Genomic DNA, 115,343 nt, shown 5'->3' on the forward strand with positions numbered 1-115,343 from the left:
TTGCCATACTCAATTTCTCTGAATTAAGCATTCAATGCAAGTTCTATCCTTGATAAGTTCTTTTGGTGAATTAGCAATTCTATGAAAACAAGAGGAAAACCAAGAAAAATCAAATTTATATAGGGAGTGAAGAATATGTCGCTGGAAAAGTTAAATATCGACCAGTTCGAAAAGATTATTTATAGTGACGGAGAACCTTGCTTAGTAATCTTCTCCAGAAAAACCTGTCATGTCTGTCAAGAAGTTGTTCCCGTTTTAGAAGATCTGCAGCCTAAATATGATGGCAAGCTTGGTTTCTATTATGTTGACGTCGAGGATGACAAGGCGTTATTTCAAAGTTTTTCGCTTAAAGGTGTTCCTCAAATCCTTTTCTTTAATGAAGGTGAATATCAAGGAAAACTAGCAGGAGCCGTTGACGAAGAAAAAATCGAGAATAAAATTGCGGATGTCCTTGAGTTGTAAACATTAGTAGATGTAAAGAAAGGAAGTAATTTAGGAGAATGGGAGATATAACAAATACCTATGATTTAATCATTGTGGGTGGTGGCCCGGCAGGACTGACTTCGTCGATCTATGGGGGAAGAGCAAAGCTAAAAACCTTGGTCATCAACAAAGGAACTATTGGCGGTTTGGTAAATACCACACGTGAAATTGTCAATTATCCCGGATATGGGCAAATCAGCGGGGAAGATCTTATGAAGGATTTCAAAAAGCACGCGGAAACCTTTGGTGCGGAATTTTCTCGTGATGAAGTTATAAGAACGGATTTTTCTCAGGAAGATAAAGAAATTGTTACGAAAAAAGGAAAGGTCTATTCTGCTAAAGCGGTGATTATTGCCTGCGGCAGTGAACCGAGGCTTTTGAATATCCCTGGTGAAAAACGACTCCAAGGCAGTGGGGTTGCTTACTGTGCCACTTGTGATGCGGAGTTTTTCGAAGGTGAAGACGTTGTGGTTGTTGGCAGCGGAGATCAGGCTATTGAAGAAGGCATGTATATTACTAAATTCGCTCGAAAAGTCACAGTGATTGTGCTTCATGACGAAGGAGTTCTCGATTGCAATAAACTCAGTGCTGAAAGGGCCTTTCTGAATAAAAAAATGGAATTTATCTGGAACTCGACGCTGGAGGAAGTCTTAGGTACTGACAATGTTAAAGGTGTGAAGATTAAGAACTTAAAAACCGGTGTTTTAACCGAACTTGCTTGTCAGGGGGTATTCTTTTTTGTAGGGATGGTTCCCTCGACCCTTTTTCTTAAGGAAAGCGGTATTGAAATGAACGAAAGAGGCTATATTCAAGTTAACGAACTGATGGAAACAAACCTCGAGGGGGTTTATGCCGTCGGAGATAACCGTATCAAATATTTAAGACAAGTGGTTTCAGCCGCTGGAGATGGAGCAACAGCTGCGGTAGCTGCTGAGAGGTATATTGAAGAGCTGAGTGCATTTAATAACAATGTCCTGCAAAGTAAGAAAAAGGTCTTACTCATATTCTTCAATGCCCTAAATAAAGAGAGCATAGAATTTAGCTCCTTATTAGAAGAAGTAAACCTAGAGCTTCCTCAAAGCTACACGGTTGTAAAAGTCGATATGGCTACTAAAAAAAATCTAGCTAAAAAGTTTGGAATTCAAACGGTACCATCGGTTGTGGTAATGGAAAAGGGACAAAAGATCAAGCAATTAGATTATTCGTTAGATAAAGAAAACTTGAAAACTCAATTATAAAAAATAGAAACTTTGGATCAAATAATCCCATTACACTCAATCTTGTTAAAATACTTTAAGGATTGGGAAAGAAGAATATAGCCGAATAAAAAATGATCAAATATTTAAAAAAAGGCCACTAATTATCGAGTGGTCCCTTTTTGATTGATAATAAACTAGTATTTATAATATTCGTGAAGCTACTTAATTTACAAGGAAGAATGAAAATACCTAATGCGAGCTTATTTCCATAAAAAACTCAAATAGAATTGCTTAAGTAATATATTCCTAAAAGGATATTTCTATCACAAGACGAATCTTGCACAGAATATTGAGAGGGGTAAAGAATCATTGGAAAATAAATACTTTAAACAGTTTCTTGAAATTTTACCGGCCTTGAATGAAATTATGCAGGAGGATATCAACATAGTTGTAATTGATGCTAAAGAAATGACAGTCAAAGCTTACGCTCCCGGGAAGCTTCATAGAGATTTAAACGTCGGAGACCCGATTAAAAAGGCAAAAGTTCATGATTATGTAATCCAAAACAAAAAACAAATATTGACGACAATAGCAGCATATGTCTTTGGAGTTCCAAGCAAAGGACTTATGACTCCCGTCTTAGATGAAAATGGAGAGGTCTGTGCTTTAATAAATGTAGTCCAAAGCATCGAAAAAGAGGCTGAAATTGAAAAGAGTGCCACTACACTCTTCTCTTCAATGGAGCAACTAAATGCTGGTTTGGAGGAAATTGCTTCGAGTTCACAGCAGGTATCTACTTTTATCAAGGAAATTGACGAGTTTTGCTCGCAAACAGAAGAAAATCTTAAGGGGATTGACCATATCATTGAGAATATAAAAAGCATCTCAAAAAATTCCAACCTCCTTGCTTTAAATGCTTCTATAGAAGCGGCAAGAGCTGGAGATGCAGGAAGAGGATTCAGTGTTGTAGCTAAAGAAATGGGCAATCTTTCAAGCTTAAGTAAGGAATCGGCAGAAAAGGTAGCTAAATCTCTTTTAGATATAAAAAGTGCAATTGATTTCATTAGTGAGAAAATCAAAATTACAAACCTATCTTCCGATAATCAAGCTGCAGCAACTGAAGAGATGGCGGCTTCAACTGATGAAATTGTTTCAGTCTCAAAGCATTTAATGGAATTAGCAAAGATTATGGATTTTAATTCAGTGCATTAACTCCGCAGCACTTTAGCCTCTATTACTGTCTATACATTGATATTACTGGCATCATTTTTGATTAGACGACTGAAAAAGCACATTAAAACCCAAAGGGAAATGGCGAGACTTTTATTAAAAGGGCTATATCTAATGAAGTTTAAAGATGAACTGGTTTTTTGCAGCTCATAGAGATATAACATTAAATTAAGAAGGAAGATATTGGGGCAAAGGGAATTGTATCTCTTTACAGTTAAATTTAGTAAATAATGTTTATATAATACAGGCTGAGATAATTCTTCAATAGCAATCGCATGGAATTCATACAGAAGCTAAATTGCTGTCGGTCAAGAGGTTGTTTGATGGAAGTTGGGAAGTGATCCAGCAGTATTAATACTATTAGCCAGTGTTAAGAAATCAAGAACCTGAGGCTTGACTGTAAATCCAAGAAAGATGGGAAGGCAGAAAATCATCGTGGTTATCACGCTAAGTTTTGAATGAGAATGTTGATGATCAAAATGACAATGATGACGACCACAGCTACAGGATTGGTGCTTTGTTTCATGGGTCGAAGATATGAGCATTGAAATCGTCAAGAGGATTAAAATAAGTTCAGAAAATTCAGAAAGCTAGACTAAACTTGGACTAAGATACAATTCAATTTTCCCTGATTGCAAGAGGTACCCGATCCAAAGGGTGTAGCCTATTTGAATCATACCTTTAATCAAGATATCATTTTTTGGAAATTTCACGAATAAGCCCCCTTGTATGTATCCTGATCCCGGGTCATCATGAATTAAAGACTATGGAGCCTCATCCCAACATCAGCTCCTAGTCCCCATAAAAACGTTAGAATTATGGAAAGAACAGCTATGAAGAAAAATAGCGACAGGCTGAAATTTTTCTTAAACAGCATGACATTCCGTAAGTCAAGAATTTGCCCAATGATGAGAAATGAGAGCACAGATCCTAGAGGAAACTGATTTGCCAATACTCTTGCCACAAAGGCATCTGCGAGACTGACAAATATTTTGGCCTTGCTAGATTGGAATTGAAGATCGATATTGCAAATTTTAGCCATATTACCCGTCATTTGTGCCTCGCTAGGCTCAAGAAGAAATAGACACCTCACATAAAAGGCTAGCCTGTAATTGAGTACCATTCTAGAAAGGAAGGCCCTTTGTGAAGCTTAGTTGGCCGAGTTGAGGGGCGAGAAGGATTTAATTAACAAACGGGAAATTCAAAATTATCGTAGCAATATAAGCAAAGGCGCCGTGACAGCTATGATAACTTACGGCGTCTTTTTCATACGTTAAAAGAGGTGTACCCTTATGATTGGAGGAATATTATGGAAAACCTAGAGTAGAAAAGGAGAAAGGTATCAAGCAAACTTTTGTCTTTCCTGGTAATTTGCATTTGTCTTACAATTGAGTGGGGCGTAGCGGAGGCTATAGGGGGAGTGCGGTGGATGCTTTTCTAGGAACTTCATGGAGATGTATGAGATACACAGTGGGATAAGTTTTTTGCTTTATGCGGCCCGGTTTTCTCCCTGGTCTAAGTCTCAGCAATGACTTTTCCTAGTTCAGTGAGGTCATAGCCGCCTAATCCTTGCAATTCAGCTTTAAACTCGTCGGATTGGATTATTTCAAAAATCGCGTCAAAGGCAGGATTGTTAAGATCTTCTTTTTTCAGGACCATATCATAGTGCTCTTTTTGGAGAGGTATGAAGTCAATTTCCTGTACTTGTAAACTGGCTTTTTCATTGCCAATACCAAGATCCGCATCGCCACGAGCAACAGTACTGGCAATGGCGAGATGAGAATGAAATTCTCTCATATAGCCATTGATAGAACGACCTGAAATGCCCATTTTGCGCAAGTGTTCATCGAGTAATATTCTTGTACCACTGCCTTTTTCACGGTTGATAATTGCAATATCTGAACGGCATAAATCGTTCCAATCTCTAATGTTTTTCGGATTTCCTTTCGCTATATAAAAACCCTGCATACGGCTGGCAAGGCGGATAATAAGACAGGGAGTTCCCGGCAGCATTCTTTCAATGTATGGCACATTGTATTCTCCCGTTTTGCCATCCCACATATGCGCGGTTGCCACTTGAACCTCTCCTTGATAAAGTGCGTATATGCCGTTATAACTTCCTTCATAGGAGCGCAGGGCACGAATTCCCTTGGGATGGCAATCTAAGTAACGGCATAAAACATCTAAAATAAGGTCCTGACCAGAAATCACAAAAGATCTGTTTCTATGCGGTATTTTTTCATAAGTGAGTGAGGGAACATAGCTGTTTGGATCTGGAGAAAATGTGCTGATAGGTTTGGAGTCTTTACTTTTGTTTTTATAGTTTTCAACATCTTCTAAATCAACACGCAATTTTTTCCCTGCTCTGTAAGCATTTAATTCTCTGCGTTTGATTAAATCATAAACGGTACTTTTGGAAATTTTCAATACGTCAGCAACTTCTTGCGGTGTTAAGGCCTTGTTTTCAACCATAGTGTTACAACGAACCTTTCATCAGCAATATATTTACAATTATATCACATGTTAATACTTTGAAAACCAAAAAGAAAACCTATGACTAGTGATGTTTGCATTGAGCAAAGCGAAGGATTATGTATTAAGTTTATATAAGTATTGACACGAACCAAATGCTATGTGTATAATGATACAAAATAACACCAAATGGAAATAAATCAATAGTTATAAGTTGCAAAACGGAAAAATCAATTGACAAAACAATACACTCTGGAAAATAGGTTGAGTAAAAAGGAGGGCTAAGCTTGCAGCTGACTGTAGATCAAGAAAGAAAGCCTTCCGTAGAAAAAGCAGCGTTACTGCTGGCTCTGACTCAAACAAGAGAAGAAGAAGAAAAACTCAAGGTATCTTTCAGTGAAGTGTTTGACATACGTTGCGGTGTGACTGAACTTGGGGGAAAGGTTGCCAATCTTCAACATACAGGAAAACTGACAAATTCGGTTATTTCAACAGCATTAAATATAGGTATCATTCCAGAAGAAGCCCGAAAGATTCACGCGCTTATTCATGCGACTTTGGAAGCCAGCAACAGCGTTTTTACTCATACTAACAGCAACGCTGATATGGCTCTGAAAATTGGATTAACAACAAATGTTGAATGGCTTGCTGTAGCAATTTATGGTCGTTCTTCTCTTCATCCGCTATTGGAACACGCTCGGGTGGGGTTGGGGGTTATGCATCTCTAGTTAGAGTGAAAGTAGTGAAAGAGTGGAAAAGTGACAAGAGAACGTTCAATAAACTAACCTTATAAACAATTTCATAATGGGCAGCAAATCAGATGATGATTTGAAGTGGAAAAGTGTTTTAGTGGGCCTTTAATTTAGATGGGAATTAAGGGCTCACTTTGTTTTTTTCTAAGTTTTAAAGGAGGTGATGCGATGGTGCCTAATAATGGGAGAGTGCGATGATAAGAGGAAGTTTCGGTGGTAGCAATTGAGGTAAATGAGTTGGCAAGCAGTAAATTAATCAGGAATTTGTAAGTAACGAAGGGAGGCCTGGAAAATAGGAGATTGGTCTTTAGTTGGGTAGTAGTGTCAAGTAATTGAAGTAAGCAAGTGGTAAAGTGACCAAAGGAACCAAGTTACCAAAGTGGCGGAGTGACAAAGTGACTAAATTGGTAATGTGATCAAGAGTGGTAGAGTGATCAAGTGATATGAGTTTTATTGCTAAGCTCAGAAGAATTAGTACAATTTCATAATTCGGCAGAAAATCAGACGATGATTTGGAGTGGAAAAGTGTTTTAGTGGGCCTTTAATAGACAGAATTAGGGGCTCACTTTGTTTTTTTTCAGAGTCTAAATGGATGGTAATTAGAGAGGAGTTTTTTAAATGACAAGAAAAATCGCTATTTATGGTAAAGGCGGAATTGGCAAATCGACAACTCAGCAAAATACAGCTGCCGCTATGGTTCATTTTTACGACCAAAAGGTCTTCATCCATGGATGTGATCCAAAGGCAGATTCTACCCGCCTTATCCTTGGCGGAATGAATCAGAAAACCTTGATGGATATACTTCGTGATGAAGGGGAATCGAAAGTTACCATTGAGAGAGTAGTAAAGACAGGGTTCGGGGGGATTCGCTGTGTAGAGTCGGGTGGTCCGGAACCGGGTGTAGGATGTGCAGGCCGGGGAGTCATCACAGCTATTGATCTTATGGAAAAGAATGGGGCTTACACCTCGGATTTAGACTTTGTATTCTTTGATGTCCTTGGTGATGTTGTCTGCGGCGGATTTGCTATGCCGATCCGTGAAGGAAAGGCCCAGGAAGTTTATATCGTGGCTTCGGGAGAGATGATGGCCGTTTATGCAGCCAATAATATTTGCAAAGGACTGCTTAAATATGCCAGGCAAAGCGGTGTCCGTCTTGGCGGGGTTATTTGCAATAGCCGTAAAGTTGATAAGGAAAGAGAATTTCTGGAAGAGTTCACAGCCGCCATCGGCACGCATTTGATCCATTTTGTACCGCGCGATAATGTCGTTCAAAAGGCTGAATTCAACAAACAAACCGTCGTTGAATTCGACGCCAATGAAAATCAAGCCCATGAATATGGAGAGCTGGCACGTAAGATCATTGAAAATGAGAATTTCGTCATTCCGAAACCTCTAACCATGGATGAATTAGAAGCTATGGTTGTCAAATACGGTTTAGTGGATTAAATGCTGGTTCAAAGACAGAAAGAAGGGGGGCGCCTTTATGATCATGATTAAAGCGATTGTTAGGCCGGATAAAAAGGAAGTGGTGCTCAATGAACTTTCCCAAGCAGGGTTTCATGCCGCCACTGTTATTGATGTAGTAGGCCGCGGGAAACAAAAGGGTATTACTTTGGGAGATGTTCTTTATGATGAAATTCCTAAAAGCCTGATCATGTTAGCTGTTAATGATGGAGACAAAGAGAATGTGCTGGAGGTCATTCTCCAGCATGCCAAAACCAGTGAAAGTGGAGCTTTCGGAGATGGGAAAATAATTGTCAGTCCTATTGATGAAGTATATACCGTCTCAAGCGGCGTTGCAGAGCTGTAAAGGAGTGGCGTAATGAAAGAGATTTTAGCTGTTGTACGAATGAATAAGGTCAGCGCAACGAAAAAGGCTCTCATTGAAGCTGGAGCTGCCGGTTTTACAGCCACTAAGGTTATGGGGCGCGGCAAACTGGTAGAAGACAAATCCATCATTGCTGAACGGAGAAAAACTTTGTTAGCTCTGGCTCAGAAAGATGATCAGACTACAGATAAGATGATCACCGAATTTTTAGATGGCACCCGTTTATTTCCGCGCAGGATGTTTAATATTCTGGCCCATGACGAAGCTGTACCCAAGATTGTTTCAGCGATTATTAAGGCCAATAAGACAGAGTACAAAGTGGGTGACGGCAAAATCTTTGTGCTGCCGGCGCTTGATGCGGTCCGAGTTAGAACAAGGGAGTCCGGAGATTCAGCGATCTAAAGCAACAGGGAAGCTATCTCTGGATTAAATAAAGGAGGAAGAAATTATGCCCTATCACAAATTTAAATGCAGCGAGTGTATCCCGGAAAGAGAAAAGCACGCCGTTGTCAAAGGGCCTGGTGAAGATTTGACGTCATGTCTGCCTCTTGGTTATCTCAACACCATTCCGGGTACGATTTCCGAGCGTGGATGTGCTTATTGCGGGGCCAAGCATGTCATCGGAGCTCCAATGAAGGATGTTATTCATATGAGTCATGGACCGATCGGATGCACCTACGATACTTGGCAAACGAAACGCTATATCAGTGACAATGACAACTTTCAGCTCAAATATACCTTTGCCACAGATGTCAAGGAAAAACACATCATTTTCGGAGCTGAAAAAATTCTTAAGCAGAACATTATTGAGGCCTTCCAGGCTTTTCCCAACATCAAACGAATGAGCATCTACCAAACCTGTGCTACAGCCCTGATCGGGGATGACATAGGTGCCATTGCTCAGGAAGTTATGGAGGAAATGCCCGATGTGGATATCTTTGTCTGTAATTCACCGGGATTTGCAGGGCCGAGCCAGTCGGGAGGACATCACAAAATCAATCTTGCCTGGCTTGATCAGAAAGTGGGAACCTTTGAACCGGAAATTACCAGTAAATACGTCATCAATTATGTCGGCGACTATAACATTCAGGGAGATACAGAAGTTATGGTGGACTATTTTAAGAGAATGGGCATCCAAGTGCTTTCCTGCTTTACCGGCAATGGTTCCTATGACTCACTCAGAGGGATGCACCGGGGCCACCTCAATGTTTTGGAATGTGCGCGTTCCTCTGAATACATCTGCAATGAGCTTAGAGTAAGATACGGGATTCCGCGTCTCGATATCGAAGGTTTTGGCTTTAAACCACTGGCCCAGTCTTTGATGAAGGTTGCAATGTTTTTTGGGTTGGAGAAGGAAGCTCAGGCCGTTATTGACGAGGAGATTGCCCGCTGGAAACCGGAATTCGACTGGTACGCCAAACGCCTGCGCGGGAAAAAAGTCTGTCTCTGGCCTGGCGGTTCCAAACTCTGGCACTGGGCGAATGTAATCCATGAGGAGATGGGAGTTGAGGTTGTCTCGGTGTATACGAAGTTTGGCCATCAGGGGGATATGGAAAAGGGGATTGCCCGCTGTCAAGAAGGTGCACTGGCCATTGACGACCCTAATGAGCTGGAGGGAATCGAAGCCATGAAGACGTTGAAGCCTGATATCATTTTCACGGGTGTTCGCCCTGGTGAGGTTGCCAAAAAGCTGCGGGTTCAATATCTTAATGCTCATGCCTATCACAACGGTCCTTATAAAGGGTTTGAGGGCTGGGTCAGATTTGCCCGGGACATCTATAACGCACTCTATTCGCCGATTCATCAGCTTTCCGGTCTGGACATCAGTAAGGATGAGATACCTACTGATGTAGGATTTCTGACGCGACAGATGATTTCTGATGTGAATATCAATCAGGATGAGGCAGCTTCAAGTGAAGAAAGGCCATATACAGGTGATTATGACTGTGTTACAAAATTACGCGGTAAGACTTATCCGCGATCACCAGGACCGCTTTCCAGCGCTGTGTAAGGGGGCATGACAGTTATGGCGGAAATTATGGAAGATACTCTAAGTGACAAGGTTGAGCAATTGGTGGATTATATTATGAAGTGGTGCCTTTGGCAGTTTCACTCCCGCGCTTGGGACCGGGAGAGACAAAACGAGGGGATTCTCAGTAAAACTCAGCAATTATTGTGCGGGGAGCCTGTCACGCTTGAAACCCCGGCAGACAAATGCTATTGGGTAGATGCTGTAATCTTGGTTGAGGATTTTAAAGCTGCGTACCCGTGGTTAGCTTCGATGGACAAACGAGATATTAAATCACTCATGCAGGGGCTTAAAGAGCGCATCAATTTCTTGACGATTACTGGGTCACTTAATGAAGAGCTTACTGACCCTAAATATTAAGGTCAGGAGCTGTGCCGTCACGGTGGGCGTATATATTCAAAAGGAAAGGGAGTCATGCTATGTCTTGTGAGATCAAAGATAAAGAACGTGCCGGCATTATCAACCCAATATTTACCTGTCAGCCTGCGGGAGCACAATATGCCAGCATAGGAATCAAGGATTGTCTGGCGATAGTTCATGGAGGACAGGGTTGTGTCATGTTCGTCCGCTTATTGTTTGCCCAGCATTTCAAGGATAATTTTGATATTGCGTCATCTTCAGTGCATGAGGATGGTGCAGTGTTTGGTGCCGTTCATCGCGTCGAGGAAGCGGTTGATGTTGTTCTCATGCGCTATCCCCATGTGAAAGTCATACCCATTATCACAACTTGCTCGACGGAGGTTATCGGTGATGATATCGATGGTGTGATTCGCAAACTTAACCAAGGGCTTTTAAAAGAAAAGTATGCTGAGCGGGAGGTCCACCTCATTCCGGTTCATACTCCCAGTTTTAAAGGAAGCCAAGTGACGGGCTACGATGTTGCTCTGGAGGCTTTTGTCCAGACGCTGGCTCAAAAGGACAAACCCAACGGAAAGCTCAACCTAATAACCGGCTGGGTCAATCCGGGAGATGTAACAGCCCTTAAACATCTTCTGTCGGAAATGCAGGTGGAGGCAACCGTTCTTTTCGAAATTGAAAGTTTCGATTCTCCTCTGATGCCGGATCCGGATCATAGCGCGGTTTCCCATGGCAGCACTACGGTTGAGGATCTGACCGACACAGCGAATGCCTTGGGAACAATTGCGCTAAACAAATACGAAGGCGGAAAAGCCGCTCACTATCTTGAAAAGGAATTTGACGTTCCAGCCGTCATAGGACCGACTCCTATCGGCATCCGCAATACGGATACCTTTTTGCAGAATCTGAAAAAAATAACCGGAAAACCGATTCCTGAGTCACTCGTTCGCGAACGAGGGATTGCCATTGATGCGCTGACCGATCTAGTGCACATGTTTTTTGCCGATAAGCGAGTCGCCATTTACGGACATCCTGACTTGGTCATAGGTCTGGCGGAATTCTGTCTTGATTTGGAGATGAAGCCTGTGCTGCTTCTGCTCGGCGATGACAACGTGACCTATCAGGACGATCCTCGTCTTAAAGCGTTTCAGGAAAACGTTGATTTCGAAATGCAGGTCATCTGTAATTCAGATCTGTGGGAACTGGAAGATCGGATTAAAAACCAGGGACTGGAGCTTGATCTTATATTGGGCCATTCCAAAGGGCGCTTCATATCGATTAATAATGATATTCCTATGGTCCGCGTAGGGTTCCCCACTTATGATCGAGCGGGACTGTACCGCCATCCGGTTGTCGGTTATGCGGGAGCGATATGGCTGGCCGAAGAGATGGCAAATACTCTCTTCAGTGATATGGAACACAAAAAGAATAAAGAATGGATACTGAATGTATGGTAGGAAAATTAATGATTAGGGTTCTGAGTAAGTAATGCTGATAAAACTCAAATGGCTTTCATCGGACTACTTAGAGTCTAATGATCATTAGTCTCTGACAAGTCTGGTGAAAGCCCAGCAAAATAAAGAGTAAACCATGGTATTCTGTTCTATGCGAAATTAATCAAAGGAATATAGAAAATTATTTGCGCAAATGCATTTGTCTGTTGCACCACATTGACCAACATATTCCGGACGCAATAAAAAGATGAAGGAACTCGGAGTTTATATTGCGAATATTATGCCGCTAATTCCGGCTTCAGACAGATGCGTCACTGCAAGCAATGTCCTGCGGATGCTATCGGTTTGCTTGGCAAAGATCGGTCTCAGGAATTTCTTTGGCGCTGCCCGGACATCAGGAATGGTGGCTGATTTTGGAAATTGTGTAAGAAGGAGAAAAATAATGAAGACAGTAACTTACTATTATTTCGCTTATGGTTCAAATCTGAACTGGGCGCAAATGATGCAAAGGTGTTCGAGTCCCCAAAAGCTTGGAGTTGCTTGTCTGCAAGGTTACAAAGTTGAATTTTACGGATATTCGGCTGCATGGGATGGGGCACAGGAGACGGTAGTTCCTGAGCTCCAATCAGAGGTTTGGGGAGTGCTCTACCAATTGCAGGTTTTTGATTGGGAGTCACTGGATGTGTATGAGGATGCCCGTCTCAATGGGACAGGCGCGTATTTTCATTACCCTGTGCAAGTGGTCAATCTGAAGCAAGAGAGGATTAATGCTATAATTTACAAAAAGAATATCTTAAACGAGGCAACACTTCCCAGTACTGAATATCTGAATTTTATTGTGCAAAGTGGCCGGGAACAGGGTTTGCCTATAGAGTATCTGACTCTTTTGCAAAATAGGGAAACAAGGCCTGCTTCCTATGCTGTGCCTCTTTTGCAAAATTCAAGATCCAACTGGGTTAGTAAAACCTGTATTGATTGTGGGCAGTGAGTATCGAAGAATCAAAAATTAAGGAGGAAAGGATGAATAAGGAGATGAGGTTTCACTATTTGCAGCATGTTCCCTTTGAAAACCCTGGAAGCATTCTTGGCTGGGCTAAGAAAAAAGGTTTTTTGAGTTTCAGTTTCACATGGAAAATACTTCATCAATCATCAAGAGCCTAGTGGAAAACTGCGCGGGGGAAATGGTTCCCAGGACTTATGTTCAGATACCGGAAGAACTACTTGCTCATTCTGAACATATCGTTTTAAATAATCAGTGGATGGCGATGTTTCTAACGCAACTAGAAAAAATGGATAGGCAGGGTGATTTGCGATGAACCAGGTAAGTTATACGATGAGAAACTGTACGGATCAGGAGAAAATTGAAACTTTCCTCGGGAGAGAAAGAACAGGTGTGCTTGGTCTGGTAAGTGATAGTCTCCCGTATACCGTTCCGCTGAACTATGTTTGGCGCAACGGTTCTATCTACTTTCACGGCATGGGCTCCGGTAAAAAAGAAAAGATCCTTTCTCAAAATCCTTTCGTTTCTTTCACGGTCTATAAAGAACTGGGTACCGTGACTGACCCGGTGCCTTGCCATGCTGATACGGCCTATATGAGCGTGATGATGTTCGGAAGGGCGGTAAAGGTGACTGATCCTGATGAGGCCGCCGCAGCTCTCCAGAAAGTGCTGGATAAATTTATGCCCAACTATTACAGCCAATCATTAAGCAGTACTTTGATAGAAAAGTATCGCTCTTCCATGGATGGGAATGCGGTTGCGGTTTATAGGCTAACGCCGCAAGAAATTACGGCCAAAGAAAACTCGGCAGATTTGGCTATACTGTTCCCCATGGAAATCCAATAAGGACTGTTGAAATGCCCACTTGCGTGCCATTTACTATAACAAAGAGTATTCCAATATTTTTGTTCCCAAAGCTCTCGGAATCGGTCGGACATTAAACTGAGCAAACCCAATTTCGTGGGTTTTTATTTTGGTGCCTTTTGGTCTTGCTTTTTTTAACTTTAAATATCACCCTGGACAATGTCAACATCAGTACCGGCAGTACATGTCCGTTTTCTATAGGGTCCGGTTCGACGGTGAACTTGACCCTCAGTGGTACGAATAGCTTAGATGCCTCCGGTGGTTCAAATCCCGGACTAGGCGTACCGGAGGGGGCTGCTCTCAATATTTGTGCTTACAACATTTCTGATTCTCTTACAGCTAATGGGGGTAGTGGTGGAAATGGAGGCGGTGCTGGTATCGGCGGTGGCCCTGGCTCAACTGGCGTTAGCTGCGGAACAGTGAATATTAGTGGGGGTACAGTCATCGCTCAGGCAGGTTACCATGCCGCTGGCATTGGTGGTGGTCAAGGCACCGGGGACTACCGTACCGGTGGCAACGGTGGAATAGTGAAGATCAGTGGCGGGATAGTCAAGGCCTCAGGCAAGAATGGAGGTGCAGGCATCGGTGGTGGCAATTGCAGCGGCAACAATGGCAAGGAGGAAGTGGCGGCACAGTAAAGATTAGCGGAGGAACGGTCACTGCAGCAGGTGACATGGCTGCAGGCATTGGCGGCGGCGACATAAATTGCAGCAGCGGCAGCAGCGGCACAACGACCATTACCGGTGGGTCGGTAAATGCAAGCTCCATTCAGCCAAACGTTTATGACAAAAGCAATCCCCCAAATCAAGAATATCTTGTTACAATATCTGGTCTACCATGTACTGTTGGCGTATCATATACGGTTAACGCCGGAAGTTCTGTTTCATGCTCAACAGATACAAACGGATAACTTTATCTGTGGCTGCCCGCTACGGCGGACTTTGCGACGGATGGTATTCAAATAACTTATACATCCACGGGCACTCAATATCTGGCATCTGCCGCAGTCACAACTACTACCAACAATTTCACAGCCTCTTCGGACTCAGCAAGCAGCCTATCGGTTAGCACCAGCAGTACCAATCTAACAGCAGAGACACCTTTCGATGTGATGGTGACGGCAAAAGATGCCTATGGAAACACAGTGAGTGGTTATACAGGAACCATACACTTCAGCAGCACAGATCATGGCGCAGTATTACCGACAGATTACCCTTTCGTGCCCGGGGATAACGGCACACACACCTTCGATGGAGGGGTAACGCTTAACACTGGGGGAGTGCAGACGGTGACGGCTACTGACACGGGAACGCCTGGTATCACCGGCATCATCGTGAACGTATTACCTATTACAGACTTTGCCAATACAGCGAAGACCTCCAGCACTGCGACTTTCAGTTGGACGGCAGCAAGCGGAGCGACGGGGATTATCATCCAGCAGTCTCTGGATGGGGGAACCACTTGGACAACAGCAACAACAACTTCAGTTATAGCAGAAAGTGACACAACAGCTACAGTTACAGGCCTCAGCCCGGCAACGAGTTATAAGTTCCGGCTGGTAGTGACCGGAGGAGCCAATGTAGGGAATTCTAACGAAGTGACAGTAACTACTGATGCTATCTACATCCAGGTAAAAGCAAAACTTGGATAATAGATAGATACTACAAGCCGGATATAACGGGACAGAGCAAATACAAAACCATAAGACAACTGAGATTGGCGGAGATATCATAAAGACAGACGGATAACTGAGAGCTTGAGCTGTATGTCTTGAAAGGGACACGTACAGTTCTTAGGCGAGAAAAAGGGCGCAATCCCTCTGACTTAGCCGACAGTTCTAGTACACCAAGGTTTTAAAGTTTTGTTGAGTAGGGTAGTACTATAATGTTGGCGCTGTTAAGTTAATGTATTACTTATACATTTGGTTTTCTGTAGTGAAGAGGGGATGTCACTACATGATTAGTATTATTAATTTTATAGTGATAATGGAGTGAACAAATTGTTTTTGAAAATCTAATGTAAAAATGGGGGAAAGGGATAGACATAAACTGAGCACTGAATAAAAGAGTATAGTATCATTTCGTTAATAAAAATTGAGAAGGAGTAATTATGGAAAATTTAACACGACAGAAATAATTCGATATTGATAACGAAAGAAAGTTAGAAAGAACAGTCCTATAATTACTCTTCACTAAATAGGAATTTAACGCATAGTTGATAGAGCCTTGTGGTCAATATTTATTATGAGTTAATTCATTGCAATAATAATAACTATTCATAATGCAACTGGATCATCAATCGAATCTTAATGAATCTAAATTTAGTGCTGAAAACTGTCTCGTATTATCGATACAAACCAAGCTTTATATTTAGCTTCTGTGGGTATAGTTTACTAGATTAGGCTAATCTACTGCGTACCAGTTTTTAAAGGCTTAAAGAGCTTCCTAGAGGCTAGTTTTTTCTGTGACTATTATAATAAACCTTTGAAAATAGTTTAATTGCTTGGAAATGTGCAAACTCGATAATTAACCCAGGAATATCAAATTATTAATTAATTATAGTAGCCGCTATCAAATGAATTTTATCATACGACATGTAAATACCGAAAGTTGATTAAACACCGATAGCCTAAAAAATAGCAGATACGGATAAGTAAGTGAGTTTTATTATGTACCATGATTTTCAGGCTGTTTTAGTCTACCCCCGTAATAAATTACGCGCTACTTTACATAATATCTATTATAGGACCCAAATATTATTTTGCATAGCTTCCCCTCTGACTTCGAATATACTATCTGGGGTAATACCAGCGTAGCTGCCACCACCCGCAAAGTAGATGGAACTATATGGGAAACTTATTTATAACATCGTTATATTCTTGTTGGGCATCGGTGATAGCTAATTTCGAATATACCTCAAGAGATTTTCGGCTTTCATGACCGGAATATGGTTGAATAAGCGCATCATCTATGCCTTGCTTTTTCAGCCAGGTTAACAAAAAGTGCCGTAATTTATGTGGAGATAAATTCTGTACTAGGCCGGCTTCTTCTGAGTACTTAGCTAAGATTTTTCGAATACCTCGATCCGTATATTTCTTTTTCCATGAAGATTCAAATAGATAAACGGCTTGTTTATTGGACATTGAATCAGCATGCATGGCCAGCAATTCCTTAAATGTTTGGGGGAACGGGACAATGCGATCTTTGTTCCCCTTGCCTTTATTTATCCTTATTTGGCAGTAATGAAAATCAACATCTGTTAGCTTGATGTTTATTAACTCACTTACTCTTGCGCCGGTATAGAGTAGCGTTTTAACTATCATCATGTCTTGAAAGTTCTTAGTCTTCCAGACCACATCATAGTATCGCTTTATTTCTTCTTCCGTAGGAACATAAGGTAACTTCTTGGACGTTTTAGGTATTTCTATTTCTAACTCAGCCCTCAAGTGTTGAAATAAGCTTTTTAGATAAGCATAGTCAGGCCGTTCTCCCCGGAGATACTTGGCCAGCTCCTTAGCTTTCTTTTTAGCCGAAGTTCTTTTCTCTGTCATGCAATCACACCTTCTTCCAAAGGAAGGCGTTCTCTCATGTTCAATTTGAACGTTCCATAAGGGTTAATATGGGTGTATACGAGAGGTGTGAGAGCACGAAAGTCTTCCGAAGTCATTAGGTTAAACCATTTTTGATTTGATAAGATGTTTTGAAGCATAATCGTGTTGATATACACCAAACAATTCTGTAATAGGTGTAATGAAAGGACAGCGATCTCCTGATCATCTAGTCGGTTTGTCGATATTTCCCCACCCTTACCGTAAAAGATAAAGCTGTTTGCGCTATTCCAATTCTCCACGACGTTTAATCCTTTATGAATCTCCTGGCGCAGTTCTTCGGAATGCAGATAGTCACAGAGGAAAATGGTTTTTACGGCCTTCCCAAGCTCTCCTAAAGCCTGATAGGTCGGATGTTTAAGGTTATTGCGGGTAAATCGCTTTAAGATAGCTTCTGTTTCAGCAGTCCCAAGACGCAAGGCAGTAGCATACTTCACCATTTGGTCATACTGCTGGCGGATTAAATCCCAGTTGATTGGGCGTGTAAGTACCGGTTGAAGATTGGGGTAGGATTCAGCCATTCCGGATTCCGGTCGGTATAGCTTTTGAGAGTGAATGGCCTTTAGGCGCGGCATTAACTGATACCCAAGCAAATGACAGAAAGCAAAGGCTACTTCGCTTTGTCCATGGGAGTCAACGTAATTCTTCTCGACTTCCATTTCAGTACAATGCCTTAGCAAGCCCTCGATCATGGCGGCAACTTCGGATGAGGAACACGATTTTAGCTGCGAGTAAATACAGGTTGAATTCTTTTCTACGTGCCAATAGATCATAACGCCCCGGCCACGGTACCGGATATGCCATTCAGTCATGAGGTTTTGGTCCCAAGCGCCAAATTTCTTCGAATCAGAAGCACAAGAAGTGGTACCATCACCCCATATTTCCTGCATTCTAACTCTAAAGATTGCATTCACAACTTCAGCAATAGCATTCCTTAGGTTATCCCGGTGTATAAACTTACGCCGTACGTAAAGCAAATCTTTATAGGATTCTTCATGTTCACCGGAGCTAATTCGTTTTAATCCTGTATTAGTATCTAATCCATATAGAGACAAAATCAATCTTCTTTGCAAAGTCTCTCGATCCAATATTTCCCGATTGGCCACGGTCTTGAACTTTTCGGTAAACGATACGCGCAAATCAGTTTCCTTTAAAACATCTAATAAGCTTGTCATTGGCCAGCGACGCAGTAATTCGGCTTTAATACGATTTAAGTTAGCCGGTTCTGCTTGCGGTTCCAAAGGCGATAAGGTTATCCACCCGTTTCCTTTCTCAATAATCCGGACTTTAGGATTTTTGGGAATTCCAACATCTAGACGTTCCAAACCCTCAATCATTGCTTGTTTTAATGCGTTTATAAAGGATTCGGCATCCATGGGTTGATTAAGAGCTTTGTAGTTTTCTTCTCTCCGTATCTCGAAATCTGCAGGTAGGTCTTCATCAGGGTTACGATACCGGTCGGCACCTTTTACCCAAACTTCTTTACAACGAAGGCGATCCCTTAAGGCTTGAAGTGCGCTGATCTCATAATTGATACGGTTAATCCGTTCCTGGCCATTATCATCTTTTTCAATAATAATTTCTTTGTTTACGGAACGAATAACCCCATCCACCGGAATATCTTCTGACGCAGGAAAATAATGCAATCCGGTTTGAGCATACTTTTTGATAAGTTCAAGAGCTTTAATGACAGGCCGGTGAACCTCGTTGTTAGACTGGAATTGAAGGATGCTTAAGATTTCTGGAATCATCCGGCGATAGTGGCTGCTATAAGAGGCGCGAATTACAGTATGAATTTTTTCCCGGTAAGCTGGACCCGTACTTTTAAACTCTTTAACCAGGTCTTTTAACGTCTGTTCGCTGACTATCGGATAGAGAACGTCCTTAATTATCCCGTTCGGGAATTCCAGAGCTGTTTGCGCCAAGTTGAACAGGATGCCTTGTTTGTTGCTCACCCGCCGCAGATCGTTAAGTATTTCCTTTTCTACTCTGCGCTCAGCTCGTACTCCAATGCGGTGAATGATCTGGATAAGCAGTTCTATAAGATTATCGGTGATTTCCATTCTACGGAGGTAAAAGAAAGCGGATAACAGCGTGTAGCGTATCGGCTCAGGATGCCGGCGCAGTTCACGGATATCCTCGGTAGCCACACGTTGCTTATATTTTTTCAAGACTTTATACGGAACATCCCAGTAAAGATCATCCGGAAGATCCAAATTCAGAATCGTTTTAAGCTTGTTAATTTCTTTAAAGACACTTTCTAGCCCTGGCCGGCCTGGATCTGACCTTAACTCATGAAAAGAAAGCTGATCGCCATTTTCACCGGTTGGTTCGTCTTTTTCCTCGTCCAGGGATGAGATACTATCTATCAGGACATCTAATTTGGACAAAGATGCTTTAGGTATCTTTTCATAGGTGGCTTTAAAGAATTGATCTTCAAAAGTGGAGATAGCAGACCTAATAAGTCGATCAATACGTTCCGGGGTAGGAGGAACAATTTTCTGCTCTCGGAACCGACGATACACCATTTCCTTAATATGTTCAAATTCCTGGTCGTGATACAAGACGTTCTTGCACAACCAGTCGGTTATTTCATGAGCATCATGGACAGTGTCTTCTCTGAAGCCAAAGAATTCCCGTATTTGTGTTCGATGATATGTAATGGATCGTCCGGCCCAGTCGTACTTTGCGTACAGTTCTTGTGAACTATCAATTTGTTTGGCTATATAACTAATAACCGCTTTAGGAACTTCGTATTTGTTTGTCGGAAACCTGGCTTCGTATTGGAAAAACTTAAACAGTACGGCAAAACCTATCCTGGTTTCACCAGCCTTGTTCCCTATCTGTTGTAATTCATGGGGTAAGAAGGTGAAATGTTCTATTAGCTCATCCAATTCCCAATTCCTCTTCATGATATCGCCTCCAGAGCAAAGTTCCTAAAAGAGTCAGTATCGGTACTTTCATTATTTATTTTAGCATATTAATTGAGCTTCATAAGGAATATTATAGTAAAAAAGTATAAAGTTCTATTGCCAAAACTATATTAGGAACTTAACGTATATTTATCATTAGTGAATAATGTTGGAGTGACTTTTAAAGATCCATATAAAAATGGGTAAAGAAAAACCGCAGGAGGTATTTCTCATCCTTGCGGTTTTAGTAAAGGTTGTTAAGTGTATCTTTACAATAACTCTCCGTATTTCTTGACAAAAAGGGTTTTAATAGTTTGGGCAAGGGCCATATAGGCAACAATTGTAGCGATAAGCCACGGGAAATATATTAATGGTAACGGCGACATTTTAAGATATCCTCCGATAGGTGTAAACGGGATAATTGTACCTACAGCAATAGCCAATGAGGTTAGAAGCAAAACGGGCTTAGACGCACGGCTTTGAATAAAAGGCACCTTCTTCGTACGAATCATGTGAATTACAAGTGTCTGCGACCACAGGCTTTCCACAAACCAACCAGTGTTAAACAGCGTCATAAATCCAGTTTGAGCTTCAGGGGTAAGGGTGTGATAAGCACCGCCGAATATACTGGGGCCAATAATAAAGAACATAAGCAGATACGTTGTTATATCAAAAACTGAGCTTGTGGGGCCAATCCACAGCATAAACTTACTGATTGAGGAAGCATCCCATTTTCGTGGTATTTTCAGGTAGTCGGCATCCATATTATCCCACGGGATTGAAAGGCAAGAAATGTCATAGATTAGATTGAGGACAAGAATTTGTATCGGCAGCATCGGCAAAAAGGGCAAAAACGCACTCGCAACCAAAACCGAAAACATGTTGCCAAAATTGGAGCTTGCCGTCATCTTAATATATTTAATGATATTTCCAAAGATCTTTCGTCCTTCGACAACCCCTTCTTCAAGTACCATGAGGTCTTTTTCCAGAAGAATAATATCCGCTGATTCCTTAGCGATATCAACTGCGGTATCAACTGAAATGCCGACATCAGCTGCACGCATTGCAGAAGCATCATTAATACCGTCACCGAGAAATCCTACTGTATGCCCGTTCTCACGGAGCAGTGTAACAATTCTTGCTTTTTGCTGCGGAGACAGTTTGGCAAATACACTCGTTGATTCTACTTCTAATTTCAGTAGTTCATCAGTCATTCCTTCAATATCCGAACCAAGTAAAAGCTTGTCAACCGATAATCCAACTTGTTTGCAAATACAACGTGTTACAGCGTCATTATCCCCTGTCAAAATCTTAACCGCTACACCGTATTCGTTAAGTGCTTTGATAGCCGCCATCGTTGTTTCTTTGGGTGGGTCAAGGAAAGCAAGATAACCCATTAAAACCATCTCAGCTTCATCTTTAACGGAGAATACACCTTCTACGGACGGATTTGTTTTTTGTGCTACTGCAATCACACGCATGCCGTCATCATTAAGTTTAGCAACGGTTGCTAAGATTTCCTGTTGGATTTCGGAAGTTAGAGCCACAACCTGACCATTATATTCGGCGTATTTTGATACGGACAACATTTCCTCTACGGCACCTTTTGTAATAAGTTGTGTTTTTCCTTCCCGATCTTTTAAAACAACGCTCATTCTGCGGCGTGTGAAGTCAAAGGGTATTTCATCAACTTTTTCGTATTTGCTTTCTAGATTGTAAAAGGGTTGTTCTTTTGAATGTGTGAGAATAGCAATATCCATAAGATTTTTCAGCCCTGTTTGGAAATAGCTATTCAAAAAGGCGTGACGTAAAACTCTTACGTCTTCGTTGCCATGAATATCAAGATGAAGTTCTAAGATAACTTTGTCTTGCGTTAGAGTACCAGTTTTATCAGTACATAAGACATCCATCGCTCCAAAGTTCTGCATAGAGTGCAGATGTTTAACAATTGTTTTTTTCTTGGACATCGAAACGGCACCCTTAGCGAGATTCGTTGTCACAATCATGGGCAGCATTTCAGGGGTAAGTCCTACTGCTACGGATAAGGCAAAGAGAAAAGCTTCGAGCCAATCACCCTTTGTAAAGCCATTAATGAACAGCACGATTGGAACCATAAACATCATGAAACGAATTAAAAGCCAGCTTACAGAGTTTACACCCTTGTCAAAGCTCGTCTCCACGCGTTTTCCAGTGACTGATTTGGCGATGGAGCCAAAGATGGTATTATCACCTGTAGCAATCACAACACAGACCGCAGAACCACTGACAACATTACTGCCCATAAATGCAAGATTTTCAAGCTCCAGGGGATTACTTGACAATGCTTTTGGGGTTTGATGAACTAAGCTGCTGTATTTTTCGATGGGCTCGGATTCGCCCGTAAGAGCTGATTGACTAATAAATAAGTCTTTAGCTTGTAGTATGCGCACGTCAGCAGGAATCATATCTCCTGCAGCTAAATAAACGATATCCCCCGGTACAATATCTTCTAGGGGTATTTCCATTCTACCAACACCGTCACGCTCAATTGCAACGGTTGTATGCACCATAGCATTCAGCTTTTCGGCGGCATTATTGGATCGTGTTTCTTGTATAAAGCGCAACAAGCCACTAATTGTTACCATCACGCAGATAATTATAACAGAAGATGGGTCACGATCCTCTGGTGCGGCCAATACAACATCAGTAAAAAGAGATATGACAGCAAGGACAAAAAGTACAACAGTAAAAGGATTTATAAAAGCATCGAATATCCTTTTAAGCACAGATTCTTGCTTATCATGGGATATTTCGTTACTACCGTACTCATCTCGTAGAGTGTTAACCATTTCTTCATTGAGACCGCGATACGAGGTTCCCATTTCCTTGAAAAGTGTTTCCGTTTCCATTTTACTGGAAGCAAGCAATTTTTCAGACATAGGGGATACATTGCTTTGTATAGTTTGAATTACTTTTTTCATGGTCTTAACCTCCTTGAATTTTAGTTTAGCTGTTAGACAGCCGACTACAATTTCATGTAGTCAAATAACTAAGGAAGTAAAGACATAAAACACGTAGCAAAGTGAGCTCAAATCATTATATTGAATTTTGGCAACTGTGTGCTTAAATCATTATTTTAGATTTTCGGCAGAGGAACAGAACGAAGACTACATAATCATTACTTAGGGGCCTGTTCCTCATTTTACTTCGCCCGTCAGGTTTCATGTCCCCACTACTTCCTTCGTCCATTCCTCTCACCTCCAAATAATTTCAGATAGTTTAAATATTGATAAACCAATGCAAAAATCCCTTGCCAAAGCATGAACAATGGCAAGGGAATATTACCCAAGTTACATACACACATAAAAGTAGTGCATGATATCGTTCAAGCTTTAGCTTCGCAAGGCGATGAAATTGCATTAGAATATGCCTTGGTTTCGACATATCCTGCTAACCTTCTCATAGTGTCTCCACTACTCCGCGGCAGCAATCCGTATCCCTGCGGTAGCCTCACCTACCGAGTGTTATTTAGTTCATTAGTATTATATTACTGTATTCTATCGATTTCAAGTAAAATTGTTCATATTTGCTTTATATGATCAACTTATCAACGTATGATTTGTTTTTATAATCAGATCTTAATGTATCTTCATGATACGAAGATTTTCTTATGTGTCTATAGAATACCCTAAAAATACATTTACTTTGCGGGAGGTGACAGCTACGCTGGTATTACCCCTAAAAGGAGTATTACTCTTTGCTTTGAAGGAGGGAATAATAAATGAAATATCAGAAAAACAAACGGTATACACGGAAACTAACAATTGTTGAAGAATATGGGGATGCCCGTCAGAGAGTTGTGATCTTGAAAGATGATGAAGAACGTAAGTTCATTTGGACAACTAGAGATTCAAGTAATACGTACCAACATTTCAGATCGAGATGTTTATATAGTTTCAAAGTTGTTTGGATGTTCTGCGATAAGATTTATATTTCAAATATGATCAGACAGCCAGAAGTTTCAGATTGATTTGTTGGGGTGTCGCCAACATTTTAACGTTAAGTTAATCCGACAAAGCCTACGCTAAGAAAGGATTATCCATTTTCGGAATACAGTAGCCACAAAACCACTTTGATTATCCAAAATGTACGTTTAAGTATCCATACTTTGCCTCCGTGTTGCCTGTCCCCCGGTTATTATCATCGAACACTAGCCCCAATAACGACCGTTATTGGGGCTTTAATATAACCCGTTAAAAAATCAATTGTGGTATAGATTGGTCGCTCGTTTCATATTTCAAGAGTAAAAAGCTGGTGATCCATAGAGTCATAGAGTAAGGAAAACCAGCTTGATTCTTTTTAAGAGGGGTAGTACCAGCGAAGCTGTCACCAGGGGCAAAGTAAGATTGGTTTCCTACATTAATCATAGTCCTAGTTCTTTTGTGTCTTTCTACCGTGAACGTAAAAAGAAAAAGCCTAAACATCAACAATAGTATATTAACGTGAGTGAGAGAAAAACGGACTTTGGCCTTTTGTAGAAAAACATGCTTAAAGGGCTTAAATGTTGGGGGGTTAAAAACAGGTAAATCACCTGTCAGAAGGAAATTTGGGCAAATACAGAGAATTAGGTTTTGCTGAACTTGTCATAGTGTTTGTTATAGGACCTAAAATTTAAAAATAGCGTACGCTTACCATAAAAATATTTAGGAAATATAGAAATATGTGTAACCTTTTAATACCTCAAACCCTCTATATATTGAAGGGAGGAGAGTGGGTTAAAAACCATTAACAAAAATGGTTAAAGTTTTGCCTTATATAATTTTAGGGAGGGATTTTAATGAAAATGATAACAAAAAAAATTACTGTTTTGGCTGGGTGATGTAAATTGAAGTATTTATATGCTTTGATAGCAGGAATATTGGTTGCATTTATGGGATATCTTGTTTCTGCGTTTGTCCTCGTAGGGATTTTCTCTAATGGATCAGTTGAAAGCTCATTTCATGCAATGACACAAGGTTTATTAATATTTTTGATTATCGTGATAGTAGTATGTACTTTTTTAATATTGGAAGAAATCAAAAAAAATAGTAAATGACTTGGCTTTTAAGTAAAAACAAAAAACAATTCAAGTGCTTTCACGATGCGAAAATAAGATGTAAAGAAGTGAAAAATTTATAGGGGGATTGATAATTGTGAAGAAAACTAGATTAAAAAAAGTGATGAAGTTGGTCAGTTCGGTTATTGTATCAGCATTATTATTAAACGTTGCTCTTGTTATTCCAGCAAGTGCACAGTCAATTCCGGTAAATACTAATAATAAAGAGGTCTTAGTAGGTCAAACAGTTATAAACGAATATGATAAATATAAAGAGTTAATAAATACGAATGATGATACCTTACTTTCAGAAGGTTATTCAAAAGAAGAAGTAAACAAGCTCAGGAGTGTAGATTATAAAGGGTTATTAAAAGCGAGAGTCGAAAAAAATGCTAAGTTAAGTGATAATGATCTTATTAAAAAAGGGTATACATCGAATCAGATCAGCCAAATAAGAAATTATAAAGGTACAGAAGACCAAATGCAAGCATTATCCGCTAGTTTATATTTAAGTACCTATAATACTTATCATATTAATTCGCCGAGTAAGTCTGAAGCTGATTTTAGAACAGATTGGACTTGGACAAGTCCTCCCATATTTGAAAGGGACGATCTTTGGGCAGCAACTTGGTCGGAAGGTATGTATCTTATGGACTCAGTTTCTTTTGCAACGGCTCAATATTACCTTCAAACTGATGATACTTATCATCATAGCGAATATCTCGGTAGCCTTACACCTAACTTAAATAATGGTGCATCTAAAAAAATTTACTTGATATCTTCGTCATATCCTGGGACATACGCTAAAACGGGAAGCGTTTATTATGATATATCCAAACAGGCTCAAGTTCCAGAACTTGCGGTTCTAGCTAAATATGGGCATACTCAGATAGCAATAAATCCTACAGTTGCATTTTCTACTTCTGGAGCGCTTGGGATAACATTTTCATATGGAGTTGCTGAAATGGGAACGAATAATGTTCACATTACAACAATGTAATTAATTTTGCATAATTACTACTTACTAAATTTAAGCTGCTACAACATTGAAATCGCTTGTCAGCGGGCACAGTGATAATATGCTAACTATAGAGAGACGTGCTATCATACTAAATATGAGAGCTGCCAAAGGTATGGCAGCTCTTTTTTACATAACCTCATTTATCGGACTCAATGCTTGTAAAATTAACCATCTACTTTGCCCCTGGTGACAGCTTCGCTGGTACTACCCCTATCTTGTGTTTATTCAATCAACACAAGATTTGAAATAGGAACATTTAGACTCCCTACATCCATGGGGATGGCGTGAACTATGCGTACAATTAATTGGTTCATGTGGTGTTGATAAGGATACATTTAAATATTCCTTAACTAATAAAACGGCCTCACTTAGTGCAATCCTTACAAAGTTTTTGCAACAGCACGGACCAGTTTGGGCAGCGATAGCATTAACTATTTTGCCTACTGCCTTCATTGTTGATGATGTTTCTTGGTCTTTACGACATGATGCACCCAAAACGACACTAAAACATGAACCAATCGCGGGAGAAATTCCACATACCCCTGTTAGTCCGCAATATCCTCCGATAGCTTGTCTTTTGGTACGATTCATTGCTTCAACAATCTGTTCATCCGTAACCTTAACTGTTCCTTCATTCCTGAGTGCTGTCATCAAAGCTCCTGATGCTATCCAGGCATTTTCACAACCGAGCATCGGAATGTTATCTTGGTTTATTAGATACTCGGCAATTTCGAAAAGATTATTTGATTTATTGGCTAAAACATACTCCTTGACAGTTTCAAAGAGACCTTTTCCATGACATTCATCGCATACATAGTGTCCATTCGGGCAAGTGATATTGCCAATCTCTTTTTTGCCACATTGAATGCAAGTTAGTTCCCGTCCTGAGTTGAAGTATTCTAATTCGCCTCCGCAGATTTGGCAGTTCTCAGTCTTAGTTTCAACGTGCTGACCAGCACTCAAATTAGATTCTCAACAACCTGATACTGACGTTATGGTGTTACTATTCTGATTCCGAATTAAATCCATCCCCTTTCCCCCCATTCTTTCTTTAACCACGTATTACACGATCTTAATTGTATGGAAGATCTTATTTCGTTTACATGTACTTTCGTTACAGTCAAATTATCATAAATAACCACTTATATCAAGAATCCTTTATATTTGGTTTCCGGACTTTGTTGGCGGATCTCAAATAGCTGTATGAACTTATGTCAAGTATAGCAAAAAGAGTTGTTAGGTGGGTGCGAATCTGTGAATAGATCGCAATATTACCAATTGTCTAAATATAATTATTTTCATATCTGAGCAGGAATTTAATAAATTAAAAAGAATACTTTGGCGATTGAAAATAATAGGGATACCAAACGTTTTATAATTAAATTTCAAATTTGCTTTTGGAGGTGAATATATGGGATTGTATCGGGAGCGTTTATCCAATTCCCATGAAGAAATAGTTACTAATTGGTCTACACATTCGATGTGTCTATTTGCTGAAAAAGAATGGGTCAGCCCAAAAGACATACAACATGCAAAACGATATGAATTGGGTGATTGTTTAAGAGTCTGGTGCTTGCATAATAGCGATTGGTGTGAATCTAGCGATGCTAGGAATTGTCCAATTCGCTGCGATCACGACAAATTCTAATTAACGAACAGGTTAAATATTCACTCGATACGGACGAGTTCTTTCTAACATTCAAATTAATTTTACGTTCCAACAACTGCTTTCTGTAAGTGATTTTTCACCAAGGCCTGTAAAATAACTTACGCCTTGATTTGATCGCTATGTTTAATATTTTCGTTCTCCCCCTTCCCTTCTTTTCCCTCATACCAAGAGTTATAGTTAAGCTTGCTCTTTCAACCTTGACGCCAGTTAATTGGATAAATTCACACCTGTCTTGGAAATATTCACAATCGAACTAGGATTAACTGAGGGCAACTGTCCCTCCTCTCGAACTTCCAAGTTAATTTGATCTTTAACCTGAGTAATATCCGGGTATAGTGTAAATCTAGTTACCCCATAACGTTCAAGTTCGGCGAGAATTTCAGAAACTCTGTCAGCAGCCACACAGATCTCAACTAAATAATTTGATGCATCCGCAAAGAGATTCAATGGGATAATCTCCTTGTCATGAGGAAATACAGTAAAAACTCCCTTTTGAGCCACAATGTGAGGGTTATTTAAGGGGCCGATAACTGCGGCTGGTTTTTTGTTTTCGAGAATTTTAGCATTAGGACCAAAGTAAAGATCAACAATTTCTTCGTCAACATTAGGTATATAGCCCGGCTTAACAAAACTATGGAAGGAAAATGCTTCATTGAGGCGAACCGGGTTTAGAATCCAAACTGCTGCATCCGGTCGGCCATCATTTGTTCTTCGCCCATCTAAAGCAAAGAAAAGACCAGTAAGGGCATCGCGACTCCAATCCATAATTCGAGTCGGAACTCCATAATGTTGCATCATAAATAGCCAGTGCCAGTAAGCGGCCTGGCCATTAGGAATTGGGAAAGATGGTAATTCTTGTACAAAAGGAATAGCATAGGATTTAAACTTTGATAGATAGATAATCTCCATAAGAGGATTGAGCGGACTTCGAGCGATGCTGGGGATTAGGTCCCACCGAACGGGTTTTGCCGGTTGGTTTAGTTCATTTTGACCACGGTACCATAGTTCACATCTCCCAGTCATAGGACAGATTTTATCAAATGCTTTGTCTACGGCATTTAGATACTCTTCAACATTTGAAATCCGCGTAAAGCAACTGGTAACGGGACCTGTTGGTTGTAGTTCAACGGCCATTTATCCCACCTCCCGTATAGAATATGAAGGGAAGTGTATGTTTGCGTCATCCAAAATAGGCTGACATAAAAACTGCCGAAGTGTTTGCAAACGCTTCGGCAGTTTTTTATTTTATCGTTGACGTTAGCTTAGCAGAATGGAATTACTTTGCGGCATATTTTGGAAGTGGTTGGTGAGCCTCTTTCTTCTTTTCATATCTGTGATACATCCAAAACGCGACAACTGTGAAGAATACAGGCCCCGAAATCATCCAAAGCGTTGATGGCAGATCTCCTTGAGTAGCTGGCTGAATAATCGTAAAGAAATTGGCAAAACCAACTGTAAAAGTCACAATAATTGTTACGAACAATGCAGATTTGTAGCTCTTAAATACTACAAAGGGTTTAGTAATATCAGTCTTTTTCTTAAAGGCTGCATAGGCTCCTGAAATGAACATACAGGGGATAGTCATGGCTACATTTGTCATCAACACTAATTTATTAAAGAAGGCTGATGCTGCCTGTCCACCGAACGATACAATAAAGATCATGGCAATGACAACGAAGCATTGAATCCACATAGCATTTATTGGCATACCTTTTTTTACTTCACCCATCTTCCCTGGCCATAATTCAGGAGGTGTCCCTTCTATCATTTGCTTTAAGGGAGCATAAATCAAGGTGAAAAACGCCCCGGTCAAGGCCAGAAACATGGATAACCCTACAAGACGTGCGACCCAGGCACCGAGTGTTAAGGCAGAAGCCTCATTTAGACCCAACCCATGACCGACCTGATAGCCTAGATTTTGCATTACAATATAGGCAACATTGGCCATATTAACATTATTCGAAGCTAATACATGATTCCAGTTAATAAAAATACCTACTAAGAAGATGCCTAATGAATAAGCAACAGCAATAATTATGGCAGAAATGGTAACTGCTTTGGGAAATACTACTTCGGCTTTTTCCGTCCGGTCAACCAATCCGCCTACAGCTTCAATACCTCCATAGGCGAATAATGCAAATACTATAAAGGAGAGCATTGCTAATGGAGTTCCATAAGAGTGGTTGGGTGATTTTATAAAGGATTGAGCTGAAAGAATAGGTTGAGCAAGATGACCATGATTAGCTGCAAGAACAAACAATGCACCTACTAAAAGAACAATATTTAGCAAGGCCACGGCTGTACCGCCGATTGATGTTACCTTAGTAATTTTGTCTAAGCCTTTGGAAGCAATAAAAGTAACAAGGATAATCCAGACCATCCCTAATAAACCTAAAGTTTGAGTAGAGCTTAAACCGAATAAAGTCCACGTTGAAGTTGTATCTTTACCGAAGATAGAGTTAGACAAGGGAATCCAGATCGCAGATGCTACATTAACCATCCAAACTACATAAGATGCGTACCACATAAAAGTACCTATAAAGGCGTACTTAGGTCCAATTGATTCCTCCATCCACGAATAGATTCCGCCCTTTTTGTTTTTAAATGCAGCGCCATATTCCGCTAACATAAAGGCATATGGAAGAAAGAAAGTAATTCCGGACAGTAAATACCAGGGAATAGCACCGTATCCCATTAAGTAAAAGGATCTCGGCATATTCGTGAAGCCAAAGACGGACGTAAAAATCATTAAAACTAATGGTAACAAAGTTAACTTACCTGTACTTTTTTCATTTGCTGCCATTCTCATACCCCCCTTTGGAATAATTTAATGTAAACTTAATTATAATTATTTCGATAAATAATACAATACTTTTAAGTTAAATTTAAATAATAATATTATTCTATGTTTACTGAAAGGACGTATGTTTGCAATTCAGAGATATGTAATATGATCATTTTACAAATTAACTATCTGTGTTATAAAACTGTGTTATAAGTCGTTTTTGTTTGGCAATAAGCAAAAATGACTTTATTGTTTATTACCAAACAAAAATTAAAGTTAAATAAAAAATATCAAACAGCCAGAAAATGTTGTGTCTGTTTTGATTAAGTTCAATATTCTAAAATACACCCTCGTGAACGAATGATTGAGTGAGTTCAAACTAGTCCTGGTCTATAGTTCCTTTGTTGATGATGATAGTAATATTTTTTTCTATCTAAAAACTAAAAAGCGACCCAAATATGGGCCGCTTTCTGGCTTTCATCTCTTTTGAGAATCAAGTATAAACAAAGATGCGTCCTGGTTCATGAATAGTTTACTTCCCGTATAGAAGGTTTTGGATTGAAAGGCTCGATACCCAAGTTTAGTCATAAGGTCTATAAGCTTTTCTTGATCAAATCCGTTATGGACTAAATCTGATGATACTTCTTCATTTTTATTAAAATCTACGATTAGTAAATGCCCTCCTGGATTTAGTATATCGTATAATCTTGCTAAAACTAACTCGATATCATTTATATGGAGAAGAACCTGAGCCATAAAAATATAGTCAGCCTGTATATCCTTTCGGTCTTCCTTTTCGAAATCAAAGCATAAGGTATCTGCATTCTGAATATTTAAGTCGGCAATTTTTTGTTTTATTTGATTAATCATATTTGGTGATGGATCAACAAAAAGCATAGAACTGAAATCATTTAACAAGTTGATACCAACTAAACCAGTTCCACAGCCAAAATCAATAGCTTTTTTATCATGAGTGTCTGCCAAATGCTCACGAATAGCATCAGATGCAACCTTCGCAATTTGGATTCTTTCAGTTGTGTCATATCTATTCGCCATCATTTCAAAGATATTGATATTTCCCATTATTACCTCTCCAATCTGTCCTAATTAAAAATGCGAATATACAAATGCATCAAAATAATAAGGTTATCCTATCAAAGCATTACCATTTAGTCTATCATTCTTATCATTTTTTATCGAAAGAAAGAAAAATTCTGTCTCGTGGAGATCTCAAGAATTTATCGTCAAAATCAAATTGCTTGGCCGGGTATTGTTAATAAAAAAACGCTGCCTTTCGTAAAGACAACGCCTTTTATAAATTTATTAGCTAAGCATAGTATCGTTTCAGCTTCTGCTTCTGATGAACGAGTTCAGTCGTTAAATCCCTTTCTCGACAATATGTTTTACTAAGTCAACGACTCGGCACGAATATCCCCATTCATTATCATACCAAGCCAACACTTTAACCATATGATCACCAAGCATCGTTGTTGACAGTCCGTCAACAATGGCACTGGCAGAATTACCATTAAAATCATGAGAAACAAGGGGTAATTCTGTATAGTCCAAATATCCTTTCATGTAACCCTCTGCAGCTTCCCGCAAGCAAGCATTTACTTCGTTTTTAGTTGTAGTTTTAGTTAGTAGAGCAACAAAATCGACCAAGGATACATTCGGTGTAGGTACCCGAACAGCTATTCCATTCATCTTACCGGCCAATTCAGGTATAACAAGAGTTACGGCTTTAGCTGCGCCTGTTGTTGTGGGAATCATAGATTGATAAGCGGCGCGAGATCTCCGCCAATCTTTATGTTTAACATCAACTGTTCGTTGATCGTTAGTAACTGAGTGGGTTGTAGTCATCATTCCTTGTTCAATCCCGAAATTGTCGAGCAAAACTTTCGCAACAGGTGCAAGGCAATTTGTTGTACAAGAAGCATTAGAAATAATATGATGATTTAATGGATCATAGTTACTTTCGTTAACTCCCATAACAATAGTAATATCTTCGTTTTTTGCGGGAGAAGTAATAACAACCTTTTTAGCCCCAGCAGTCAGGTGTTGGGCAGCTTTGTCACGCTGTTTGAATTTGCCTGTACACTCTATAACAATATCTACGCCAAGATCTCTCCATGGTAAATTTAGAGGGTTTCTATCGGCTACTATTTGAATACGTTTTCCATCAATAATTAAAGAGTTGCCATCTGCTTCAATTGTTTGAGAAAGAGTGCCATGAAATGTGTCATACTTAAGTAAATGGGCTAACATATCAGGACTGCCCATATCATTAATGGCTACAATCTCAAAAGGAAGGACTTGACCAAGGGCAGCACGCAGTGTTAGGCGACCAATTCTACCAAAACCAGTAATTGCTACGCGGAAACTCACTTTTTAACCTCCTCAAATCAGATCGATCTATGTTGATTTCACAGAACATAATTCTGCGTATGTGATCAAAATTCCTTCTTTGAGGATGATTATTTTCTTATTTTTTTGCATTAAAGCCCTAATAATAGTATTTGAAGTTTATATTCGCCAGCATAAATATACTAATGTGATGAATATTTTCCTAAAAATGTTTTTAAAGATATGTTGTAATAACTTAAATTTTCATATTCTTGTTTAAATTCTTATTTAAACTATTGGAATAAGCTTTTTGTAAGACTGGTTTTAACAAAGTGTTAACGTGAGCTGCGATTTCATAAAGAATCTCCGATGTGAATACTAATGTTATAAGCACCGCAAATCCTGAGAGAATAAAAATCTCTCCTATCCCCTTTTCTTGATACAATAACGTTGATCTAAAAGCAACATATTTAATAATAAAACCATGTAACAAATAAACTGACATTGTACGTGATCCCTTTTTTGTAAAAGGCATTTTAAATTGTGGAATTAAGGCCAATATTCCTAGAGAATTTAGAAATGAAATCAAATAAACGGCTAAACGATATGCCCATGTCCATTGATTAACAATTGCTAAACTTAAATAGGCGTAACTACCGTAAAACCAACCTGGATTATCCAGGTTGAATTTATGAATTAACAAGGGAGTTAAGCATAGAAATAATATACTGACTAATTGAACCGCTGGATGTTTGAGTTTGTTAAACCATTCACGTTTTGCATAAAAACCAATTAAAAAGAATGGAAAAAAGATAATTGTTCTGGATAAACTCATGAAATATCCAACATGATAGGTATATCCACTGATCAATGCCAGAACAGTCGTCAAGAGAATGGGATACCTAAGCTTTATCACGTAGGGAGTTACCATTTGCCATAAAGTTGAACTCATGAGAAACCACATAAGCCAAATAGGAATTAACACGTTGATATTTAAATCTTGACCTAAAGTTACAACATAAAAAACCCAATACAATATGTCAAATATGAGATAAGGAATAATAAATTGTTTTAAAACCTTTAGTAAACGCTGATAAGATGAGAGTTTAGCTGTTCTTTTATAGAAATAGCCCGAAATGATTATAAACGCCGGCATATGAAAGCTATAGACCGTTAAATAAATACCCTTTAGCAATGAGTCTTGGTTTATAAGGGGCTCTATTAAATGCCCAAAAACCACAAAAAGAATTAAGATAAATTTAGCATTATCAAAGTAAAAATCTCTTTTTAGAATTTGTTTAGACAATGGCTTTTCATCCCTTAATAAGTTATGTCCACTACTATAATCGTCATTTCTGAACTAAATCTTAATCCCTCCTGAATTTGAGCTGAAAGTTTGCTGTTAATAGTCAACAGCAGTGCTGTATTCACCATATTGTCAGAATAAGAACAACAGACAAAAGAAAAAAGTCCAGTTTTACCGGACTTTTTGCAATCAATGGATTATAAATAATGAAATAAGTCTTTCTTCTACGGCAAGTGGTCTAATTATATGTCATTTAAAATTCATTCATTCTGAGGGAAAAGAGTAAACGATGTTTAATAATGTCTTTGCGAGTAATGATACGCTGCTTAGAGCTGATTGCTGCAATTTAAGACATCTTTAATTTTATGCTTAACCATATTTCTAATGGCTTCTCTAGCGGGTTTAAGATATTGACGCGGGTCAAAGTCAGCCGGGTTGACCGCTAGATGTTCACGGACAGAAGCAGTCATGGCAAGGCGAAGATCAGTATCAATGTTTATTTTACATACCCCCATTGTTCCTGCCTTGTGGAGTAACTCTTCAGGTACGCCTTGAGCTCCTTTGAGTTCTCCCCCGTACTCGTTGCATTTGGCTACGAACTCTGGCAATACGGTCGATGCTCCATGCAATACCAATGGAAAACCGGGAAGCAGAGTAGTAATCTCTTGGAGGCGTGGAAAATCGAGTTTCGGTTCTCCCTTGAATTTATAGGCTCCGTGACTGGTTCCAATGGCGACAGCCAAAGAATCACAGCCTGTTTGATGGACAAATTCCGCGGCTTGTTGGGGATCAGTGTAACTACTATCCTTGGCACTAACATTTATTGCATCTTCAACTCCGGCAAGTCTTCCTAATTCGGCCTCTACAACAACACCTTTAGCATGGGCATATTCAACAACTTTTTTTGTCAGAGCGATGTTTTCGGCAAAAGGCAGCTTGGAGCCATCGATCATGACGGATGTAAAGCCACCGTCAACACAAGCCTTGCAAATCTCAAAATCTTCCCCGTGGTCTAGATGCAAGGCGATGGGTAAACCAGTGTCCGCCACAGCGGCTTCTACTAATTTCATTAAGTAAATGTGCTTAGCATATTTACGGGCTCCCGCAGAAACTTGGAGAATAAGCGGGGCATTTTCTTCCTTGGCTGCATCCACGATGCCTTGTATAATTTCCATATTGTTAACATTAAAAGCACCGACAGCACATTTTCCATAAACTTTTTTAAACATTTCTGTTGTCGTTACAAGTGGCATTTAATTCCCTCCTAAGAAGTTAATTTTTTGGTTGAGGTATAATTTCAACGTTAGTTTTTTCGAGTTCGTGCTTGTACTCTTTTTTCCTTAACATCTTCGGCACAAACTAACGATTTCCTCCTTATGCTCGAAACGAAAACCATGTCCTTTTAGCAGTTACTTAAAAGGATTTAACATTAAGTTCACTTTCCCCATTTAACAGATCTTCTATTCCCATGATTATTAATATCAGGTTATAGTAGGCATTATGAACAATTCAAAAATAAGTACTGAGATTCTCAATTACGGCTTAAGACGATAAGCAGAGAAACTACGCTTGCTGTAATTCTTCAGCTAATTTTGGAGAAGATCCTTTGGCTCGCACATCGGGTAGGATGAAGGCAAGAATAATCCCTAGAGCTGGAAGCAGGCAAATAATGTTCATGGTAAAGGGCAAGCCCATATAATCGGCAATTGCGCCAAGTAATGTTACACCGATTGAACCCATGCCAACCCCAAATTCTATCGCCTCATTTTCCGGGCCGTTTTCCTAAATTACGAAGTGTTAGAATTACTACGTGCAATTAGTATTTATGATTTCAACGCTATCTCTTCAATTCCCTTCAATTCCCTTCAATTACCTAAAAATATTTAAGGAAAATAATTATCATGATTTATCCAGTTTTTAAGCCCCGATGTTCAGCTTTAGCTGTTCACTTCTGATACTGTTTTAGAGTTTCTAAGCCTTCAAACACTTCATCCATCGGCAAATTTCCCTCAAGAAGCTCAGCTGGGTCTATTTGGGTTAATCGTTCATAAAAGGCTATTCCTTGCCTTAATACAGCATCATTTTGCTCATCCGTTTTTAGCAAATTAAAAAGAACATCCTCTGCCTTTCCGTAGTTTTGTATGAGTTCGTAATATTGAAACAGCAATACTTTGCTTTCCTTAGGTAAATTAAACCATCCAATTTTCTCGAGGAGTTCATCAACCTTGTTATTATGCTGTTCTGCGATAGGATTGTTTTGCTCCACTAAAACATTAAACATCATATTTAAACTCTTTATGTATAAGTTTTTTGCTCTCAAAGTCTCTCCTTTAAGGTCATAAATATCTGCTTGATGTGTTAATAATTCACTGAGCATGAGATGTTTCTCTGAATTAATAGTATTTCCACTTATCTTATGGATCAAGATATCATAAGGAAGCGCCTCGATAACTTTTATATCCAAGTCAGTGAATGACTTTAATGTCTCATTAAGAACTTCTTGACTTTCTTCAACATTCTTCTCAGCCTTTAATCCTACAATCCTACTGATGGCTGCGGTGAACTCTTTAACCATTTTCATTAAATAATCTTTTTCTTCAAACATTTTTTCTACTCCAATTCCCAGAACATATTTATAGTTACAGTTTAGTATATCCTTATTTTTAAAGATTTCTATAGTTTACTAAAGAATTACACGACGATTACCTGGCTGCCTGTCGCTGTTAATTAAGTTAGGAAATATTTGATGTCACATTACTTATACTAAATAAATGAACGAATGATGAATAAGAAATCGTTAAAAATAAGACTATGATTGATCTGAATTCTTTTAGTTTAATGTAGAACTACTTAAATCAAGGGGGAAATAATTGATGAACCTCAAGACGGTCGAGCTTACTAGGGGCATACTTGAAGTTGATCCAGCGAATATCTCTGGTGAAGAAATCGCAACAATTAACGCCAACTTGCACCGGGGTGCCAGTTTGGTTAATCTGGAATCTAAGGGGGGAAAATTAATATTTACCATCGAAAAAGAACATAAGACTTCATCAGCCAAAAAAGCTCCCGAATAAAGTTAAATAAAAATAAACCAGGTTTTCAGACCCGGTTTATTTTTCAGATGGTATAAGAATTTCTAAAACAAAGTATAATCAAGGATTACCACCAAAAACCGCCCCAGAAAGGTCGCCAAAATGGTCTAAAACCAAATCCAAAACCCCATCCCCATGGTCCAAAAAACATTTGTATCACCTCCAATGTTATTTCACCACTAATATATGGAAACAGAGTATATGTGTTCCATATATAGTAGCAATAAAATTGGAATTATAAGCTCGACAAAGTTAAATGGTCACCTTTTTGCCGTTGGTACTATCGGGATTACCGCTGAGCAAAGTTTTTTAGTAGATTGCTCCGGTTTTGCAAGAGACAATATGATCCCGAAAATTACGAGAATAAAACCTACCCAGTGATAGCTGGATAACGATTCGCCAAGAATAAAGACACTTAAAATAATGGTCAGTACTGGCTGCAGGTTGCTTAAAATTGTAGCCTGGCCGCTGCCAATAAGGTTAATTCCCACGAGATTAAGGAAAAAAGCAAAGCCTGTTACAAAACATCCCATATAAATGATCAATAAAATGTCGAATAATGTAAGATGCCAAGGCGTGTTGGTTAACTGCCAAACTCCCGGAGGAACAAGCAAGATGGTGCCAAAGGCAAGAGCGTAGATGGATGTTACCAGTGAGGAGAGTTTTTCCATGATTTTTTGGCCAAGAACATAGAATATTGCCATTGACGAGACGTTGATAAAAAGAATAATATCTCCGATACCTAATTTTAAGGTGAGCAGATGATGTAAGGAACCTTCAGTAAATACAATTAAGAGTCCTAAAAATGAAGTTACTATACCTAAAAATTGTAGTTTATTCAATTTTGCTTTAAATCCAATGACTAAAAGAGTATTGGTTAAGGCTGGGGATGTTGCAGATATGATTGAAGCATTAGTACCTGAGGAGTATTTCATACCGATAATAAACGTTAGATATGCAAGGGTGATGCCGAAAAAGCCCAGGACAAAAAGCTGGAATAAATCTTTTCTGCCAGGTTTTGCTGATGTTTTGACCCGTGACCACGTTAGAGGCACGATGATCAGAAGTCCAAGTACTCCCCGTAACGCGGATAAACCGGCGGAAGGAACATGACCGGCAATTAACTTACCAGCAATGACATTCCCGGCATATAAGATTGAAGAAATAATCAGAACGGAATAAGCCTTTATTCGTATTTTAGGAGAACTTTGCTTTGTGCCCTCCTTAGTTGGTGTTGTGGATACTTCCATTGTTGTTCGCCTCGTAATTCTCGATAAATGGCTGATTGATTTAAGTTAAATTAAATCAAATCAAATCAATTTATATTACCATATTTCTTCTAGCTTTCGGAACTTAAATCATAAAGATTTAAGTTAGTCTTATTAAAACGATCACACCGATAATCATCATTTTGTTGAGGGGAACTAAATAAGCCGCCTGATAACAGACGGATATAAAACCATAAATTCCCTCTGGTCGTCCAAGCTTCTGACACATACATTAGATCAACTATTATTGTATTTTGTGCAGAGGAGAATCAAGATGGGAATTCACGTAATTAAGTCCGGTGAAACCTTAAGTAAAATTGCCAAACACTATGGGGTTCCATTGGATACGATCGTTTCTGCCAATCAAGTTCCTGATAAAGATCGTTTGGTTGTCGGGCAAACTTTGGTTATTCCTACTACTAATCATCAAATTTCCAGTGCCAAACCTACCATTGATGTCAGCTCGTATTTGGATCCCAGAATTACGGGGAATCTCTCGGGTCAGACGATAGACCAGGTAGGACGTGATCTGACGTATTTAGCCATCTTTAGCCATGCGGTAAATCAGAACGGAAATCTTAGTCCTCTCGATGACCAAGTCCCTATTGCAGCAGCTAAAAGAAACCGGGTTGCACCTTTATTAGTGCTTACTAATTATGTTGGCGGGCAATTCAGCAGGGATTTGGCAACAGCTATTTTTAATGATGTGAATTTACAAGATTATATCTTAGATCAGGCTCTCTATTTAATGGAAGAAAAAGGCTATCAAGGTTTGGATTTTGACTTTGAGTATTTGGGTGGAGACAACAGGCTAGGATATCTTCATTTTTTGCAGAGAGCAGCTGTCAAAGTAAAACCCCACGGCTATTTTTTGTCGGCTGCTGTGGCGCCTAAGGTAAGCGGTGAACAGCGAGGAATTTTGTATGAAGGGCATGATTATGCGGGAATTGGCCAGATTGTAGATTTTATGTTTATCATGACCTACGAATGGGGTTGGTCAGGTGGTGAGCCTATGGCTGTTTCTCCAGTCAATCTTGTGCGAAACGTCATGAACTACGCCGTGAACGTTATACCACGACATAAAATTATGATGGGAATTCCCCTTTACGGGTACGACTGGACTCTGCCTCATGTACCTGGAAAATGGGCCCGCTCAATTAATTCCCAACAGGCCTTGAAATTGGCAATTCAATATGGAGTTCAGATTCACTATAGTAAAACCGCCCAAGCCCCATGGTTTGAATATCGTGATCTCCAAGGCAGGCAGCATGAAGTTTGGTTTGAAGATGCTCGCAGCATCCAAAGTAAGTTTGATTTAGTCAAACAGTTGGGCATCCGAGGCTTTTATTACTGGGTATTGGGTCACGAGTTTCCACAGAACTGGCTATTACTCGAAGAAAATTTTATGGTTCGAAAATGGTAAATTTGATTAAACTTTAAAAGCATGGTTAACCAGACACATAAGAAGGTTAGCCATGCTTTTTGAAAATTCTTATTTTTTACTTGCTGCCATATCCTTGGGGTTTTCTGTTGCTTTTAGTCATCTTATGGGAAAAATAGTATAATGAAGGCTTGAACTTAAACGTTAAAAGAAGATTTCAGGTTCTTTTCGTGAAGAAAACTCTATTTCTAATTCTACTTTATGCCTTAAATAATTCTCATCGTCATAATATTTAGCACTAGAAGGGCACTTTTTTATACATGCTCCGCATTTAATACAAATGCCAGTTAATTTCGAAACATCTTCAGGATCAATCGAACCCATAGGGCAAACAGAGACACAAAGTTTACATTTATTACAATCGTCATTTGTTTTAGGGGTAACCTTGCGTATATCAACGGGATTACCTTCTTTACTTTTTGGCATATAGTATTTTCTGTAAGGCTGATTTCCTTTGACACTGACAATAGTAAGCTCCTCAGGAGATGTTATTTTTTTGGCAATTTGATTAGCGAATCCATCAACAATCTTCATATCCTGTTCATCAGGTCGATTTTGGGCAAGAATTTTTGAAAATGAATGTTCACCAATAAAAGCTCCTCCGGCTATCACTTTAAAACCATTATTGGTAAGGATATCTCTTAATTCGATTAAGGCATCATCATAGTTTCTATTTCCATAGACAACAACTGCAATAGCTAAGGCACCATTGCCGATTATACTATTCAAATAGTTTAAGAGGACATTCGGGACTCTTCCTGCATAGACAGGAACCCCAAGAATCACCATATCGTCTGCAGAAAATGAGATAGGCTTTAATCTTACTTCGGGCAAGGTAAAATCAATGGAATATGTTTGGCGATCAATTTTCTTGGAAATACTCCCTGCTATTCCCGTAACGATCTTTTCGGTAGTGCCAGTAGGACTAAAATAAATGGCGTTGATGGTTCGACTCATTGGAAACCCCTCCCCGTAAATTAAGAAATTCTCTAGTATACATTATCCTTAGAGACAACTATAGTCTATTTATACGGCGAAAGATGACGAAATAACAAATTAAAAATAAAAAAGCTTTCTATCCGGCAATTTGGGTCCAACCAACTCCCTTAAGCTTTTCCGTAACTTGAGAATTGGTCGTGGTTAGTATTATTTGCCTCGAACGGGATAGATCTGTTAAATATTCAATAATGTCATTCCAGAGGTTCTGGTCATCAGACATTTTTCCCATGGAGAAGATCAAAGGAACTTTAGTGTTGTAGTTTAGAGCTAACTGAGCAATCGTCATCCGATAAGCAAAATAGTCACGCTTTGCCATGTCCAGAGCACTTTGTGGTTCCCCTATTTCTCGTTGGCTGAAGAATTCTCTTAAAATCTTCGCTGCGTCATACTTTAAGGCATTACCGTTATTTACTTCCCAGGTGTTGATTGAGCTTTCAAATAACTTTTGGGCGTCATGAAAGGCTTGCAGCAAACTTTCATAACTCATCCATTCTTTCTTAACAGTCTCAATTTCTTCTTCTAAGACGACTAAGGAAGGACGCTTTTGCAATAATTGTAAACGCTGCTCCGCCTGTAACCGCTTACTGTGCATCTCAGCCTGTTCCTTTTGCCAAGAGGTAAGTGTTGCAAGACGATTTTCGTCCGAAATCAGTGCTTCTTTTTCCAGCTCTGCTAAGGGTTCCAGTTTTTTAGAAAGGCCTTCTAAGTTTCGATTACCAAGCATAGTCTGTAATTTGGCTGAACACTCGCTTAATCTTCTTTCTGCTCGGTCTTTTGCTCTTAGTTCATGAGCTGCTTTAAGGATTGCAGATAAGACGTCTTCCCGATCGCTTACAGGTATATTCCAGCCGACGAGTTTTTCTTGAAAGCCTTCAGTGAAGGAGTGTAATTTATTGGTTTCTTTCTCTGAACTTTCAATTAACGATTGGCGTTTTTTATGCAGATGGGATAACTGAAGCCTTTTTTGATTGCAGCTTTTCCATCCATCAAGCCATGCCGGAAAATCAGCGACATTAGTCATGAAAAATGTTTGATTTAATAATTCATTACGTGTATGGACGATCTTAAGCAGAACTTCTTCATTGTCAATTTCAGTTTGCAATTGAACCAGTTGCTCTTGTATTTTTTCGACGTTTTCTTTTTGTTCACGAAACTTCATGAGCCGGTTCTGGAACTCCTCGAAATTTTGAACATGAAACTTCTCATATAATCGATTAATTCGCGATCTAAGCTTTTCCTCGATACTATTTCTGCCTAAATGGTTTTTTAAAGTATGATCAATTGAGCGGCTGATTTTCGATGTTTGCCATTTTTTCAATTGCTTTTCCCAGCGTTCAACTCGATATTTATCGTCTTCTGTTATAGCTGTCATTTCTGCAAATTCCTGAAGGTGAGTTTTTTCTTCGGAATATTGTAATCGGGTACGTTGCAAAGCTTCTTGATAGTTAATTGAGTTGTTGAGTTGTTCCTGAGCAGAATTCCTTTCTTCATAAAAGCTGCTCATTCGTTCCCTTTCCTCATTTGATCCTTCATAGCCACAGGTTTCAAAAAAGATTTTAAGTTGTGTTATCATGTCTGTTAATTTTTGAATGATATGGTCGTAACGTTTTACCTGTGCTTGAAGATCTGCCCACTCAATACATTCATTACGTAAACTCTCTAGGAACTCCCACTCAATAATTGAATTGCTTGTCAAGGCTGCTAGATTGATTTCAGCACAGCGGATTTCCTCTTCTGAATTTATAATTTCCGTTTGGAGTCGGCGTAATTCCCGATAGTCTTGGTTTTGGTTTAACAATGACAATCGCTCTTGTATTTTATTAATAGAGTCAATTTTATTTACCAGGATTGCTTCACCTTCCTGGAACTGATTGATCTCAATGATCAGTAACCGTTCTTCCTCTTGCTGACGGTGAGTGTCTTCCCAGTCTTGTCTGAGAGTATCGTATTTAGCTTTAACCAGAGCCATTTTCCCCTTTTGTTCATTTAATTTCTGCATCGCACCGGCAAAACAAGCTTTTACTTTAAGGGGTGATAGTTCTTCATCGCCGCTCTGACAAAGGTTATCAATTCGCTGGCGGAGTTGATCGAGATCATCGATGTCTGACCAATTGACGATTACCCCCAGTTGAAAGAGTTGTAGTTTTATGCCAAATATGTATTCGCCTAATACTGATGAGTCAGAAAACGACACATTCTGCCCCGTTATTTCATCCTTAATTAAGGCTGAGGTAGGAATAAAATCATTGTTCTCTTTCAGATAATGCTGACGTATACAGCAACGATTATTTTCATCACCGCTGAAGACTAGCTCTAAGAAACTCGTGTTATTAAAGAGTTTCATACTTCCCAGTGGCGTTTGAGGACTAAACAATTTTAATAATAACTCAATCAGTGATTTTTGTTGGGTTTCGTCTTTAAAAAGCAGAAAAGCAGGGCTTGCCGGAAATGCCCAAGTGACATTCCCAAGCCCCTTTAACCGGCTGCCTTTGATATGTTCAATTTTCATAACTTATCCTTCCCTGTTCGAGAGCTGCCAGTCCGATTTTTTTAATCAACTCCCATTGCTCTTGTTCTGCCGGGGTTCCCGCTGTAGATTGATACTCTTTGATTTTTTGAAAATAAACTTGAGCTAAGGAAAGATAATTGCTCTCTTCCAGTGAGGTTTTATTCGATGTCGAGAAATCAGGCGTCATAAAGTCCAACCCGAACTGAGAATCAGCTTCAGTTTGAGGGGTAACAACTTCGATAAACCGAAATTTTTCTGTAAGCAACTTTTGTAAGGTATTTATGTCCGCTTCCTTCGGTACTTGATTTACAAAGGCTATTCTATATAAATGTTGCTCACGATCTTCAGAACTTGTTTCTGACAATAATTTTGCAATAATGGCTTTATAGTCCTGATGAAAGTCAAGATATTTCGTAATGTATTGCCGCTGTCCTAATTCCCGAAATTCTATCTGAACATGATCTTGGTCAAGTTTGCCGACGATCACACCATGGGGCCCTTGCTCGTTAAAACTTCTGGCTTCAAGAACGCCGCTATCTGCCCAGATGGTTTTTCCTGCTTTCTGAATTCCGCTAAAGATCGCTTGATGCCCCAAAGCTAGATATGCCAACCCGCTGGCTGCAATATGCTCGGACCTAAGGAAGAAACTTTTGGGACTATTTGATTCGGCTGCCTCAGAATGGAGCAGCATAATCGGTAGAGTTCCATCGTCTTTTGCTCGAAACTCCTGATTGAGTACAGTCCTGTCTTGTTGATAAGCAGTCCAGCCAGCTCCATATATGCTGATATTATGACTTTTAAGGTTAAAGCAACTGATTTCACCGGAAAATACCTGGACATTACCAGGCCATACAGCAAGTCGATACGCAGATGTCGTAACATAAGGGTCCTTTTCGCCTGGAACAATGAAAACACTTGTTGTTTTTAAAGCGCCTAAGGATTTTGCTACCCGTTCAACCGTTGACTTGCGGGTATATTCTTGTTCGAATAAATTCCCGGTTATAAAAAGCAAATCAATCTTTTCAGATTGACAGATTAAAAGCATCGTCTCAAATGTTTTCCACAAGTCCTGATTACGTTGTGAAAGCCATTCTTCAGGACCTTCCCAATTGGGACTGTCAAAGCGACAACCCGAGCATTGTAAAAAACGAATTTGCGGAGACATACCTTCACCTCAATCCCGATATTCAATGTATGTTGGTATGTTTACTTCGGTTAAAATACGGTAGAGGAATAATTTAATTTTACTATAGAACGAATGCAATAAACCATAGGCCATTAAGCTCAGAAAAATATATACTATACTAGTTTTTCTTTTTCAATACTATTATCGAAAAAAATCGTTAAAATATTAAGATAACATGACCGAAGATTTGGAAGCGATGCTCTATCCTTTTCTCTAAATAGAAAAGGGTCCCATCAAAACTCGACAGGACCCCAAAATCAGGAGGATAATATTAAAGTAACCAATTATGGAATATTAATTCATTCTCTCGCTATCTAAAAAAGGCTCAAAAGAAAAGAATTCCCATGAGGGAATTCATAATCATTACGGTTTATTTCATATAGTGAAACCCAGTTTCACAATCGTAACAAAGGTCGTATGCTTCCATTGCACGTGCTTCTCTGGGATGTAATTCATTGCTGCTATTTGAATAGATTCCTCGTGCTCCCTCTTCCCAACTGTTAAACTCTGCGGCTATTCCTTGAGATTGTGTCCATTCAGAACCCCTTTTTCCTTCCTCTCTCCCATGAGTCATCCTAATCACCTCCTTAAGATCTATCTTATCTGTTTGAGTTCAGACGAATGTTTCATATAATAAAACTACGTTTTATTATATTTGATATTAATTGTATAATACCATAGAGAGCTTTTCGCTTCAAGTAGTATAAATCTAAAATACATTTATTTCTATATCTCATATTTTAAGGGAACTAATCAAAAGAGTCAATATATTTTGTAAAATCAGAAGATAAATATTTTTATAATAATATATTTTATTTCTTTATCGCAAACCCTTCCCTCCTATCGAATAGGGGCTGTTTCAAAATGCATAAACGCCCCTCATTAAACAAAACCCTGCATAAATAGTGCTTCGAATCCACTTATATGCAGGGTTTTGTTTATAAAAACGTATAGATATTCATCCAGTTTTTAAGACCCCCACTTCTATAAGTGGGGGTGGAATCCTTCGTTAACTTCAGGTGGGGTAGAGTCCCCATCTGAAGCCCCGATGTTCAGCTTTAGCTGAACGAGTTCACTATGCAACGGCCCCTTGTATTGTTAGTGCTCTTTGTGAAAAAAACTTCTGAACCATTTTCGAATGCCTTTTTTGAGTGCAGGTTTCGGTTTTGGTTCTGGTTTGCAACCGGTGATTAGTCCAAAACCAAAGTAGTAAAGGTTTTTTTTCATAAAATTTGCATTGCGTTGAAGTCTTTTGTACAAACCGGGTTGATTTTTAATTTTGAGTGGAAGGTCTTTGAGTAAAAGCCAATCATTTTTAAGTTCACTTAGAATTGTGTTGCTGTTGTTTCTCATTGACTGAGGATTTTTGATGGATACCTCTTCAAATCCTGCGTCTGCTAAAGTATTAATCCATTCTTCATATAACAATGGATTTGTGCCGGAACCGAAACATTCCTCCATCTGTTTTTGAATTGGTAAAGGTAATTCCTTTAATAAAACCATTTCCAGATCTGCAACTTTGCCGTGAGGTTTTAGAACTCGGTAGAATTCTTGATAAACGTTCAATTTATCTAAAAAGACTGTTATTGACTCAGCCACAATTACGTTAAATGAGTTATCTTGATAAGGAAGGTGGTAAACATCTGCAATCTCGAAGCTAACTAAATGGGAAACTCCTTCCTTTTCAGCTCGTTTTTTAGCTTTTTCTATCATTATAGGATTAATATCAATCCCCATTATTTTGCAACCCACAATTTTAGCAATATAACACGCTGTGAGACCGCTGCCACATCCGGCATCCAGCACATAGTCTTCAGCCTTCAATTGCAGAGCAATTAAATTCTGTCTCGTAGCGGGAAAGCCTCCTGGATGGGAACTGCCAATACCCAACCAGGCAATAAGTTCAAAGTAATTCATATCTTCCACACGTTTACTGCTTGCCAATGGCTCACCCCCTTTATTCACGGTTATATGGTATATTATTCCATGAATACTTCTCCCGAAAGTTGTTTCAAAAGATAGAATAAGAATAAGAAAAAGCAACTCAAGCTAAAAAACCTGAGCTGCTTCTAATTGAATAATAATACTAATCTTTTATGTCTGCTGGGAAATCATAATATAACCAGATATTTTCGTCTAAAATCTTAAATCCTAACCATTGACTATTTTCTCTCTTAATTTTTGAACCATTGAAGGAACATTAATTTGCATCGGACAACGTTCGACACAGCGTCCGCAGCGCAAACAGGTAAATACGAGAGGAGCGGCCTTCTCCATACCGCCGGCCACAAAAGCTGTCCAGACAGCTCCAATTCCACTCATATAGATATGTCCGAAATGGCCGGCAGTAATTTGGAAAACGGGACATTCATACATGCATCCCCCGCAGCGAAGACAATGAAGAGCTGCTTTATAGTCATCTTGTTTGGCCATAGTGCTCCGTCCGTTATCGACAAAGATAACATAGAATTCTTTTGGCCCATGAGCCCCATAAGTGGTAACCTTTTCAATGTCGCCTGTTTTACTTGGCCCGCTGATGATATTCACATAACCGGGGACGCCATATTGCGCATATCTCCAGGTAACTTCCGTTACTTTCATAGCCTCTTGAAAGGTCGGAACAATTTTTTCAATGCCCACCATTACGATATGAACGGGAGGAGCACCGGTTGCCAGACGAACGTTGCCTTCATTTTCAATGATCACCATTGCTCCAGTATCTGCTGCTACAACATTGGCGCCGCTTATTCCTACATCAGCATTAAAATACTTTTCTCTCATGAAATCGCGTACTGCAGCAACTTCTTGAGCAATATCAGGAGGAACCTCTTTGGCGAAAAACTTGGTGAAGATCTCGGCTACTCGTTCCCTAGGCACATGAATTGAAGGTGACAGAATGTGCATAGGCCGTTCTTTATTAAGTTGTAAGATAAATTCCCCTAAATCTGTTTCCCATACATCATTTCCCTGTTCCTGAAGATATTCGCGCAGAGAAAGTTCTTCACCCAACATACTTTTCCCTTTAACGATGGTTTTTCCCGTGCCAATAATTTTAGCTGCTAATATGAGAGCTTCTTGTTTGTCTTTGGCATAGAAAGCTTTTCCTTTGTTGCGTTCTACGGATTCCATAGCCTGTTTAAGCAACGCTTGTTGATTGGCAATTGAAGTTTTTTTGATCTCACGAACTTCAGCAGCTAATTCCGGTGTATGTGGAAAGCGCTCTAAGGATTCGGCGGTCGTTTGCCGATAAGACTTAACTGCTCGTGAGATGGCCTTTTCTATATTTTCATCCTTACTTGCCATGGTGATATCTTTGCTGTAACTGTTAAATTCTTTTTGTAAATCAGTCATTAAGCTTCAAACCCCCTATAGAGATATTCAATCAGATCTTCAATAATTGTATTATCGTCTTTCGTTTGTCCACCGAGTAAAGCAGCAAGGCAATAGGGGCAGGATGTTAAGATAATATCAGCATCGGTTTCTTTAAGCTCATTAATTCTCCGTGCTGCGATAGTATGGGAAAGTTCAGGATAAAGAAGTTTGTTGGGGCCGCCGCAGCATGTAGTCCATTGTCGATTGCTGGAGGCTTCTTGGAAGGACACTCCCATACTGTTTAAAATATCCCGAAGTTCTTCAGTAATTTCCATTTCACGAGCTAAACGACAAGAATCGTGGATGACAACCGTTTTGTTAAGCGATATCTGAGGTAGATTGCTCCTTTTTTCCCAAATTAGTTCGACAAACGTTTTGATGGTATAGTTAAAATCTTGAACGAGTTTAGGATAGACAAATTTAAGCACTTCGGCAGCATGAGGTGATAAACAGACAATTGTTTTAGCCTTACTCTCTCTGAAGACTTTAGAAACTTTATGAGCATAAGTTTGCATATCAATATTAAAGCCTAATTCAGTCAGTAAAGCGCCGCTGTATAATTCCTTGTCACCTGAATAACACAAGTCGTAACCCAACTTTTGCAGAATAACTGCAGCTTTATACGAGATTGAGTTGAAACGTTCCCGGTCCTTGGCCAGCACAGAGGCATAAATTTTTTCAGCGTTGATTCCTGTTTTATTAATAAGATTACGAGCTCCCATCATGAACGAAAAAACTTTGCTTCCTTGGTCCATCACCGTCATTGTACTCACCAAAGAATCAATATAAGGCAGCAGCTGATATTCTCCGCCTGTATAAAACAGTAGATCTCCTTGGCTGGACAGCTTAAGGTCTTTAGCCCAGGCAGCAACTTCAGAACCCTTTAGTGCTAAGGGATTACCGTTTTTAACGATATTGCCACGTATAATTTCCAATACAGGAGGAAGTTTTATTTCAACAGCCATATTATCCCATCCAATCTTAAGTAGAATTAAACGTATTATTATAATTAAATTAAAAAATTGGCCAAATGTAAATAATTTTAAACGATGTATTATGTATTCAATAAAATAAGGGGTTGTACCATACTGATTTTTCAGTCGTACAACCCCAATCATCAAAATTATGAAAATATTGTTAGCAAAAACAAAAAAGAAATACCAATAAAGTAAATAATAATTGCAAAATTTAAAGTAACATTTAATCTTTTTAAGATGCAATTAAAAATCCCTATTGTTCCTTAGCGTGCATGATAAATTTTAGTGAATTCAGTAACTGCCTTTTCAATATTCGCTTCATGTCCCATTTCTTTGAGAGTTTCCCCTACGATTTGTAAGGCTTTCACAAACATGTCTTCCGTGGCATTTCCCATATGACCGATGCGAAAGGCCTTCCCTGCTAATGAAGCCAACGCCCCCGCAATTACCATACCTCTCTCAGCCAGCCGTTTACGAAATTCCACATCGTTAACGCCTTCAGGATAAAGGACACAGCTTAACGTTGGAGCCGCAATAGCCTCAGGAGCCAAAGGTTTCATTCCATAAGTCATTAAACCGGCTCTTACAGCTTTCCCTAAGGCAGCATGACGCTGGTAGCGTTCGCTTAATCCTTCAGCCATAACAAGTTCCATCCCTTTGTTAAAGGCATAAATCATGTTGACAGGTGGGGTAGCATAATATTTGCCGGGGTCTTTCATAATAGGAAGCCAATTTTTGATGTCAGTATAGTATCCATGAACTTCAGTTATTGCTTCACGTGCTGCTAGAGCTCTTGGCCCAAAAGCAACGATGGCAAGACCGGGCGGAACACCGATTGCTTTTTGTGATCCGGTTAAGACAACATCAATAGTATATGAGGGATCACCGTAGGTTTTTTGCATATCTTCTTCAATTGCAGCAGCAGCACAGACTCCATCGAGGATAAAAAGTGCACCGGACTTCTTAACAACTGGAACCAACTCATCCAGAATGGCCATTATACCAGTCGAGGTATCAACGTGAGTCACGGTTACAGCTTTAAAGTCTCCAGAGGCTAATTTATCTTCAACAACCTCTTTATGGACATGTTGCCCCCATTCAGCTTGAATCGTCTCTACTTGGATACCAAAAGCCTTAGCTAAAGGAATGAAACGGTCGCCAAAATAGCCGTGACTGATTACCAGCAATTTTTCGCCGGGAGCAACGGTATTAATAATGGCCATCTCCATAGCAAGGGTTCCCGAACCGGCAACAACAAATACTTCTCCATCCGTGTTAAAGAGCTTTTTCGTTTGTTCTAAGCTATTCTTGAATACTTTGACAAAGCGTGGATCCGTGTGAGCGTAGGTTTCACTGGAAAGTGCATCATAAATTTCATCCACTACGGGTGTCGGCCCGGGAATGAGCAACATTTCCTTATTTCGCATGATCTGACCCCTTCTTTCTTTTTATCCCATCATTTTAGTATTTCCTGCTGTCTATAATATATAAATACTAATTGCTATAATTTCTCCTTAAATCGCATATTTCCTGCTAGCTGTTTCATTTTTGTTCAAAGACAGACAATTAAGTAAATATTGTATTATGTAATAGAATTAAAGTCCCGTCGGACTTTGTGTTGTCCGACGGGCTCTTTCAGGCACGATTTAAAGAAGCAGTTGAGTTAATGTCCCATTAGTTTGAAGTTTCTTCAGGTGCGTCTTCTGGAATGTCTTCAACTAAAGCGTTTTCGACCAAAGCACTAAGGTGTTCCATTTTCATTCCAAGTTTATAAAATTTATTCATATCATTAAATTGGTCAATACAGTTGTGACAAGGGATACACCCGATCTTTGCCCCGGTAGCCACTAATTGATCAACTTTCGGCTTGGCCTTAATCATCCGCATTTGCTTCGTTGCTGCTACAGCTAAGGCTCCTCCGCCGGCTCCGCAACAGATGTTGTATTTGCCTTCGGGATTCATTTCGCGATAATCCATAACAGCATTCTTTATAACATAACGTTGGGGTTCATAGACGCCTTCTTTACGAACCGTATTACATGGATCATGCATGGTTACGGGAACCGTGTTTTTCGTTTTATCGAGTTTTAGTTTGCCTTCTTTAATCCAATCGGCATATATTTCAACAATATGCCGTACCGGAATTGGTTTCCCATCCCAGTAGTTGCGCGCAAACTGTCTTGTTGACCGGAAAGCATGGCCGCATTCCGTTACGATAATTTCTTTAGGGTTTAACCTTTGTGCTTCTTCAAAAAGCGGGCGTGATATTTCACAGAATTCATCATCTTTACCGGTAAACAAACAAATGTTGGTAGCATCCCAGCGTTTGGTGCTAATGGTATAGTTCGCCTTAGCTGCATGGAAAACGTGCAAAATGGTTTGTAAATCGGCAGGGTAGTGTTTAATTTCACGGGCATTAAAACAGAACATAAAGTCTGCATTGGGTTTATCAAGAGGAATTTTGTAACTCGGATCCTTAAGCTGTGCTTGAAGTAATTCTTCAATCCACTCTAAGGTCTCAATGTAATCGATTTGTTCGACACCCATTTGATTTCCTGTACGAATATGGTCGTCAGCGATAACTTGTAAATGTCCAGGCGGAACCGGTGTCTTGCCGCGAAACGCTCTCGTAATCGCTGCGATGTTGACTCCCATGGGACATTCAACGGTGCACCGTTCACACATAGTGCAATTCCAAACAAATGGATCATTCTCAGCTTCTTCACGCATACCGAGTGCTACTTTACGGATAAATTTGCGTGGATCTTGATCCTCATGCAAATCACTGTAAATACAGCCTGCTGTACACATACCACAGGTAAGGCAGTTTGAGAAATCGTATTTTTTCAAGATCCCGGCGATCTCATCACGTAACGTAGGATCTAAGCTTTTAACTCTAATAGGTTCTCCCACGATTAATTCACCTCCGGCCTATTATTAATATTCACTAGGAAGATCTTTTAACTGAGCCATTGAAAAGACGGGTCCGTCTTTACAGACGTATTCAGTGCCGATATTGCAGCGGCCGCAAATTCCCAGCCCGCATTTCATGCGCATTTCTAATGAGGTATAAATACGTTCAGGCGGGAAATTCAATTTTTCCAGGACAGGCAAGGTGAATTTAATCATTGCCGGCGGTCCGCATACTACGGCATAGGTATTAACTGACGATGGAGCTACCTGCTCAGTGATAGATGGGATAAAGCCAACATGCTTTGTCCATCCTTCAGCCGGCCGGTCAATGGTGGTGACAAGATTGATGTTAGGATTATTTTCCCAGGCAGCTAATTCTTCTTTATAGAGCAATAAGCCGGGGTTTCTTGCTCCGTAAATAACCGTTATATCCCCGTAGTCGCCGCGGTGGGCCGGATCTAACATATATACAGCCAGGGCACGAAGGGTTGTAAAGGCAAAACCGCCGCCGATAATCACAAGATTTTTCCCTTTGAACTCTTCCACAGGATAATAGTTGCCCATCGGTCCTCTGACGCCTACCATGGTCCCTTCTTCCATCAAGTGAAGGGCATTGGAGACACAACCAACTTTAGCAACGGAAAATTTCAGAATGCCAGGTTCGGTGGGAGAAGTTGCTATGCCAAAGGGAGCTTCTCCATAGCCAAAAGCACTGAGCTCGGCAAACTGGCCGGGCATATATTTGAAGTTTTCCTCATCTTGTTTATTAAGAAATTCCAGGGTAAAGGTATTAATATTTCTATCTTCGGTCTCAACTAAATTTTTAGCGAGCCTCATAGTTATCGGAAGATAAGGATTCTGTTCCATTATTCCACCACCAATTCTGCTTTGTTTACGCCATCAATGACCTGACGCATATCCATGTTGACAGGACAGCTGCGAATACAGCGGCCGCAGCCAACACAGGCGATGTCCCCGTTGTTATGCACAAAATAGTTGAATTTGTGCATCATCCGTTGGCGCCAGCGGGCTTTTTGAGTACTTCGAGGATTATGACCAGATCCGTGCAGAGTAAAGAGCGGCGCCATGCAAGCATCCCATGTTCTTACGCGGCTTCCGGAATTTTGGCGCACTTCTTCAGAAATATCGAAGCAGTGGCAGGTCGGGCAGGAGAAGGAACAGGTATTGCAGCCTAAGCACTTCTCTTGCAAGTTTTCCCAATAAGGGTTGTCAAACATTTTGTCCAGTTTTTCCGTAATTGTGGAAACATCGACTTGACTCGTAGTTTGAGCGCTTTTAACAGCGTCCACCAATGCTTGTTCCTGAGCCGATAATTCGGAAAGGCCTAAATCTCCCAATAAAGCCTTACCTTTTTCCGTAATGATTTCGAGCTCATAGGAGTCTCCCAAATCTATGAGAAAAATGTCTGCACCTTCGCTGCTGGCAGGCGATAGGCCCATTGAAGAACAGAAACAGGTTGGAGCAATCGTTTTGCATGCCATACCTATTACCACGGTGTTCTTGCGTCGCTCATAGTAGTAGGGATCTTGATATTGATCATTTTTGAAAACCTTGTCCAGCAGGAGCAGCCCTTTTGAGTCACAGGGCCTTACTCCAAAGAGGATCGTTTTCTCGGCTTGCAGTTCGTTTTTAACAGTGACATCCTTACCGTTTTTGACATAGGATAAGAGTTTTTCATGCTGAGGAAAGAAGAACGATTTAGGAGGAAGTTTGGAATTGAGATAATCTTGTTTAACATCTGAAAAGTTCTTGACTGCTTTGTAGTTCACTCCGCCCGCTTCACTGACCGGAGCAATGAGTCTGTAGTCTGAGGACAAAGCATCGATGGATTGGCCAAATTTTTCTTTACTTATCTTCATGTCTTCACCTCACTCCTTTACCAAAAACGCTTCGGGGTCATCCCCGCTGTATACATTAAGAGCTGGTTTAACATCTTCGCTGATCCCGGATTCATGCTGGTACATTTCCAGCACATCGCGGCTCATCTTGCGATTCAGAGCACGAATGTCGACTCCTTGGGGACAAGCTCTGCTGCATGTGCCGCAATCAACACAGCGGCCGGCAAGATGGAGAACACGTCCTGCTTGGAAAAACAGATTCTCGGCACGGTTGACTCCGCCTGTTAACCAACGAGGAGTATTGCAATCGACGAAACATTCCTGACAATAACAGAGCGGGCAGGCATTGCGGCAGGAATAGCAGCGAATGCATTTATCCATTTGTTCGCCAAAGTAAGCCTCACGTTCACTATCGGATTTCGCTTCCATCTCCAAAACATCGGCAAACAAGACTGCTTCCTCAGGAACTTCCACAGTTCCCCCGAGGTGAATGTCTTCAATGACCGGATTAGGATAACGGCAAGTTTGGCATGTAGCATCCTTTACTTCAGCAAAGGTAAACTCGCCGCTTCCCGACATACCTTTGACTGAAATTTTTCCGTCGGTAATGGTAGCTTCAATAATTTCTCCAAGTTCATTTTCAATCTTTCTCTTATCGACAACCCCTTGACAGGAAACTCCGATGATGTATAAATCATCTTTGACTAATTGGTTTTCCTGCAGGAGTACAACTAAAGCTCTGCTGTCACAGCCTTTAGTGATAATGGCCTTCTTGCCGGGAATCTTATAAGAAAAGGCTGCTAAATTGTTTTCACAGGTTTCATCCCAAATGAGTTTGTCGACATTCTGCGCTGTCCGCACAAAGCAAGGTGTTGCTTTCAGCGGCAAAGTACCTTTTTCATATCCAATGACAACGTCTACTTTTCCGTCGGCCAGTAATTGGCGGGCCGTTTCTCGGATTTCTTCAACTACACTACTCATCCGTTCCACCCCCGTCCTTTACTTTAAATACACTGTTATTGGGTCCCAGTGCAGCAACACGCTCCGTAACTCCTTTAACTACTTCAGAAAAACGAACTCCTTCTGCAGCTGATACCCAGGAGAAACTAACCCGGTCTTCTTCTAAGCCAACATGTTTTAAAAGCGACTTAATTAAGGCAAATTTTCGGCGGGCAACGTAATTCCCACTGATATAGTGACAGTCACCAGGGTGACATCCGGAAACAAGGACACCATCGGCTCCGTTAGCCATGGCTTTTAAGAGATATAAGGGGTTAATTCTCCCAGAACATGGGACGCGGATGGTCCTGATTGTCGCAGGATATTGAAAGCGGCTGACACCGGCAAGATCGGCGCCGGCGTAACTGCACCAGTTGCATAAAAAGGCGGCAATCTTAGGCTGGTATGCTTTATTATCCGTATCAGATACGTTCACTTGACGGTCTTCCATAAACATCTACCTTTCCTTAGCCTTATTAACGCAGTTCAATTTTAGAAGAAGTTTAACATTTCTACGATTTGCTCATTAGTACATCCTCTAAGATTGATGGCACCGCAGCGACAGCTGGAGGCACATGCTCCACAGCCTTTACACAGTGCATCGTTTACTACGGCAACACGGTTTTCTAAATCAACGGATACAGCCTTAGCTGAACATACGGCTTCACATGTTCCACAAGCAGTGCACTTGCGTTTATTAACGAAGGCTGTCAAACCTGCGGACTCAACCTGTTCCTTGGATAATGCCACACCGGCACGTCCCGCAGCCGCTTTAGCCTGGGAGATGACCTCTTCCATATTTTTTGGGCTATGAGCAATACCGGCCATAAAGACACCGTCAGTACTAAAGTCAACAGGTCTTAATTTCATATGTGCTTCTAAGAAGAAGCCTTCGTTATTAAGAGGCACTTTGAACCACTTGGAAAGTTTTTTGCCATCTTCGGGCGCTTTAATGGCAGCCGCCAGGCAAATGACATCTGCTTCGATTTCGATGGGGCGATCGAGAACATGATCCTTAACCGTCACGACAAGGGTTGCCCCTTCTTTGTTAACAACGGGTTTGTCGTTTTCACTATAACGGACGAAGAGTATCCCGCTTCTGCGAGCCAGTTCGTAGTCTTCTTCAAAATAGCTGTAAGTCCTCATATCCCGATAAAGAACGAAGACATTAGCTGTTGGGTTTTTGGCTTTGACTTTTAAAGCCAGTTTAACGGATTTGGTGCAGCAAGTTCGGCTGCAATAAGGGCTTTCCTCACAGCGAGAGCCGACGCACTGGATGAATACAAAATTTTGGGCCTTAGTTACGAGATCATCATGCCGAACCAGCGCTTCATCCATTTGAATTTGGGTCATGACACGAGGATCTTGACCGTAGAGATATTCCTTCGGCTGGTATTCTTGGCCGCCGATCGCTATGACAGCAACGCCATGACGAATTTGTTCCCCGTCGTTCAGAGTTGTGGTAAAGTTCCCGAGGAAACCTCCAACGTCTTGGATTTCTTTGCCGACATGCAGCGTGATTTTCGGGTGACTGCTGACACGTTCGATCAGCCCCGCCAGGAATGCTTTGATATCTTCCCCACGGAATCCGGTGGAGAAGCGTTTAGCAATACCGCCGAGTTCGGGAGCTTTTTCAACCAAATGTACAACAAACCCTTGATCAGCTAAAGATAAAGCGCTGGTCATTCCGGCAACTCCGCCTCCGACGACTAAAGCATCGTGATTCATTTCCATAAACACCGGTTGAACAGGCTGCTGCATTGAAGCACGGACGATAGCCAGACGGGTCAGGTCTTTCGCCTTTTCGGTAGCCTTTTCAGGTTCATTCATGTGGACCCAGGAACATTGGTCACGGATATTGGCCATATCAAATAAATGGGCGTTTAAGCCGGCTTCTTTGAGCGTTTCTTGGAATAATGGTTCGTGAGTCCGTGGACTGCAGGAAGAAACGACAATTCTATTGAGTTTGTATTCCTCAATTAATTCCTTCATAGAAGCTTGAGCATCTTGTGAACATGCGTAAATTTTCTCAGTTGCCATGACAACTGTTGGCAGAGTTTTGGCATACTCTACAACTTCCGGCACATTAACAACACTGCCAATGTTTACTCCGCAATGGCAGATAAAAACTCCTGTCCGGATAACGTCTCCGGCGACTTCTTTCTCAGCAGGATATTCTTTTTCACTGACGAGAGTTCCGCGCTCTTGGGACAATAAGGCAGAAGCTGCCCCAGCAGCAGCACTAGCCTGCATTACTGTTTCTGGAATATCACGCGGACCGCTGAAAGCCCCCGCAGCAAAGATACCTTCTCGGGAAGTATTAACACCTGTGAGAGGTTCCAGTTCGGCAAAGCCAAACTTGTTGACTTTTAAATCTAAGGTTTGGGCCAAAGCTTTGGAACTTTCTCCTGGTTCCAGGCCAACAGAAAGAACGACGAGATCGAATTGTTCTGTGGAAATTTGACCGTCTTCATTGGAGTAGCGAATGATGGAATCACCTGAACCGTCTTCAGCCTCAGTGACTTCATAAATCCGGGAACGGATAAAACGTACGCCTTGTTTATCCTTAGCATTGTTATAGTACTTTTCAAAATCTTTGCCCGGCGTTCTCATATCCATAAAGAAAATTGTGGTGTCAACAGGAATATGACTGTGTTCCTTGGCGATAACCGCTTCTTTGATAGCATACATACAGCAGACGCCGGAGCAATAATTTTTATTGACCTTGGCGTTTCTGGAACCTACACACTGAATCCAAGCAATCCTTTGCGGTTCTTTTTGATCAAAAGGTCGAACTAAATGACCGTCAAAGGGTCCGGAGGCACTTAAGAGGCGCTCGAATTCCAAGCTGGTAACGACACTTTTAATTTTGCCATACCCATAATATTCTAGAGAAGAAGCATCGAATACTTTAAAGCCGGGATTCAGAATCACTGAACCAACTTCAAGTTCGATTTCTTTGGCTTCCATATCGTGATTAATGGCACCCGCCTGACAGGCTTTGAGACACTTTTTACAAATGTCTTTGCCCTTGGCTTTTCCCATAGTTTGAAAGAGACATTTCTGAGGATCAATGGCATAGGCATTTGGAAAGGCTTGTGAATACTGTTTAAAGATCGCCTTGCGTTTTCCGATGCCTTGATTAAATTCATCATCAACTTTTACGGGGCATACTTCTGCGCAGGATCCGCAGCCTGTGCATTTATCAACATCGACAAAACGTGGTTGTTGTTTAATGGTAACTTTAAAGTTCCCTGCTTCTCCCTCGGTTTTAATCACCTGGGAATTGGTATAAATGCGAATGTTAAGATGGCGACCGCATTCAACTAATTTAGGAGACAAAATACACATGGAACAATCATTTGTAGGGAATGTCTTATCTAACATTGGCATAGTTCCGCCAATGGCTGACGATTCTTCTACCAAATGAACCAGATATCCAGACTCTGCCAAATCAAGTGCAGATTGAATACCTGCGATCCCAGCGCCTACGATCATCACGGCACCGACTTTATTTTGACTCATTATAACACCTCTTTCTCATACTTACTTGCAATAGTTACGACAATCACAAGGAACAATGTTATTTAAATTCGCCAAAAAATTTAAAATTCCTTTCTTAAAATGCCAAAATATTATAGAAGAATTTAATTATTCAATAAGAATATTTGGCTAGTGTCATAAGAATAGTTGATTTTCCAGTGATTGCTGTATTTCTAAGCGGCGTGAATTGGGGATAATGATTTCTCTTCCTAAGGAAAAGGAATAAAGGGAACACTGAATAACCTCTATGCCCATAAGCCTTTCGATGGCCAAAGCATAAAGTGTCAGCTGAAGGGCATAGCGATCCCTGAGAAGTTGTTCCGGGTCCTTCCCTTCCTCTCTTAGAGAATCTGTTTTGTAGTCTAGAATTTCCGCCCTGATCCCCTGTTCCTTCTTAGTGATCATGACTACATCTATGACTCCTTGAACCAGGATATTCGTTTGAGCTTGTTTCTGAGGTGGAAAAGTCAGGGTAAAAGGAAGTTCCTTAAGGACTTGATCAGAACTGAAAAGACGTAACCCGAGGGAAGTATGGAGCAGCTGAAGGATTTTCAGAGGCTCAATCGTATTCTTTTGTTCTGTAGTGATAATCTCCTGCTCTTCCAGTCGATTAAGCAATTCCTTGATCTGGATTGTTTGTTCCTCTGCTTCCAGCTTCAGCCAGGCTGAACTCCAATCCTTAAAGGGCAAATGCTGCATTACGGTATGCAGAGCAGTTCCTCGTTCTGCAGCTGTAAAGGAGTGAGACGACTGCAGAAATTTGGGCCTGAGAATCTGACTTTCCCTTGTCTGAAGGCTTTGATGTTGAGAGGTCTCGTCATCTGCATACCAATTATGCTGACGTTTCAACTCCGAAACGCTGGTTTTAGCAACCTGGCTTACGGGATGGGGATATTTCCAGCTTAAGCGGCGACTGACCTCTGTATACCATTGTTCAACGGACATAATCTCATCAGATATCTCGCTAGCTTCTTCAATGGTTTGTCCAAGGCAATCTTGATCCTGTCTTTCTGCTTCTTGGGAAAGCATAAGTACTTCTTGGCGGCTAATTTCTTGTTCCGCTTCCAGGCTGTGATGATAGACGATGTCCCAAGATGAGTTTGCTTCAGGAATAGTTAAAACCGATTGTTCCTGGTTTTTTCCAAGACTAAGTGAAGGATGACGGACTAAAGCCGGAACAATCCAATCGAGAAAGGATTTAGCATTTCTAAGTTGATCATCGGGCAGAGGGATCTCTTGCCAGTCAGAAATTCGCTGCCACTTTAGTAGACTATTATCTAAGTTTTCTACATTCCCGTATAGAAATAAACGTTCTTTGGCCCGAGTAAGAGCAACATAGAGAATACGCAGTTCTTCGGCTAAGGACTCTTGAGTTAGCCGCTGCTGAACAGCATATTGGATCAACGAGGGGTAACGAACGTTATTTTCAACGTCAATGATTGGCATGCCCAGGCCTAATTGGGCGTGCAGAAGCAGCTTTCCTTTCAGACTTCGTGAATTAAAGCTTCTTCCTAAGCCGACGACAAAGACTACTGAAAATTCCAGTCCTTTACTGGCATGGACCGTGATTAAGCGAACAACATTTTCATTCTCACCTAAGGCACGGGCATTCCCCATGTCATGGCCCTGATCCTGAAATCTTTCTAAAAATCTAAGAAAGCGGAATAAGCCCCGGTAGCGTGTAGCCTCAAAGCGTTTAGCCCGGTCATAGAGTACCCGAAGGTTGGCTTGACGCTGAACTCCTCCGGACAATGTTCCCACATAAGCCAAATACCCGGTTTCTTCATAAAGTGACCACAGAAATTCGGCCAGCGACAAACGGCGGGACTGAGTACGCCAGTCTTGGAGGTTTGTCCAGAAATCAGATGCTTTCTCCTTTAACCCCGGAGCTGAGGCAAGTATGTCTCGGGCTTTTTCTTTGCGCAGCACTATAGTATCGTTATACAGATTCAGAATCCGGGTAAACATGGTCAAGTTATCTTCAGAAAGAGTTTCCTCGCTAAAACTCGACCAGGCAGCCAGTGCCAAAGCTTCATAAAAGTCCCCTTCCGGAAGGATCATCCGCAATTTGCCAAGTTCAAGCCCGTTAAGGCCGACAAGAGGCGAACGCAGAACTGCTGCCAAAGGGATATCCAGGTGAGGGTTATCGATAACTTTAAGCAGAGACAAGATAATTTCCACTTCATGTGCTGCAAAGTAACCGGTCGACGTCTCAGCATAAACCGGAATATCCGCCTTTTGAAATTCCTCCACGACTATGGGAGCGACCGCTGAGTAGGAACGCATTAAGACTACAATGTCGGAATATTGAACGGGCCGGAAATTGCCCAGATGTTTATCAAAAATTTGAAACTCAGAACTTTGCACCATACTTTGAATTCGCTCGCCGACAAAGTGCGCTTCAATTCTAGCCTTATCAAATTCTTCCGTAGAAGATTCTTGATTTGTCAATTCCTCGGGGCTTGAACTTGGTTCCGAAGAGGAAGTTTCTGTCGACCAAGAGTCTTTAATGCTCTTTAAATCGATAAGATGAACTTCAATTGGCCCTTCTGCAGTGGGGATTGTATCTTGTCCTTTGACAAAAGAGGCACCAAACCGTAAAGCTGCTTGATCGTCATAAGTGATTTCACCGGAACTTTTTGTCATAATTTGACGAAATAGAAAGTTCACGCCATCGACAATTTCTTGACGGCTTCTAAAATTGCGGTTTAAATCAATCACCATTTTGACAGGAGATGCTGTATCAACGTTTAATTCCGGATTCCAATGGGGTAAGTTCGCATACTTAGTTAGAAATAAACTGGGGTCGGCCATGCGAAAACGATAAATACTCTGTTTTACATCCCCAACCATAAAAAGGTTGGGAGAACAATCCTGGCGGGAGACACTTTTTAAAATTTGTTCCTGAACAGGGTTAATGTCTTGGTATTCATCCACTAAAACTTCATGGAAATAATCCTGAAGTCCCAAGGCAATAACAGTTTCTTTTTCTTCTTCTTCAAGCAAGCCAAGTGCAAAATGCTCAAGGTCGGAGAAATCCAAAATGTTGCGCTGCCTTTTGGCATCCGCAAAGCTGCGGGAAAATTCCAAGACTAAACAGCTTATAGTCTGAGCCATTTTTGCCATAGGTTTTAAAGCTTCTAATTGGCGTTCATGGGGATATGAAAAAAGTTCGCTCCGAAGTGTTGTTAACTTTTTCTTGGCCTCATCCCGAAGCTTTTTGCATTCTTCCTGCAATTGCTTATCCCCTTTTGAACGAGCAGCCGTTAGTTTAGGAAATTTAAGGGATTCTTGAACTTGGATTTCGATCTGTGTCCATGAATTGGCACTTACAAGCTTTTGCAAAATATCCAAGCGATTGATGTCATCTTGTAATGTTTCCGCATATTGGACCGGACCTTCAGGTTTTTGAGCAATTTGCTCAGCGCTTTTTAGATTGCTTAAGGCTTCCTGAAGGGAGTTAAGAAGTCCTTGGCGAATAATTTGTCCCCACTCGCTCTCCATCATTATTTCGAGATTATTCCAGAGATAGGCTTGATCAAGAGAATTAAGCCAATGCAAGGGGCTCGGCTGACTTTGGGCAAAATCGAAAATACGCAGTATTTGTTCCATAACTGCCAGATCATCTCGATCAGAACCTAAGGCATCAATAAGTGCGCTAAAGTCAGAGTCTTCTTTGTTATACCAAGCTTCAAAGAGATCTTCAATGACATCTTGGCGGAGGAGGGTTATTTCTGCTTCGTCAGCAACTCGAAAAGCTGGATCAAGATCTAATTGGTAAAAATATTTTCTAATTAACTCTAAGCAAAAGGAATGCAGTGTTGTAATATTTGCTTTCTGAAGCAGCGCACGCTGCTGGAGCAGGTGTTCAACTTGCCGGAGGTCATCCTCCTGAAACAAGGCCTCGTCGATAGCTTTGCCGATTCTCTCCCGCATTTCATTAGCTGCCGCTTTGGTAAAGGTAACGACTAGAAAACGATCTACATCGACCGGGTTGTCTAAATCTGTAATTTGTTTAATGATTCGTTCTACTAACACAGCTGTTTTACCGGAACCGGCAGCGGCAGCCACCAAGAGTTGACCGCGTAAATTAATCGCCGTATGTTGTTCTGCAGTCCATGAAGGCTTACTCATCATGATCTCCTCCTTCCAACCAATGTAATTCTCCTTTTGTTGACATGTGATTATTTTCCTCGGGAGAGCCAATACTTTTCAGACGATTCCATAGATCTTCTTGGTCTAGTGGGCTCAGCTCCCGATATTGATTTTCCGGAAGGAAAGGATCGAAGTGACATACGGGGCGATAGGAGCAATATTGACAAGCGGTGCTTTTGCCTCGTCGATAAGGGTTTAAGGAAATTTCGCCGGCAAGAATGTCCTCTCCCCTTTGACGAAGGGCTTGATAAAGATAATGTTGAAGTATGGCAAATTGGTTTTCGGTGAGAACATTGGCTCCTTTCCTAAAGGAACCGTCTTTATTTAATTTAAGGCCCAGTAATTCGGATTGTCCGGAGGCAAAGGAGGAGTCCATCGCTTCCAGAACCTGAGGATCCGCTAATAAATAACCGCTGACTTTGACGGCTTTTAGTCTTCTCTCTTCAGCTTCCTCCGCACTGAGGGGAGCTTTCTCGTCTAGTTGCGGTTCAAGCACAGGAAAATAGAGAATACCGGCAGGCAATGGTGACGCGTTAACGGTATTTAATAAAACCTCTGCTCCCTGAAGAGCGACGCTTAGATACGTGAGCAATTGAAGATTAAGGCCGTAGTAAATGGTATCCAGAGCCAAGGTCTGTTCGCGGGATTTATAATCAAGGATTCTCAAATAAACTTGACCTTGCAAAAAGGCAGCGTCAACCCGATCAATTTGTCCCGTTAAAACTAAGGAATCTCCTTCGGATAAAGGAACCTCAATTCCGGGAAGTGTTTCATTGGGACCGAATTTGACTTCCAATTGGATGGGAAGGAATACGCCTTGCCGCGCATGCTCTCCCAGTACTCGAACGGCATGATGAACTGTGCGTTTGAGCTTGTGAGTAATGTAGCGATAGCGAGCACTACTTAGGAGAATTTCGTGCTGTAATTGAGGTGCCAGTTGATCAGCACATTCCGTGACAAGCGCCCAGGACTCTTCCTTTGTCAATTTTCCCCAATCCAAATCTCTTTCCTGGAGTTTTTGGGCAAAATCCCGTAAAAGAGTGTGAAAAAATTCTCCCATATCCGGCCGGGAAAGTTGATACGTCGCTCGTTCACGCAGCTTTAGTCCATAATGGGCAAAATGTCCAAAGGGACATTTGGAGAATTGTTCCAACCGGGAAACACTTGCCTTTAACTGCTTGCCATAGAGGCGGCGAGCAAGTAAACGAGGAATTCGTTGTTCTTGGTTTTTGGCGGTAAGGCTGGACTGAATATAATTTAGCTTCCGCTGGTGTTTAGGATCTTGGCCCAGCCATCTCTCAGCAGCTTTCCAAAGGGATGACAGAGGCTCTCCCTGCTGCAGATGTCGTAACTGATCAGCATAATATTGAAGGGTTGAGTTCCCTTGAGTAATTAATTCTAAGGCTTCCTGATTGCCTAAAAAGTTCTCAGAAATCGGAAAAAGATGTTTGAGGCGCAGGATAATAGAGGAAACTGTCAGTGCTTTCCCCTCTTCATCTGTTAGAGGATATGAGACCACTAACTTTTCCCTCGCTCTTGTAAAAGCAGTGTAAATAAAAAATTGTTCCTCGTAGATTTGAGCTTTCCCTTTTGGCGCGAGAGAAATCCCCTCTTTTTCTAATTGTTCTCGTTCCTCCGCATCGAGAACTCCTTCAGAGGCAGGTCTGGCCGGAAGAACTCCTTCATTGGCTCCCAAGATGAATTGAATTCGCACCTCAGGATTGCGCGAACGGTCTAAGGAACCCACGAGGACTTGATCAATTCCCGGGGGAATCTGTCCGAGTTCCAGGGCTTCGATTCCTGAGGTAAGAATTAAAAGATATTCCTCAAGTTCCAAGGTTTCGTCTCCTAAACCGGAGACAATTTCATCGAAAACTTGGATAACAGCGTCCCAGAGCTGATCTTGAAGCCTGGCTTCACTCAGTTTTCCTTCGCCTAGAGATTTTTCCGCCCACCTCTTTAAGGTTAAGGGGACGTTGAGGTTCTCTAAAAATGAAAACAGTGCTTCTGTAATCCCCCGAACTGTTAAGTCTTCTTTTTTCTTTATTGAATCGAGGGTATTGAATATTGGAATGATGTGCTCATAGATAATTGATCTGCAGGTATTTAACTGAGCTTCGAATTTTTGTTCACGATCAAGTTGTTCTTCATTCTCGCCTAGTGACCATTGGCGATGATACCGCCAGGGGATATTGTTTCTCCAACGTTCTCCGTGTATCCCCTGCTCGAGAACATAGTTTTCCAAACGATCGATATCGTCTCTTTGCAGCGGGAAAAAGTCAGTCTTCAAACAGCGAAAGAGTGGTTCGTACGCCCAATTACTGGAAACCACTTCAAGGATCGAAAGAACTAATTCAATGAAAGGGTGATGAAGGATAGTGTGTTTATGATCAATATAAAGGGGAATCTCGTAGGAGGTAAAGACTTGAGAGATTATCTCCTGATACCCCGGAAGATCACGTGTCATAACGGACATGTCTTTCCAGAACATTCCTTCATCTCGGGCGTGACGTCGTAATTCTCTGGCAATCCCTTCAACTTCTGCCCGCCGATTGACTGCAGAAATTATTTGAATTCCGGGTAAATCCGTAGCGGAAGCGTGTGTTCCCTTATAAGGAATCGTAGGATAGGTAGAATAATTCTTCTCTAAATAATCAAGCCAAGGATGTTTAAAGCGTTTTGCCGTTTTAAGAATTGTCGGAGGCAGAACTTGAACTCCAGTTTCCAGGGCCAATCGCTGCAATGCTTGATAAGTTTGCCAGGGGCCTGTAAAAAACTCTTCTCCTATTTTTAAAGCGCTTTCTTCCCGATCCCTCTCTTTAGCGATGATGTCCGGGTCAAGCGGAATTGTAATCACAACGTCTGCGGACGTCATGAGGAGGTGCTTTAAAACCTCAAGCTCCTGAGGGGTAAAGCCAGTGAAACCGTCGATCCAAACTTGGGCTCCCTGAGCAAGAGGGGCCATGGGAATCTTGGCGGCTAGAAGGGAAAGCTCATCGTCAGGATCCCTTATATCTTGTCCAAGAGATACTTGAAATTCTTCATAGATTAAGGCTAAATCATGGAGCTTATTTTCCAATATCTCCTGATTGCTTTTAACATAACGCAAATCATAAGGGGTAATTCGATAGGTTTTAAATTCCCCGATGGTTTGTGACAGAAGGTCTGCCATTCCAGGCCGAGTTGCCGAACGGGCAAAGGCTTTAAGTTCCAGACGATGCTTTAAAAGAATTCGTCGCAAAAGCATTCGTTTGCCTGTAGCCCCAATCAGTATCTTCTGTCCTCCTCCGGTTTCCGAAAAAACTCGCCAGCCCATGCGCCGAAAACTTAAGACCTGAGCCCGCAGGCTTCCTCCCAAATCCGGCGTATTGGCCAGGGCCACTTCCATCTGATAGCTCGCCTGTTCGGGAACAAGCAGAATTATTGGATTTCCCCAAGGTTGGTTCCGAAGTTCTCGGCGGATTTCCTCTAAGCAAAGAGTACTTTTGCCACTGCCTGCTCGGCCAATTACCAATCGGAGGCTCAAATTAATTGCTCCTTTCCAATTATAAACATGACTAAATTTGAATAACTAAATCTGTCAAATCTCTATATGCCGTACTTGAGAAATCTTACTTAACAGAGCTGCACCAACAGATGGCTGATAAGAAGGTTGAAGCAATCGCAGGTTGGAAAACTCTTCATGAACTGTCATTAAGAAGGTTGGCTCAATGAACTTCCAAATATGGATAATTCCTCCGACAAGCCCCAGATCAATACCTCCAGTTTTCCGGAGCAGTGCTCTTGTAACGAGCCCTAAATCTCTTCCGGCTTGAGCAAATATAGTTTGAGCGACAGCATCCTGGTTACGAGCTGCCTCTACAACTATGGGAACTAAGCCAGCAATATCTTTATTTGTGCGTTCAGCTTGATTCAGCCAGTCAACGATTTCACGCACCTGTTTTAGCTTCAAATGATTTGTTACTATTGATTCTAAAATGCTTTTAGGTCCGTAGCCATCACAGGATGCAACCATAGCCGCAAGTGCCTTGCAGCCTATATCGTAGCCGCTGCCCTGGTCACCGATTAGATGCCCCCAACCTCCAACGCGAAAGACCTTTCCCTCGTCATCAACTCCGAGGGCCACAGTTCCGGTTCCAACAGCCAGAACATTTCCGGAAAATTTCCCTCGTACAGACATTAAGGCACCAAAAGCGTCATTCTCCATAACAATAGGAATATCCCGGAAAGATAATCCGAGCTCTTTCCCTAAACTTAGCAATTCAGCTCTTAAGCCATTCGCCATAATATTCCAGTCCTCTATGGTGTCAATACCAGCAAGACTAATTCCGACACCCTCTAAAGAGTCCTCTTTCAGAGTATCGCGAATTCCGTTTACGATATTGTTTACAGCTTGCATCCTGCCGACGACATGATAGTTACTTGAAGGATTGAGCTGAGAACAAAGTACCTTTCCGGTTGAATCAAGTGCTACAACTTCTGTCTTACTGCCTCCGCCGTCAACTCCGATTCTTATTCCCATGTTATCACTTCCTCTTCCTTGGTAAATCAAGTTGCTGTTTTGGCAATCCAATACTTTGTGCCTTAGAAGCATACTGCATAATAGATTATCTAAATTATAGCACGTGTCAACGACATCAGAATGTTCCTATAAAAAGTTTCGCAGCAAAGGCAACAGAACAACGGATAACCGGTTTTCTGCTGCCTTTGCTGCGAAATCGAATATGATCATGTGCTCGGAGAGAGCAGGTATGAGGATAAGATTTGGAAAGAGTAGGCATGGTTCAAGATATTTACCCATAGGATAATAAAAGCAATTGGGGGTGTAAGCAGTGGTTTTTTTGGTATTAACTCGACGAAGACTAATTGTGGTTTGCTCTTTTATCGCTATTTTGGGAGTTATTACCTTCGCAACAGCGTTTTCCTTAACGGCCCCTTCTTTAGTACGAACACCTGGAACCTATTATATGGCTCATACCCAGGAAAAAGTAGTTGCCTTAACCTTTGACGACGGTCCTGACCCCATTGACACGCCGAAAGTCTTGGAAATACTTAAGGAAAAAGAAGTTAGAGCAACATTTTTTGTTTTAGGGCAAGCTGTTAAGGACAATCCAAGGTTATTAAAGCGTTTAGCTAACGAAGGACATGAAATTGGAAATCACAGTTATGACCATGATTATAAACAACAACGCCTATTGAAAGAGATCAGTCAAACCGACGATGAGGTTTATGCGGCAACGGGTATCCATACTTATTTTTATCGCCCGCCTGGAGGTTTTCTAACGAAGGCGCAGTTGGAAAGCATTAAAAAGAATGGACATGTCGTTGCTCTCTGGAGTGTCGATAGTAAAGACTGGCGCAATCCCGGAGTTAATCAGATCGTTAAAAACGTCATGGATAACGTTTTCCCGGGAGCAATTATACTTATGCACGATGGCGGTTATCATCGAACTCAGACTGTTAAAGCCCTGGGATTAATTATTGATTCTCTTCAAAGGGAAGGTTATCGAATCGTCACCTTAAGTGAACTGAAAAAATTTGATACAGAACGTAATTCGGAACGTAATTCAGAACTAAAGTGAGCAGTTAGGAACTCAAATTAGAAATACCTTTGGACTTTGGATCATAGATTGATAATTGGTTTTTGCCATTGCGTTTTGAACAATAGAGAGCATCGTCGGCATGTTTGATGAGTTCTTCCGCTGTCATGGCGTGCAGCGGATAAACAGCCAGTCCCACCGAAATTGTGGTTTGCAGCAAAGGATTATTTTCCATAATTCTGACGCGCGTCGTTTCAAGCAACCTTTCAGCAATACTGACTGCTGCCTCGAGAGGTGTCTTAGGCAAGAGAATGACAAATTCATCGCCTGCATACCGCACCACAGCATCCCCTTCTCTTACAGTTTCCAGTAAGAGTTTAGCAAAGAAACGCAAATATTGATCCCCGACGGGATGTCCAAAATGGTCGTTAATTCCTTTAAAGTTGTCACAATCAATAAAAAGAAGCGAAACTTTTCCCTTAGTGGTCTGGGCATGATTGATAGCGCGTTCTGTTAAATCAGTAAGAGAACGGGAATTCAAAAGACCTGTTAAGCTGTCCGTCTCTGACAGACAACGAACATGTTCATATAAGCGGGCGTTCGCTAAGGCGACACTCACTTGGTTGGCAAAGATCTGGGCTAATTGAAGATCATCTTTGCTAAAGGCATTTAAACTCAGCGTATAGATCCAAAGGACTCCAAAGGTTTCTCCTTCTAATTTAAGCGGAATTCCCATGACGGATTCGTCATCATAGGGAGTACCTGGAATGTGTATAGCCCTTGGATCGTGTTCAGCATCTCCGGAAAGGACTGCTTCACCTGTCGCTGCTATCCAACCTACCAAACCAAATCCCACTCGAGGATGGTTATTGAGAATACTGGTTAGTATATCGGGATCACTTTGACTCTCACGGGCACTAATTACCCGCAGCGATTTTTCTTCATCTTCCATTAAGTAAATTGTACAGCCGTCTGCCTGAAACAAAGAAAAGATTTGATCAACCACTTGATTCGTTAAGTCACACAAATCAAGAGTTTTTGTTAAAGAGGTCGAGATATCGGATAATGCTGACATTTCTGTTTCGTGTCGCTGAATTTGACGAATTGCATCGATCTCTCGATTAACAGCAATACCTATAAAGAGATAAACAAATGTATAGAGGAGCCATTGCAGCAGTGTTAGACGGTGTGTATGCTCATATAAAATAAGAAATGTTAAGCCAGAGGCGAGAATGATCTGAATTAATAAAAATTCCCACGGGAAATACAGAGCAACTAGAGCTGTGATGAGGAAGAAAAAGGATACTAAAGAGATGCTTTGATCACCTAGGAGCATGATTATCATTGTAAGACCAAACATGAAACAAATCATGCCTAAAGCCCAAATTTTATTTGGGCTCCATTTCTTCTCGCCTATCACCGTTCGTCACCTCTGTTCTATAACTGGCAAAAGATAACTTGCATGTTTTATAGTGTCTACTTCTCTTTTCGCTGCTATAAATCCTGCAACAAGAATTTTATATCATTTTTATTCACTCATTTTTTAAGAATCCTCTGCCGAGAACTTCCCCGGCATTGGATACGATCATAAAAGCTTCCGGGTCAACATCACGCACCGCTTGCTTTAAGCGACCTAGTTCCGGAAGGCTGACTACACAGATAATAACATTTTTAGGCTCGTTAGAATAAGCGCCGCGGCCACTTAAAAAAGTTGCTCCTCTGCCTAAGTCCACCATAATCCGATCAACCAAAGCTTCCGGTTGATCGGATATAATCGTTATTGATTTCGAAGGAACGCCGCTTTGGATTATGTCGAGGACCCGCCCGTAGACAAAAAGATTAACTAAGGTATAGAGAGCCCTATTTGAACCTAAGATTGCCCAGGAAACCAAAATTATCAGGCTATTGATCGCTAAAGCAGACGTTCCCATGGGCACTCCATATCTTCGATGGATAACTTTCGAAATAATATCCGTGCCTCCCAGACTTCCGCCAAAACGAAACACAATACTTGAGGAAATCCCCGAAAACACACCGCCGTAGACTGCCCCAAGAAAGATATCGTTTAACGGCACAGGATTGATACCTTTAAAGAGATCAAGGAAGATAGAAAATATAACTAATCCCCAGATGGTTTTAAAAATAAAGTCTTTGTTAATTTCTCTCCAGCCTAAAACGAACAAGGGAATATTTAACAAAAAGGTCATTAAACCAATAGGGAGTTTTAATGTATAAAGGAGCAGCAGCGCTATGCCGCCGACCCCTCCACCGCCTAGCCCAGAAGGGACGACAAAGGCTTGAACTCCATATGCGGCAATAATTGCCCCAGCAGCAATTGCCAAAATGCCGCCAATAGATTTAGTACGTTTCGATAACTTCATGCCTACCTCCATGAATCAAACCTCCCCTGTTTCGCGAAGCGGCCGGGGAGGTTTGAAATTAGTAATATTATACAGACATTTGAAGATAAGGTAAAGTTGTGGAACTATTATAAAGTTATAACAGTGGTGAAAATAAACGAGCAAAGGACTCTTTAAGACGTTCAGAATAAGGACGGGTTTGGAACACTTCAAGGTCGATACTTCGGGATTCACTCAAATCATTTTCGAAGTCTTGAACTAAGAGCAACGTTAATTTCTCATCATACATAAACGCGGAGATTTCAAAGTCAAGGGAAAAACTACGTACATCCATATTAGCAGACCCTACAGATGCTAAAGTTTCATCAATGAGAAGAACTTTGGCGTGAAGAATTCCTTTCATATACTTATAGATTTTAACGCCTGCTTCGAGCAGTTCTTCAAGATAGGAGTTCATAGCCCAGTAAGTCACTTTGTGTTCCGGTACTCCTTGGATAATGATTTGAACATCTAATCCTGACAGAGCTGCAGTCTTGAGAGCCATGATTAGACTTTCATCAGGTATAAAATAGGGTGTCTCAATTTTTATACTCTGCTTAGCCATGGTTATCGCTACGAAAAAGCCTTGGAGAATGGATGCACAATCAGAATCCGGTCCGCTGGCACCAATCTGAATAGGAAGTATATCAGGGATTTCAACCCTAGGAAAGTAGTTTTCACCGTTTATCTCCTGATGAGTTACAGTATACCAGTCGTTTAGAAAGATACCTTGCAGGGTATGGACGGATTCCCCAGATAATTTGAGATGAGTATCTCTCCAAAATCCAAGTTTCGGGTCACGAGAAAGATATTCGTCTCCAATATTGAGCCCTCCCATGTACCCCACATATCCGTCAATGATTACAATTTTTCGGTGGTAACGTAAATTAAGCCTTGGTGTTAAAAAGGGAAAGCGTAATGGGAAATACCATTGAGCTTGGATTCCGGCTTGTCTCATGGTAGTCATGAAATTTCCAGCCAGGGATAGGCTCCCCACTCCGTCAAGGAGAACGCGTACTTCCACTCCTTCAGAAACTTTCTGAGAGAGAATTTTTAAGATGTCGGCACCTATTTCATCATCCTTGAAAATGTAATAGCTCAGATGGATGTGATGGGCGGCATTTTCTAACGATTGAAGCAAAGCTTTAAATTTCTCCCGGCCATTGACGAGAACGTCAACTTTATTATGAATCCTTAAGTGGGCATAACCACTATTCATAAGGAGGTTAGCTAATTTAAGGTCTAAATTGTTATCTGGAGAAAAAGTTGGGTATTCATTCTTTGGGAAGGTATCGTATTCATTGATTCTTTGCTTTGGCCTATTTGTTTTTTGAGCCTTTTTCTTAAACAGTTTATTGCGTTGCTTTTGCGCAAACAGAATAAAAAGAAGAAAACCAAGAAGCGGCAGGAGACTCAGAATAAACAACCAGGTTACGGTTTTTCCCGGATCTTTATTTTCAAGAATAATCACAGTTCCCAAGAGCAATACTTGAACGCAAACCAATAATATGACCCATAACATATTTCCACCGCCAGTTATAATTTTCAGCGAGTGCCTTATTTATTGCTTTTCGTATTATGTGCACTCAAAGGGCATTTTAACTAGGAACTGAAAATCCATCACTATAAGCATAACTCTCTTTAGGAATTGCACCTATTGTTCTATCTTACGTCTTATTTTCATCTTTAATCAGTTCATCAATCCGCTGTTTTGCTTCTGGAGACAATGTGTCCATTAAATAATTACGTGGTCTTCTCTGTATTCCCTGATATTCCTGCTTTGTTCTTTCATTAGTCTCTTCGATCTCGGACTTAAGTTCTCTGGCCGATAATAAGGCACATCCTTCCCCCCTGATAATAATCTGCTGTAAACCGTCTGATGTAGCAACGGTTATATTATACTTTTTCTGATTATCATGAGCGAATTTTTCAATATACTGGTCTGCTGTTTGTGCCTCCCTTGTATAAACCAGATGAATGTTATGATAGTCGATGACTTCTTCAAGATGCCCCTGAACGAGGTAAGCATCGAACACAACAATAATTTGGCATTTTCGAATCCCTTGATAATTGCATAGACTATCCAATAATTTCATTCTGGCGCCGTCCATATTGCTATCCGTAAGTTCTTTGAGCTCAGGCCAGGCATGGATTACATTATATCCATCGACAAGGAGATACTCTTCTTTGTTTACCTTCTCACTGCTTACTGAGACAAAGTCTTCGTAATAACTTTCGCGGGCTGTTTTGCGTTTTTTCCAGGCAGATTTTTTCCCTTGGTTCGCATAGAAGGTATTATTAATAATTTGGTCAATCTCATCTAAGCTAATCCACTTATCTTCTGAGTATGAGACACGGTTTGGGGCTATTTCTCCCGCTGAATCCTCTTTTTTCTGAAAATAGCTTTCAACATGCATGTAATCCTTCACGTTATCCCAATCCACCAAGAAGCCTGAGCCATGTGCACAAAATACAGAACCCGTTGGATTATCAATGTCTCTTTCTGAATCATAGCCGATACTTTCAATGATCTCTTCCGCATTGTGGCATGGCTCATACCCTTTTAGGCTGCAGAAAAGCCTGCCAAGACCTTTCGTGTAGGCGATAACTTCTTTCTGATAATTTCTCATGGTAAGAACAGGGGCACTACCCACAAGAACCGACATCTCGCCATTTGTCTGCGATAATTCGGATGTACCATGCATTTTCTCGATGTCCGTCATAGCTCTTCCTACCATTTTCACAGGGAGTTCCAGCTCAAAGGCATAATAAGGCTCCAGTAATATAGATTCTGCTTCCTTTAAACCTTGGCGTACTGCACGGTAGGTAGCCTCTCTGAAATCACCGCCTTCAGTATGCCTAGTGTGTGCTCTGCCTGAGACTAAAGTGATTTTCATATCTGTGATCGATGATCCTGTTAAAATTCCTTTGTGCTCTTTTTCTTCCAAATGAGTTAATATAAGCCTTTGCCAGTTTTTACTTAAGGTATCCTCACTGCATTCTGCTCCAAACTTAAGACCACTTCCCGGCTCACCCGGCTCTAATAAAAGGTGAACCTCCGCATAATGGCGCAATGGTTCAAAATGTCCTACCCCTTCAACAATATTGGCAATCGTTTCTTTATAGACAATTCTTCCGGCATCAAAGGTCACTGGAACACCAAAACGGCTTTGTATAAGATTCTGCAAAATTTCGATTTGCACCTCTCCCATGATCTGTGCCTGAATTTCTTGTAATTGTTCATTCCAGATAAGATGAAGTTCCGGCTCCTCTTCTTCAATCTGACGCAGTTTGGGAATCATTACTCTTGGGTCACTGCCTTCTGAAAGTATAATCTGATAAAACAATACGGGTTCCAAAACCGGTGTGTTTGAAGCTTCTTCTATCCCTAAACCTTCTCCCGGTCTAGTTTGGCTGAGGCCCGTTACTGCCAAGACTGAACCTGCTTCTATTTCATTCACTGCCTCGAATTTCTGTCCGGAATAAATACGAATTTGATTTACTTTCTCTTCCCAAATCCCATTCTTCAAAATATCTTTTACCTTTAGTTTTCCGCCTGTAAGTTTCATATGCGTGAGACGGTTTCCCTGCTCGTCTCTGGTTATTTTGAATATTTTAGCTCCGAATTGATTGGAATAGGTAGGTGCTATGGTATAGTCGGCAATGCCCTGCATGAATTGCTCAACGCCTTCTAATTTTAAGGCTGAACCGAAAAAGCACGGAAATACTTTCCGCTCCGTAATTGCCTTTTTGATCTGTGACGTTTCAATATGATCTGTTTCCAGATAGGCTTCCATCATTGTTTCATCACACATGGCTAGTTGATCGTAAAAGCGGTCTGTCTTGACATGTTCAAATTCAACGCATTCATCATTCAATTGCTTTTTTATTTCTCTCATTAAATTGTCCTTATCCGTCCCATTCTGATCCATCTTATTGACGAATAAAAATACAGGTATCTGATACATGTCAAGAAGCCGCCACAACGTTTTCGTATGCCCCTGTACCCCGTCAGCACCGCTTATAACTAAAATGGCATAATCCAGTACCTGAAGCGTTCTCTCCATTTCAGCTGAAAAATCTACATGCCCTGGGGTATCCAGTAACGTAATCTGAGTCTCGTCTATTTCAAATATGGCCTGCTTCGAAAAAATAGTGATTCCCCTTGCTCGTTCAAGCTCAAAGGTATCTAAATAAGCATTTTTATGGTCTACTCGTCCTAATTTGCCAATTTTACCGCTCAGATAAAGGATGCCCTCTGATAAGGTCGTCTTGCCCGCATCCACATGTGCTAATATTCCAATGACTAATTTCTTCATTATCTATGTTCAAATCCTTTATTCATTCATCTGATACTATTTAGCTTCAGGATATATAGGTTTTTAAGTCAATTCTTTAGATATTATGATAACAGTAAGTTTTGATTTTAACAATTTACCATATTATTATTTACATTATAATTAAAAGCTTTAAGATTTCTATTTAATATTTTCTTAATATTGTCAAATTAGAAGTGATATTTATTCCTCATTATATTTTGAAAAATGTATTAAAAAAACTCGACAATAATGCCGAGTTTAAAATGTTACTTGCTGAATCCAACAAAGGATAAATATAAGGTGTCAATCAGGCCTGTTTTCCTGAAGAAAAATGTTTCTGAACAGTTACAGCACGAGAGCCTACCGGGAGAACCGTACGACCATAAAGTGGATTTAGAATTCCAGCCGCTGAGGCATACCATGCACAAGCTGCCGTAATTAATCCAAAAACACCTCCAGGAACACTTGAGATTATTCCAAATTCGGCTAAATCCAGTAAAACAAAAGCAATTTCCACGAAGGTAAATACTGCCAATAAAGCATTATTAATTCTGAAAGTCCCTATCCACATATAGAACGTAAAAATGGTAAACCCTGTTAAGTATACTCCTAGAGCTATATGACCAGAAGCACCAAAATTGAGTATCTTGAGTGTCTCTAATATGACAGTGGCTGCTAAACCCATCCAAAATGCTCCATAAGTTGTGAAAGCCACTGCCCCAAACGTATTATTCTTTTTAAACTCCCACATCCCGGCAAGGATCTGGGCTAAACCACCGTAAAATAGTGCCAGAGGGACAAATAATGTACCAAGTTCCGCTGGAACTAGTTTCGCATTTGACAGACTAAGTATGAATGTTGTAAGTGCAAAACCGGCTAAACCAAGTGGCCCTGGGTCGGCAATTGAACTTTCTCGGATCTCCATGATCTCTGCCATTAATCATCGACTCCCCTTTACTTTCATGATTCGTAAGTTCTCATTGGAATGATAAAATTGTTATAAGTCCAAAACATAGCTCTCCAGTTGTTTCACCTCCCATCATTGTTACTTTTTTAGAATATATATTAAGACCTTAATATTTAATTATATGAACTTTCTAAATTTTCATGATATTAGTATACCAATTACTAACATTTTCGTCAAGTTAATACTCAAGCCAAGAGTATCTATTCCTTTTAACAATTTTTTTCGCCAGAGGCTGCGAGAAGACTAATTCATATCATAAAAAAATTAATGCGTTGGCGAGATGAATAAAATCTTCTCTGCCAACGCATTAATTTTTTTCAACGAAATCTTCTTATAATAAGTTCCTTTTACATTGCGTTTTTATAAATTTGAATAACTTGATCAAGGGTTGCAGTTCGTGGATTCGTTAATTGACAAGCATCCAGCTTGGCATTGCCTGCCATAAGGGCAAAGTCCTCTTCTTTAACTCCCAGTTCTGCTAATCCTGTAGGAATACCAACATCCTGAGAAAGTGTTGCTATAGAGCTGAAACATTTCTCGGCAGCCTCTCTGGCTGAAAGCCCGGTAATATTTTCTCCCATGGCTTCAGCAATCTCCGCATAACGTTCGACATTGCCAATCATATTAAAACGTGAGACGTGAGGCAAAAGGATGGCATTGCAAACACCATGCGGCAAATTATAAAATCCTCCTAATTGGTGGGCCATAGCATGAACATAACCTAAACTGGCATTATTAAAGGCCATTCCAGCTAATAATTGAGCGTAAGCCATTTGTTCACGGGCTTCGAAATCTTCCCCATTGGCCACGGCACGACGCAAATACTTGCTAATTAATCTAAAGGCCATTAAAGCAGCCGAATCCGTTACAGGTGTAGCTATTGTGGAAACATAGGCCTCTACTGCATGGGTAAGAGCATCCATTCCGGTTGCAGCTGTTAAACTGGGTGGTTGTTTCATCATCAATAAAGGATCATTAATAGAAACATTAGGTGTTACATGCCAGTCAACGATAGCCATTTTTATGTGTCTGGCTAAATCTGTAATAATGCAGAATCTTGTCATTTCTGCCGCCGTTCCTGCGGTGGTATTAATGGCAATCATTGGGGCCATCGGCAAAGGAGATTTATCCACGCCTTCATAATCATTAATTCTGCCGCCATTTCCGGCAACCAATCCAATACCCTTTGCACAGTCATGGGAAGAGCCTCCACCAACCGAAACAATAAGGTTGCAGCCTTCTTTAGTGTAAATATCAAATCCATCATGAACATTTTTGTCGGTTGGATTTGGTTCAGCCCCCCCGTAAATGACAACTTCGAGGCCTTCTTTACTGATAATATCAGCAATTTCTTGAGCCATACCGATCTTTTCCAGGAATGCATCGGTTACTAAGAAGACTTTTTTACCGCCCAATAATTTTGCTTGTTTTCCGGTTTCTTGTACTGCTCCTGCTCCCATAAGGTTTACTGTTGGCATGAAATACCCATAGACTTGATGAATGATTCCCATGTTTTTAACCCCCATTTTCTTATTAGTTTTAGCATTTGCTTTTCTACGCTGAATTTTTGCCGGAATTTTAATCCGGATTCTTGACTGAATATTATTGCAATATTAGTGCCAAAACTATCAGAAAATTTAGCTATTAATTTCACATGTCGTATTTCAACGAAATCCTCAGGTTAAAGCCGAACATCCAGATTGCTGGAGGACGAAATCGGCCCCACCGTAGCAAGCGAAGGGAGTCCCGCCAACTTATTACCGCTAGATTCTTAATAATATAAATAACTAATGGGACAAAACCATAATCCTTACATCAAATTAATCTATAAAATTAATGTTAACTCCTCAAAATGGACTATTTTGGAACACTTTGCTTCGAACAAACGTTTTAAATTGGAGCACTTTTAGCAATAATGTGAATAGTTACAAAATAGCAAAGGGTTAATTTATTGATTTTTGCAAATCAATAAATTAACCCTTTAGCGGTTTCCTTGACAACCAAATTGTTCATATAGTTTAATCTGTATCCGCAACTATCATGACAAAGTAAATTAACGCTGCCATAACTCTGTTCAAGTTGAAAAACATTCTCCAAGGGCATCCCAAGGACATGGCAGATGATTATTCTGTTTACGCCGGCATGAGCAATAATTAAAATTGTGTTTCCGGCAGATTTCATAAGCCACTCAAACGCCGGAAGGACACGTTTGGAACAGTCTGTAAAGCTTTCACCCCGGGGCGGGACGAAATTTGCAATAGTTTGACCACGTTCTGCGAATTCCTTAGGGAACTTTGTTCTAATTTCCGAGAAAGTTTTCCCCTCCCAATCGCCCATGTTCAATTCCCGGAACTCCGGACAAAGGATGGGAGCTGCTGGGCGAGGAACTGCGATAATCTTCGCTGTTTGCTGCGCTCTCATTAAATCGCTGCAAAAAATATTATCGAACGATATGGGGCTAAACATATCCTTTAATAATGAAGCCTGCTTTAGACCAAGAGGACTTAAGGGCAGATCAGTTTGACCAATATAACGTTTTTCACTCCCTAGGCCGATATCACCATGTCTGACCAAGTAAATTAATTTTTGCTTCATGTCTTCATGTCTCTCCAGGATCGTCTACTTTAAGGTTTGATCCATCTCCCTTTGAACTTTAATCAACTCGCTGAGAATACTAACGGCAATTTCCTCCGGAGTTTCTGCTCCTATCTTCAGACCAATCGGGGAATGAAGATTTTGAAGTAATTCGGCTGGAACTCCCTCTTCCTCTAATTCAGCTTTTAAAGCTTTAACTCTTTTGCGGCTGCCGATCATGCCAAAATATGCTGCCGGTCGGCGAATCACTTTTTCCAGACATACCTTATCGTAGCGATGCCCTCTTGTGACAATTACCACAAAGGTTTGGGGAGTGATAGTGATCCTCTCTAAGGCTTGTGCAAAATCAGCGCAAATAACTGTGTCTGCCTCTTTAAAGCGAACAGAATTGGCAAAGGCCGGACGATCATCAACTACTGTGATCTCATACCCTACAATTTTAGCCATAATGGCAAGGGGGAGCGCTATATGACCACCACCTAAAATCAACAATTGCACAATTGTTCTTTGCGGTTCTAAGAGTAACCGAAAGGATGGTTTGCTCACAGAGGTTTCGCAAGGCTCAAATTCAGAATCTAAACTAATTAATAACGGCTGACACCGTTTAGCGCAAATTTTGCCACTTTCTTGAGCAACACGATTTAAACCATCTAAATGAAGATCGCCGCTTACTTCCCCATTAGCCTTAATAACTAGTTTGTTCCCTATCAAATGTTCAGGAGCTGATTCGATTACGGTAACAAGGATAGGATTCTGATTTTCTTCCTCAAGTGCTGATAAATATTTTTGGTAGAGTTTTAATTGTTCGGCGGAGTTATGAAAACCCAAATAATCAATGAATAATCCCATGATTCCCCCGCAAACCATTCCCTCATCCTGAGCAATATCAGCGGTCATATTTAAGAAATACACCTTAGAAGTGCGTGCTGCTATGACATTGAGAGCTTCCCTCCTGGCTTCAGCCTCACCGCATCCACCGCCAATAGTACCTACGATTGTCCCGTCAGGAAAAACTAACATTTTAGCTCCGGGCTTACGAGGAGTTGAGCCAAGGACGCTGATGATTGTAACCATAGCAACTTCAGTATTTTTCTCTAAGGCTGTTTTAAGTTTATAGATTATTTCATTTTCCATTGTTTCCTACCCCTCTAGATTAACTTAATAGTTCAGATAAAGGCATGTTAATAATTTTTTCAATCTTTGTCTTAATCCACTCGGCATCCAAATATCGTCGTTGTATTTCCTTAAGTGCATCCGGGTTGTTTTGATGCTGCTCCAAGGGGCCTGCAAATCTGTCTTTAAGGGAAACAATCTGCTCGTCTTTAACAAGCTTATCAGCCAAATAGACGACTTCTTTTTCCGATATGGTCTGTTCAACGTTTAAACAAATGTCCGTATGTTCGGCCACAATTTTTGCAACCTCCGGGTAATTCGTGAGCATGCTTGCTCCAACTTGTGCATGGCGCGGTTTACCTTTGGCCAGATCATGCAATAAGGCTGCAGCCTTAATTAAGCCAAGGTTCATGCGGCATCCTGAACTTATTAAACAGCTGCCGATAGCGCAGCTAAGTGCGGCTACTTGTTTACTGTGGTTAATGACCCTTAAGGGAGTTTCAGCATTCTTGGCTATCTCATAACATTCCTCTTCAGAGGGCAGCGGGGTATCGCCACAGTAAGCAAGCAGTTTACGGTAGTCTTCTGGTGTGTCCATGTCAAGTAGAATACCTGAGTCTTCAACATGGACTTCGACGGCATTATCATCATACTGCTCTAACATTGCTCTCAGTCCGCCTGGTTTATTCCATTTCAGAATGTCGTTAAAATAGCGGCTGGAAATTAGAGGAGGGTGTCCCCTCTTGCCTTGAAACGATGGATAAACTATTCCCTCCTGCGTGGAAAAGAAAGTCTCTTCCAACATTTCAAGAGTGTGGCTTTTAATCATGGGATTATCGGCGGGTAAAAGAAAAAAACCAGACGTCTCAGGAGTGAGACTCTTAACTCCGGACCGGACTGAAGAAAACATCCCTTCGGAATAATTGGTGTTCACGATAATCCGAACCCCTAAATTTTCTAAAAGTGGAAACAGTTCATTCCCCCGATGCCCAACGACGACTCGAATATCCTTGAGGCCATAGCCCAGAAAACTATGAACAGCTTGTTCTATGACCGTAATCCCTCCCAAAGGCAACAATGGTTTGAATTGTTTCATACGAAACGAATATCCTGCAGCAACAATAATTGCTGCCAATACCCCCCTCTCCCGTCTGGCTTCTGCTTCAGTCAAGGCCGGACACCCCTTCTCCGGTCTTGAATCTGTCGCTTAGCACTGCTTTTGGGGGCTCTTACCTCGGAAGTTACGTTAAAATTAAGGTTAACCTGCAAACTGTTGGTTTGCAGTCCGGCCTTGAGGATGGGGATTTTGGCGAGAGATTGTAAAAGTGGCTGTTTTATGTCGGCATCAACTGGTTTCCTCAAGAGAATATTGAGGTTTAACTGGTTTTGCTTTGCCTCTTCAGTAAGCGTAACTTCGAAGTCAATAATATCCCCAAATTCAAAGAGAACCTCGTCAAAATCGGAGATCGTCAAATAATCCGTCTCATTCAGAAAAACCCGATCTCTGGATTTTACCCGTTCTAATCGCTTTAGGACCGTGTTACAGGCGCAGATGCCAGGTATAAATCTTGAAATATCGCCGGTTCGATAACGAACTAAGGGCATTGCTGATCTGGTTAGTGTCGTAAAGACGATTTCCCCTGGCCGCCCGTCTATCACAGGTGTTCCTGTCAGCGGATCGATAATTTCAAAATATAGGTCTGCTTCTCTCAGGTGATAGCCACAGAAGCCCTCACATTCAATGCCGCCGCCTAAACCCATCTCAGTCATACCATAATGATTAAACACCTGACACCCCCAATATCTTTGCAGTTCTTTGACAACAGTTAATGGTACATAATCGGTACTTAACAAGACGCTTTTGATGTTTAGAGAAGATGATTCGTCCCGTGAATCAATAAACCTTGCTAAATTCAGCACTTGAGTGGGTATACCGACAAGAACATTGATTTTTTCCCGTTTTATTTGTTCAAAGGCGGCTTCCGGATTACTAACGATTCCGTGAACGCTTCCTGTTACGCCTGCTCTTGCTAAACCTAAACGCAGTAAGTCACCGACACTTCCAGTCGTTTCACCGGGTAGCAAAATCAAGACTCTATCCCCTGGTTTAATCAAGGTGAACATGCCATGATGAAAAAAATCGATGGTTAGTTCTTGATCAGGTTCACTAAAGAAGAGGCGTTTGGGTTTTCCCGTTGTACCGGAAGTCTGGAGGGTAACGATTCTGCTGATGTTATCTTGGGAAACACATAAGAAATCCAGGGGATAATCTTTGAGGTCTTCAGACGTGGTAAAAGGCAGTTTGTTTATGTCTGCTAAACTGGTAATCTTACAATCCAATCCCTGATAGAGACGGCGGTAAAATCTGCTGCTAGCGCTTACCCAAGCAATAGTTTCCTGCAGTTTGTTCAACTGGTAATCCTCGATCAGCTTTCGCGTCAGTCTTCCCGAACAATTACCGGTAATTTTCTCCTGTACCCATGGTTCAAGCGGGGTAACATTTATGGCCAAGATTTATCTCCCCTTGCGGTAAATTGAGCGCCCATTTTTAGCGGTGAGATTATAAGCACAAAAGGGAATCAACTTGCCCTCAGGGCTTACAACATGGATACAGCAATTTTTTAAGCGTTCAAGATCCAGATTCCAAACATCTTGAAAAGCCATACCACTGAGGGAAAAAGCATAGGTTTTAAATTGTTGAATTAAGTTGTCCCAGGAGTCGCCCGGATTATCCTTTGCGGTCTGAACTTTAAACAGTTCAGGCCCTGACCACTGCCGGGCTACGAAGGTCCGGGTTTTTCTGGCCAGCTCATCCGCTCGTTCCGGTCGCTCACAGCAGGAATTGTTCAAGATTGGCTTCAAGCTCCCGTCAACTCTTCGCGTAAAGCTGCCGCTAAAAGAGCAACGACCATTGTGGGGCTTCAAGTTTTCAGCTTTAATCAGCCCTTCTGTCTGCTTCTCAATGGCTTGTATAACTTCCGGCAGTGTAATCCGATCCCGGTCCAACGGTTCTTTGGGAATTCTTCCGAAATAACTTACAGGTTGGAAATGAACACCTCGGACTGCAGGATGATTTTTTAAGGCAAACTTAATGATTCCACCGATATTTTCAGTGTTTATTCCCGGTATGAGAGTTGGTACTAAGACAACTCCGATTCCGTGTTGGGCACAGTTTTCTATGGCTTTAACTTTGAGATCGTAAAGATGCCGCCCTCTGATTGCCTGGTATATCTGATCCTCAGTACCATCAAATTGCAAAAAAACCGAGCTAAGGCCGGCCATCTTTAAGCGGCTTAGAAAAGGGAAATCCTCGGCCAGCCGTAAGCCATTCGTATTAATCTGGATAAAATTAAAGCCCAAGCTCCTGCCCATTTCCACGATTTCCGGCAAATCGTCCCGGAGAGTTGGTTCGCCGCCGGATAACTGGATATTCACCGGGCCGCTGGCAGCCAGGACGCTTTTATACCACCCTTCAATCACTTTCAGCGAAGGTTCGTCCAGCTCCGTTCCGGCATTGGCAAAACAAAAGCGACAGTTTAGATTGCAGCGCTGGGTAACTTCAAGCAAAGCCGTACAAGTTGTCTTATAATGGTCTGCGCATAAACCGCAGTCAAAGGGACATCCCTTGGCAACTTGCGTAAAACATTCCTTGGGTGGAGTAGGAATTGTAGGTCTGACCCAGGAGGCCCATTGAGGACTTCCATGCCAAATCAAGGTTCGATACCCACCATGTTCTGGGCAGCGTTTTACCAGATAAACATTTTCACCCTGAACCTCTCTTTGTGCCGGAATCCTGCGCAAACATTCCGGACATAAACTCTCAGTAGCGGAAGTCAAATTTCCCTTCCTATCCTCCATACGCTCTAATCCCTCTCTTACTAGAACTGGTATCCCTTGTGGGCAATCAGTTGGAAATACCCCATCTTTGCTTTTTTGACCGCTTCCTGGATAGGGTTAGGATCAACGAAGCTTAAGCACGAAGCAGATTTAAGCCAAAAATTTGTCATCGATCCATAGGTCATTATTAGATCAACCGTCAATTGGATCAATAAATTTGTATGATCACTCCAGTCAACGATATGAAAGCCAAAGTCATTAAGCATATTCAGCAGCTCGTCCCTGGTCAACGCCCTTCTGATGCATGACTCGATGCCGAGTTCGCGAAGGTCCTTTAGTCCATCAGGATTCCGGGCATAAACATCATTAATGATCAGCCATCCACCCTGCTTGAGCACCCGGAAAATTTCTTTCAGAACCTGATTCGGCTCTTCCATTACGGATAAGGTGCACTCAGCGAATACCCCGTCCAGGTCGTCAGGCGGAAAGGGCAGGTCCTCTCCCTGACCCCGAATCAGGTTTAAGTCAGGATTTCTTCTTTTTCCGATCTCCAATAATACCTCCGAGGGGTCAATCCCAATGGCTTGGAGCTGATATTCGGAGATCAAACGTTCAACCGTTGCACCACTGCCGGAACCCACGTCTAAGACTTTGTCACCAGGAAGAAAGTTACAGCGTTTCACTCCCAGGTCGGTTAGAAAAAAGCCGCCCGGACGTAAAGTATCTCCTGTAGCCTGCCGAAGAGCGTCACCTTCATAGACTTTAAAAACATTGTTATTCATACAGTTTTGAGTCCTCCGTCTGAGTCGCCAACTTCCGGTTTTCAGCCTTATAATTTAATAGATATTAGATATTAGATATTTTAATATTTGAAAAATAAGATTTAATATCTGATTTTTACTAGTTTTCTTCGACAAATTCTGTGTCTTCAGAATTAGCCGCTATTATCTCTTGAACTTTATTAAAAGTTGCTGCAACAATATTGCCGCAGCGTACCGGATACTCATTTCCCTCAGCCAAGGACTGGTCTAAAATTCCTTCACAATCAATACTGCCATGGACATCTTCAAACCAGTTCATTAATTTCTTGAGCATAGCGTTGATTTTAGGGTGCCCGAATTCGCCTGGGCTGCCTTTCCCGGCATATAAGCCAATCAAGCAAGCCCCTCCTGTAAGGGCCCCGCAGGTTTTTCCTGACCTTCCTATTCCTCCGCACAAACCATGCATCGCTTTGATAAGGTCAGGATTTTCCTTTCCAAGATCATCTAAACCCAAAATTAAAATAATTTGGCTGCAGCAAAACCCTTGAGCAGCCAGTTGAAACATCCGAAAGGCGTCGGCCGGCATCATCCATCCCCCTTTACTTATCTTCCAGGCTTTGCTCGACTTCAAACATCTTTCCTAATGCCAGTTCCTCGGTAATCAGGACCAGACCGCAGTTAAGACATTTAAGTTCTTGAACCTCGAAATCATTGCCTAAATAAGATGCCTTAACCAAACCCCGTTCCAGTTCGCCGCCGCATTTCCCGCACTTCCAAGGCAGTTTTCCCGTTTGTTTTGGCGTATTATTCATGAGCTCCCTCCACAATTTCCATGCGATGGCTATAAGCATTGTAGACGATAAAACCTTGGTTCTGAGGTTCGTATTCTACCCAGTACGTTACCCTGAGAGGGCGGTAATGGGCCAAACTACGGCCATTATCGGGATTTACAAACTTTCTTCCTGTCCGCTCCGCGTACTCAATAACCTGTTGGATATCCTCAATAAGAATATGGCGATCCTCCATTGTCTCCCAAACCCTGTCATCGATTTGAAGGTTTATACTCATATAGGCTTCCTCCTGATCTGACGGAGTTTCTTGCCACAGCGTATGCAGCAGTTTGCGTTTTAATTTGGCCCGGTTTTCATGCCGGTAGGAAAAACCAACACCGGGTTTAACTGCAGCCTGCTCAAGATCGTCTGCATAAATCAGATCTAGTAAATGCCATGTACGTTTACCTTTAGAGGCAAACCGATCTCTGCACATAGCGCAGTAAGCAACATAATCCACATCGGACTCACTGATTCGATCCTCGACAATTTTCTGCGCTAATTCCCGGTTGGCAAAGGACATCAGTCCACCATAACCGCAGCACTTGGTCCGCTCTCTGCTGTATGGCAATTCTTCAATGTCATACTTTAGTTTCTTTAAAATTTTTCTTACTGCATTATGAATCGACGGTTCATGTCTCGTTGTACAAGCATCCTGGACAGCCACTTTTCCTCCACTGAGCTTGTCTTCTTGTCCGGGAAGCTCCATGTCAGCCATCAGCTCCCACAAAGAGACGATGTGTGGGAACTTTGTTTGGAACATACTGTGACAAGTGGAACAGGCTGTGATGATCTGAGGTCTGCCCAACCGTTCCCATTCAGCAGCTAAGACTTCCGAATTTCTTCGGAACAGGTCTTGCTCACCCGCCCAGTCAGCTGGAGCACCGCAGCAGCCAAGCATTAAACCTACGCCTCCGGAAAGTTTCTCCGTCAACAATTTATAAACGTTTTCTACATGCTCAGGAGATGAAGCGCTCAATTGGCACCCGGGAAAAAAGACGTAGCTGCTGGAATTACAGTCTGGCTGATGCCTGGCTAAGGCAAACTTATCACTGTTGCTGAAAGCCATGTCCCGCAAAGCAAAATCGTGGGCCGATGGCGGCATTTTTCCTTTGCCGACCATGGTTACCCGGCTTGCTTTGCAAACTTCTCCCAGATCTAATCCCTGCGGACAAACTTCAGCACATAACCCGCACAAACTGCAGGAGTTGATCATTTTATTGGCATGCCGCATCCCCATGACGATGGAATTATTATTATAAATTTGGCGCAAATACTTTTTTGGATAACTTCCGTAATTTTCGATATATTTGCAGGCCTTTATACATTCCAGACACTGACAATTCAAACATCTGGAAGCCTCTGCTACAGCTTCTTCAACAGTGTAACCTGCTTGTTCATTACTCATGGACACTGCCGGCAATGGTTCAATTTCTTGAGTATTAACGAACAGTTTACTCTCATAAGAGCCTTCGCCTTCACGGGAAGCCGTTAAGGAAACACCTTGCAAAAAACGGTCTATAGAAATTGCTGCTTTACGGCCGTCAGCGACAGACCTTATCGGTGAGTTATTACCTGCCAGGGTTCCCCCAAAAATACCCTTAATCGCTGTTGCACTGGTGACAGGGTCAAGCTCATAATTTTTTCCGAGGAGTTCAACTGCGTCAGCTGATTGCTGGGCCAGGCCAAGATACATGGCAGCAAATTTCTCCTGAAGATTGGCTAAATCCAAGCGAGTTATTTCCCTATTTAGTTCGATCTGGACCTCAAGTCGGGATAAGACGGAAAGTTCCTCGACAATAACTTCCGGGGACAATTGGTCTACAGGAAAATTCCAAAGGCTGCCGCCAACTCGATCTGCCTTTTCAAACAAAGTAACCTTATATCCTTTTTTAGCCAAATCATAAGCCGCCGTCAGGCCTCTCAGTCCCGAACCAACTACCGCTACAGTTTGACTTTTTTTCGAAATCATCCCCGCTTTCGGCGAATTTCCAGATTGATTTTGTACACAAAACTTTTCTAATGCCGCTATTGAAATAGGCGATCCAACATCTCTGCGTTTACAAACGTCCTCACACGGGTGATCACAAATCCGACCTATAATTCCGGGAAAGGGCTGTTTTTTTTGTAATGTTGCCAGAGCGCTTTTTAAATCCCTTTTTTGTATGTCGGACATTAGCTTGCGGGCATCGACATGGATTGGGCAACCCGCCGTACAAGCCGGAGGATTTTCTTGGGTACATTTATCTTCCAGCTGTTTTAATTCCTCTTGTTCCATAAGCAACACCCGATTTCCTTAGTTATGGCTGCAAAACATTAAAAACGGGTATACCGCGGCTACTTAGCCCGGATAAAGCCGGGAACCTGCCATTACTGAGCATGTTCAGGTTCCCGGCACTGGATTCAATCCAAATCTTTAATCCTTAACCCTTAGCCTGAAGACCGGCAAGTACTTTTTCCGGACGGGCGGGTAAATGAGTTACCCGAACACCGCAGGCATTATAGATAGCATTAATAATGGAAGCATGGGGTGAGGTCAAAGGCAGTTCTCCTGAACCTGCGGCGCCAAAGGGGCCGTTGGGGCGATAAGTTTCAACATAGAGAAGTTCAATATCATCCGGTACATCTTTGATAAAGGGCAGTCCGGCGCCGATGAGATCTGAGTGTTTTTTCAAGTCCTCAAAATCTTCGCTCAGAGCCAGGCCAAGACCTTGAACTAACCCGCCGTAAAGCTGCCCATCCACAACCAGCTTATTGGCAATCTTGCCGACATCGGCAACCATTGTCATCTTGGCAACGTTTGTTTTGCCGGTTGTAATATCGACTTCAACTTGTGCTAAGAAGGCTCCGTACATATAAACGGCGAAGGGATTGCCTTGTCCTGTCTCCACATTGCACTCCGAGGCAGGAGCAGTCCAAGCACCTTGGAAATAAACCGGCAGATTCTCGGCGATCATTTCTTCGTAGGTGCGGAAGGTTCCGTCCTCTTTCTTAAGACCTTGCAGCAGCGTTTCACAAGCAACCCGAGTAGCATTACCGACTAGGACTTGTGAACGGCTTCCTCCGGCAGGCCCGCTATTGGGGGTTTTCTCCATATCATTCATTACAAGCTTAATGTTTTCCGGTTTAATTCCCAAGGGACGCAGAGCTTCATGGGCTGTGGCCAGTGATCCCATATCAGCTCCCTGACCGTGATCCTCCCAGGACGTGTAAACCGTTACACCGGTTGCCGTTAGTTCCACATTAACTGCAGCACTGTCTGCCCCGTCTAAGCCTGACCCGTAGACCCCAATCGAGATACCGATTCCGCGTTTTTTATTGGGAGATGATGGTGGCTGTTTAGCCCATTCTTTTGCTTGATCGTATTTAGGTTTAAGTTTATCCATAATCTCAACCAAACAATACACATCAGGTTCACAACCGGTAGGTGTTGTATCACCGGGGCGGTAGACATTTTTATAGCGCAGGTCAAAAGGATCCATACCCAGCTTTTCGGCAAGTTCATCCATCAAAACCTCAGAAGAAAATACGCTTTGCGGTGAGCCATACCCTCTAAAAGCTGAGCCCCAAGCATGATTGGTACAAACCGTTCGGCCAAAGCCGCGGATGTTGGGAATATTGTAGCCACAACCAATGAATTGGGAGCCCCTTATGGTAAGCAGATCGCCAAATTCGGAATATGGACCGTGATCTACGGACCAATCGGATTCCATGGCCATTAATTTGCCCTCTTTAGTTGCTCCAAATTTAAGATTAATAAAGAATGGTGAACGTTTTCCGGTGTAGGTCATCTGCTGATAATAATCAAACTCCAGGTAAACAGGCTTGCCTGTGGCAACTGCCGCGACTCCTAACAAAGCTTCGATAGTCGGGCTGAACTTATAGCCGAAGGTTCCGCCCGCGTTGTTTTGAACTAATATCAGTTTTTCAGACTCAATTCCTATGCCTGCACAAATCATGGCCTGATGGAGATGGATGCCAATACTTTTGGAATGGATAATTAGTTTACCTTCCTCATTGAAAAAGGCGAAGCCGACATCAGGCTCTATGGGCATGTGGGGTTGACGTCCAACATAAAAATCGTCTTCCACAACGACATCTGCTTTTTCCAGCAGAGGTGCAGTATCTTCACCCTTAACAACCTTCGTTTCAAAATAAACATTTGGGGTTCCGGGATGAATCTCGATGGCATCGTCAGCCATGGCCGCTGGAGCACTCATATATTCCGGCAGCAATTCAAGGTCCACTTTAACCTTGTCCACTGCGGCTTGAGCATGTTCCGCAGTATCGGCTGCAACGATAGCTATCGCATCACCAAATTGGAACACTTTTTTATCGCAGAGGATCGGACGATCCCAGCCGTCACCTTTATTCGTCGGGAAAGTAATTAAACCTGTAATTTTGTTTTTGCCCACGACTTCTTTGGCTGTAATAACTTTGTAGACACCGGGCATTTTTTCTGCTTCTGAAGTATCAATAGAAAGAATATTGGCATGAGAAACTTTGGCCTGAACCAGTTTCAGCTGCAAGGTTCCGCACGGCAATTTATGTCCGGCGTCTGCGCCAAAATCCCAAGTCCCGGTAACCTTGGCCAAAGCGGAGGGACGAATATAGTTAGTACCCCAAATATGGCCGTCTTCAGGTAATTTGCACCATAATTCTTCGGTGGTAACTTCTCCCCGCATTAAACGTGCAGCATCCATCACTGCGTCCACTAAAGGCTTATAACCTGTGCAGCGGCAGGCATTGCGATGCTTTTGAAACCAATCCCGAACTTCCTCTCTGGCAGGGTTAATATTTTCTTCCAAGAGCTGCTTAGCAGATACAATAAATCCGGGGCTGCAGAAGCCACATTGAGCGGCGCCATGAATCATCCAGGACAGTTGTAAAGGATGCAAATGTTCTTTAGTTCCCACTCCTTCAATAGTTGTAATCTCAGCATGATCGGCAATTCGTTTCATTTTTGTTACACAGGAGCGGATAACCTTACCATCCACGATCACGGAACAGGCACCACATTGGGCTTTGCCGCAGCCGATTTTTGTTCCCGTCATGTGCATTTGTCCACGCAGTACATTTGCCAGGGTAGCTTCACCATCGACAATTAAAATTTGAGGTCTTCCGTTAATAATTAAGTTCTTTTTAAGCAATTTTTTTCTCTCCTTTGCGGTCAATTAATCCTAAAAGGATGATCCATTCTTCTCCAGTTTGTTTTAAACACCAGTTTAATTTGAAATAAACGCCAATATTCGTCCGTATTTTACCAGAAAGTTTTTCCCTCCAAAACAGCGCATAGTCAACTGAAAATTTCCTCCCACCCCTTTTTTCTTAAAATGATACCTTTTAATAACCTTTGTGTAACTTTAATGTTTTTGATCCTTTACGCTAGTTTTAACTGCAAGATTTATGCCAATAATTTTATGAATTTTTAACTACCTTATTTTAATGAAAATTCCAGCTTGATCTCACCTATAGAATACGATACCATAAAAGATAGCCAGTATTCCTTCCCTCAGCCGCCTTGAAACTTCTGAAAGTTTTAAGTTTAACTCCATGATGCATAGTTTTAAACCCTCCTTTCCCTTACACAAATTGGAGGTTGTCACAATGGAAAAAATCAAGGTTCAAGATTCTGTTGGCGCTGTCTTAATTCATGACATGACTCAAATTATTCCTGGTGTTACAAAAGGTCCGCGCTTTCGCAAGGGACATGTCGTCCGTGAAGAAGATATTCCTATTCTGCTAAGCATGGGAAAGGAACACATTTATGTTTGGGATCAAACCCCCGGCCTGATTCATGAAAATGAAGCGGCAGAGCGCCTTGCCAAAGCAGCTTGCGGACCGGGGCTTACCCTTGACGAACCCAAAGAAGGAAAAATTACATTCACCGCCGCCCACGACGGACTCCTTTATCTCTCTGAAGACGGCGTTTTAGACTTAAACTCTTTGGAGTACATTATTCTCTCTACGCTTCACAATCATCGTCCCGTCAAAAAAGGCACTAAGGTTGCGGGAACTCGTGTTGTTCCGCTGATGATTGACGAGAAGGTGATCCTTGAAGCTGAACGAATTGCCAAAATGTTTTCAACCCCGCTCCTTGAAGTTCGTCCTTTGAAATCATTCAAAGTCGGTATTGTCACTACTGGCAATGAAGTCTATCATGGAAGAATTCAAGATAAGTTTGGCCCTGTCCTGCGGGCTAAGATTGAAGCCTGGGGTTCTGCGGTACTGAGGCAAACATTTGCCAGCGATGATATCTCTCAGATTCAAAGCTCTATCCAAGATCATTTAGACCAGGGTGCGGACATGATCCTTGTCAGTGGCGGTATGTCGGTAGACCCGGATGATGTAACACCCACAGCCATTAAAGAAATGGGCGCAGAGCTAATCACCTATGGTGCTCCTATTTTACCCGGCGCTATGTTTTTATTGGCCTATATTAATGATGTTCCAATCCTTGGGTTACCCGGATGCGTTATGTATTCTAAAACAACTGCGTTTGACCTATTTGCTCCGAGGCTGCTGACTGGAGAGCGGCTGTCACGCCGTGATATCGTCAAAGCTGGGCATGGCGGACTTTGTCTGGACTGTCCTGTCTGTTCTTACCCTCATTGTTCCTTCGGCAAATAAGTTGTTCACTTAAACTGCCAAGAACTTCAGAGCCCAACCTTCAGAAAATCTAAGTTGGGCTTTTGATGTTTCATAAAGGCTAGGTGATATAGTTTTCGCATATTATTATTAAAATATAACTTAATTTTATTTAAAATTTTAATAAAACCTAAAGATAAAAGTTCAAAATGTAATAGTTTGAAAAATAAAAATGTTCCATTTCTGATCTTTGTGTTCGTTTTAGTGTTCCATAATGGAGCATTTAACTTAGCGATCTGCAGTTGTTCGTCGAGAATATTTATGTTATTCTGAAAACGTGCCAGTCAACTTTAATGCTAGAGAAAGGGGAAAGAGTATGAGCAACCGTTGGAATCGTTTCATCAATGGAGAGAGCGTCGAATCGGAAGTAACTCCTTCCATCTATCGTTCCTGGCAGAGAAGTATTGAATTTCAAGTTGATCATAGACTAATTACAAATCAGGACATTCTCTCAAAGCCCCGTCTTAATGAGCGTCGTGATGCCCAAGAATCATTAATCCGGGCCGGTGGAACAGTTTTGCCTTATATATTCAGTTTGTTAGGAAGCAATAAGTATACGGTATTGCTCTGCGACAACGAGGGATATATTATCGAAGCTACCGGCGATGATTCTTTCATGAGTAAAGCCCAAAAAGTTTATCTAAGTCCCGGAGCCAGTTGGCGGGAAGAAATAAGAGGAACCAATGCCATCGGAACTGCTCTCCGAGATAATGCCCCCATCTCTGTCTTCGGTTGGGAACATTTTGTTCGTGAAAATCATTTTTTAGCATGCTGGGCCGCTCCTATTCAAAACACAGCAGGAGCACCTCTCGGCGTTCTTGATATCAGCGGTGATGCCGCTAAAGATCGTGAGAAAATTCTTAGAATTGCTCGGATGGGGGCAAGCATGATTGAAAAAAATTTGCAGCTTCTTGAGTTAGAAGATCAGCTGGAATTTTATCAAGAAGGTGCAAAGTTAGCTTCATCCCTTTTAAATCAAGGATTTCTGGCTATTGATCGAAATGGGATCATTACGAACATCAACTCTTTAGGGGCTGCACTTCTCGGGCGCAAAGAGGAGGAGATTATCGGGCAGCTTGCCGCCGACATTTTCAGTTCACCGAAAGGTTGGATGTTAAGCGGACGTTCCTTAAATCTGAAAATAAAGAATAGTTACGGAAATGAGATATCTTCTCATTTAAAACAGGTTATTAATGATAAGGGTTACTCATTAGGTGCAGTAGGGACTCTTCAAGTTACAACAGAACCCTCTGCTGTGTCCAATAACACATTATGGGTTGGACATGGTCAGCACACTCAGCAAACTTTGGCAAGAGCTTCCAAAGTTGCTGCCACTCACTCTTCCGTACTAATTCACGGAGAAAGTGGGACTGGAAAAGAAATTATCGCTCGGACAATCCATCAACTTAGCCCACGACGAGACGGGCCCTTTATTGCTCTGAATTGTGCTTCGCTGTCTTCTTCACTTGTTGAAAGCGAGTTGTTTGGGTATGTCGAAGGAGCCTTCACTGGAGCACGTCGTGGTGGAAAACCTGGTAAATTTGAATTAGCGGACAAGGGAACCATTTTCTTGGATGAAATAGGCGATATGCCCTTAAATGTTCAGGTTGCCCTACTTCGCGCCCTTCAGGAAAGAGAAGTCTGCCGCATTGGAGATACAAAGACGAAAAAAATTGACGTTCGAGTCATTGCGGCATCACACAAGGATCTTTCCGCTCTTGTTGCATCCGATCGCTTCCGACTGGACTTATACTATCGCTTGAAAGTTGTGACTTTAGAATTGCCTCCGCTTCGCGAACGGGTGGAAGATATCAGAGATTTAGTCCCCCATTTCATTCACAAAGCCAGTACATCCTTTGGCATTCAAGTCATCGGAATCCAAGAAGAAGTATATCCTTACTTGCTAGCCCAAAAATGGCCGGGCAATGTCCGTGAACTCGAAAATTGTATTGAGAGTATGGTTGCTCTTGCCGAAGGTCCCATTTTAACCTTAGCAGACTTACCCGATGAATTTAAACAATCAGATACAAAAACTGAGCCTGAGCCTTTACTTGAGCAACAAACTAAACATGCAATCCTCTATGCGCTTACTCAAACCAAAGGCAAAATAGCTCCGGCTGCCAAACTTCTCGGTATTGGAAGGAATACCCTTTACCGAAGGATGAAAGAAATGGATATACAGATATAAGAGGCCCTCTTCAGTTGGAAAAAGAAATAATAGTTGATTATCAAAACATCCTGGAGATAGCAGTTCTCCAGGATGTTTTGATAGAATTCAACTTATGCGATTAGTGAATATTATCTGTGCTTTTGCTGCTGAGACGAAACAACTTGTATCCAACACTTGGTACATTAGAACTACGGATAAGATTCAACTGATTTGAACCCTTGTATTTTGTTGCGTTCGTATTACGATTGTTCATTAAATGATAACCTCCCTATTGCGAATATTGTTAAAGTTATATAGCGAAATATAATTATATAGTTTCTCATTAACTTTAAGTATAGTATGGTAAGTTTTAATATTTTCTACAATATAACCCAACACCTTTCCTGAGTAAACTTGGAATTGTTAAATTTAGTTTAGTCCCAAAACTCTAAATCCTCCATGACGTCAGCAATAGAAAATCTCCACGGAAGATATGAACTATATTACAAATTCTCACGAAGTTTTTGCAATTTCAATGTATAGGCGATAATTCATACTCAAACTAACAAGTTCACCTAAGCCGCTGATTATTTCGAAAAAAATCTTGCCAAGGGTCATTGCCCTCGATCCTCCGGAGCGCCTCCGTCATATTAACACCGTTAGGTGCTACCGTGTCCAGTTCATCCCAAGCGATAGGCATGGACACACCAGCTCCGGTCCTCGCTCTCAGCGAATAAGGGGCAATGCTGGTAGCACCTCGGCCATTGCGAATCCAGTCGATAAAGATCTTGTTAGCACGCTTGGCCTTTCTCACATTACTTGTATAGCGGTCAGGCCATTTCTGCTCCATCACTTGAGCAACGCGTTTGGCAAAATCGTGAAACGTGTCCCAGGCAACGACAGGTTTTAAAGGAACGACCACATGGTATCCTTTACCGCCGCTGGTCTTCAAATAAGAATTCAGGGAAAGTTCGGCAAGAATAGTTTTCATATCCCGCACACCTTGGCGCACCCTGCTTAGATCCATCCCCTCATCCGGATCCAAATCAAAGACCATCACATCAGGCTTTTCTAAGTTGTCGACACTGCTTCCCCAGGTATGAAATTCCAGCGTACCCATTTGGGCTTCGGCAATCAGCCCTGATGTATCCTTTATATAGAAGTAATCTTCTGTTTCTCCGTCACTGGTGACTACAGGGATTGTGACAATTCCTTTGCTGCCCGGACCGGGATGTTTTTTATAAAAGCAGGTCTGGGAGATGCCCTTAGGACAGCATACAATGCTAAGAATCCTGCGGCTCACATAGGGCAGCATACGTTCTGCAACTTGGCTGTAATATCGGATTACGTCACCTTTGGTAATTTCCGAATCTGCAAAGATCACCTTGTCCGGGTTGCTAATCTTGATTCCTTCAATAATGATACAGTCGGCGTTTGTTTCCATAGCTCTCTCCATTTTATTGCCGGATGAGGGGGGGCGTATTTCTTCATCCGCCTTTTCCTTATTAATACCCCTTGGATTCTTATCTGTCCGCAGACCTTTGAAACTGGCCTGTCTTAAGAGATGCTCTGAGGTCCATTCGGCATATTTAACTTCCGCGACCAGCTCGGGTTCAAGCCAGGTGATTTTTTCCTGGGATCTAGGCTTGGGCGCGATCTGGAATGAAGGCTCCTTTCGCTTAAGGCCCGTAAATTTTTCTTCCAGCTCTTTTCTGTCTGCTTCACTCAGGCCGGTTCCGGCACGTCCGGCATAGACTAATTCATCGTCGTCATAGATGCCCAGGAGCAGGGAGCTTACTCCGCTTGTTTTTCTATCGGAAAGTGTATATCCACCGATCACAAATTCCTGCCTTTGCTCACATTTAAGTTTGATCCAGTCGCTGTTTCTTGCTCCACTATAGATGGAATCGGCTTTCTTGCCTACTATCCCCTCCATACCTGCCTCACAGGCCGCACGGAAACTTCCCTTGCCGTTTCCTCTCACATGCCGGCTGTAGTAAAGGTTTTTAGGGGCATCCTTCAGCAGCGCTTCCAGCCTTTCCTTTCTGTCAATCAGACGCTGTCCCCGCAGGTCCACACTATCCAGCGCCAGAAGATCGAAGACAATATAGGTCAGATTTTTGTCCTGGGGATTTTTTAGATAGTTTTGGAGAGCCTGAAAATCCGTCTTGCCCGCCGCATTCGTGACGGTCATTTCTCCGTCCAGAATCATCGCCCTGCCGCCGGCCCATTCCACGAGGGAAGAGGCAACTTCCCTGAAACGTTCCGTAAAATCGTTGCCGTTCCTGGTGATAAGCCGAACGCTGTTCCCTTCAATATATGCCAGTATCCTGTAGCCGTCGTATTTCAATTCAAAAAGCCAATCCTCACCCTTTGGGGCTGTGTTGACTAATCGGGCAAGCTGCACGCCGGTATTGCTGAAGGGATTGCTCGTGCTCTTAGTGTCTTCTCCTTCTTCAATTTCCGTCATGGTGCGTCCGGTTCTGATGCTCGTGATAAATTGGCAGATCTCGTCGGAGACTTTGGCATACTCATCTCTTTCTTTAAGTAACAGCCAGTTTTCCTGTTTCTCGTCTGTTTTCCCTTTTAAACGCACCAGAGCCCACTTTCCTTTAAGCCTGCAGCCTTGCAGAACAAACTTCAGCATCCCTGCACGAAGTCCGTCGGCAACATCCCCATAGGGCTCCCAGTGACCTTCATCCCAGATCATGACGACTCCCCCGCCATATTCCCCTTTGGGAATCGTCCCCTCAAAGTTTCTGTATTCCAAGGGATGCTCCTCCACCCGTATGGCGAGCCTCTTGTCACGGGTATCGAGGGAAGGACCCTTGGGCACTGCCCAGCTTAAGAGAGCTCCGTCCCATTCCAGGCGGAAATCATAGTGATCCCTGCGGGCTATATGGTGCTGAACAACAAACCTCAGGCCCTCTTGGGCCAATTCTGTTCTCCCTTCAGGTTCCTGGGTTCTTGTAAAATTCCTTTTTTGGTTATACTTGTAGAGATTTGCGGTCATATAATTAGCCAATTCTTTCTGCTTTTCGTTATTGTTTCCAATTGAATTATAAGTATCCTGAAACTCATTTTGTTATTTACCTTGATATGATAATAGTTAATAGTGCTTGTCTAGGGGTAACTGCTGGACTTCCGTCCATTTTGTGACCTTATAACAGCATAAATCCATTTAAATACTCTCCGCTGCCGGAATGTAGACAGCTCTGTCTGTTGGTTTAGCTAAATAAGGAGTGACAGTTTCATTCCAGGCTTTGAAATGAGCAGTTTTAAGATGTTCATCCATAGCCTGCTGAGAATTATAAACTTCGTACAGCACAAATTTTGATGAATCATCCCTGCACTGGAAAAAATCAAAACTCTCTATGCCTTCTTCCTGAATGGAATTCCTTCGGTTTATCCTCGTTGCCTCAATAAATGCCTTGACGTCTGACTCTTTTACGTAAAAGGTTACAATTTTAATTAACATATACCATCTCTCCTTCAAATATTGTTTTCCCTTTTATTGTTAAAGATAATGAAGATTAATAAGTCTTCTCTGGAGACTCGATAAACCATTGGATTAATCCGCAGCGAGTACAAATGAGAATAGTCGCTGACTTATTGAGCCAATCAAGATTTAGAAACGTGGCACCAGCAGTATTCAATTGTGCTGAACCTTCTTCGAAAACGTCATTTTTGCAATGAGGACATATCACTTTTATAGTTGCAACTTCATACCGACTTGGTCCGAACGATTCTTTTATGGCTTTAGCACCTCTTTTTAATCCTTCAATGAAATCCGGCATTATTTCACCATCCTTGTGAATTTAATCTGGTTATGCTTAGAGTTTGTAATCATATAGATTGACGTTTCTTTTATGTTTTTATGGCTGGGAAATTTCATAGGTATATTCTGCAGCTTACTTATATAACATTAATTCCCATAAAACTATTATACATAGTAACAATTCCATTATTATTGTCTTTTTCCTTCAAAAAAAATTGCAGCCCTTAAAACATTCCCTATCGCTCTCAGAAGGTAATTGAAATATCTATACAAAAAAATCCCCTCACAATGAGGGGAAGATAGAGGAGGAAAAGAGTGAATAACTCTATGTTAACCGCCAATTGGCAGATAATAAGTTAGCTTCCATTTATAGTTATAATTTGTACTAAACACTAGAACACTGCTTTGTTTTCTGACCTTTTCTGACTTTAGTATACCCTCTTTGGGTATATCGCTCAACCCATAAATTTGACCATTATTGACCTTTAATTCTGGTTTTAACTGATTTTGACTTTCTACCTTCTCAAGGATTAAAAATTCGTTAATATTGATACAAAAATAACCGATCACCAATCTATGGGAAACGGTTATGACTTAGTAATCAGCATAGTCCTCTGAGAGGTGGAGGAATGATGTTGGAATTTATGATGATATGATATCGTTTTTTTCTAACTTATTGTCCTTCAATAACTTGAGAAATACTTCAACAATAGCTGGATCAAATTGTTTTCCCGCACATGCTTTTAATTCTTCGATTGCCTCTTCTACACTAATGGCAGCTTTGTATGGTCTAGTATTCGTCATAACATCAAAAGAATCAACTATGCTTAATATTCTTGCCATCTTCGGTATCCCTTCGCCTTTTAAGCCATTAGGATATCCCTTCCCATCATATCGCTCATGATGCGAAAGAATATTCTTGGCAATATGCGATAGTTCCGGCGTTGACTCGGCAATACGAAAGCCTATTTCTGAATGTTTTTTCATGATACCCCATTCTTCTTCAGATAGTTTGTCCGGTTTCATTAATATATGATCAGGAATCGCAATTTTGCCAATATCATGGAGCATTGCAAACAATGCTAATTCGTCAAGTTCGTACTGCGAAAATCTCATTGCCTCACCAATTTTTACGCACATAGTCCTCAGTCTAGCTGCGTGTTCTTCGGTTTCTTGGTCTTTTTCAAAAAGGGTTCTTTCGAGAGACAAGAGCGTTGAACTTCTAAGGCTTGTACTTTCTAAAAGCTTATTTTGGTACATTCTTTCCTCAGCTATTTTTATAATATCTTTACTTTTGTAATTACCTGTCTTTTCAGCGCTTCCGATTGCAATGCTTAATTTTATAGGAAGATCCGGCGAAATATTTTTACATTCGCTTTTAATTTTTTTAATAACTTCTTGACAATATAGTTGATCCTTATCTTTAATGAGAATAATAAATTCATCTCCACCCCAACGAGCGATGATATCGCTCACTGAGCAGCTTTTCTTGAAAATTTCAGAGATTTGGCATAATAACTTATCACCCTGATTATGCCCATAGGTATCATTGGTATATTTCAATCCATTTAAATCACCCATCAAGATTTGATAGTTTGATTCAGCGGATTGATCTAAACTTTCCAGCACTTTTTCCATATACGCTCTATTTTTCAGACCGGTTAACTTATCGGTATAACTCAAACTATATAATTCTTGCTCAATCCGTTTTTGCGTTGTAATATCTGAAAAAGTCCCCACCACACGTTTGGGTTGTCCTGAAGAATCATAATCAACGACTTTACCACGATTTAAGATCCAAATCTGTTCCCCAGTTATTTTGCATACACTGTATTCTTCATGTAAATACTCCTTGTCTCCACGAATACACTCGTCCAAGGCATTATTTATAGTTGATCCATCTTCTTGAGCTGGACAGAAGTATTTTTTGTAAAGGTCTTCCTTATTAAGCGTTTCATCGCCAACTAACCTTAACCACTCAGAGTTAATATATAGATTCATATCTTCAATTCTCAGGTCCCAGAACCCATCATTGGTTGCTTCCATTGTTAACCTGAATCGTTCTTCGCCTTCTTGGATATCTTTGTATGCTGTTTTAATTTCTTCAAGCATCTGATTGATAGCTGTCGCTAACCTCGAAATTTCATCCTTTCCACTAAGCTCAATTCTTGACCAAACGTCTTTTCGTATACTTACCTCATGGACAAAACTATAAAGCTTGTGTAAACGTTTCAGTATTGTTCGATCAATTGCGAGGATACAGATTACGATTATCGTAAACAATCCCGCTAAAAACACCCACCTAAATAGATGCAGAGTTTTGATTCCCTGATCATAAATATTCCTTTGCCTCTTCATAGTTATTGCAATATCGGGATTTCCGTTAAGATCTTTGACAAAAGCTGTAGCCATTGCCAGGGTTTTGCTTTTTTCAATTACTAAGTCATCATCAAGAGATCTTGCTTGGATTTGATTAACGCTTCCAATTTCTATGGTCTCATGAGTAACTTCGTCCAGATAATTCAAATAACTTTTATCCAGATATTGCCCAATGACAAGATAACCTTCAGCAGGAGGCTTCTCATCGGATTGAGTAATCGAGGTAATAAGAATAATCATAGGTCTGTTTGAGACCATAAGCATTCCGGCAAGTATATCATTTCCTCGAATATTCAATAATTGTTGTTGATGTTTATTGATGTAACTAATAACACCAGTATCAATTGGAGTTTTAACACCATTCTCCAGATCATAACCTTTAGCGTAAATGATCTTTCCCTTATTATTTAAAAATATCATCATGTTAAGGGACAAGTCAGTAAATGTTGAATTCTGTAAATTGTCCTTAATATATGCTTGATTACTGTCTTTAATAAAATTAAACGTGTCATCCCATTTTGCCCAATCCAGGAGAGTGCTTCTTAAAGAATCTTTTCTTGAGTTTAACATAATAGATATACTTTTATAATTTTGTTTTAAGATTTGATCTTCTTGATTTAATAAGTTATCAATTAAAAATATTCGAATTGCACCTAACATAACTAGAGCAACAGCTAGTGCACCCGCAGAAATTACAATAAAAGTTTTAAGCCTGATCCCCATAACCCTAACCTCTTCTCAACAACCTATGAACTAAATTTAGAAATGTCCGTTTTTTCTTGATATACAATATTCGACGTAATTCGATTATTCTCCTTTAATTATTTGCTAAGAATTTTCCTCCTTTTAAAAACAATATAGTTTCCTAAACTTTTCACTGAAAAATCTTTTTTAAAGTTCATCACATCTACGAAAATATTTCGCATAGCAAACCGCTGAACCTGTCAGGTTCAGCGGTCTTAAGAGATGCTCTATGGATTTTGGATTAACTTTTTAGTCATTCAGAATTGCAGTGCAATGTGGACATCTTGTAGCCTTGAGGTTGATTTCGGTAATACAATAAGGACAAGTTTTAGTTTTCGATGGTTCATCTTCAACCTCTTTCTTCTTAGTAAAGCGATTAACTTGCTTAATAACTATGAAAATGGAAAAGGCGATAATTAAGAAATTAATAACATTATTAATAAACGTACCGTAATTTATGGTTGCCACTCCAGCATTCTTGGCCTCAACGAGTGTCTTATAATGTCCGCTTCCGAGTACAATAAACAAATTAGAAAAGTCAACTTTACCCAGAAGAATACCTAGAAGAGGCATGATGATATCACTGACCAGAGAAGTAACGATCTTACCGAATGCGCCCCCGATAATCACACCAATAGCCAAATCAATGACATTCCCTTTAAGCGAAAACTCTTTAAATTCCTTCCACATTTTCCACATATCCTCCCTCCTGTCCAAACTGACTCAAAGTATAATTAAAGGCTTCTTAAATCCTCTAAAACCTGCTCAACATGACCCTTAACTTTAACTTTAGGGTAGATTTTACGAATTACTCCGTCTTGATCAATAAGAAAAGTCGTACGTTCGATTCCCATACTCTTTTTACCATACATAGTCTTTTCTTTCCAAACATCATAAGCCTGAATGATCTCTAAATTCGGATCACTTATCAAGATAAAAGGAAGCTGATACTTTTCAATAAATTTGTGATGACTTCCCATGGGGTCTTTACTCACACCAATTACCAAAGTGTCATTACTGCTTAAATCTGTGTAATGGTCACGAAAATCACAGGCCTCCGTAGTACAACCAGAAGTCATATCTTTAGGATAAAAATAAAGGACTATCTTTTTACCGCGAAGTTCTGATAGTTTTACGGGCTGGCCGTGACTTCCTTCAGCAAGAAAATCAGGCGCAATATCTCCTGTTTTGAGCATCTTCATCAATCCTTTCTGAATCAAGAAGTAATCCCTTATTATAGAATGTAAAACATTTAATGATAAAACTCAAATCACTAGCCAGTTCCTGAATATGTGTATACCCAAAAATTCTCCAATAATTATGTAATTCCTGCGAATCTTAGGACTAAAAATCGTAAAAGCCATAAATTATATAAAAAATAAGCCCTGTCCTCTGACAGAGCTTCAAAATCAAATTGCTAACATTGGGTATTTCGTAGATTTCCATTCACATAACACTCAACTTCAATATCTGCACTTTTTTGCAAAATATTAAATACTGTGCAGTAACTCTTCCCAAGTTTTATGGCTTTAATTACCTTATTTTCTTGTTCCTCATCAACTTCTAGCTGGTAAATTATTTTAATTTTGGTGAAGAGCTTTGGCGGTTCAACGTCTCGCTCTGCCTCTGTAACAACTTTTAACGTCTTGAGTGATACTCTCATTTTAGCTAAAATCTCCAATAAAACTCCGATACTGCAGCTTACTAACCCTGCTAAAACAAGATCTGTCGCTTTCGGGCCGTTTTCATTTACTACAAGCTCAATATCCGGATTAAGAGACAGAACAACATTCTTACCGTTTTGCCAAGTCCCAGCTACCTGCTGCTTCATTATAATTCCTCTCTTATTCACTCTTTTTCATACAATCAAATAACACACAATCCTCTTGCTTGATATACAACCATCATTAATACCACTTAATCAATTAGCTTAATTGCCTCTTCAAACTTTCTTTATCCATTACACAAACAACTCGTTTGATTTCCCGTCCTTTATCAAGCACCACAACCGAAGGAACGATTTCAATACTAAATTTATGCGCGAGATTCTTCTTAGTGGCTATATCGATTTTCATGACGTTATAGGGTTCTGCCAGTTCTTTGTTTACTTCTTCTAATAAAGTACCGTATTCCAAGCTTGTATTGTTTAACGCATTGAAGAAAAGTAAGAGAACTTTTTTATCACTTTGGAGAACGTTCGACTTAAAGGCATTCAATTCTTCAATATACCGCTCAGCAGCTACAGCCGCCGTGGCCCCATCGCCGGCTGCCGAGACGACTTGCCTTAAATATTTAACCCTATTATCTCCTACCGCATAAACTCCTTCAAGATTTGTTTCCATCAGGTCGTTGACAGGTATATATCCTCGTTGATCCAACTCTACGCCACTGTCTTTAAGAATTTGCGTAGAAGGTATCATACCGACGAAGAAAAATACTCCCTGGCAGGTCAATTCTGAAGACTCCCCTGTTTTAAGGTTCTTAATTTTTACGCCCTCAACATTTTCTTCTCCCAAAACTTCTTCGACAGTGGCGTTCCAAATGAACTCCATTTTTTTATTTTGGAAGGCGCGCTCTGCACTGAGTTTATTGCAATCTAAAATACCCTCATCATGAAGCACAATCACTGTAACTTTTTGGGCAAACTTAGTAATATACATACCTTCCTCGATGGCTTGGTCGCCGCTGCCGATGACAACGACATCCTCACCTTCAAAGAATTCAGCATCACAGGTGGCACAATAAGCTACTCCACTGCCTTGAAGTCGTTTCTCACCCGGAATGTTCAGGAGTCTTGGCTCACTGCCGCAAGCTAAAATCACAGCCTTAGCTGTAAATTCCTTTCCCTTTTTGGTTTTGATGACTTTATCTTCTTGGGAAAAATCAGTACTTAAAACCTGATCCCTTAAAAATTCTACGCCAAAGCTTTCTGCATGTTTTTTAAAGTCCAGCATAAGATCAGAGCCGCTGATCAGTCCGTAGCCAGGATAATTGACAATTTCCCGTGTTGTATTCACTAATCCCCCAACAGTTCCCTTATTAATAATCAGGGTTTTAAGCTTAGCTCTGCCGCCATAGATACCGGCAGATAATCCGGCAGGTCCACCGCCGATAATTATTAAATCATACGCATTGGTCATTTGTTCATTCCACCTTATGAATCTGAATTTAACACATCTGTAATTCTTTCCTCGACGTCCTCTTCCTCAACCTTCCCGGTTAATTTACCTTGATATTCTCCATCTTTAAAGAAAAGGATTTGCGGAACGCCTTTGAGGGAAAATTTTTGATATAAGCTCTTATCTTCCTCAACATCAACATAATAAAAACCATACTTGCCATCAAATTGCGGCTGCAAATCTTCCAAGACAGGCACGACGCTTTGACAGACATGACAGCTTTTTCGGGAGAAAATAACCAAACAAGGTTCTCCGTCATTGTAAATCACTTCTTCGAAACGACTCGAATTTAATTGTACTAATGACATTTTTTGTACACTCCTTTATAGTGAAAAACTACAAGTGAAATGCTCCCTTGCGAGTACAGATCTAGGATTATTAATTATCTGTCGTCTGCTTCGAAGGGAGCATAGTGCGATGTTGGATTATCTTAAAAGTTTGCCGAAAAATGAGTATCATAGCGTTTATTATCAATATCTAAAAAGATGTGATAATCACCGGATAATCCTTCTCTGCTGACATAGAACTGAAAATCATTATCGTTTTGCTCCTCAAACGAAACACAGGCTGCAGTAACATCATGAACCACGGTTGGAACTGAGTAGAACCTGGATCCGTTCTCACCCTGTAATTCAATAAAGACTTCCGATCCTTCCTTGAAGGTTGCCCGCAGGGCCAAGCGATCTTCTTCGAGGATTAAGGATAGATTGTGTTTCGCCGGTAGTTCTACCCCTGCATCTTTAAATTTAACTTTAAATCCAAATTCGGGAGTTACGCCAAAGCCACCCAGGAACTCGCCTTTACCAAGGGTTAACTTCGTCGTTTCATCATATAAGGAGAGTCTTCTGGCTCGATAATAATTACCGCCTAAAACTTTCAATTCATATTTAACCTCATCATTTTGAACTTCAACGGTAATGGACTCCAAGGTTAAATGAATATGCTCGTCTTTATATTTATTTAATAACATTGCGCCTAAACCGTCTGTATGTTTTCCACGATAAGTGGCAATACCTCCGGAGTGAATCATATAGTTTCCTTCACTATAGTAATCAACGTTGCAAATATAAGGGGAGTAAAATTCTGCTCCTCGTTCTTTACCATACTGCCAAATTTGCTCGATTTCCATTTTGTCCGTATCAATTCGATAAATAACTCCACGTGAGAAGTTGTCTTCAGGTGAAATTCTTGTAGCTTCGTTCTTTGAACGATAGGTTCCATTATCAAAGACGAAGACATCCCCATTAGGCAGAATTCTGGCGGCATGTTGCTCATATTGCCAATCAAAATCACCTTTAGTCACGTTTTTGAAGAAATACTTTTGCCACTCCTCTCCCCACCCTTCGGGATCACCAAGAATCCAGTTCAATTTTGACGTATCATAATCGAAGTTAATAATCGCATCCTTATGTCTGCCCGACATTGTAATGGAGTTCGTCGCTCTGTCATACCATACTGCGTTATTATGGAACCAATCATGGTGGTTCCAATCTCCTGCATTCCCTTTTTCTCTGGGTAATATCTTAAGAAGATCCCAAGATTTAAGGACTTCCCCAGTTTTTCTATCGACTTCAACAACAAAATCTTCAACAGATTCTTCAAAGTCATTATCAGAAGCCGCCAAAAGGTTCCCGTTTTCTAACTCGATCGCATCATGATGGAACCCGCCCGGCAAGCGATATTCTTTATAGATTTTGCCGCAAAAATCCATTTCCATAAGGCCAACCGTATAATAGGGCTTTTGCATCGTTCGGTAAGAAGTATAGAGAAGTCTTCCATTAGCAAGTTTTTTAATATCCCAGCTTTGCTTGTTCGTTATAACCCATCTTAAATCACCGGCATAATCAAAACCGACCGTTTGGGCTGAACTGATTAACGGGGTCGTTGTCGAGATGATCATGAGATCTTTCCCGAAATACTCAGATGTAGTATGACAATACAGAGCTCTATTAACGTCGAGCTCTTCAACTTTAATTTTAACTTCTGACGTTTTCCCATTGCCAAGGACGATACTCACCGTGTTTTCATAGTTGTCGTATAGTCCATAAATCGGTAATACATGCTCCTTGGCAGATGCAAAGGTATGGGTAAGATCACCTTCTGCTGCTTTGCCTTTTACGGTGATTTGGGCAGTCGTTTCTTCATCAGTATTAAAGCAAATCACTGCAGCAAGAGGATTAATTAGATAGGGATTTTTGACAACAAGCGGGTTTTCCAGTGTATAAGTTCCAGATCTAAACTCAGCTAAATACTTTTCTTCTGACTCAGCTTGTAGGGTAATCAAATGCTTTTCGGTATTTAAGTAATTGCTCAAGATGTTCACTCCTTATCAGATGTCTAAGGGCACTGTCCTTGTTCTATTAATCACATTATACATTTCATAAAATATTACATAAAACACAACTTCATTGTTTAAAATCACAACGCTTAGTTGTGGACGTATCATCGAAGAGGTTCGTATTAAATATCTTGATACTTGATACAATTACTAGTAAACAAGTTAAAATAAAAGTAAATTAAAAGTCTATAGTTAACAGGAAGTGAATTCGGATGCGCATAAGTGATTTAAAACTTCTGATAGAATTATCTTACTCAAATTCAATTACTCTTACTGCAGAGAAAATGCATATTTCTCAACAAGGATTAAGCCAAATGATTACTCGTTTGGAACAAGAACTTAACGTTAAGCTTTTTCAAAGGAGTCGGCAAGGAACCACATTAACAGAAGCTGGTCAAAAAGCCATGATGACTGCGAAAGAGATCGTGGAAAAATATGATGATTTAAAGGCAGAATTAGAGTTAATCAAATTGCGGCAAACATCCCCAGTTGAAGGGGAACTAACCCTTCTGCATTCCCATAATTCAGGTACGACGATTTTGCCAAAGGCATTAAAACTCTATAAATCCAGATATCCAAACATAAACTTAACACTTAAAGAAAGCTCCCCGGTCGAAACTATTGCTCAGATTAACGATGATCCTTCGGTCGTAGGGCTTATAAACTTTCCGGAGTCTTTTTACCAAGATCCTGGAAATTATGTTTTAGCTTCGACTGAGTTAATATATCAAGAACTTTTACAAGATGATTTAATCGTTTGTATACCAAAATCCTGGTTATTGAGCAATGATCAAATTAATTCGGCAAGTGAATTAGTTAAACAGCCAATGGTCTATTACGATACAAAACAATATTCAGAAATCGTATCACTAATTTTTTGTGACGCTGATCGATCTCCAAAAGTATTTTTGAAAACCCTTAATAACGAATTATTTCGTCAAACAATCCTTGACGGGTTAGCTATGGGCCTTATTTCCAGGTTAGAATTGAGTGATAATCGACTATTAAAAGAGTGTACTGTCCAGTCGAATCTACGCTTAAAGCTAATCTTTACCTGGGTAAGTTCTGCAAAATACCCGATGTCAATTCCAGCCCAAAAGTTTTTGGAATGCCTGAAGCAATCCCCAAATATGTCGGACAGCTGACTACTTTTTGTTGTGAGAAAAGACAATAAGGTTCTGTTATATGGTGCCATTAGGTTTATGTATAATACGATTGAGGGAAAAAGTACAAACTAAACAGAAAGGAGTATAACCTTCCCAGCATAACCTTAACAGCCGATGTGCAGAGACCTTTGGTGTACTTTCTTATGATAAATTTCACAATGTAGGGGGATTGGAAATGGCAGTCGGGACGCAAGACAAAGATTATCTTTCCGGAGAATCTCTTCCAGCTCATAGAAAATTAAACAATAATTACTTTGATAACCTAGAAGTTACCTCAATCCATAAGTTATTATTCTTCATTATTATGTTAGCCTATTTCTTTGAACAAATGGACAATTGGAATTTCGGTTTTATTGCCCCTGCGTTAATGAAGAGCTGGCACATTAACATGGCCGCTGTGGGAAAAATAAATTTTGCCTATTTTGTAGCCATGACCCTCGGTGGATTAACAGGTGGTATTATTTCGGACTTTATTGGACGCCGAAAAACCTTTTTAGGAGCAATCCTTCTTTTCTCGATTGCTTCCATCGCCAATGGTTTTGCTCAAAATGTACAAGTGTTTACGATAACGAGAGCTCTAACTGGTTTCGGTGTTTTTTGTATGATGGTCACTTCTCAAGTGTATATTGCTGAAATGACACCAGCGGCTACACGTGGAAAATGGCAAAGCTTAACGGCTTCCTTTGGTTTTATGGCAGCCCCTTTGGTGGGACTTTTATGCCGCGTAGTTATTCCTCTGAGTCCCGAATCATGGCGTTATATCTTCTTCTTGGGCGGAGTTGGTCTTATTGGTTTTATAATGGGTCTCAAATATTTGAAAGAATCACCGCGTTGGTTAGTTACCAAAGGTAAGCAAGAATCAGCTGAAGAAGTCATTGAACAATTAACGAATGTTAAAGTTGACCTGACTGAAGCTGCTTCTAAAGTAGAACCTCGGGTTAAAACTTTAGATGTTTTAGCCGGAATATTATCACCGAAGTATCTTAAAAGGACATTAATCATCGTGTTCTTTGTTCTCCTTACAGTTCCTGCTGGGTTTGTCATCACGAACTGGACTCCGACACTATTAAACCAAAGAGGGTTAAGTGTTAATGATGCTTTGACAGCTTCTTCCCTCCTCATGTTTGGTGTTCCGGCAGGCTGTTACTTATCCTCCTTAATTGCTGACAAAGGCGGCCGAAAGGTTCCTATGGCAATCATGGCTTTATCAGTTGCATTATTATCCGTGATCTTTGGACAAATAAGCGGATTCGTCCCCATTGTACTTTGCGGATTCTTAATGATCGCGGTCAATATGGCTATGAACTTTATAACCTTCAGTTACATTGCTGAAAATTATCCCACGAAAATGCGGAATACCTCAACTGGAATTCACAATGCAGCAGGGCGCTTAGCAACCTCAGTTCTTCAATTATATATTCCTGTAGTCTTTGCTCAGTATAAATTTACAGGGGTTTACAATATGGTAGCGATTTTAGTTTGTATTCCCGTAGCCTTCTTATTATTATGGGGATTAAGAACGGGTGGCAAGTCGCTTGAAGAGATTTCCTAAAAGAGTGAACTCGTTCAGTAAAAGCTGAACATCAGAGCTTCGGTAGGACTCTCTCCCCATCGAGGCAAGGTATAGGAACCACTCCTACTCGAAGTGGGAGTCTTACGATTGGGTAAAGTAATCAGTTATACGTTCATAGTACAATTAACAGTAAAACACTGCCAAGAATAACCTTTGGGCAGTGTTTTACTTATCTCTTCATCTTTCGAAGTCCTATCTTCCTCAAACATCGGGTGTTGAACGCGGCTACAAATCAGCAAGCAGTTCCTTGGCACAGGCAAAATAGTAGTGACGCCCGTTCGCACTTCGTTCTTGTCGGGCAAGACTGATAAGGCCTTGAGCTTTATACTTTAGCGCCAGTTTATTGGTACTATCTGCGGCAATAATAATATCAGCAAGTTCAAGGGCCCATTGGGCCTCTTCGTTGTCTAGGGCTTGACTGATGGCAGATAGGACAGACTCTATGCCCCCCATGAGAGCAATGGTCTTCTCAGCACGAGTTCGAATTGGCAGAGGATTGAGCTTGGTCGGATTACCATCAAACCAACCCACATAACCGGCATATATTCCTCGCACAGACCAAGCAACTGTGCCATAAAATTCACCAAGATAAGGAAGGTTGGCCCACTTTTCAGGCAGTTTGACGGCCTCTGCTACCTCATCCATAGTCATACCTTGATTCATTCCTTTAAGAGTTTCTGTAAGAACATAATCAATAGCATCACGAAAGTTAGTTAAAGTATCTGTAACAGCGCTTGCGCCGATGATTGGGCGTGTGTGACCAGGCAAAAGATAATTAGCCTGATAAGCAATCAGCTTATCCAAAGTGTCTACCCAGGTACTGATATCTCGATACTGACTGCCTCGAATGGGATACAGATTGGGCCAGCAACCATAGTAATTGTCACCACAGCAAAGTACTTTTTGTGCCGGCAGCCAGATGAGTATCTGGTCATCAGATTCCCCTGGGGCTGCAGCAAGTTCAAAAGTGATTCCATCAATATCCCGTACGATCTTTTCCTCGCTATAAACAGTAGTTGGTGGCAAGAAAGCCCTTCGGCCCTTACCTTGAACAATACCTTCGCGAACGCCGATTCCTTCAGAAATGGCTTCTTCATCGCTGAGTTCATAGCCAAATTGTCTGATGCCGCGCTGATTGAGCACGTCCTGCAGGGCATCCATTCGCCCAAGAACCGGCTTAGAAGGTGCAAAGGCGATAATCTCCGGGTTGGAGTCTCTAAAAACACCGGCACCTCCAAGATGATCCGGATGGCCATGAGTGTAGATGATCGTCTTAACCGGCTTTTCAGTATGCTCGGCAATAAGGGCTTTAAGAGCTTCAGCGCGATAGTCGCAGTCAAGAGTATCAATTAGAATGACTGTGTTTTTTCCTATAATAAAACTGGCATTGCTGATGCCATAACCCATAACATGATAGACAACGTCGGGTATTATTTCTGTGACTTGGCAAGGATAGGCCGTTGCTGAAAATTCTTTTAATAATTGTTCACCGTCTGGTAGTAACATTACTAACACCTCTCATATTATCGATTTAGGACTGATATAGTTTAACACGTGAATGGCTGTAATGCGACCTGAACTTATTAATTAAGATGCCTTTCGTTCTATCGAATCGCTTCGCATGCACTTCATTTGCTTCTCAGCAAATTTTTTCATGCTCGCCCCTTGTCCTTACAGCCCTTATATCCAATGCTAACCCAAACTGTTCCTTTAACCAGCAGTAAGCTGTAGTAAGTGAACTCGTTCAGCTAAAGCTGAACATCGGGGCTTACAATTGGATAAAAAAAGATAAGAGCACATGGAGTCATGCTCTTACCTTTTGATAAAGATTTAGATGCGTCCTTTACTAATTAGAAGCCGCATATAGTTCAGCAGCTATACAAAGGTAATAGGAAAGCCCAATTTGCTCATTTTCAAGCATATTTCTATGAAAATCATCTTCCACAAAGAACTTTGCTTGAGCCGCAAAAGACTGCGCATTGATATTGTGGCTATGATTTTTTAAACATAGAATATGATTCTCCAACATCTGTTGTATCCTCTCATCATCTGCTTTCCAGCCGTTCTTTAGTGCATTGGAAATACCGCATATAAATTGTTTAGCTTCCGTTGCTTGTTCATTTAAGTTATCCACTTGGTGTTCCTTTACTTTTGGCATTGTATACCCATATTTTTCTTTAAGGTATTTCCCTTGCTCCGAAAGCGCATTTTCCCATTCCTCTTTGTTAAAACCGTTAAACATTTTTGATTTATCCATGACTTCTCCTTTCTTGGCGTGGACGATCGAGTCTTCAATTGTCTTTACTAAACGTTCCAATCTCTGCTTGCGCGCCATAAGCAGTTCGTGTTGGTTAGTCAAGCATTCTAAACGACTCGGCTCGTCCTTAAGTGCTTTTTTGATATCTTCGAGTGAAAAATCAAGCTCACGGTAAAACAAGATTTGCTGTAATTGTTCAAGTTCTGTTGACCCATAAAGACGGTAGCCGGCATTAGTTATTTTGCAAGGCTTTAGTAAGCCAATTTTATGATAGTGGTGGAGCGTTTTTATCGTTACTCCTGCAAATTTCGCTACTTCTTTAACCGTGTACTGCAAAATTTTTCACCTCGCGAATAATCGTAAGCCCTCCTCCAAGGTAAGAGTCAAGGTTTATAGTGAGTGAACTCGTTCAGCCAAAGCTGAACATCGGGGCTTTAGATACAATAATGTCCAGTGGACATTATTGCCGAGCCGCCTTTCCCAATAGGAATACTTAGCGGCGAAGGAGGACTCTACCCCACCTGAAGTTAACGAAGGACCCACCCCCACTTAAGAAGCGGGGGTCTTAAAAACTGGATAAAAATATTATTGCTGGATCGCAATAGAGAGTAATTAAGGTTTTACTCTACAAAGCCAGATCATGTGATCGTAATTTGATCCCCAATAATCTTTTACTACTTTATGGGGTTCTCCAAATTTCCTTAGCCATCGTTTCTGAGCATTTTTATAGCCACTGTCTAAACAAAACCATTCAATACCTTGTTTCGACAGGTGTTTTAGCATAGTATTAATCAATTCTGAGCCTACGCCTTGACCTTGGTAAGGTGGCAAAATGAATAAACTTCCTAATTCACCAATATTGTTGAGCTGGTTTTCGGTACACTTTTTGATATCTTCACCACATAAACCAAAGGAAATCGTGCCAATAACAGTTTCATTTAGTTTAGCGATCATGAAACACAAGGGGTAATTAGATTTATCCAGTGAAGACTTAAGCAATTGTTTCTTATGGGCAATTTCTCTGAGAATATCCTCTTGGCGGTGCCCAAGTCCCTCATTGTTAAACGCATCAGGAATTGTTGTCTCAAAAACAAGTGATGCCCCTCTTATCTCGGATTGTGTAAGATTACTTATCACTAATCCATTTATCATCAACAAACACCCTCTTACAAAATAATCAAACTAATGGTTGTCTTCAAATTTAAGACCTCGTATGAACCATGCCTCAACCTCTCTGCCAAACTATACAATAAAATACCAACTCGCTACAAGGCTAAAATGCAAAACCCTTTTTACTCAGCATCAAGTGAGTTACTTAATCGAACAACTCACAGAAAAGCCGGAGTAGCCGGACTAACATAATCCAGCTCAATAATATATTCATTTGGATTGTACATAAAATAATAAGCAGAACATACCAGTGTACATCTTTTGTTCTTGGAGATATTAATTTCCAGACACAAATATTCTTTTTAAATTCCAGAATTCTTTACATAATAATTTCAAAACGGAGGGAAAACAATTTGAAAATCATTGGTTCTCAAGTTTTTCAAGGCAAAAATATTTACTCTCATAAAAAATGTATCCGATTAGACTTGGATTTGGAAGGATACAGTGAAATCCCTACGAAAGATATCAAAGATTTTAACAAGACTTTAAAACATATACTTCCGGAGCTTTCGAAACACCGATGTGGGATTGATGAAGATCAAGGTTTTTATAAGCGGCTTGAAGAAGGAACGTACTTAGCCCACGTATCGGAACATATAATCATAGCCCTCCACAATATGCTTGGTTTAGATGTTAACTATGGGAAAGCCCGGGAGTTATCAGGAGATAACTATTATGTTATTTATCAATATGAATATGCCAAAACAGGTTTAGAAGCTGGAAGATTGGCCATTGACCTTATAAATTCCTTAATTGCCGGACAATCTCTTAACATCGATTTGCGGTTTAATCTCTTAAAACAACTCTTAAGAGCGGAACAGTTAGGGGTAAGTACATTAGCCATTTGCGAGGAAGCAAAAAAACGTGGTATTCCCATCTTAAGATTAAGCGAAGATCATATTGTGCAATTAGGTTATGGAAAGTACGCAAAACGAATTCGAGAAACGTTAAATTATGCTACACAGGAAATTGCAGCAACATATCGTGGAACCAAACGGAATGTGGCTGCACATATGGCCGACCAACTATTCAATGACGGGCAGACCTCTATTCCCTTAGTTGCTATAACTGGCACCAATGGTAAAACGACCACCACAAGACTTATAGCACATATACTTTCAATTGCTGGTTATACGGTTGGGATGACAACTAGCGATGGAATATATATTAATAATAGATGCATTTCTAAAGGTGATACAACAGGCCCCCTAAGCGCACTTGCCATTCTGAAGAATAAAGATATTGAGGCAGCGGTTTTAGAAACGGCTCGCGGAGGAATTATTCGGGAGGGCTTAGCATATGACCTCGCCGACGTTGGAGTTATTACAAATATAACCGAGGATCATCTTGGGATAGATGAAGTTCACACGTTAGACGATTTGGCAAAAGTTAAAGCTTTGGTGGGCGAAGCCGTGAAGGAAGATGGCTTTACCGTGATTAATGGGGATGACAAAATGAGTTTGACTATTATGACGCGATTCAAGAGTCAACTAATTATTTTTTCTCTTCATAAGGATAACAAAGCACTTCAGGCAAATTTGAAAAATGGTGGCTATGGTATATATAGAGATCAAGATAAACTTGTAGTCCAAAAGGGATCTTCTTCCGATGTACTCATGGACATCAAAGATATTGGCATAAGTATGAATGGTATTCTAATCTATAATGTTCAAAACGCCATGGCTTCCTGTGCAGCCGCCATAGGACTTGGCATCGATTTAACTACAATTAAACTGGGGCTATCCTCTTTTAACCATGAGCAAAATCCTGGCCGATTTAATATGTATTCAGTTAATAATAAACGAGTGATCTTAGATTATGGCCATAATAAAGACGGATATTCTTCCGTATTAGAGGGACTGAAACATATGGAGTATAAACATCTCTTTGGAGTAATCGGAGTACCGGGAGATAGAATCGATAAAGACATAATTGATGTGGGTAAGTGTGCTGGTGAAAACTTCGATTATATTATTATTAAAGAAGATATAGAAAAACGAGGAAGGATAAGAGGCGAAGTTGCTGATCTTCTGGAAAGAGGAGTTCTAGCAGCCAAGTTCCCTAAACAGAATGTCCTGAAAATCTTGGAGGAAACGGAAGCCTTTAAAGCGGCTTTAGAACAAGCCGAGCCTGAAGATATTGTCATTATCTTCTTCGAAAAATCGGAGCCGCTAATAGACATTATAGAAAGTATGCCAGCTAAAATTGAAGCCTTATCTGCTAAATAGAATTAAATAACGGTTATTCAATGAAGAATTTGGGGGATAGTTATTCACAAGAAGACCTTGTAAAAGTCCAAAAAGCAGAATAAGAGATTAACCAAGGAACTGATAGTTCTAAAATATTAATTGCTTATGATAAAAAGAATAATGGTTTATGATTCCTAAAATAGAGAAATATAGGGCTGCAAATTAGCGGCCCCTTTTTGTTTCCCACTAATAAGTCATAACTCCAAAGAATAATAAGTAACCAATATGTACATTTTAACTACAGAATAGATAGGGAGGAAAATTACATATGCATCAGCGAAAATCAATTTCAATAATTTCTTTTCTTATTGTCCTACTCTTAGTAGGATGCAGTAAACAACCTGCACCTGCACCTACAAATCCGCCCTCTCCTCAAACTGGGCAATCAACAAAATCGCCTACGGCTAACATCTCTTCTGGGGCATCAAACGCTGTAACCCAAGTAAGTGGCGCAGCTTTATACACGACAAATTGTGCTGGATGTCACGGTGCTACTGGCGCCGGCACGAGTGGCCCTGCTATTAATACGGACGAGTGGAAGAATAATTCTGCAAAGGTTCAAGGTATTATAAAAAAAGGACAGGGCACCATGCCTTCTTTCTCTGGAAAACTCAATGACACACAAATCAAGGCAATTGGAGATTTCGTTGC

General features: G+C 40.9%; 89 protein-coding genes and 1 riboswitch (1 of these 90 running past the window's edge). Of the genes, 27 read left to right on the plus strand and 62 right to left on the minus strand.

Annotated elements, in window-relative coordinates; all coding sequences use genetic code 11:
- The first annotated feature begins 135 nt into the window (after window positions 1-135).
- The 3 genes from B5Y67_RS04725 (at window position 136) to B5Y67_RS04735 (ending at window position 2,894) form a co-directional block, all read left to right on the plus strand.
- Entirely contained in the window at window positions 136-462 is a 327-nt protein-coding gene (locus B5Y67_RS04725; RefSeq protein WP_088225386.1) for a thioredoxin family protein, read from the plus strand.
- 38 nt (window positions 463-500) lie between these two features.
- Window positions 501-1,721 carry an FAD-dependent oxidoreductase gene (locus B5Y67_RS04730; RefSeq protein WP_088225387.1) on the plus strand — a complete coding sequence of 407 codons (1,221 nt, stop codon included), beginning with the start codon at window positions 501-503 and terminating at the stop codon, window positions 1,719-1,721.
- A 330-nt stretch (window positions 1,722-2,051) separates the two neighbouring features.
- Window positions 2,052-2,894 (plus strand): methyl-accepting chemotaxis protein, encoded by an 843-nt coding sequence (locus B5Y67_RS04735; RefSeq protein WP_088225388.1) that lies wholly within the window; start codon window positions 2,052-2,054, stop codon window positions 2,892-2,894.
- A 608-nt stretch (window positions 2,895-3,502) separates the two neighbouring features.
- Here B5Y67_RS04735 and B5Y67_RS26145 read toward each other — a convergent pair.
- From B5Y67_RS26145 to B5Y67_RS04745, 3 genes are all read right to left on the minus strand, one after another.
- Window positions 3,503-3,625: a hypothetical protein gene (locus tag B5Y67_RS26145; protein WP_282432755.1), complete on the minus strand. Its 123-nt coding sequence runs from the start codon at window positions 3,623-3,625 to the stop codon at window positions 3,503-3,505.
- A gap of 44 nt (window positions 3,626-3,669) precedes the next feature.
- The gene (locus B5Y67_RS24870) at window positions 3,670-3,966 is read right to left on the minus strand and encodes a permease (protein WP_242975859.1); all 297 of its coding nucleotides are present in this window, start codon (window positions 3,964-3,966) and stop codon (window positions 3,670-3,672) included.
- Window positions 3,967-4,427: 461 nt separating this feature from the next.
- On the minus strand, window positions 4,428-5,384 hold the full coding sequence (locus B5Y67_RS04745) for a helix-turn-helix transcriptional regulator (protein ID WP_088225389.1): 957 nt from the start codon (window positions 5,382-5,384) through the stop codon (window positions 4,428-4,430).
- A gap of 287 nt (window positions 5,385-5,671) precedes the next feature.
- Between B5Y67_RS04745 and B5Y67_RS04750 the strand changes: the two genes are divergently transcribed.
- The 13 genes from B5Y67_RS04750 to B5Y67_RS04810 all read left to right on the plus strand — a co-directional run bounded on the left by B5Y67_RS04750 (window position 5,672) and on the right by B5Y67_RS04810 (window position 15,319).
- On the plus strand, window positions 5,672-6,112 hold the full coding sequence (locus tag B5Y67_RS04750) for a HutP family protein (protein WP_088225390.1): 441 nt from the start codon (window positions 5,672-5,674) through the stop codon (window positions 6,110-6,112).
- Between the two features lie 642 nt (window positions 6,113-6,754).
- The gene (gene nifH, locus B5Y67_RS04755) at window positions 6,755-7,582 is read left to right on the plus strand and encodes a nitrogenase iron protein (RefSeq protein ID WP_088225391.1); all 828 of its coding nucleotides are present in this window, start codon (window positions 6,755-6,757) and stop codon (window positions 7,580-7,582) included.
- Window positions 7,583-7,619: 37 nt separating this feature from the next.
- On the plus strand, window positions 7,620-7,946 hold the full coding sequence (locus B5Y67_RS04760) for a P-II family nitrogen regulator (RefSeq protein WP_088225392.1): 327 nt from the start codon (window positions 7,620-7,622) through the stop codon (window positions 7,944-7,946).
- A gap of 12 nt (window positions 7,947-7,958) precedes the next feature.
- Entirely contained in the window at window positions 7,959-8,366 is a 408-nt protein-coding gene (locus B5Y67_RS04765; RefSeq protein WP_088225393.1) for a P-II family nitrogen regulator, read from the plus strand.
- A 46-nt stretch (window positions 8,367-8,412) separates the two neighbouring features.
- Complete coding sequence (gene anfD, locus B5Y67_RS04770; protein ID WP_088225394.1) at window positions 8,413-9,975, plus strand: nitrogenase iron-iron protein, alpha chain; 1,563 nt, start codon at window positions 8,413-8,415, stop codon at window positions 9,973-9,975.
- Window positions 9,976-10,002: 27 nt separating this feature from the next.
- Window positions 10,003-10,353, plus strand: coding sequence for a Fe-only nitrogenase subunit delta (gene anfG / locus B5Y67_RS04775; RefSeq protein WP_088225507.1), 351 nt, complete (start codon window positions 10,003-10,005; stop codon window positions 10,351-10,353).
- A 59-nt stretch (window positions 10,354-10,412) separates the two neighbouring features.
- The gene (gene anfK / locus B5Y67_RS04780; RefSeq protein WP_088225395.1) at window positions 10,413-11,807 is read left to right on the plus strand and encodes a Fe-only nitrogenase subunit beta; all 1,395 of its coding nucleotides are present in this window, start codon (window positions 10,413-10,415) and stop codon (window positions 11,805-11,807) included.
- Between the two features lie 244 nt (window positions 11,808-12,051).
- Entirely contained in the window at window positions 12,052-12,792 is a 741-nt protein-coding gene (locus B5Y67_RS04790; protein ID WP_242975860.1) for a gamma-glutamylcyclotransferase family protein, read from the plus strand.
- Between the two features lie 32 nt (window positions 12,793-12,824).
- Complete coding sequence (locus B5Y67_RS25185; RefSeq protein ID WP_170932590.1) at window positions 12,825-12,965, plus strand: hypothetical protein; 141 nt, start codon at window positions 12,825-12,827, stop codon at window positions 12,963-12,965.
- 172 nt (window positions 12,966-13,137) lie between these two features.
- Window positions 13,138-13,650: a pyridoxamine 5'-phosphate oxidase family protein gene (locus B5Y67_RS04795; protein ID WP_242975862.1), complete on the plus strand. Its 513-nt coding sequence runs from the start codon at window positions 13,138-13,140 to the stop codon at window positions 13,648-13,650.
- A gap of 233 nt (window positions 13,651-13,883) precedes the next feature.
- On the plus strand, window positions 13,884-14,306 hold the full coding sequence (locus B5Y67_RS04800) for a hypothetical protein (protein ID WP_140419050.1): 423 nt from the start codon (window positions 13,884-13,886) through the stop codon (window positions 14,304-14,306).
- Window positions 14,264-14,578 (plus strand): hypothetical protein, encoded by a 315-nt coding sequence (locus B5Y67_RS04805; protein WP_140419051.1) that lies wholly within the window; start codon window positions 14,264-14,266, stop codon window positions 14,576-14,578. Before B5Y67_RS04800 ends, B5Y67_RS04805 begins: the two co-directional genes overlap by 43 nt.
- 201 nt (window positions 14,579-14,779) lie before the next feature.
- Window positions 14,780-15,319 (plus strand): fibronectin type III domain-containing protein, encoded by a 540-nt coding sequence (locus tag B5Y67_RS04810; protein WP_242975871.1) that lies wholly within the window; start codon window positions 14,780-14,782, stop codon window positions 15,317-15,319.
- 1,191 nt (window positions 15,320-16,510) lie between these two features.
- Here B5Y67_RS04810 and B5Y67_RS04815 read toward each other — a convergent pair.
- The 3 genes from B5Y67_RS04815 to mgtA all read right to left on the minus strand — a co-directional run bounded on the left by B5Y67_RS04815 (window position 16,511) and on the right by mgtA (window position 23,147).
- Window positions 16,511-17,218, minus strand: coding sequence for a tyrosine-type recombinase/integrase (locus tag B5Y67_RS04815; RefSeq protein WP_088225401.1), 708 nt, complete (start codon window positions 17,216-17,218; stop codon window positions 16,511-16,513).
- Window positions 17,215-20,187, minus strand: a complete 2,973-nt coding sequence (locus B5Y67_RS04820; RefSeq protein WP_088225402.1) for a Tn3 family transposase — start codon at window positions 20,185-20,187, stop codon at window positions 17,215-17,217. Before B5Y67_RS04820 ends, B5Y67_RS04815 begins: the two co-directional genes overlap by 4 nt.
- 269 nt (window positions 20,188-20,456) lie before the next feature.
- A complete protein-coding gene (mgtA, locus tag B5Y67_RS04825) occupies window positions 20,457-23,147 on the minus strand; it encodes a magnesium-translocating P-type ATPase (RefSeq protein WP_088225403.1) in 2,691 nt (896 codons plus the stop codon).
- Window positions 23,148-23,535: 388 nt separating this feature from the next.
- Window positions 23,536-23,695: riboswitch (M-box (ykoK) riboswitch) on the minus strand.
- A gap of 252 nt (window positions 23,696-23,947) precedes the next feature.
- Here mgtA and B5Y67_RS04830 point away from each other — a divergent pair.
- The gene (locus B5Y67_RS04830) at window positions 23,948-24,196 is read left to right on the plus strand and encodes a hypothetical protein (RefSeq protein ID WP_088225404.1); all 249 of its coding nucleotides are present in this window, start codon (window positions 23,948-23,950) and stop codon (window positions 24,194-24,196) included.
- Window positions 24,197-25,358: 1,162 nt separating this feature from the next.
- A complete protein-coding gene (locus B5Y67_RS04840; protein ID WP_088225406.1) occupies window positions 25,359-26,261 on the plus strand; it encodes a hypothetical protein in 903 nt (300 codons plus the stop codon).
- A 246-nt stretch (window positions 26,262-26,507) separates the two neighbouring features.
- On the opposite strand, the gene B5Y67_RS04845 is transcribed toward B5Y67_RS04840, so the two are convergent.
- The 9 genes from B5Y67_RS04845 to B5Y67_RS04885 all read right to left on the minus strand — a co-directional run bounded on the left by B5Y67_RS04845 (window position 26,508) and on the right by B5Y67_RS04885 (window position 36,993).
- Window positions 26,508-27,245 carry a DUF5714 domain-containing protein gene (locus tag B5Y67_RS04845; RefSeq protein WP_242975863.1) on the minus strand — a complete coding sequence of 246 codons (738 nt, stop codon included), beginning with the start codon at window positions 27,243-27,245 and terminating at the stop codon, window positions 26,508-26,510.
- A 913-nt stretch (window positions 27,246-28,158) separates the two neighbouring features.
- The gene (locus tag B5Y67_RS04850) at window positions 28,159-29,085 is read right to left on the minus strand and encodes an FRG domain-containing protein (RefSeq protein ID WP_088225407.1); all 927 of its coding nucleotides are present in this window, start codon (window positions 29,083-29,085) and stop codon (window positions 28,159-28,161) included.
- A 142-nt stretch (window positions 29,086-29,227) separates the two neighbouring features.
- Window positions 29,228-30,754, minus strand: a complete 1,527-nt coding sequence (gene yjeM, locus B5Y67_RS04855; RefSeq protein ID WP_088225408.1) for a glutamate/gamma-aminobutyrate family transporter YjeM — start codon at window positions 30,752-30,754, stop codon at window positions 29,228-29,230.
- A gap of 459 nt (window positions 30,755-31,213) precedes the next feature.
- Window positions 31,214-31,819, minus strand: a complete 606-nt coding sequence (locus B5Y67_RS04860) for a class I SAM-dependent methyltransferase (protein ID WP_088225409.1) — start codon at window positions 31,817-31,819, stop codon at window positions 31,214-31,216.
- 294 nt (window positions 31,820-32,113) lie between these two features.
- On the minus strand, window positions 32,114-33,124 hold the full coding sequence (gene gap, locus B5Y67_RS04865; protein WP_088225410.1) for a type I glyceraldehyde-3-phosphate dehydrogenase: 1,011 nt from the start codon (window positions 33,122-33,124) through the stop codon (window positions 32,114-32,116).
- Between the two features lie 214 nt (window positions 33,125-33,338).
- Complete coding sequence (locus B5Y67_RS04870; RefSeq protein WP_088225411.1) at window positions 33,339-34,388, minus strand: acyltransferase family protein; 1,050 nt, start codon at window positions 34,386-34,388, stop codon at window positions 33,339-33,341.
- A gap of 326 nt (window positions 34,389-34,714) precedes the next feature.
- The gene (fba, locus tag B5Y67_RS04875) at window positions 34,715-35,641 is read right to left on the minus strand and encodes a class II fructose-1,6-bisphosphate aldolase (protein WP_088225412.1); all 927 of its coding nucleotides are present in this window, start codon (window positions 35,639-35,641) and stop codon (window positions 34,715-34,717) included.
- 310 nt (window positions 35,642-35,951) lie between these two features.
- Window positions 35,952-36,128, minus strand: a complete 177-nt coding sequence (locus tag B5Y67_RS04880) for a hypothetical protein (RefSeq protein WP_242975864.1) — start codon at window positions 36,126-36,128, stop codon at window positions 35,952-35,954.
- Window positions 36,129-36,333: 205 nt separating this feature from the next.
- Complete coding sequence (locus tag B5Y67_RS04885; protein WP_088225413.1) at window positions 36,334-36,993, minus strand: DUF6483 family protein; 660 nt, start codon at window positions 36,991-36,993, stop codon at window positions 36,334-36,336.
- A 268-nt stretch (window positions 36,994-37,261) separates the two neighbouring features.
- Here B5Y67_RS04885 and B5Y67_RS04890 point away from each other — a divergent pair, with 268 nt between their 5' ends.
- Window positions 37,262-37,462, plus strand: coding sequence for a hypothetical protein (locus B5Y67_RS04890; protein ID WP_088225414.1), 201 nt, complete (start codon window positions 37,262-37,264; stop codon window positions 37,460-37,462).
- A gap of 278 nt (window positions 37,463-37,740) precedes the next feature.
- On the opposite strand, the gene B5Y67_RS04895 is transcribed toward B5Y67_RS04890, so the two are convergent.
- A complete protein-coding gene (locus B5Y67_RS04895) occupies window positions 37,741-38,730 on the minus strand; it encodes an EamA family transporter (RefSeq protein ID WP_088225415.1) in 990 nt (329 codons plus the stop codon).
- Window positions 38,731-39,022: 292 nt separating this feature from the next.
- On the opposite strand from B5Y67_RS04895, the gene B5Y67_RS04900 reads away from it, so the two are divergent.
- Window positions 39,023-40,171 carry a glycosyl hydrolase family 18 protein gene (locus B5Y67_RS04900; protein ID WP_088225416.1) on the plus strand — a complete coding sequence of 383 codons (1,149 nt, stop codon included), beginning with the start codon at window positions 39,023-39,025 and terminating at the stop codon, window positions 40,169-40,171.
- A 162-nt stretch (window positions 40,172-40,333) separates the two neighbouring features.
- Here the strand turns inward: B5Y67_RS04900 and B5Y67_RS04905 are convergent, their stop codons facing one another.
- The 17 genes from B5Y67_RS04905 to B5Y67_RS04985 all read right to left on the minus strand — a co-directional run bounded on the left by B5Y67_RS04905 (window position 40,334) and on the right by B5Y67_RS04985 (window position 67,223).
- A complete protein-coding gene (locus B5Y67_RS04905) occupies window positions 40,334-41,146 on the minus strand; it encodes an EFR1 family ferrodoxin (protein WP_088225417.1) in 813 nt (270 codons plus the stop codon).
- Window positions 41,147-41,264: 118 nt separating this feature from the next.
- Complete coding sequence (locus B5Y67_RS04910) at window positions 41,265-43,697, minus strand: hypothetical protein (RefSeq protein WP_088225418.1); 2,433 nt, start codon at window positions 43,695-43,697, stop codon at window positions 41,265-41,267.
- Window positions 43,687-44,862 carry a hypothetical protein gene (locus B5Y67_RS04915; RefSeq protein WP_088225419.1) on the minus strand — a complete coding sequence of 392 codons (1,176 nt, stop codon included), beginning with the start codon at window positions 44,860-44,862 and terminating at the stop codon, window positions 43,687-43,689. The genes B5Y67_RS04910 and B5Y67_RS04915 overlap by 11 nt, the downstream gene beginning before the upstream one ends.
- Before the next feature lie 391 nt (window positions 44,863-45,253).
- Window positions 45,254-45,457 (minus strand): hypothetical protein, encoded by a 204-nt coding sequence (locus B5Y67_RS04920; RefSeq protein WP_088225420.1) that lies wholly within the window; start codon window positions 45,455-45,457, stop codon window positions 45,254-45,256.
- A 524-nt stretch (window positions 45,458-45,981) separates the two neighbouring features.
- Entirely contained in the window at window positions 45,982-46,800 is an 819-nt protein-coding gene (locus B5Y67_RS04925) for a class I SAM-dependent methyltransferase (protein ID WP_088225509.1), read from the minus strand.
- Between the two features lie 234 nt (window positions 46,801-47,034).
- A complete protein-coding gene (locus B5Y67_RS04930; protein ID WP_088225421.1) occupies window positions 47,035-48,234 on the minus strand; it encodes a lactate utilization protein B in 1,200 nt (399 codons plus the stop codon).
- Window positions 48,234-49,220 carry a (Fe-S)-binding protein gene (locus B5Y67_RS04935; RefSeq protein ID WP_088225510.1) on the minus strand — a complete coding sequence of 329 codons (987 nt, stop codon included), beginning with the start codon at window positions 49,218-49,220 and terminating at the stop codon, window positions 48,234-48,236. Before B5Y67_RS04935 ends, B5Y67_RS04930 begins: the two co-directional genes overlap by 1 nt.
- 275 nt (window positions 49,221-49,495) lie before the next feature.
- Window positions 49,496-50,659, minus strand: a complete 1,164-nt coding sequence (locus tag B5Y67_RS04940) for an alanine--glyoxylate aminotransferase family protein (RefSeq protein ID WP_088225422.1) — start codon at window positions 50,657-50,659, stop codon at window positions 49,496-49,498.
- Window positions 50,660-50,906: 247 nt separating this feature from the next.
- Window positions 50,907-52,145: a (Fe-S)-binding protein gene (locus B5Y67_RS04945; RefSeq protein WP_088225423.1), complete on the minus strand. Its 1,239-nt coding sequence runs from the start codon at window positions 52,143-52,145 to the stop codon at window positions 50,907-50,909.
- Window positions 52,146-52,169: 24 nt separating this feature from the next.
- A complete protein-coding gene (locus tag B5Y67_RS04950; RefSeq protein ID WP_088225424.1) occupies window positions 52,170-53,012 on the minus strand; it encodes an FAD/NAD(P)-binding protein in 843 nt (280 codons plus the stop codon).
- A complete protein-coding gene (locus tag B5Y67_RS04955) occupies window positions 53,012-54,025 on the minus strand; it encodes a 4Fe-4S dicluster domain-containing protein (RefSeq protein WP_088225425.1) in 1,014 nt (337 codons plus the stop codon). The genes B5Y67_RS04950 and B5Y67_RS04955 overlap by 1 nt, the downstream gene beginning before the upstream one ends.
- 9 nt (window positions 54,026-54,034) lie before the next feature.
- Window positions 54,035-54,985, minus strand: coding sequence for a 4Fe-4S ferredoxin (locus B5Y67_RS04960; protein ID WP_088225426.1), 951 nt, complete (start codon window positions 54,983-54,985; stop codon window positions 54,035-54,037).
- Window positions 54,978-55,454 carry a hydrogenase iron-sulfur subunit gene (locus B5Y67_RS04965; protein ID WP_088225511.1) on the minus strand — a complete coding sequence of 159 codons (477 nt, stop codon included), beginning with the start codon at window positions 55,452-55,454 and terminating at the stop codon, window positions 54,978-54,980. Before B5Y67_RS04965 ends, B5Y67_RS04960 begins: the two co-directional genes overlap by 8 nt.
- A 41-nt stretch (window positions 55,455-55,495) precedes the next feature.
- Window positions 55,496-58,528: an FAD-dependent oxidoreductase gene (locus B5Y67_RS04970; protein ID WP_088225427.1), complete on the minus strand. Its 3,033-nt coding sequence runs from the start codon at window positions 58,526-58,528 to the stop codon at window positions 55,496-55,498.
- A gap of 153 nt (window positions 58,529-58,681) precedes the next feature.
- The gene (gene addA / locus B5Y67_RS04975) at window positions 58,682-62,680 is read right to left on the minus strand and encodes a helicase-exonuclease AddAB subunit AddA (protein ID WP_088225428.1); all 3,999 of its coding nucleotides are present in this window, start codon (window positions 62,678-62,680) and stop codon (window positions 58,682-58,684) included.
- Window positions 62,673-66,227 carry a helicase-exonuclease AddAB subunit AddB gene (gene addB / locus B5Y67_RS04980; RefSeq protein ID WP_088225429.1) on the minus strand — a complete coding sequence of 1,185 codons (3,555 nt, stop codon included), beginning with the start codon at window positions 66,225-66,227 and terminating at the stop codon, window positions 62,673-62,675. Before addB ends, addA begins: the two co-directional genes overlap by 8 nt.
- Before the next feature lie 54 nt (window positions 66,228-66,281).
- Entirely contained in the window at window positions 66,282-67,223 is a 942-nt protein-coding gene (locus B5Y67_RS04985) for a BadF/BadG/BcrA/BcrD ATPase family protein (protein ID WP_170932591.1), read from the minus strand.
- 310 nt (window positions 67,224-67,533) lie between these two features.
- On the opposite strand from B5Y67_RS04985, the gene B5Y67_RS04990 reads away from it, so the two are divergent.
- Complete coding sequence (locus tag B5Y67_RS04990) at window positions 67,534-68,283, plus strand: polysaccharide deacetylase family protein (RefSeq protein WP_088225431.1); 750 nt, start codon at window positions 67,534-67,536, stop codon at window positions 68,281-68,283.
- Window positions 68,284-68,287: 4 nt separating this feature from the next.
- Here B5Y67_RS04990 and B5Y67_RS04995 read toward each other — a convergent pair whose 3' ends face one another.
- The 16 genes from B5Y67_RS04995 to B5Y67_RS05070 form a co-directional block, all read right to left on the minus strand.
- A complete protein-coding gene (locus B5Y67_RS04995; RefSeq protein WP_242975865.1) occupies window positions 68,288-69,661 on the minus strand; it encodes a sensor domain-containing diguanylate cyclase in 1,374 nt (457 codons plus the stop codon).
- A gap of 112 nt (window positions 69,662-69,773) precedes the next feature.
- On the minus strand, window positions 69,774-70,622 hold the full coding sequence (locus B5Y67_RS05000; protein ID WP_088225513.1) for a YitT family protein: 849 nt from the start codon (window positions 70,620-70,622) through the stop codon (window positions 69,774-69,776).
- 115 nt (window positions 70,623-70,737) lie between these two features.
- Complete coding sequence (gene cls, locus B5Y67_RS05005; protein WP_088225432.1) at window positions 70,738-72,162, minus strand: cardiolipin synthase; 1,425 nt, start codon at window positions 72,160-72,162, stop codon at window positions 70,738-70,740.
- Window positions 72,163-72,307: 145 nt separating this feature from the next.
- The gene (locus B5Y67_RS05010) at window positions 72,308-74,959 is read right to left on the minus strand and encodes a TetM/TetW/TetO/TetS family tetracycline resistance ribosomal protection protein (RefSeq protein ID WP_088225433.1); all 2,652 of its coding nucleotides are present in this window, start codon (window positions 74,957-74,959) and stop codon (window positions 72,308-72,310) included.
- A 307-nt stretch (window positions 74,960-75,266) separates the two neighbouring features.
- A complete protein-coding gene (locus tag B5Y67_RS05015; protein ID WP_088225434.1) occupies window positions 75,267-75,896 on the minus strand; it encodes a GPR1/FUN34/YaaH family transporter in 630 nt (209 codons plus the stop codon).
- A gap of 377 nt (window positions 75,897-76,273) precedes the next feature.
- Complete coding sequence (locus tag B5Y67_RS05020) at window positions 76,274-77,437, minus strand: iron-containing alcohol dehydrogenase (protein ID WP_088225435.1); 1,164 nt, start codon at window positions 77,435-77,437, stop codon at window positions 76,274-76,276.
- 454 nt (window positions 77,438-77,891) lie between these two features.
- A complete protein-coding gene (cobC, locus tag B5Y67_RS05025) occupies window positions 77,892-78,521 on the minus strand; it encodes an alpha-ribazole phosphatase (protein WP_088225436.1) in 630 nt (209 codons plus the stop codon).
- Between the two features lie 24 nt (window positions 78,522-78,545).
- On the minus strand, window positions 78,546-79,655 hold the full coding sequence (locus B5Y67_RS05030; protein WP_088225437.1) for an XdhC/CoxI family protein: 1,110 nt from the start codon (window positions 79,653-79,655) through the stop codon (window positions 78,546-78,548).
- Window positions 79,656-79,674: 19 nt separating this feature from the next.
- Window positions 79,675-80,805: a DVU_1551 family NTP transferase gene (locus B5Y67_RS05035; RefSeq protein ID WP_242975866.1), complete on the minus strand. Its 1,131-nt coding sequence runs from the start codon at window positions 80,803-80,805 to the stop codon at window positions 79,675-79,677.
- Window positions 80,802-82,145: a DVU_1553 family AMP-dependent CoA ligase gene (locus B5Y67_RS05040; protein WP_088225438.1), complete on the minus strand. Its 1,344-nt coding sequence runs from the start codon at window positions 82,143-82,145 to the stop codon at window positions 80,802-80,804. The genes B5Y67_RS05035 and B5Y67_RS05040 overlap by 4 nt, the downstream gene beginning before the upstream one ends.
- A gap of 3 nt (window positions 82,146-82,148) precedes the next feature.
- Window positions 82,149-83,492 (minus strand): radical SAM (seleno)protein TrsS, encoded by a 1,344-nt coding sequence (gene trsS, locus B5Y67_RS05045; protein ID WP_088225439.1) that lies wholly within the window; start codon window positions 83,490-83,492, stop codon window positions 82,149-82,151.
- Between the two features lie 20 nt (window positions 83,493-83,512).
- Complete coding sequence (gene trsM, locus B5Y67_RS05050; protein WP_088225440.1) at window positions 83,513-84,253, minus strand: DVU_1556 family methyltransferase; 741 nt, start codon at window positions 84,251-84,253, stop codon at window positions 83,513-83,515.
- 118 nt (window positions 84,254-84,371) lie between these two features.
- Window positions 84,372-84,818 carry a DVU_1555 family C-GCAxxG-C-C protein gene (locus B5Y67_RS05055; protein WP_088225441.1) on the minus strand — a complete coding sequence of 149 codons (447 nt, stop codon included), beginning with the start codon at window positions 84,816-84,818 and terminating at the stop codon, window positions 84,372-84,374.
- Window positions 84,819-84,831: 13 nt separating this feature from the next.
- The gene (locus tag B5Y67_RS05060) at window positions 84,832-85,044 is read right to left on the minus strand and encodes a DVU_1557 family redox protein (protein WP_088225442.1); all 213 of its coding nucleotides are present in this window, start codon (window positions 85,042-85,044) and stop codon (window positions 84,832-84,834) included.
- Window positions 85,037-87,340 carry a pyridine nucleotide-disulfide oxidoreductase/dicluster-binding protein gene (locus tag B5Y67_RS05065; RefSeq protein WP_088225515.1) on the minus strand — a complete coding sequence of 768 codons (2,304 nt, stop codon included), beginning with the start codon at window positions 87,338-87,340 and terminating at the stop codon, window positions 85,037-85,039. Before B5Y67_RS05065 ends, B5Y67_RS05060 begins: the two co-directional genes overlap by 8 nt.
- 145 nt (window positions 87,341-87,485) lie before the next feature.
- Window positions 87,486-90,212 (minus strand): molybdopterin-dependent aldehyde oxidoreductase, encoded by a 2,727-nt coding sequence (locus tag B5Y67_RS05070; protein ID WP_088225443.1) that lies wholly within the window; start codon window positions 90,210-90,212, stop codon window positions 87,486-87,488.
- Window positions 90,213-90,669: 457 nt separating this feature from the next.
- Here B5Y67_RS05070 and B5Y67_RS05075 point away from each other — a divergent pair, with 457 nt between their 5' ends.
- Window positions 90,670-91,692 carry a molybdopterin-binding protein gene (locus B5Y67_RS05075; RefSeq protein ID WP_088225444.1) on the plus strand — a complete coding sequence of 341 codons (1,023 nt, stop codon included), beginning with the start codon at window positions 90,670-90,672 and terminating at the stop codon, window positions 91,690-91,692.
- A 334-nt stretch (window positions 91,693-92,026) separates the two neighbouring features.
- Window positions 92,027-93,898: a sigma-54-dependent Fis family transcriptional regulator gene (locus B5Y67_RS05080; protein WP_088225445.1), complete on the plus strand. Its 1,872-nt coding sequence runs from the start codon at window positions 92,027-92,029 to the stop codon at window positions 93,896-93,898.
- A gap of 532 nt (window positions 93,899-94,430) precedes the next feature.
- On the opposite strand, the gene ligD is transcribed toward B5Y67_RS05080, so the two are convergent.
- The 10 genes from ligD to B5Y67_RS05130 all read right to left on the minus strand — a co-directional run bounded on the left by ligD (window position 94,431) and on the right by B5Y67_RS05130 (window position 106,253).
- The gene (gene ligD / locus B5Y67_RS05085; RefSeq protein ID WP_088225446.1) at window positions 94,431-96,872 is read right to left on the minus strand and encodes a DNA ligase D; all 2,442 of its coding nucleotides are present in this window, start codon (window positions 96,870-96,872) and stop codon (window positions 94,431-94,433) included.
- 168 nt (window positions 96,873-97,040) lie between these two features.
- A complete protein-coding gene (locus B5Y67_RS05090) occupies window positions 97,041-97,337 on the minus strand; it encodes a putative quinol monooxygenase (RefSeq protein WP_088225447.1) in 297 nt (98 codons plus the stop codon).
- A gap of 55 nt (window positions 97,338-97,392) precedes the next feature.
- Window positions 97,393-97,656 carry a hypothetical protein gene (locus B5Y67_RS05095; protein ID WP_088225448.1) on the minus strand — a complete coding sequence of 88 codons (264 nt, stop codon included), beginning with the start codon at window positions 97,654-97,656 and terminating at the stop codon, window positions 97,393-97,395.
- A 623-nt stretch (window positions 97,657-98,279) separates the two neighbouring features.
- Window positions 98,280-100,739, minus strand: a complete 2,460-nt coding sequence (locus tag B5Y67_RS05100; RefSeq protein WP_088225449.1) for an HD domain-containing phosphohydrolase — start codon at window positions 100,737-100,739, stop codon at window positions 98,280-98,282.
- Window positions 100,740-101,009: 270 nt separating this feature from the next.
- Window positions 101,010-101,450 carry a large conductance mechanosensitive channel protein MscL gene (mscL, locus tag B5Y67_RS05105; RefSeq protein WP_088225516.1) on the minus strand — a complete coding sequence of 147 codons (441 nt, stop codon included), beginning with the start codon at window positions 101,448-101,450 and terminating at the stop codon, window positions 101,010-101,012.
- A gap of 44 nt (window positions 101,451-101,494) precedes the next feature.
- A complete protein-coding gene (gene bcp, locus B5Y67_RS05110; RefSeq protein WP_088225517.1) occupies window positions 101,495-101,956 on the minus strand; it encodes a thioredoxin-dependent thiol peroxidase in 462 nt (153 codons plus the stop codon).
- Between the two features lie 221 nt (window positions 101,957-102,177).
- Window positions 102,178-102,591: an OsmC family protein gene (locus B5Y67_RS05115; protein WP_088225450.1), complete on the minus strand. Its 414-nt coding sequence runs from the start codon at window positions 102,589-102,591 to the stop codon at window positions 102,178-102,180.
- A 94-nt stretch (window positions 102,592-102,685) separates the two neighbouring features.
- Window positions 102,686-103,900, minus strand: coding sequence for a thioredoxin-disulfide reductase (gene trxB / locus B5Y67_RS05120; RefSeq protein ID WP_088225451.1), 1,215 nt, complete (start codon window positions 103,898-103,900; stop codon window positions 102,686-102,688).
- Between the two features lie 14 nt (window positions 103,901-103,914).
- The gene (locus tag B5Y67_RS05125) at window positions 103,915-104,247 is read right to left on the minus strand and encodes a thioredoxin family protein (protein ID WP_088225452.1); all 333 of its coding nucleotides are present in this window, start codon (window positions 104,245-104,247) and stop codon (window positions 103,915-103,917) included.
- Window positions 104,248-104,369: 122 nt separating this feature from the next.
- Complete coding sequence (locus tag B5Y67_RS05130) at window positions 104,370-106,253, minus strand: aryl-sulfate sulfotransferase (protein WP_088225453.1); 1,884 nt, start codon at window positions 106,251-106,253, stop codon at window positions 104,370-104,372.
- A 236-nt stretch (window positions 106,254-106,489) separates the two neighbouring features.
- Here B5Y67_RS05130 and B5Y67_RS05135 point away from each other — a divergent pair, with 236 nt between their 5' ends.
- Together B5Y67_RS05135 and B5Y67_RS05140 are read left to right on the plus strand one after the other, a co-directional pair.
- Window positions 106,490-107,422, plus strand: a complete 933-nt coding sequence (locus tag B5Y67_RS05135; RefSeq protein WP_088225454.1) for a LysR family transcriptional regulator — start codon at window positions 106,490-106,492, stop codon at window positions 107,420-107,422.
- Window positions 107,423-107,618: 196 nt separating this feature from the next.
- Entirely contained in the window at window positions 107,619-108,995 is a 1,377-nt protein-coding gene (locus B5Y67_RS05140; protein WP_088225455.1) for an MFS transporter, read from the plus strand.
- 246 nt (window positions 108,996-109,241) lie between these two features.
- Here the strand turns inward: B5Y67_RS05140 and B5Y67_RS05145 are convergent, their stop codons facing one another.
- The 3 genes from B5Y67_RS05145 to B5Y67_RS05155 form a co-directional block, all read right to left on the minus strand.
- Window positions 109,242-110,522 carry an alkyl/aryl-sulfatase gene (locus tag B5Y67_RS05145; protein ID WP_088225456.1) on the minus strand — a complete coding sequence of 427 codons (1,281 nt, stop codon included), beginning with the start codon at window positions 110,520-110,522 and terminating at the stop codon, window positions 109,242-109,244.
- Window positions 110,523-110,862: 340 nt separating this feature from the next.
- Window positions 110,863-111,609 carry a MerR family transcriptional regulator gene (locus B5Y67_RS05150; RefSeq protein WP_088225457.1) on the minus strand — a complete coding sequence of 249 codons (747 nt, stop codon included), beginning with the start codon at window positions 111,607-111,609 and terminating at the stop codon, window positions 110,863-110,865.
- 276 nt (window positions 111,610-111,885) lie between these two features.
- A complete protein-coding gene (locus B5Y67_RS05155; RefSeq protein WP_088225458.1) occupies window positions 111,886-112,425 on the minus strand; it encodes a GNAT family N-acetyltransferase in 540 nt (179 codons plus the stop codon).
- Between the two features lie 371 nt (window positions 112,426-112,796).
- Here B5Y67_RS05155 and B5Y67_RS05160 point away from each other — a divergent pair, with 371 nt between their 5' ends.
- A complete protein-coding gene (locus B5Y67_RS05160) occupies window positions 112,797-114,671 on the plus strand; it encodes a Mur ligase family protein (RefSeq protein WP_088225459.1) in 1,875 nt (624 codons plus the stop codon).
- A gap of 289 nt (window positions 114,672-114,960) precedes the next feature.
- Window positions 114,961-115,343 carry the 5' portion of a cytochrome c gene (locus B5Y67_RS05165; protein ID WP_088225460.1) on the plus strand. 16 nt of this gene lie beyond the right edge of the window, so the window shows 383 of its 399 coding nt (coding positions 1-383); the start codon lies at window positions 114,961-114,963; its stop codon lies beyond the right edge, outside the window.

It is taken from the genome of Desulfosporosinus sp. FKB (assembly GCF_002196705.1).
Lineage (GTDB): Bacteria > Bacillota > Desulfitobacteriia > Desulfitobacteriales > Desulfitobacteriaceae > Desulfosporosinus.

Coding starts and splice junctions, on each gene's coding strand:
- B5Y67_RS05100 (WP_088225449.1), bottom strand. CDS start 100,739: ATGGGGATCAGGCTTAAAACTTTTATTGTAATTTCTGCGGGTGCACTA.
- B5Y67_RS05115 (WP_088225450.1), bottom strand. CDS start 102,591: ATGAAGCAGCAGGTAGCTGGGACTTGGCAAAACGGTAAGAATGTTGTT.
- B5Y67_RS04760 (WP_088225392.1), top strand. CDS start 7,620: ATGATCATGATTAAAGCGATTGTTAGGCCGGATAAAAAGGAAGTGGTG.
- B5Y67_RS04860 (WP_088225409.1), bottom strand. CDS start 31,819: ATGGGAAATATCAATATCTTTGAAATGATGGCGAATAGATATGACACA.
- B5Y67_RS04965 (WP_088225511.1), bottom strand. CDS start 55,454: ATGGAAGACCGTCAAGTGAACGTATCTGATACGGATAATAAAGCATAC.
- B5Y67_RS05065 (WP_088225515.1), bottom strand. CDS start 87,340: ATGGAACAAGAGGAATTAAAACAGCTGGAAGATAAATGTACCCAAGAA.
- B5Y67_RS04795 (WP_242975862.1), top strand. CDS start 13,138: ATGAGAAACTGTACGGATCAGGAGAAAATTGAAACTTTCCTCGGGAGA.
- mscL (WP_088225516.1), bottom strand. CDS start 101,450: ATGTGGAAGGAATTTAAAGAGTTTTCGCTTAAAGGGAATGTCATTGAT.
- anfK (WP_088225395.1), top strand. CDS start 10,413: ATGTCTTGTGAGATCAAAGATAAAGAACGTGCCGGCATTATCAACCCA.
- B5Y67_RS04960 (WP_088225426.1), bottom strand. CDS start 54,985: ATGAGTAGTGTAGTTGAAGAAATCCGAGAAACGGCCCGCCAATTACTG.
- B5Y67_RS24870 (WP_242975859.1), bottom strand. CDS start 3,966: ATGACGGGTAATATGGCTAAAATTTGCAATATCGATCTTCAATTCCAA.
- B5Y67_RS04745 (WP_088225389.1), bottom strand. CDS start 5,384: ATGGTTGAAAACAAGGCCTTAACACCGCAAGAAGTTGCTGACGTATTG.
- B5Y67_RS05095 (WP_088225448.1), bottom strand. CDS start 97,656: ATGCCGGATTTCATTGAAGGATTAAAAAGAGGTGCTAAAGCCATAAAA.
- addA (WP_088225428.1), bottom strand. CDS start 62,680: ATGAGTAAGCCTTCATGGACTGCAGAACAACATACGGCGATTAATTTA.
- trsM (WP_088225440.1), bottom strand. CDS start 84,253: ATGAATAACAATGTTTTTAAAGTCTATGAAGGTGACGCTCTTCGGCAG.
- B5Y67_RS05015 (WP_088225434.1), bottom strand. CDS start 75,896: ATGGCAGAGATCATGGAGATCCGAGAAAGTTCAATTGCCGACCCAGGG.
- B5Y67_RS05010 (WP_088225433.1), bottom strand. CDS start 74,959: ATGAAGAAATTAGTCATTGGAATATTAGCACATGTGGATGCGGGCAAG.
- cobC (WP_088225436.1), bottom strand. CDS start 78,521: ATGAAGCAAAAATTAATTTACTTGGTCAGACATGGTGATATCGGCCTA.
- B5Y67_RS04925 (WP_088225509.1), bottom strand. CDS start 46,800: ATGAATTACTTTGAACTTATTGCCTGGTTGGGTATTGGCAGTTCCCAT.
- B5Y67_RS04885 (WP_088225413.1), bottom strand. CDS start 36,993: ATGTTTGAAGAAAAAGATTATTTAATGAAAATGGTTAAAGAGTTCACC.
- B5Y67_RS05155 (WP_088225458.1), bottom strand. CDS start 112,425: ATGATAAATGGATTAGTGATAAGTAATCTTACACAATCCGAGATAAGA.
- B5Y67_RS04950 (WP_088225424.1), bottom strand. CDS start 53,012: ATGGAACAGAATCCTTATCTTCCGATAACTATGAGGCTCGCTAAAAAT.
- B5Y67_RS04730 (WP_088225387.1), top strand. CDS start 501: ATGGGAGATATAACAAATACCTATGATTTAATCATTGTGGGTGGTGGC.
- cls (WP_088225432.1), bottom strand. CDS start 72,162: ATGTTATGGGTCATATTATTGGTTTGCGTTCAAGTATTGCTCTTGGGA.
- B5Y67_RS05060 (WP_088225442.1), bottom strand. CDS start 85,044: ATGAATAATACGCCAAAACAAACGGGAAAACTGCCTTGGAAGTGCGGG.
- B5Y67_RS04905 (WP_088225417.1), bottom strand. CDS start 41,146: ATGAGTCGAACCATCAACGCCATTTATTTTAGTCCTACTGGCACTACC.
- B5Y67_RS04900 (WP_088225416.1), top strand. CDS start 39,023: ATGGGAATTCACGTAATTAAGTCCGGTGAAACCTTAAGTAAAATTGCC.
- B5Y67_RS04895 (WP_088225415.1), bottom strand. CDS start 38,730: ATGGAAGTATCCACAACACCAACTAAGGAGGGCACAAAGCAAAGTTCT.
- B5Y67_RS04790 (WP_242975860.1), top strand. CDS start 12,052: ATGAAGGAACTCGGAGTTTATATTGCGAATATTATGCCGCTAATTCCG.
- B5Y67_RS04970 (WP_088225427.1), bottom strand. CDS start 58,528: ATGAGTCAAAATAAAGTCGGTGCCGTGATGATCGTAGGCGCTGGGATC.
- B5Y67_RS04910 (WP_088225418.1), bottom strand. CDS start 43,697: ATGAAAATTGAACATATCAAAGGCAGCCGGTTAAAGGGGCTTGGGAAT.
- B5Y67_RS04725 (WP_088225386.1), top strand. CDS start 136: ATGTCGCTGGAAAAGTTAAATATCGACCAGTTCGAAAAGATTATTTAT.
- B5Y67_RS05000 (WP_088225513.1), bottom strand. CDS start 70,622: ATGAAGTTATCGAAACGTACTAAATCTATTGGCGGCATTTTGGCAATT.
- B5Y67_RS04820 (WP_088225402.1), bottom strand. CDS start 20,187: ATGAAGAGGAATTGGGAATTGGATGAGCTAATAGAACATTTCACCTTC.
- B5Y67_RS04830 (WP_088225404.1), top strand. CDS start 23,948: ATGAAATATCAGAAAAACAAACGGTATACACGGAAACTAACAATTGTT.
- B5Y67_RS05090 (WP_088225447.1), bottom strand. CDS start 97,337: ATGTTAATTAAAATTGTAACCTTTTACGTAAAAGAGTCAGACGTCAAG.
- B5Y67_RS05020 (WP_088225435.1), bottom strand. CDS start 77,437: ATGGGAATCATTCATCAAGTCTATGGGTATTTCATGCCAACAGTAAAC.
- B5Y67_RS04815 (WP_088225401.1), bottom strand. CDS start 17,218: ATGACAGAGAAAAGAACTTCGGCTAAAAAGAAAGCTAAGGAGCTGGCC.
- mgtA (WP_088225403.1), bottom strand. CDS start 23,147: ATGAAAAAAGTAATTCAAACTATACAAAGCAATGTATCCCCTATGTCT.
- B5Y67_RS04765 (WP_088225393.1), top strand. CDS start 7,959: ATGAAAGAGATTTTAGCTGTTGTACGAATGAATAAGGTCAGCGCAACG.
- B5Y67_RS04920 (WP_088225420.1), bottom strand. CDS start 45,457: ATGACTCATGGGAGAGAGGAAGGAAAAAGGGGTTCTGAATGGACACAA.
- B5Y67_RS04930 (WP_088225421.1), bottom strand. CDS start 48,234: ATGACTGATTTACAAAAAGAATTTAACAGTTACAGCAAAGATATCACC.
- B5Y67_RS05075 (WP_088225444.1), top strand. CDS start 90,670: ATGGAAAAAATCAAGGTTCAAGATTCTGTTGGCGCTGTCTTAATTCAT.
- B5Y67_RS05145 (WP_088225456.1), bottom strand. CDS start 110,522: ATGTTACTACCAGACGGTGAACAATTATTAAAAGAATTTTCAGCAACG.
- B5Y67_RS05055 (WP_088225441.1), bottom strand. CDS start 84,818: ATGCCGGCCGACGCCTTTCGGATGTTTCAACTGGCTGCTCAAGGGTTT.
- B5Y67_RS04955 (WP_088225425.1), bottom strand. CDS start 54,025: ATGAAGATAAGTAAAGAAAAATTTGGCCAATCCATCGATGCTTTGTCC.
- bcp (WP_088225517.1), bottom strand. CDS start 101,956: ATGCTCAAAACAGGAGATATTGCGCCTGATTTTCTTGCTGAAGGAAGT.
- yjeM (WP_088225408.1), bottom strand. CDS start 30,754: ATGGCAGCAAATGAAAAAAGTACAGGTAAGTTAACTTTGTTACCATTA.
- B5Y67_RS05030 (WP_088225437.1), bottom strand. CDS start 79,655: ATGGAAAATGAAATAATCTATAAACTTAAAACAGCCTTAGAGAAAAAT.
- B5Y67_RS04985 (WP_170932591.1), bottom strand. CDS start 67,223: ATGGGAATAAGAATCGGAGTTGACGGCGGAGGCAGTAAGACAGAAGTT.
- fba (WP_088225412.1), bottom strand. CDS start 35,641: ATGCCACTTGTAACGACAACAGAAATGTTTAAAAAAGTTTATGGAAAA.
- B5Y67_RS04890 (WP_088225414.1), top strand. CDS start 37,262: ATGAACCTCAAGACGGTCGAGCTTACTAGGGGCATACTTGAAGTTGAT.
- B5Y67_RS04880 (WP_242975864.1), bottom strand. CDS start 36,128: ATGGGTTCAATCGGTGTAACATTACTTGGCGCAATTGCCGATTATATG.
- B5Y67_RS05125 (WP_088225452.1), bottom strand. CDS start 104,247: ATGTCATTAGTACAATTAAATTCGAGTCGTTTCGAAGAAGTGATTTAC.
- trxB (WP_088225451.1), bottom strand. CDS start 103,900: ATGACCAATGCGTATGATTTAATAATTATCGGCGGTGGACCTGCCGGA.
- B5Y67_RS05080 (WP_088225445.1), top strand. CDS start 92,027: ATGAGCAACCGTTGGAATCGTTTCATCAATGGAGAGAGCGTCGAATCG.
- B5Y67_RS04935 (WP_088225510.1), bottom strand. CDS start 49,220: ATGGCTGTTGAAATAAAACTTCCTCCTGTATTGGAAATTATACGTGGC.
- nifH (WP_088225391.1), top strand. CDS start 6,755: ATGACAAGAAAAATCGCTATTTATGGTAAAGGCGGAATTGGCAAATCG.
- B5Y67_RS04915 (WP_088225419.1), bottom strand. CDS start 44,862: ATGTCTCCGCAAATTCGTTTTTTACAATGCTCGGGTTGTCGCTTTGAC.
- B5Y67_RS04850 (WP_088225407.1), bottom strand. CDS start 29,085: ATGGCCGTTGAACTACAACCAACAGGTCCCGTTACCAGTTGCTTTACG.
- ligD (WP_088225446.1), bottom strand. CDS start 96,872: ATGACCGCAAATCTCTACAAGTATAACCAAAAAAGGAATTTTACAAGA.
- trsS (WP_088225439.1), bottom strand. CDS start 83,492: ATGGAGGATAGGAAGGGAAATTTGACTTCCGCTACTGAGAGTTTATGT.
- anfD (WP_088225394.1), top strand. CDS start 8,413: ATGCCCTATCACAAATTTAAATGCAGCGAGTGTATCCCGGAAAGAGAA.
- B5Y67_RS05140 (WP_088225455.1), top strand. CDS start 107,619: ATGGCAGTCGGGACGCAAGACAAAGATTATCTTTCCGGAGAATCTCTT.
- B5Y67_RS25185 (WP_170932590.1), top strand. CDS start 12,825: ATGAATAAGGAGATGAGGTTTCACTATTTGCAGCATGTTCCCTTTGAA.
- B5Y67_RS04940 (WP_088225422.1), bottom strand. CDS start 50,659: ATGCGAAATAAGGAAATGTTGCTCATTCCCGGGCCGACACCCGTAGTG.
- anfG (WP_088225507.1), top strand. CDS start 10,003: ATGGAAGATACTCTAAGTGACAAGGTTGAGCAATTGGTGGATTATATT.
- B5Y67_RS04810 (WP_242975871.1), top strand. CDS start 14,780: ATGGTGACGGCAAAAGATGCCTATGGAAACACAGTGAGTGGTTATACA.
- B5Y67_RS05135 (WP_088225454.1), top strand. CDS start 106,490: ATGCGCATAAGTGATTTAAAACTTCTGATAGAATTATCTTACTCAAAT.